Raw genomic sequence first — 108,186 nt, 5'->3', positions numbered from 1 at the left:
CTTGAGGGAGTTGGAGACCATGCGCAGTGTGATTGGGTCCAGGTCCCCGAAGGGCTCATCCAGTATCAGTACATCGGGCCTCGATGCGAGTACAAGGGCAAGGGTCGCCCTCACCCTCTCGCCGCCTGATAGCTCATAGGACCTCCTGTCAAGTATACTCAGGGGAAGGTCAAGGGCCCTGAATATGGGCTCAGCATACCTCTTAACCTCACTGTCAGGGAAGCTTGGGAAGAGCTCCTCAAGTATCTCAGGTGAGAGGCCCAGCTTCTCCAGACGGTACCGTGCCTCGGTCTCAGGAAGATCAGTGAGCTGGTAAAGGACATCGAGGACCATGTCACTTATTCCGAGTTCATCGGCCCTCTTCTTTGCCTCCGCAACAACATGTTCTCCCTTAACACCAAGCCTTGAGGCGATCTGACTCCTTATGGTTGCATGGTGCACGAGGGCGAACTCCTGGTGCATGAACCCCATCTTTCGCCTTATTCCCATCCTCTTAACGCCAGGCTCATGCATGTTGACCCATTCATTGTTGAGGCGGAACTCCACTGTACCCTCATCAGGTAGATCCAGACCCCCTATCATCCTGAGGAGGACTGTCTTACCTGCTCCGCTGGGGCCTATTATGGACACCATCTCCCCCTCAGCTATATCGAGGTTAACATCACTCATCTCCAGGACAGCTCCACCCTTGAGGAGTACGAACCTCTTCCCGAGACCACGGACCCTGAGTATCTCCTTCCCTCTGGCCCCCGGAGTGTATTCAACAGGGGGTTCGATGTCCTCAAGGAACCTTCCTATAATGGATGAGGGTTCGCCCTCATCAACTATGCGGCCCCCATCCATGAGCACCACCCTGTCGGCCAGGTACTCATGGACCTCCGGGAGGTGGGATACAAGGACCACGGTGACACCGAGTTCCCTGTTTATGTTCTTTATGGCGTCCAGTATCTCCTGCTTGGTCCTCGGGCAGGACATGGTTGCCGGTTCATCAAGTAGAAGGACCCGGGGTTTCTTTGCAAGCTGCCTTGCCATTATGAGCCTCTGTTTTTCACCCCCGCTCAGTACCGGGGCGAAGTGGTCAGCCTTGTGTTCAAGTCCAACAACCCTCAGGAGCTCCATGGCATCCTCACCGAATTCATCAGAGGCATAGTCAAAGTCTGTCATGGACTCATCACCATACCTTGTAGCGTAGAGCTTCCTTATAACGTTCTCAAGGGCTGTCTCTGCCCAGAGACCAAAGGACCTCTGCAGGTGAATGGCTGTCTTCTTCTTCAGCTTAGAGAAATAGTACTGGCTGGAATCAGCTTCAACTGTTACATCATCAAGGGTGATCCTCCCTGAATCAAAGGGTTCCACACCCCTCAGTATCCTCAGGAGGGTTGTCTTACCTGATCCACTCATGCCCAGAATTCCGAGTATTTCACCCTCGGCCACCTCAAGGTTAACATCAGAAAGTGCCCTGAATTCGTCTCCATTCTCCAGTTTATAGGTCTTTGTCAGGTTCTCTACCCTTATCATTGTATCACCTGCCCATCTCCTCTGGCAGTGTCCATGAACTGCAGACTGCCATTGAATGATCCACAATCGCCACCGGCTCCATGAATATATACTAGAAGCACCATAGTTCTAATAGTTTTACTGACATAATAACTTTATGCGGTGATGACAATGAGGGGATTGCTGGTTGGAAGGATGCAACCATTTCACAGGGGCCACCTGCAGGTCATAAAGAGCATACTCGAGGAGGTCGATGAACTCATAATATGTATTGGCAGTGCACAGCTGAGCCACAGCATCCGCGATCCATTCACAGCAGGTGAGAGGGTCATGATGCTCACCAAGGCCCTGAGTGAAAACGGGATCCCTGCATCACGCTACTACATCATCCCTGTCCAGGACATAGAGTGCAACGCCCTCTGGGTGGGCCACATAAAGATGCTCACACCACCCTTTGACAGGGTCTACAGCGGGAACCCACTCGTGCAGAGGCTATTCAGTGAGGATGGCTACGAGGTTACAGCCCCGCCGCTCTTCTACCGTGACAGGTACTCCGGGACAGAGGTTAGGCGAAGGATGCTGGATGATGGGGACTGGCGTTCCCTCCTCCCTGAATCTGTGGTGGAGGTTATAGATGAGATCAATGGTGTTGAAAGGATAAAACACCTTGCAAAAAAGGAGGTCAGTGAACTTGGAGGGATATCATGATTGTACGGGTAACCGATGAGAAGGAGGCCTACCGGATGGAGGACCTCATAGAAAACCTCAAGAAAAGCCCATACCTCGATGAATGCGGGGCCATATTCACCTTCGAGGGTATTGTTCGTGGTGTGGATGATAAGAGGATAGATAAGCTGGTACTCACAACACCCGACACTGAGAGGGCCCAGATTGAGCTTGAGGGTATAGTGGAGGATGTCAGGAGGAAGTACCCGGTAAGGGACGTTGCCGTGGTCCACTATCTCGGCGAGTTCTACACCTCAGAGACACTCTTCATGGTGGCTGTGGCCGGTCCGCATCGTGAGGAGACACTGAAGGCCCTCAGTGAGATAATTGAGAGGACAAAGCATGAAATTGAATTTAGGAAGGAGGAGTACACCGACAGCGGTAAGAATATCATAATGTCAGGCGGCTGAAAAAAAATCAGGGCAGAAACCTCCTGGAACAGATTAACGGGGCAGGACATGAAATTCATAAGGGACAGCGTCCATGGAAACCTGAAACTGAGTGAGTTCGAGGTCAGGATAGTTGACACGCCACAGTTCCAGCGCCTCAGGCGCATAAAGCAGCTCGGATTCACCAGCCTCATATACCCCGGTGCAAACCATTCAAGGTTCGAACACTCCATAGGTGCCATGTACCTTGCATCACGACTTGCAGAGCACCTCGGTCTTGGCCATGAAAAGAAGAGGGTGCTGAGGCTGTGCGCCCTCCTCCACGACGTTGGGCACGGCCCATTCTCCCATGTATCCGAGGGTGTCCTTGAGATGTCCCATGAGAGCCTCACAAGGGAGCTGATAAGAAAATCCATCCTTGGGGACATAATATCCGAGGAGTTCGACCTCAGGCAGGTTATGAGGATACTCAGGGGTGAGGGAGTCCTTGGCCAGGCCATCAGCGGGGAGCTGGATGTTGACAGGATGGACTACCTCCTCAGGGACTCCCACTACACAGGTGTGGCCTACGGTATAATCGACGTTGAAAGGCTGATATACAACATGAAGATGGAGAACGACCTTGTACTCGACAGGAAGGGCGTCCAGGCAGCCGAATCCGCCCTCCTTGCAAGGTACTTCATGTACCCCAGCGTATACCAGCACCACACCACCAGGATCGTGAACTCCATGTTCAGGAGGTGCCTCAGGAGCCTCATATCAGGTGGCGTCCTGGACGCGTCCAGGATCTACAGGTACGACGACATGGACCTCATCGTCATGTGCAGGAACCAGGAGGGCCTTGCAGGTGATATGATGAGGAGGCTTGATAACAGGGACCTCCTCAAGACCGTTGACTCGGTGAAGCTCAATGAACTTGAGGACCCTGATAGGGTCTTCAGGATAACGGAGGCAGAGATACAGAGGGCTGAGGAGGAGATAGCAGAGGACATGGGCCTCGACCCCGACTACGTGGTGGTGAATCTACCCGAGTACCCTGCCTTTGATGAGATGAGGACCCAGGTCTCTGTTGGTGACTCAATTGTAAACCTGAGCCACATTTCAAGCCTCGTCGGGGCCCTGAAGGAGGCCAGGTTCAATCATGCAGATATCTGTGTCTATGTTCCCGGGGAGTTTGCAGGGTCCTTCAGGGACTTCAGCCTCCATGACTACATGGACCTCCCTGAGAGAAGGCCCTCCCATCCAAGGCAGCTGCGCCTAACAGTCCCGGACTACCTCCGGTTCAGATGATCTTCTGAAAGATGTTTCCTCCATGAATGAAGGTGATTAAAATGATAATACTTGCCATGACAGGTGCGAGTGGTGTTATCTATGGTGAGAGGATCCTGAAGGCCCTCAGAGGGGCTGGAGTGAGGATTGGACTCATGATAACCGACACCGCACGTGAGATAATAAGATATGAACTTGGGATTGAACCAGGGGCCCTTGAGGAACTGGCAGATGAGTGCTTCGATGCCAGTGACTTCACAACATCCATAAACAGCGGATCATCCCCCTTCAGGGCAATGGTCATCGCTCCCTGCACAATGAAGACCCTCTCTGCCATAGCCAACGGATATGCTGAGAATTCCCTTACAAGGGCTGCAGATGTCTGCCTGAAGGAGAGAAGGGATCTTGTCCTCGTCCCAAGGGAAACCCCGTTGAGGAGTGTCCATCTTGAAAACATGCTCAGGGTCTCAAGGGAGGGTGGGATAATACTCCCTGCCATGCCAGGTTTCTACCATAAACCCGCCAGCATAGAGGATATGGCGGACTTCATAGCTGGAAAGGTCCTTGATGTACTTGGAATAGAGAACGACCTCTTCAGAAGGTGGACAGGTAAGGATATCTAACCGCATTAAGATTTGATGACCTGATACCCGACGATGAGTTCAACGATGATGGAATAACCCCCCAGTAAAGGTGATGACTTGATACCCGACGATGAGTTCATAAAGAACCCCTCAGTCCCGGGCCCAACCGCCATGGAAGTGAGATGCCTCATCATGTGCCTTGCAGAGCCCGGTAAAAATGATGTTGCCGTTGATGTGGGCTGTGGAACCGGTGGAGTGACCCTAGAACTTGCAGGGAGGGTCAGAAGGGTCTATGCAATCGACAGGAACCCTGAAGCCATCTTAACAACTGAGATGAACCTCCAGAGGCATGGCCTTGGAGATAATGTAACACTGATGGAGGGTGATGCCCCTGAGGCCCTCTGTAAGATCCCTGACATCGACATTGCAGTTGTGGGTGGTAGCGGGGGTGAACTGCAGGAGATCCTCAGGATTATAAAGGATAAGTTGAAGCCCGGTGGCAGGATAATCGTGACGGCGATACTCCTTGAGACGAAGTTTGAGGCAATGGAGTGCCTCAGGGACCTTGGATTTGATGTGAACATCACTGAACTCAACATAGCAAGGGGCCGTGCACTTGATAGAGGCACCATGATGGTCTCAAGGAACCCTGTTGCACTGATATACACTGGGGTATCCCATGAAAACAAAGATTAACTGGAAAGCAACCCAGATACAGGGGGTATCCAATGAAGACAAAAATTAACTGGAGAGTAAAACTGGCGCTTCTTCTGGTACTTGTATCAGCATCCATATACTTCATTTTATATCTGATATTCCATAAACCTGAAACAGAGCTCTTCTACATTGGTATAGACCTTGCATTCGTGCCCCTGGAGATACTTATAGTGGTGATAGTTGTTGAGGCCGCTATATCCCGAAGGGAACTCTCTGAGAGGCTTGAAAAGCTCAACATGGTCATAGGTGCATTCTTCAGTGAAACCGGTACAGAGTTCCTGAGGGAGGTGTCCCCCTTTGAATCAAACACACCGTTCATTGCATCCAGACTGATCATGGATACCTCCTGGAGCAGTGATGATTTCAGAAAAATAATTGATGAGTTCAATGGTCTGGACTTCAGTTTTGAGCTTGGATCAGAGGAGAGCATTGAACTCCTGCATTACCTTAGGGAGTTTCTCGTATCAAGGAGGAAGTTCCTCCTTGGGCTCCTGGAAAATCCTAATCTACTTGAACATGAGAGTTTCACAGATATGCTCTGAGCCGTGTTCCATCTGATGGAGGAGCTCGAGGCCAGGGAGGATATCACCTCCCTCCCGCCTTCAGACTATGAACACCTTGCAGGTGACCTTACGAGGGCCTACAGTGCAGTTATCGGGGAGTGGCTTGGCTACATGGAGCACCTGAGTGAGAACTACCCCTACCTATTTTCCCTCGCAGTGAGGAAGAACCCCTTCAACAGGGAGGCGCGGGTGGAGGTCCTCAGTTGAGTTCATGGGAAGAATTCAGTAAAGGGGGCCAGAAAGATTTCATATTTTAATTTAAATTTTTAATATTGGCTTGATGTGAAAATAAAATCGTATAACTTATATATTATGATAAAGAGAGTATAGAAAAACTCCTGTGGTTGGTATCCATGGAAAGGTTGACCCTAGAGCAGTATAGGGAAATGGTTAGCGAGATAATTGAGTTTAAGAATCTGTACGGGTCTCTACCGAAATATGCTCTTGTCGATGGGAAGAAAATCCATAAAGAACACTACATCGACATGATTGAGCGTGTAAACAAGTTTGTTCTTGAGATGGGAAGGAATCCACGCACAGTTGATATCAGATCCTGAGATCCTCCGGACGGTTGAAGTTCCTGAAGCTTTGAAGTGTCGGATCCAGTCTGATTGCGGCTATGCGGCAGGAGTTAATGGATTCAATCAGAGTCCCCACTCTCCTTTTATTTTTGGATAGAAGCGCCTCCACAGTCCCCCTCACCCTGGCAGAGTACACAGCATGGAGGGGTTCCGGTCCATCATCCCCCCATGGTACTATGGCGTCACAGGAATCCCCAAGCCTCCGGAAGCACTCCTTCATATTCACCAGGAACTCGTCCGTAACAAGGGGCGCGTCACAGGGGAGGAAAAGCGCAGCATCCCCTGATATATTCCCCAGTGCAGTGTATATTCCTCCAAGGGGTCCTGCACCAGGCAGCTCATCCGTCAGGATCCTCACACGGTCATCGAGGATGCCCCTGTAGGTCCCGGCCTGGTCAGTGTCACGCAGAACCACAAGGACATCACTGAAATGTCCAAGTAATTTTGCTGTTATGATCTCTATGAAGGGCCGGTCATCCATGAGAAGAAGTCCCTTATCTGAGCCCATCCGCCTTCCCCTGCCACCGCAGAGGACAGCAACAGAGTCAAGTTCACTCATTTCCATAAAAAAATAATTATTTGAGGGTCGGGTAGTTTGGACTCTCATTGGTTATGAGGAGGTCGTGGGGGTGGCTCTCCTTGATACCGCTTGAAGTTATCCGGACCAGCTTCGCCCTTTCCTTCATCTCACTTAGGTTAGCGGCACCGCAGTAGCCCATGGATGCTCTCAGACCGCCTATGAGCTGGAAGAGAACTTCACTTACCGTGCCCCTGTACGGGACAACACCCTCCACTCCCTCAGGCACCACCTTGGTGTGCTTCATGTGCCCGCGGGGTTCCTGGAAGTAACGATCCGTGCCTGCACCTATACCCCCTGTCATTGCACCGAGGGACCCCATTCCACGGTACTGTTTGTATTTACGTCCGTTCATAACCACAACATCACCGGGGGCCTCATAGGTACCTGCAAGGAGATTACCCAGCATCACACAGTCGGCGCCCACTGCTATTGCCTTTGCAATGTCCCCTGAGTACCTTATACCTCCATCGGCGATGACAGGCACTCCATATTCTGCGGCCACGTCAGCCACCTCTGCTATGGCTGTGAGCTGGGGGACACCGACACCTGCTATGATCCTTGTTGTGCACATTGAACCGGGCCCTATTCCCACCTTTAGACCGTCCACGTCCTGTGCAATGAGGTCCTCTGCAGCCTCCCTGGTTGCTATGTTGCCGACTATGAGGTCAGCCTCTATCTCCTTCTTCATTGCCCCGGCACTCTTCACAAGGTTCATGTTGTGTCCATGGGCACTGTCGATTGCCAGCACATCTGCGCCAGCCTCATCCAGTGCCCTGGCCCTTTCAAGATCAAAGGGGCCTGTGGCGGCTGCGACCCTGAGGTAACCTTCACTGTCCCTGGACGCGTTGGGGTACCTCTTGCGCTCCAGTATATCCTTCATTGTGAGCATGCCGACGATCCTTCCATCCTTCACAACAGGGAGCCTTTCGACCTTGTTCTCGTAGGCTATGTCAAGGGCCTCGTTGGGGGTTATGGATTCGTCCACGGTGACAACGTCCCTTGTCATGACCTGGTCAACCTTCTTGTCCGCATCTGAGTTGAAGATGGGTTCAATGTCCCTGCGGCTTATTATACCTATGAGCACACCGTCCTCAACAACCGGCAGACCACTTATCTCCTCCTGGTCCATGATTTCATGGGCCTCCCTGAGGGTTGAATCAGGTGATATTGTTATAACGTCCCTTATTGTGATGTCTCCGGATCTTTTAACCTTCTTCACCTGTTCGACCTGGTCCCTGATGCTCATGTTCCTGTGGATAACCCCCATTCCACCCTCCTGTGCCATTGCAATGGCCATATCATACTCTGTTACCGTGTCCATGGCGGAGCTGATTACGGGTATCTTGAGCTCTATATTCCTTGATACCCTGCCAGCGGTCTCCACATCCCTGGGTTCCACATATGATGCCTGGGGAAGAAGAAGAAAATCATCAAATGTGTAACCTGTTTCTGCTTCAGTTAATTTTTTCCTGTACATTCAAATCCCTCAGCTAATTTAGAAGCTGTCCAGGAGTTCCTTGAGTTCCCTCACAGCGTCCCTGTGGATTCTGCCTGTGTTGCGGTCTCCGCCAACACATGCAGCCCCCCTTATGCCTACAACGTCGCAGCCAATCTCATGGAGGGGTTTCAGGTGTTCCCTGCCAACTGATCCTGCGAGGGCTGACTTCAGTCCATGATCACGGGCAGCTGATACAAAGGATTCCAGTTTTTCCATGTCCATGAAGTCAAAGAGTGTTTTACCGTCCTTAACGGCGGTGTCAAGCATTGCAAGGTCTGCACCGGAATCAGCCGCAACGCGGGGTATCTCCATGGGTTCAACAGCGCCAACACGGTGAGCGTCAGCGTAGCCGGCTGCAACCACGATGGCGTCTGACTGGTCCTTAACAGCCCTCACAACGTTCTTCATGACGTCAACTGCCTCATCATAGTTTCTGGTCCCGTATAGACCCACCTTTATGTAGTCAGCTCCTGACACCAGCGCCCCCATGGCTGCAAGGGATACTGTGCCCGGCTTGTAGGGCACATCACCCAGTGTCGCGCTTACAAGCATGTCCTCCGGTGTCATCTCCCTGACCCTGCGGATCACCCACGGGAAATTTGCTCCCAGGGATCCCTCTGCAGGGTTCTTAACATCGACTATGTCTGCACCGCCTTCTATGGCTTCTAGTGCCTCCTCAGTGTTAATTGGACTTATCAATAGAAGCAATCTATAACCTCCTGGTAAAAATCATGGAATGAATATCCCAAGAAACATGATATGATAATTTTTTTAATTTATCTAGCACAGCACCTTTTTATACCTTTCTTTTCAGAGGGGTGAACCCCTCCTGAGTATCCGCGCCGCTATCCTCATGTGGCTTGGGTGCCTTATACCCGCGGCAACGCAGTCCCGCCGGAGCCTCTCCATCATCTCAGCCGTGGGTGTTCCAACCGGGCACTTCTCGGTGCAGAGACCACACAGGGTGCACATGTAGAGGCCTGATTCAGCTGCAGCTTCCCTGCCATCAATGAAGCTGCTCATAACAACACCACGGCCCCCCAGGTATCCACGGTAACCGAACCTGTTCCCGACTGTGTTGTAGACGGGACAGCTGACTATGCAGCTGCCGCACCCTATGCAGAGGAGGGCCTCCGGGTATGCTTCGGACCTCCCGTTGTCAACTGCAACTGCTATGACCCTTGATGCACCGTACATCCCGGTTAGGAGCATCTTCTCTATATCCGCGGTCTTTGAGGGTCCTGAGATCACGTTGATGTAGGATGGCACCCTGGTACCTGTGGCATAGGCGGTCTCCAGTTTAACCACCGATACAGCATCCTCGATCTGAGGGACCAGTTTATCCACACCAAAGACCATGATGTGTGTGTCCATGAGTGAGAGCCTGGCCACGTTTCCCTCGTTATGGACTATAACAGCTGATCCATCAGAGGCTGCCACAGAATTGGCACCGGTTATCCCTGCACTGCATTCAGCTATGGACTGCAGTATATCGGATCTCACCGCCTCCATTATCTCATGGGGATCATCCCTGATGTCAGCTTCGAGTTTATCCCTTACTATGGCCGCTATTTCAGATACACCCAGGTGGAGAGCCGGTCCAACAGGGTGCGCAGGTTTTCCTATACCTGCAAGCTGGAGTATACGGTCCCCCAGGTCCGTCTCAATTACCTCCACCCCCCTCCTCCTGAGGTAATCTGCGAGCCCTATCTCGGAGAGGGTGTTGGACTTTGACTTTGCAATGGTGTCACCTTCGAGGCTCTCATATATTATCCTGCAGGCATCATCAGCGTCAGCTGCAAGATGGAACTCGACGCCGTTTTCCGTGAAGCGTTCAGATGCCCCTGCTATGAGTTCGTTGAGGTTCTCAATGGATGATTCACGTATCGTCCTGACCCTGTCTGCCAGTTCAGCCACCTCTGGCCTATCCAGAAGTTCAAGGCGTCTTTCATTGAGTTTGCTGAAGGAAATCCTCATCTGGCGGATTTCACTCTCATTCAACGTTTCTCCTCCTGATAAGTTCCGATAGGAGCTCTGTTATGTCCATGACCCTCATGGATCTTGCTCCGAGGTTGAGGCTGCAGAATGGACAGGAGGTGCACAGGACGTCTGCCCCGGTCCCTTCAGCCTCCTCTATCCGTGAAGATGCCACAGCAGACGATACATCAGGTTGGGCTGAACGCAGCCCCCCTCCGGCACCGCAGCATCTGGAGTCCCTGCCATGATGTTCCATTTCCCTGAAATCTGTTAATTCCATCAGAATAGCCCTGGATGTGTCCCTTTCATCGCTGTGGCGTGAGAGGTGACAGGGGTCATGGTAGGTCACCTTCAGGTCTGTTTTCTCAAATTCAATCCTACCCTCTGCCATCAGTTCCTCTATGAGCTGAGATATGTGCTTAACGGCTATATTATAACCTCTCTCCCTGTAATCCCTGCTGAGAGTCCTGTAGCAGCCAGCACATGATACAACAACCTCCTCCCCATCAAGCATGCTTCCTGTCCTGCTTATCTGAATCTCTGCCTCTTCAAGGAACCCTGTCCTCAGAAGGACCGAACCACAGCATGACTCTTCATCAAGGACTCTGTATTCCAGTCCTGCGGCTCTGAGTATCTTCTCTGTGGCCCTGGATATCCCGTGCAGTCTCTCCCTTGCAAGACATCCTCTGAAGTAGATAACCATAATATCAGTTATGTTCCCTGACTATTAATAGTTGTCAGCAGCCCTGAGAAAAAGAACCACGAATACACCCATGGGGGGAATCATTCATCCCTGCCTGTGACCTCCGTCAGCACTCTCTCCAGCTTTCTACCTATGGAATCTGCACTGTAGTCCCTGAAAACATCTGCAGCCTCAGAGCTTAACCTTTCATGGAGCTCTCCGCTGGAGAGCAAAAGTTCAAGCTTCTCTGCAAGGTCACGCCAGTTTCCGGGTTCAAAGAAAAGTCCTCCCTTCTCCTGGCTTGCCTCCATTACAGGGGGTATCCTGGCAGCCACGAAGGGTGTCCCGCAGCCCATGGCCTCCACAACAACTATTCCAAAGCCTTCAACCACGCTTGGAAGGCAGAAGACCCAGGACTCTGCTATAACCTCCAGTACATCTGCGTGTTTCTCAACGAAGCCCATGAACTCAACGTTATCCTCAACAGCAAGTTCACGTGCAAGACCCCTTAAACGCTCCTCAAGGGGACCTGTGCCGATTATCCGGCACCTTATATCAGGGAACTTCTCCCTTATCACCGAAACCGCCCTTATGAGGTCCTGGATCCTCTTGTATTCAACAAGGCGTGATACACATGCAATTGATGGTGTGCTGGTTTTCCGGACAGGAGGTGTCCTGAAGTCGACCATGTTATGAACAACAGAGACCTGCTGCCAGGGATACCTCTCAAGGATCTTGCCTGCTGTGTACTCAGATACCGCCACTATCCTGTCGAATCTCCGTGAGAGTGTGTACCTCTCAAGCAGCTCACCGAGGATGCCTGAAACCCCTATGTTCCTCACCCACTCCCCGATCCAGACGTCATGGTAGCGGGCCAGTGCCGCAGCATTCCTTTTTCCTGCGATCATCCAGGCAACGGGGTGTGTTATGAAGTTGTAGCCAATCACCGCGTCAGGGTCAAGTTTTAATCCCTCACGGTATGCTGATAACATGAAGGAGAGTCTCCCTGTGATTGAACCCGCCTGGACATAGGACCTCACAGGGCCACAGCAGATAACCTCCATGTTCCCGCATCTGTAGTTCTCAGGGTTTTCAGGGGTCCTTGATGTCAGTACCGTGACCTCATGTTTCTCTGACAGTTTAAGGGCCTCGTTGAAGGCACAGGCCTCTGCACCGCCCCGGATGTTCAGCTCCTCGCCTCCAGGGAAGTACTCCGTAACGATGCATATCCTCATATGAACCCCCTGTTTCCTCAATCATCATGTTCCCTGAGGGCGATTTCATGGACAAGCTCGGTTATGTCCTGCTGGATCCTGTCGACCATGAGGTATATCCTGAAAAGGAGGTAATAGGCTCCGAGTATGCCTATTATGAGTAGAAAGTCAAGTCCCCTGCCGATGCCAAGAAGGTTGGCGATCCTGGTTGAGAACGGGGGGTTAAGTGAGAAGAGTATGACCGAAACCCAGAGTATCAGCCAGAGAAGAAGACCCCCCGGCGACGTCCTTGACTCCCTGAACCTCGCAAAGGATACAATTATACCTGCAATTCCAATAACAGTTCCAATAACCTGATATATCATAAACTCACCAACACTGGATCTCACAGCTGATCTCCTGTTTAAACCCTTCTAAGCATGTTCAGGATCAGCCTCAGAAGTATCCTTATACCCACTGAGGTGCTGGTCCCCTTGGATATTGTCTCGGGAGTGTATATCGTCTTTATTGTAACCTCCCTCATCCTGAGACCATTTCTGTGTATCTCACCTATTATCTCGGATGAAACACCGTAATCTCTGCTCTTTATATCAATGACTGATGCTGCCCTGGCTGTGAATGCCCTCAGACCAGACTGGGAATCTGAAACCCTGCAACCATAGAACAGGAGGGTCAGCAGGTTCATTAGGGTGTTCCCGAGGCTCCTTGAAAGGGGCATCTCAGAGAAGTCCCGGCTACCTATCACCACATCGGCCTCCCCCTTCAGGAGGGGCTCGATGACCCCCTCAATATCATCAGGGTCATGCTGCCCATCCGCATCAAAGGTGACGATGCAGGAGGCCCCCTCATCCACAGCCGCCCTCAGACCAGTCCTCAGGGCCGTTCCGAGACCCCTGTTTATGACGTGGGTGTAAACAGATAATCCATCCCTTTCAGATGCTATTCCTGCAAGTATCTCAGGGGTTGAATCCCTTGAGCCGTCATCAACGGCTATGACCCTGTAGCCCCTATCAAGGAGGGATTCTATGACACCCGCCACGGTCTTCTCCTCATTGTATACAGGTACAACAACCGCAACGTCCTCTTGCCTGTGTTCAGCCATGAATTCCACTCAGATAGTTCTGGATTCAGCCATGGATCCTTGCTGCAAGGAGGGCGACCCTCCTTCCAAGGTTCCTTGCTGTTTCGATACCTGTCATGTCATCGGCTGATTCGCCCTTTGCACCGCCGACACCGGTTCCTCCGTAGTGTGCAGTGGGTGAGGCGTCGCCCACAACAGCTGCCTCATGTATAAGGAAGAAGCTGTGAATGTCCCTGCAGGCTGTTTCCTGGCCACCGTTTCGTGACCCCCCCACGGTCACAGCACCGCCGACCCTGTCTGCCAGCCTGAATTCACTACGGAGAGGCCTTGTCCTGTCCATGAACATCTTGGTCTGGGCTGTCACGGAACCAAAGTAGACCGGACTCCCTATTATTATTCCATGGGCGGATGCTGCCAGTTCAACCACCCTGTTGAGGTCATCTTCGATGGCGCATTCACCTGTCTTCTTGCATGAGTCACACGCCCTGCATGGATTTATATCAAGACCTGCGAGTCTCACGAGTTCAGTCTCTGCACCGGCCTCCTCAGCGGCATCAAGAGCCTCCCTGAGGAGTATCTCGGTGTTACCATTCTTTCTTGGACTTCCACAGATTCCAATAACCTTAACCATGAAATCAACCTCCTTCTGTTTCATTAAAGTGGCCCGGCATCGGGTTTGCCCTCACGCAGACCCATACCGGCCTCACGTGTAAGCCTGTCTGGTTTAAATAGCATCATGATGAGGTTCTGGGCATGTTCCCTTGCCCTGTTATCTGCAAGGACCTTGAGTTCTTCAGGGTCATCCTCCTCATCCTCATGTACAAATACCTCAAGTATGTGGGTGTTCGTCATGAGCTGGGCCTGTATGAGACCCGTGGATGCCTCGTGGGCGCATACTTTATCCTTCTCCTCTGGACCTGGCATCCCGAGGGCCATGACCATCTCACAGCCCTCCTCCTCTATGAGTTTCTTGCAGGCCACCGGAAGGTCCTTTATCCCGGGGACGGTCCTCCTTATGATCTTTATACCTGCAGTGTGCTTCTTCAGCTCATCGATTGCAGCTCCGCCCATATCATACCTTGCAAAGGTTGTATCGCAGATCCCGACCTTTATCATGAAATCACCTATCTGAGCTGGTTACGGAGTTTCCTCCGGGCCTCCCCTATTGTCAGGGGGTAGGGCTCCTCAAAGGGAAGGTCATCCTCCTTCTGGAGTATCTCAACGAGGTGGGCTATCCTTGGAAGCCTCAGGTTGGCACCACGGATAGTATCGATATCAGAGAAGACCTCGGAAGGCGCCCCTGTACTTATTATCTCTCCATCACTTATTATGTATATCCTGTCGGAGTAGAGGGGGGCGAGGTCAACGTCATGTGTTGATATGATTATGGTCATTCCCTCCTCGTTGAGGTTGTGGAGGAGCCTGAGGATCTGTGAGGCACCCCTGGGGTCAAGGCCAGAGGTTGGCTCATCCAGAACCATTATATCCGGCTTCATTGCAAGTATACCTGCTATTGCAACCCTCTTCTTTTCACCGCCACTGAGGTGGTGGGGTGGTTTGCTCTCGTATCCCAGCATCCCCACCTTCTGGAGGGCGTCCCGTACCCTCTCCTCAACCTCATCCTCAGAAAGACCCATGTTGAGGGGTCCGAAGGCCACGTCCTCATCCACCCTCGGTGCGAATAGCTGGTCATCAGGGTTCTGGAAAACTATTCCAACCTTCTGACGCGCTTTAATCAGCCCTGATTTGCTGTAGTCGAGTTCCTCCCCATCTATCATTATCTTCCCGCTGGTGGGCTGAAGTATCCCGTTGAAGTGGAGGAACAGCGTGGATTTACCAGCCCCGTTTGGTCCCAGGAGGGCCACGACCTCCCCCCTCTCTGCATGGAAGTTGATCCCCCTGAGGGCCTCTGTGCCATCAGGGTATGTGTATCTGATATCTACTGCCTCGATAATCCTCATGTTCACACCGTGATCCCTTAAACGTTATGATAATAATGTGTATTCTATATTTAAGTCTGCTTAATCCTATCGGATCGATGAAACAGATCATGAATGGATAAATTCATAGCCCACCATCTGGAGGTATCAGAAATCAAAAAACCGATGTGAGGATATCAGCAGATCTCAGAGGATCATAACCAGACCCCTGACGTGAAAAGAAGACCTGTCACAAGGAGACCGTCAAAGAGGATGATCATGGCCATGCCCCTGAACCCCATGGACTGCTTCCTCAGTGATGGCATGGATCCTGTGTAGCACCGTGACTCCATGGAACGGTAGACGGTCTCGCCCCTGAGCCATGATCTTATAAATAGGTTGCCTGCAAGGAGGCCCAGGGACCTGTAGGAGTTTCTGAGGCCGCTGTATCCGAGCCTTGTATCCTGGGCATGGTACATGACCGAGGCCTCCTCAATGAAGACAAAGATTGACCTGTACATGAGGAGGGCTATCTCGGTTAGGGCTGGCGGCACTCCGAGCCTTCCAAGTTCATGGAATATCTCATTCACCGGCGTTGTGAGGGCAAGGAATGCCAGGCAGGAGAATCCTCCCATGATCCTTGAGAACACAAGCAGGCCTGTCTGAAGACCATCACTGTACACCCTGAGCCCCATTATGGTTGCTGCAGGGTTCACACCGAAGAAGAGGGTCATGAGGACAAGGGTTAAAAGCCCGAAACCTGCAGGGACCGCTGCAAACCTCAGGTAGTATGATGCAGGTATATCCGCCACGAAGAGGATGGTGAGGGTCATTAAAACCGCCACGATGGCAGGGATTAGCGGTGTGGGTGATATCACTGATATTATCATTGTAATTATGCAGAGGGACATCTTGAAGCCCGTGCTGCTTTCCCTCAGGCTGTTGTTATGTGCATAGTAGTCAACTGAGATGTTCATTATCCTCACCTGATGCCATCGTACCTCAAAGGATTATTCTGATGATTCACCCCTGCCCCTGTAGTAGCCGAAGACGTAGCCTATTATGAGGGCTCCTATTGCTGCCTGCAGGGCGAAAAGGAGGCTCTCTATCTCACCGCTTGGAGGCTCCCATAGTGGCTGGAACCATGGTTTGTAGCCGGTCTCAGTTATCGCATCACCTGCACTGTCATCAGCACCACCAAAATAGCCATCATCCTCTCCATGGCCACTGTAGATTATCAGGGGTGCCACGCTGATTATTATAACAGCAAGGAGCATTAAAATATGTCTTTTATCCATTTTTCAGGCCTCCGTAGCCTTTTTACTGATTATCTGAAGCTTTTCCATTATGTCAGGTTTGAGTTTGAGTATGTTCTCAAATATCACCACCGTCAGGAGGCCCTCTGCCACTGCAAGGGGTAGCTGGGTGTAGGCGAATATGATCATGAACTTCATCAGGGCCTCTGAAAATCCGGGAATCGGGAACGCCAGGGCCAGCTGCACCGAGGTTGTCACGTAGGTCATCAGGTCCCCGAGGAAGGCTGCAAGGAAAACTGAAACTGATGTGGAAAGTGAGGACCTGGTGAGCCTGTAGATTCCCCAGGCACAGAAGGGTCCCACTATACCCATTGAGAAAACGTTGGCTCCAAGGGTTGTGAGTCCTCCATGGGCCAGAAGTATCGCCTGGAAGATCAGAACAATCAGTGCCATCACCGAGGTAACTGCCGGTCCGAAGAGTACAGCGCCAAGACCATTACCCGTGGGGTGTGAGCAGCTGCCGGTTACAGATGGCAGTTTAAGGGATGAGAGAACGAACATGAATGCACCGCTAACTGCAAGGAGTGGTTTTGCCTCGGGTTTCTCATCTGCAATCCTTATTATCCTGATGAGGCCATAGACTATGACCGGGGCTGAGAGCAGATACCAGAGGAGGCACCACTGCCAGGGGAGAAATCCTTCCATGATATGCAATTTATCACCTTCTTGAATCCTTCTAAAGTAAACTTTAAAATTGAGGTATATAATGTTTTCTATAAATTCTGATCTAAATTAAAGTTTCCTTGATGGTTGCGGGGGCCTCTGAAAGGATAATATATGTAAGATATGTAAGGACATAAAGTTCAGTAGAGTCGATTTCAATGTTTGAGATCCCGGAGAGTTGATGTTATGGACGTTATGAACAGACTTATACTTGCAATGGACCTCATGAACCGGGATGATGCCCTCAGGGTCACCGGAGAGGTCAGGGAATACATAGACACGGTCAAGATAGGGTACCCCCTTGTACTCTCAGAGGGTATGGATATCATTGCTGAGTTCAGAAAGAGATTTGGCTGCAGAATCATAGCCGACTTCAAGGTTGCAGATATACCCGAGACCAATGAAAAGATATGCCGGGCCACCTTCAAGGCGGGGGCTGATGCCATAATAGTCCACGGATTCCCGGGAGCAGACAGTGTCAGGGCCTGCCTCAATGTCGCAGAGGAAATGGGACGTGAGGTCTTCCTCCTGACAGAGATGTCACACCCAGGGGCAGAGATGTTCATACAGGGCGCTGCAGATGAAATAGCCAGAATGGGGGTCGATCTTGGTGTCAAAAATTATGTTGGCCCATCCACAAGACCTGAAAGGCTTTCAAGGCTGAGGGAAATCATAGGTCAGGATTCATTTCTCATATCCCCCGGTGTGGGAGCCCAGGGAGGAGACCCAGGGGAGACCCTCAGGTTCGCAGATGCCATAATAGTTGGAAGATCCATCTACCTTGCAGATAACCCTGCAGCTGCAGCAGCAGGGATAATAGAATCCATTAAAGACCTTCTGAATCCCTGAAACCCTGTTTCCTCTGAATGAATATCCATTCAGCCCATTAATGCCCTATTCTGCCTCCAACCTCATAGGCAGCCTCAAAAAGCAGGAACAGCAGGACGGTCAGGGGTCCGAAGCCCGTCATAAAGCCCGCGAATGACAGGACGGCGAGGAGAACTACCACCATCTTAAGTGAGAACCTGTAATCAAAGAAAATCCTTAAAATCCTGCTTCTTCTATAGACCACAGGGTTGTCGTTCCCGTACTCATCTATGTAGGCCCCCATGGTGCACAGTAACGTGGCGGGAATGCTTATAACAGGTAATCCCCCGGAGAGGATGATCAGGATGAATACGAGGGCTGCGACAGCATGGCTCAGGCAGTCAACCTTCAGTGAGAGGATTGTGCCGGCGAATATGCCAATGAATATGCATGCTGCTGCAGGATCACTAACCGATAGAAAACCTGCTGATACCCCGCAGAGGGCACCTGCCACCATACCGGTGCGGGGCCTCCCCCACTCATCCTCACACTCATCGGCAATCTTCATGAGAAAACCTGAAACAGGGTATAGAAACTCAATCATACAGACCCTCAGTAATGATAATCCCGTCTAATCTCCAACCTCGCCCTAAAGCTCAGATAATGCCCCCGCCAGTATGACCGGGAAGAGTGCTGTTGCATCACCCACCACAGTTACAAGGTTTGAACCTGCCTGGGCCTTCGCCCATGACTTTGCCTCCTCCAGGGGTGCCCCGCTGAGGCTCCCGGTCTCACTACGGTCCATGGTTATCTGGACCGCGGCATCCACCCCTCCCCTGAGGAGGGTTGATGCGAGGGTGTAGTGTTTGGGGAGTCCTCCTCCAAGTATTATGGCGCCTATGCGCTCATGGCTGAAAACAAGGTCCGAGAGACTGTGCATATCCTTCACAGCATCCAGGCAGATCCTGTTATCCTGGGTGTACATCCATAGCTGGAGGCCCAGCATGCTGTCAATGAGTCCAGGGGCGTATATGGGGACTCCGCGAAGATGTGCTGTTCTTATTATTGACATATCATCATCCAGATGGCCTCCTATCTCATGTATGAGTTCCTGGATGGATATGTGGGGTTTTGCTGAGAATATGGATGAAAATATTTCCTGGATCTCTGATTCAAATACCTCAAAGTCCTCTGACCTTGTATAGACATCACCAATACGGCCTATACCCTCCTGGTGCAGTTTCTCATCGTCAAAGCCATAGTCCCTGTAATGGGCGCCCCCGAAGGCCTCCAGGAGGTCATGGGTAAGGTTTGCGCCACTTGTTATCAGGGCGCTTATGGTTCCATCATCTATGAGGTCCCTTATTATCCTCCTCATGCCGCCTGGAACCAGGGGCCCGGCCACGCTCATGAAGATGGCCATTTCCAGGTCATCAATCATCCCACGCAGGAGCTTCGTTGCCCTGTGGACCCTGCCAGCTCCCAGGACCCCTGAACGTCCCATCTCCTCTATGAGCTCTGCCACACCCATACCCTGGGTTATATTCATGTGATTCACATTCAAAATTAACACTTCCCTGGATTGATAACTGTAAAGATTTAATTAAATAACAGATCTCGAGTGCATGCCTTAGCCGGTATGTACTGGATCCTGTTAAGCTGGTGCAATTATATATCCTTGTCCAGGACTCCTAAAATCTTTTCGTGGAGGGGTGATATGAAAGCTGGTGCAATTAATATCCCTCAGGTGTTTGATGTTAAAAATAAAGAGTTCATTCAAGTCCGGCGATGCTGTCAAGAATGTCTGTCCTGGTTATTATGCCTGTGGGCCTCCCCTCACTGTCTGTGACTATCAGCCGGCCAATATTGTGTTTATTCATAACCTCAATGGCATCGGCTATCATCGTATCCTGTTTAACCGTTATTATATTCTTTGACATGATATCTGAAACCTGCATGAACTCTGTGCCTGCGGCTATGGATGCCGTTATATCACTGAGCGTCACTATACCCTTAACCTCATCGTCCTCCACTATGGGGGCGCCCTCGATTCCAAGGGATGATAGGCGGGCTGCAGCCTCCTTCACAGTTATATCAGGTGCGAGTGTTACAAGATCACGGGTTGCGACCTCAGCAACGGTCTTCTTGGGTATGCTTCTTATAGCGGTTGTATCGAGGAGGATGATGTTATCCATATCGTCTCTTCCGACAACCACACCATCAACCACAAGCTTGTTAACAGGGGTTGGACCTATCCGCACCCTGTCACCGAGGTCAAGTTTCCTTATACTTCCAACAAGTTTTATGGCGGCTTCGCACTCACCGGGATCAGGTATGCTGGTGAATTCAATTTTAGCCACTGATAGGTCCTCAATCTGCTCCCCGTCCCTGTAAATCGGTACAGCGGTCTCCCTGCCTGTTGAGGATATGTTCAGCTGGTGGTAGGCCTTTATTGTTGGCTTGTAGCCCCCCCGGGGTCCAGGCACCCCCTTAACAAGACCCAGACTTCTGAGGGACTGCATCTGGTTCCTTATTGTGCCGGGGTTCCGGTTCATTATGGCGGCTATCTCCTCCCCCTTGATTGACTTGCCATTTGAGTTCCGGTAAAGGTTAATGAGTGTCTGAAGTATCTCCTTCTGAACAGAGGTAAGCATCTTAACACCTGCAGATCCATTATGCAAATCTATTATGAATAATAATTATAATTATTTTTAATTAATATGTCTTTTTATTCAAAGCAAGATATAAATGTTATCCACATAGCATCTCTTAATACCCATCCACTTTCCTGTCCCTCCGGAAGTATATGCAGTGTGACGGGTTACCCGGACCCCTGGGGTGTCTGCAGTACACCTTAACCTCCTTCAAATCCTCAACCACCACCTCACACCGGTAGACACATAATGGACATTCCCCTGTTGCAGATATTATTCTGAAACCTTCCGCCGACTTCATCAAGATCTCCTGTGAAAATGATAAATCTCTTATCTTGGTTTCATCTTAAATACTATTTGGAGGGGGCTTGATGCGAACTGTAATGGACAGGAATGCAGTTGTAGGGAGGTTTACAGAGATCTTGATGAGATGGGCCTTGTGTCAGATGAGGAGCTCTGCCTGCAGGATATAAACTACCACCTGGATTACCTTGAGGAGGCAATCCTCAACTCCAGTCCGGAGCTCTTCAGTGACTATGTGCTATGGGCAGATGTTCTCCTTAAGAATCTGGGTCTGCCTGAAGAATGTCTCAGAGGTTCTATTAAAAGTATAGAAAGGGCCATTATGAAATTAGCCGATGATGAAGTTGCTGATAAGGCATCAGAGTACATTTCAGGCGCACTCAAAATCCTTGAAACTTCACATCCATCATCAAGCCACCTGGGGGACCAACCCCTCCGTGAACTTGCAGAGGAGTACCTCAGACTAGTTCTGAATACAGAGGCCCGGGAAGCCCGGGAACTCATAGTATCATCCCTGGAATCCGGTATCCGGGTGGAGGATATATACCTCCAGGTCTTCGAGCCTGTTCAGCACGAGATAGGGAGGCTGTGGCAGACCAACCAGATATCGGTGGCCCATGAACACTATGCAACATCTGTCACCCAGAGCATAATGTCAGAGCTCTACCCCTACATCTACAGCGCCTCAGAGAGGCGAAACCTCAAGCTGGTGGCGGCATGCGTTAACAATGAGCTCCATGAGATAGGGATAAGGATGGTGAGTGACTTCTTTGAGATGAATGGCTGGGAATCAATTTACCTTGGAGCGAACACTCCCCCGGAGGACTTCAGTGGCATAGTTTCTGACCTCAAACCGGATCTTGTGGCCCTGTCAGCCACCATGACCTTCAACGTCAGTCATGTAAGGCATATCATAGAGCTCCTGGATGAACTGGAGGACCGACCACCGGTTATGGTCGGAGGGTACCCCTTCAACGTTGACATAAAACTCTGGAAGAAGGTTGGTGCGGACCTCCATGCTGCAGATGCATCCGGTGCTGTGAAGGTCGCAGAAGAATTCCTTGACATTTAAAGAGGTGAACCAATGGTAACACCTTGTAGGAGGGTCCCTCTTGACCCAATAAATGAGGTCCAGTACAACCTCCTTACTGGAGTGAACAATCATGGCCGATGAAATTGAAGGCGTGTTCCTGATCCTGAAAAGGGATGGAACCATAGAGAAGATAACAGGCTACGGTGCTGACATTCCCCATGGGATGGGCTCCTTTGCCGGTCTCATGGACCATGGCAGCCAGGAGAAGGCTTCAAACTTTCTTGATAAGATCCGGAAAAATGGGGCTGCATATAACTGGGAGATGAACCTGCGTAATCTTAAAACCTACCACTTCTCAGGATTCCTCGATTCTGACAGGATTTACGTTGTGGGTTCACCATCAAGGGAGGATATGATAAAGATCTATCACCTTGCAGAACAATACATACCCCCAGCACCCGAAATAGAGATCCCTGAGCATGCTGAAGTCGAAAAAGAACTCTTCAATGAACTCACACGGCTAAACAATGAGCTATCCGCAGCCCAGAGAGAACTTCTGAAGAAGAACCTTGAACTCCAGCGCGCCCTTGAGGAGAAGGAGATGCTGCTGCGGGAGATAAACCACAGGGTCAAGAACAACCTCATGATAATCTCAAGCATCCTGAACATCCAGTCAAGGTACGTGAAGGACCGGGACGACCTGATGCTATTCAGGGAGGCCCAGTCAAAGGCCAGAGCAATGGCCATGCTTCATGAGAGGCTATACACCTCCGGCAAAGAGAGGAGGGTTGATTTTGGAGAGTATCTCAGGGGCCTTGTGAGGGACCTTTACCATTCATTCATCCAGGACTCCGGGCGTATAGGCCTTGAAACAGATATAGATGACGCTGAACTGGACATAAACACCGTTGTGCCGCTGGCACTCATAGTGAATGAGGTGTTCACCAACGCCATCAAACATGGATTCCCTGAGGGAAGAGGGGGGATTATAAGGGTTTCATTTAAAAGGAGTGATGATGGCTATCTTCTTGAGATATTTGACAATGGTGTGGGCCTTCCAGAAGATTTTGACCCCATGAGTACTTCAACAATGGGGATGCAGCTTATCAGAAGTCTCTCAGAGCAGATGAACGGGGATCTGAAAATCGAATCTCATGGTGGAACTAGGGTCTCCATTGAATTCAGAGACTGGAACCATTAAGCGGTCCGTTCACCTGAAGTGCTGGTCCATTATATCTCCAGGACTCTCTGGCTGTGGAAATAGACCACCTCCCAGAATTGAACCACTGATCCATTTATATGTCCTGAACCCCAATCATGGATGAGGAATGCCTATGGTCGGAAGTGTTTATATCCTTGCTGTGAGGGCCTTCATTGAAGACGATGATGGAAGGGTCCTCCTGATCAAGAGAGCCTCTGATTCAAAGACCAACGCCTCCAGGTGGGAGCTTCCCGGTGGAAAGATCGGTACAGGCGAATCACTGGAAGAAGCCCTTAAAAGGGAAGTTAAGGAAGAAACAAACCTTGAAATTATCCCTGAAGAGGTTATGGGTGTTGTTGAACAGAAATTTCCGGTGATCAACGCGGCCCATATCATAATCAGGTGCAGGGCAGAGGGCAGTGTGAAACTCAGCCATGAACATGAGGGCTTTGCCTGGGTTGAGCCCTCAGACCTCAGAAGATACAGACTTGCAGACTGGCTCTCAGACTTTGTCATGAAACTGAAGATAGAGGAGGATAAGGAGGATTCTCCCTTAGGGGGAATACTCAGATTCATGAGGGGAGTGTACCTTTAACCCTCAATCAATTGAAATCTTTTTGACCTCTATTTTGCAGCTTCCCCCCTCACAGTATTCAAAGACATATCCACATCTGCTGCATTTTATTGCCCCCACAATCTCCTGGTCCTCAGGGATGCCTGCCTCCCTGAGTTTATCCCTGTTCTGGGGATTTCTCACTGTTGAAACGTCCTTATCGACCTCTCCACATTCCGGGCATGGCTTTTTCAGATCCTCAACCTTCATACGATCACTCGTTCGTAGTCTATGAAACTATTATGGACCTCCCAACATATAAAGGTCACGGTCCATATAGATGGTAAGGTGAGTAAAATGGATGTCCTCGAAGCAATCAAAACAAGGCGGAGCATAAGAAAGTACCAGGACAGAGAGGTGCCAGAAGAGCTCATAGATAAGATACTCGATGCAGCCATGTGTGGCCCCTCAGCCGTCGACGAGAGACCATGGCATTTCATAGTTGTGAGGAACAGGGAGATGCTTGAGAAGATACCTGAGGTCCACCCCTACGGGGCAATGGTGAAGGACGCCCCCGTAGCAATCATAGTATGCTGCGATAGCAGCCTGGAAAAGATCCCTGGATTCTGGGTGCAGGACTGCTCCATCGCATCACAGAACATACTCCTTGCAGCCCACTCCCTTGGTCTAGGTGCTGTATGGACAGGGGTTTACCCCCTCGAAGATCGTGTTGAGGGTATAAGGAGGCTCTTCAGTATCCCGGAACACGTGATCCCCTTCTCAGTGATACCTCTGGGCTACCCTGCTGAAAACCCCGGCACAAGGGACCTCTTTGACCCGGACAGGATACACCTGGAAAAATGGTAGGCTCCGGAAGGGATTTAGGACTCAATCAACCATCATACTGGAGGTGAAAGCTATGAAGATAGTTCTTGGATTACCCAAGGGTAGTTTAAATAATGTTAACCGTGGAAACACATACAGACTATTCAGGGATGCAGGTTATGAGGTTAAGGGATACGAACCAGGACGCGAAGAGAATGAAATAGAGATAACAAATGATCCTGAAATAAAGGCATACCTCACAAGGCCCCAGAGTGCCCCCGTCGAACTGAACCGTGAGATGCTTGATATAGCCATAATAGGAGAGGACTGGGTCCGTGAGGAATCCATAAACAGTGGCAATGGATCCATAAAGAAGATAGGCGACCTCGATTACGGTCAGACGAGGCTGATAGTCGCAGTACCCCAGGAGGAGCCATACCGGTCCCTTGAGGACTTTTTCCTCAAAAATTCCGGCAGGGAAAGACCATTGCTGTGCTTCACAGAGTACCCGAACCTCACAAGGGACTTTTTCATGAAGAATCCTGGCTACAGGGAACTCTTCGGGGACAGCAAACCCGTGGTCCAGATAAGGGGGCTGCGTGACGGTGACAATGAGATGGTCCAGATAATAAACTCTGATGGGGCCACAGAGGTGTACATCGCCAAGGGCGCCGACCTCATAGTGGACAACACCCAGACCGGCAGCAGCCTCAGGAAGGCCGGCCTTAAAATAATTGACACCATCATGGAATCAAGTGCAGGGCTCTACGCTGGTCCATCCTGCACAGGTGAGAAACTTGAGAAGGCTGAAATGATATTCAAGCAGCTTTACGGTGCCACCAAGGCAAGGAACTACTTTGATGTCAAGTTCAACATAGCCAACCACCGTGCAGATGATGTGGTTGAGTTTCTGGTGAGGATGAAGTACTGTTCAGATGAACCAACCGTGGTGCGTGGAAGGGAATTTTCACAGGTGAACGTCCTCATAGATAAGAGCAGATTCCCTGAAATGCTCGAGGAAATAAAGGGCTTTGGTGCTTCAGCCATAGTGAGGGAAAACGTCAAACAGTATATAGAATAGTTCCAGAATCTAATTCCCTTTCTTTGCTAAAATAAAAGATAAAATGTATTCGGATTTACTCCGAAACCCTTTCTTTTTTGAGAATGCTGTTAAGAGACCTCAGTAGTTCAAGATCATCTGCTGGATCTATGCTTGCGGTTTTATTTTTGCTGCCACAGTGGGGACAGGTATCATTTCCATCCATCCATGGCTTTCCGCATATCAGACACTTCTGTTTTATCTCAGGAACCAAATTATCACCTTAAAGATCACATGAAGAAAAAATCGGGAGTAGAATGTAGAATTTCATTTTATATAAATCTTCCGAGAAAAATACTTAAAAGCTCCGGATAAAACTTTATACAGGTGGTAACTTGCAATTCAATAGAATTATGCTGCTGGGTGCGGTGATACTTTTTATTTCAGTGAGTGTCGGTGATGCCACTGCAGCGGACATATTCCTGACCTCAGACTGCATATCCGGAAACCGTTCCGCTGACATTGAGAGTCTCAACATTATCAAGACCTGCATCGAGAATGAGAGTGAACACAATGTTACAGTGGACCCCCTGGCTCCAAAACCAGGGGAGGGTTATCGTGCTGTTAAGTGCGCCCGTGAGGGTGGCGTTGCAGTCTATCTTGCAGCATCCTGCCCCGGCGCCATGACGGATGTTGCCAGGATGGCTGCATCAACAGGTAAGGGTGTGATATTCGTTAACACAGGCAGCCTTGACCTCAAAAAGACCACATTCCTCAGAAGAGCATGGGATGATAACTTCTCAAGCAGATACTTCGCAGGCATAGTGTCCCCCTACAGATTTCTGACATCAGCTGGTGTGAGGATCATACAGCCAAACGTTGACTGTGCGGGCGGTTCCTGGGAGGATAAGTGTCGCTTCGTTGCATCAGAGATCCTTCGAATGCTCAATGAAACCCCTGAGATGCTCCAGAGGAAGGGTAGATTCTATAACAGCAAACTCATAGCCTACCACAGCATTGACCCTGCAAGGATGGCATATACTGCAGATGGAATCTACAGGGACATCCTGCGGGGCAGGAAGCTCAAAGGTAGTTACTCAGGTTACACTCCAGCCAGATTCCTTCTCATGGTAACAGATTACATGAACGGCCCCATAAGGCCCATCAAGGTCAGGGGGCCATCAAACGCTGGTGTGAAGAGCACATTCCATGGCTACATCTCAAGGAAGGAATACAGGGCCCTGGCAGCAGATGTTAACAGGTACATGAGAAAATACCTCAAAGCACCAAATTATATCAGGTTCAGGGGTAAAATAATAGGATACAGGGATCTGCTCAGGATATACTCAAAGATTACAAGGACACATACCTCAAAGAAAAAAATGCAGCTACCATCATCAGTCAAGGTCTAGAAATCAGCTGCACATCCCCCCTATTTTTTTAAATCTTACCCACCGGGGCCAGGTAAATGGCAAATTCATCCACCCCGTCAACTCCAAGGACCTCATCAAGGTATTCCTGGTCATAGGCTCCAACTGCACAGGTACCTGCTCCTATGGCCTCACAGGCAAGGTAGAGGTTCTGGCAGACATGACCCGCGTCCATGAGGATCACCCTGTGGGCTGCAAGACCATACCTCCACTCCATCCTGTAGGGTACTGTTGTCCAGATGAAGGTCACTGCAGAATTTCCTGTGAATCTCTGGTTAAAGGTGGCCTCTATGATCCTCTGGGGGAGGCTCTCATCACGGTACTCGACCATCAGCTGGTGGGTTGAAGGTATGTACCTGTAGAGTCCTGTGTCAAGGCCCTCAACATTGAAGACTGCAAGGTATGTCTCAAAGGTGTGCCTGCATCCCGCAGATGGCACATTCCTGAATGCTGTGTCGCCTGCGATGATCCTTATGCCCTGGGTGGCCCATAGAAGGAATGAAAGTTCATCAAGGCCCAGGGGTGTGTCAAGGTAGCTCCTGCGGCTCCTGCGGTTTCTTATGCAGGTTACAATGTTTGCATCGATTAACTCTGCCCAGTCCCTCACTGGAAGGTTTAACCTCTCTGAATCAGGATCCCAGGGCTTCTCAAAGGGCGGGGCTTCAACCCCCATACTCTGGGGTGTTCTTGAAAAATCCACCCTTTTCCTTATGCTGTCCTTGAGGAAGTAACGATTCCTCTCAATTTCATTCATTAGATCACCATGGAATTCAATCTATCTCCAGAAAAAATCGTTCCCGGTTTTTCCACCGAATAGAAATTCAATCTATCTTCACAAGAACCTCATTTTTCCTCAAAAAGCCAGGGACGGCCGGGTGATTGTACTGTGCTATTATGAAGTTTGATCTTGGTTCAATTGAATTCCTTTCAAGCCATTCTTTAAGTTCAGCTATCCTTTGAGCTGCCATATCACTGTTAACCCTCCCCGAGAACCTGTAGGCTGCAAAACGTTGATCCTTCTCTTCGCGAAATCTAATTCTGTCATCAAGTGGCTCCGGGAGAGTTTCAAGGGTGTATGATGATGGCATCGTGAATGATATTCTGTATTTCCCTGAATCAGCATCATCCGGGACCTCCTCTGTCACAGGGACCTTCATGGGTATCCTCTCAGAGGAGCCCAGGTTAACACCGGTTACAGGTGATGTCATTGGAAGTTCCTCCTTCCGCCGGTTACCACCAAATATGTAGTTTGCAAGAATAGAAAAGCCTATGACCATGGCGTCCCTGAAACTGGCTTCAACGTCAACCTGTGCAAGTATATAGCCAGGGTACCTTCTTATCTCAAATTTACCATCCTTCAGTTCAACGGTGTATTCAGGACTCTCAACCAAGGTATGACCCCCCTGATATCTTATATATCGGAGCTTCTATATCTAATTTACATGATGTGGATAGTCACTGCATACTGTGACCTCTGCAGGGCAAAGAGAACCCTTGAGGTTGAGGGTAAAACCCCTCCCTACCACCTGGGTGACAGGATAGAGGAGTGCCCCTGCGGCGGTAAGTATGTTGTTGAGGAGATAATAGAGGTCTAGACATGAAAATGGAGGAGTTTTTAAGTAAGTGTCCTGTCTGTGGCTGCAGGGACAAGGTAGTTAAGAGGAGATTCATGGATGAGCACAAGTCAAGGACGTCCATGAAGGAGATAGTCTGTGAGAAATGCGGCCACATCTTTGAGACCGCAGATTAGGTGGTTTTATGGCATTCCATGTCATGATAATACCATCCATGAACTGTCCCTCAGACTGCAGCTACTGCTGGGGCGTTGACAGGGACTCCAGGGTTATGGACATGGAAACCGTGAGGGAGATGGTCTCCTGGCTTATGGAATTCAGAAATGAACCTGCAACCTTCACATTCCATGGAGGGGAACCGCTCCTTGCGGGATACGAATTCTACCGCGACACCCTCAAGCTAATATCTGAGAGGCTTTCATTCCTCAAGCCTGCCTTCGCCATCCAGACGAACCTCTGGTTGATGACCGATGAAATGGCGGAACTCTTCGCAGAATACAGCATACCCATCGGTTCAAGCCTCGACGGTCCAAGGGAGATAAATGATTACCAGAGGGGCGATGGGTACTTTGATAGGACCATGCAGGGCTATGAGATAGCAAGGAAGCATGGGCTTCGGGTGAGCTTCATAAGCACCTTCACATCCTATTCGATAAGGAGGAGGGAGGAGATATTCAACTTCTTCCTGGAGAACGGTATGAACCTGAAGCTGCACCCTGCCCTGCCATCCCTGAAGAGTTCAGACCCTGAGGAGTGGGCCATAACCGCCGAGGAGTACGGTGACCTGCTCCTGTATCTCCTTGACAGCTACCTTGAGCACTTCGGTGAGATCGAGATACAGAACATAGACCACTTTGCAAAGAGCGCATTCCTCAGAAGGGGGGTTGTATGTACACATGCTGATTGTGTGGGCAACACCTTCGCAGTTGACCCCTACGGTGATATATACCCATGCTATCGCTTCGTTGGTATGAAGGACTACATAATGGGTAATGTGGCTGAAAGGCCCTCAATGGAGGATCTTGAGGAGAGTGAAGCCCTAAGGAGGCTCTATGAATGGAGGGAACTTGTTGATGAGGAATGTGGCGACTGTGACTTCTACAGGTTCTGTCTCGGTGGGTGCCCCTACAATGCAATCACCATCAGGGATGGTGAAATGGAGATAGACGGTGTTGACCACCAGTGCGAGGCCTACAAGATGATCTTCGCCGAAATCAACAGGAGGGCCAACAGGGAATTCCTTGAATCCGGAATCCTTGGAGGTAATAAGAAGACTAAAAGGCCCGGTGTCCTTGATATAATGATGAAGTAGTGAATTACCGGAATATTATGAAACATTCTCTGAAAACAGGGCTGAGCTTTGGTCTCACCTCGGCCATAATAACAACCCTCGGCCTCATGGTTGGACTGCATTCAGGTACCCATTCAAGACTTGCTGTTATTGGCGGAGTCCTTACAATAGCAATAGCTGATGCCTTCTCAGATGCAATGGGTATACACATCTCTGAGGAGGCAGAGAATGTTCACACAGAGGGAGAGATCTGGGAATCCACCCTTGCAACATTCATCAGTAAATTTTTATTCGCCCTCACCTTTCTTGTTCCAGTTCTTACTCTCGATTTAACACTGGCTATTATCGTATCCATTATATGGGGTCTTCTTCTTCTGACGGTTCTGAGTTTTCATATCGCAAGGTCCCGGAATGTTCCTCCAGGAAGGGTTCTGCTGGAACATATTGCAACAGCCATCATGATCATAGTAATAACACACTATGCAGGGGACTGGATATCCTCAACCTTTGGTTAGGGGGTATGCTGTTCTGAAGGGGTCCCTATGATTCCATCAATCAATGGTTCAGGACTCGATGGAAGTCATAATCTGCTGGTAGGATACACTGCAGGCCAGGTCGATGGCCTCTGAGATGTGGGAGTCGTCACCATCAATGACCCATGCCCTCCAGAGGCTCTCTGCCTCCAGTGACTGGTCACCGTCCACAGCAACCATGTGGGGTTCAAGGAGTATCGCCCTTATCTCGTAGAGCGTGTGGAGGTATCTGCTGGATCCTGAGGATGTGTGGGGACCGCAGATGCCATCGGAGATGTAGTGACTTGCAACCCCATAACAGTAACTTGCATAGCGGTAGTTCCCTGCATCGTAACTTATTTTTCCCTGATTCAACCAGAAATTAGCCTTTTCAAGATTGTATGGATACACATGGTACTTAAAGTCAAGGAATACCGTGTCAGGATCATCAGCGCCATTCTTCATTTCATCAAGGCTCATCCTGTTCCTCACGTCCTCTGGCATTTCACTGTATACCTTCTCTGCAATGTCATGATGGTTCTTCACTGACCATGCAGATGCACCCTGAACCTGCATTGCTGAAAGAACCAGAATCAGAATTATAAGGATGGTCCTCATGTTAACCTCAAATAAAAAGTTCTGTAAATTGATTGGATGACCCTGTATAAAACCTTTGCGTCTATCTATGAGACAAAAAAATCCAGTGAAAAAGGAGGATGCATCTATAAACGTGTCTTATTTAAATTAAATGCCGACTATACCAGCCATATTTATTTTCAGACGCCCTGTCTCATTTAATTCAGCCATTACAGCGAATACCTTTATTCTGCAAAGGATGCATCAACCGACATCAAATAAAGAACTTCCTGGAAAGGTTGTGCATATAGAGAGAAAGATTAAAAAAATAAAAACGAATTCAGTAAAGGATACAAAATGTCTTAATCCTTCCTCATCGCTGCAATCCCAAAAAATGGGGCACAATGGGGATCCGCCGCAGCCGAAGGGAGCACAGACCCATATATGAGTTTCAGTGACCTCGCAGATAATGAAGTTACTGATGTCCTGTGATGACAACCATTGCCAGTCCACTGCAAAAAACTATAAAACACGCCTCAGCTTCATTGTGCCGTTACATGAGTAGACCTCCGCAGGTATGGAGAATGTCTCAACACAGGTTTTCACAGAATCCACTGAACTCCGGGGCGCTATGATCCATAATCTCACACCATCGGTGTACGCAAATCTTCTCCATTTCCTGATATCAGGTGCATCGGAGGCTATATCGACCAGAATTTCGTCTGAGTCATTTAATGCACGAATATCCGGGACAAAACCCTTTAAAGTTCTTGGCCTTAACTTTCTTTTACCGTTATTTATCTTTAAATTATATCCCGCAGTTCTAAGGTGTTCAACAGCTGTTCTTAACATTAAAGAGTATTCTTCATCAATTCTGGAGTAATTTAAGGATTTCCTAATCATTTCAGGCCCCTTGAATCTTTTTCCATTTTGACCGTATGAAAATGGTTTTCTGAACATTGTATATAGTATAGTTGAAAGTAGTATAAATACTTATACCTCAATCAGGTATTGCTACAAAAAATATATATTATGGGGCATCATAGTAGATATTGGTGATTATGATGAGCGTACTTGATGATGAAACACTGAAGATGAGGTACATTGAACTTGTGAGGAAGGGTGTTCTGGAAAGGGACGAATGCGCTTCCTATGCAAACAAGGACGAGTTGAAGCCGTGCATGAAGAAGAAGGTTGAAGAGTTTGATGATTTCTTTGTACCGGGAACTGTCCTTATAAGTGAAAGGGCATCCTACAGGTTGAGGGTCGGCTACCCCATGGAATAACCCCTTTTTTTTAAGGTTTTTTTATATTGTAAGTCCAGCATGACTAGATTATCACAAGTTTACCTGCCCCTGTTATGGAGTACCTCTCAAACATCTGGGACTGCTTCACGAGACCCATATCCATCAGGGCTGAGAGGTGCTTGTAGACCATTGCCCTTGAAATCCCCACCTTCCTTGAGAGGAGAACCGCATTGAGACTCTCCTCCTCAAGTGCCTCGAGTATCCTCAGCTTGGTATCAGAGATATCCATTTTAAGGGGTGGTAACCTCACCGCGGATTCTCCGAAACATGTGTAGATGGCATCCACACCCTCCCTGTGGGCAACAAATGAAAGTATGCCCCCAAGTCCGTCACCATCAGAGGCCACATAAACCTCTCCATGCTTTCTGGCCCCCCTTATAACTTCAGATATCCTCCTGGCCGCCTCAATGGGGTCTTGGGTGTCAATTCTAACTATTCCCCCCTTAACGAATTTTTCAAGGCAGGAGTCATTGACCTCCCCTGTCTGAATAGATATCAGTCCATCGATCTGGGTCTTCATGGCCACATCAAAGAGGCACCTTCCCCGCAGGTTGCTCACAAGGGTCTTCATAACATCATCCATTTACAATTCTCATTTAATGATAAAATATTCTCCTTAAAATATATAATTATCTACCTGGTCTTTCCAGAAATGGGAAACCTTAAATTACAGCATGGAAAATTGTTCATTAAAAAACATGTTAAAACAGGGGATGTTAGATGACTGTTCAGGAAATGAAAATTGCGGGTGATGACCTCACAACAAGGGACATCAACAGGAAGATAAAGGACGGGCTGAACAATGAAATCAGGCGCTTCGAAATAGAAAGCAACGCCGAACTTGACTCCATTGTTGTTGGAATCAGGGAGGAAGCTGAATTTATCCTGAATGGTAAATTCGGTGACTTCATAGGTGCCCTCAACCACGGCCCCAGAATAGAGATAAATGGCAAAACCGGAAGATACGTTGGAAACAACATGACAGCCGGCGAGATAGTGGTCCATGGGGATGCAGATGATGGTGTGGGTTTTGGAACCTACAACGGTACCATCGTTGTCCATGGGGATGCAGGTGATGGTATCGGCCAGCTTAACAAGGGAGGCATCATAATCATAGATGGAGACATCGGAGACCTTGCAGGACTCTACATGTTGAGCGGTGACCTCATAATAACCGGGGACAGCGGAGAGGACACCGGTGACTGGATAATAGGGGGCAACATATACGTCGGAGGTGACTTCGATGGCGGTACCAACACCAGAATCGTTGAGATGGAGGACTCCGATATAAGGAAGCTAGCAGCCCTCTTTGAGCATTACTCAATAGAAGCATCTCCAGATGAGTTTAAGAAAATACAGAGAAAGGAGATACGTCCATTCTACGGTTAGGTGATCCATATGGTGCAGATACTCTTAACAGAACCTGAAAAATGTGATGGCTGTAACAAGTGCCTTGAGGCATGTGAATCTGTCCTTGGAAGGAGTGCGATTTTCCTCAACAAGATGGACACCGGTTACCATGCCATAGTCTGTCAGCAGTGCGTGGACCCATCCTGTGCAAGGGGCTGCTTCAGGGACGCCATTAGAAGGGAAAACGGTGCAGTTAAAATAGATCAGGAATCCTGTGTCGGCTGCAAGCTCTGCATGCTCATGTGCCCCATCGGTGCCATAACCTACACCGATGAGGGTATGGTAAAGTGTGACCAGCAGTGCATTGAAAAGCCCGGAGACACACCCGCCTGTGTGGCTGCCTGTGAACAGGGCTGTCTTGAGGCCCTGGACGTTATGGAATACGTTAATGACATCCAGAGGGGCTTTGAGATCAAAACTCCCAGTACAGGATCAATAACACCATCATCCCCCTCATCAGACCTTGCAGCAGCAACCCAGGGGCTCTGCGTATTCTGCGGCACCTGTGAAATCGTCTGCCCAACAGATGCCATAAAGATAGTGGAGGACCATGCCGAGATAGATAAGACAAAGTGCATAATGTGCGGTTCATGCCTTGCAGCATGCCCGGTCCTCATACCAACCGGTGCAGGCAGCATATGGGACCCCAGGACAATCGCAGATATAAGGTACACCTCAAAGGCTGGTAAGTACGTCCTCAGGGGATTCGGTACAGAGAGGAGGCTGCCAAACTTTGATGATATAATCATACTCCCTGCCCAGGCATCAATTCCACCAGTTGACAAGTACAGGGAGCCCTGCAACACCAGCGTAGTCCTTGGTGACAGATTTGCAGAGGAACCACTGGTACTCCAGACCCCCGTACTCATTGCAGGTATGTCCTTCGGTGCCCTCAGCAAGGAGAGCAAACTCGCAATGGCCAAGGGGTCATCCATGGTGGGATCCTGCGCCAACACCGGTGAGGGAGGAATGCTCCCTGAGGAGAGGGAACTCGCAGATAACCTCATGGTACAGTACTCAAGTGGAAGATTCGGTGTATCCTCAGATTACCTCAACGTGGCCGATGCAATCGAGGTCAAGATAGGTCAGGGGGCAAAGCCAGGTATGGGTGGACACCTGCTGGCAGAGAAGGTGAGCCCGGAGGTTGCGAAGATCCGTGGGATACCCGAAGGTACTGACGCCCTCAGCCCTGCCCGTTTCCTAGACGCCACAAGGGAGGGTGACCTTGCAAAGCACATAGAACTGCTCAGGGAGGTCACCGACTGGAGGGTGCCCATAGTCGTTAAACTGGGACCCGGACGTGTCTATGAGGATGTGCAGATCGCAGCGGAGGCCGGTGCCGACGTTATCTCAGTGGATGGAATGGAGGGCGGAACCGGGGCAGCCCCAGAGGTTGTGATAGAACATACCGGTGTGCCAACCCTCGCAGCCCTCGTGCAGGCAGTTAATGGTCTCAATGATATAGGGCTGAAGGACGAGGTTGACCTCATAATAACAGGGGGTATCCGCAGCGGTGCCGATGTTGCCAAGGCCATGGCCATGGGAGCCGACGCGGTTTACATAGGTACCGGTGCAATGATTGCAATGGGATGCCGTGCCTGTCGCATGTGCTACACAGGTAAGTGCCCTGTTGGTGTCGCCACGCAGGACCCTGTCCTGAGGGAGAGGATGGACGTGGACCTTGCAGCAAGAAGGGTTGCCAATTACATAAAATCCATGACCGAGGAGGCCAAGATGCTGGCCCAGCTTGCAGGACACGACGATATACGTAAATTCAGTCCAGAGGACCTCAGGGCCCTGGACACCAACACCGCAGCTATAACCGGGCTGAAACTCATAAACCAGTGACCAAATAAACCCTCATCCATTTTTTTAGTTTTTTAGAATTATACATCCTAATAGCAAAATAAAAGCCCTCCATTTTTTCTTCAGTTTTTGAAAAAACTCCATAACATTCCTTCAATCAGCAGCTCTTTAAAGTCAGAACATACCTTTATAACAGGATGCCTTCAGAGTTAATCATATGATTGAGACAGAAAAAAGGAACCGGATACTGCTTCTGCTCTTTGTTGGAGTATTCATGGGGGCCCTCGACATAGGAATCATTGGCCCCGCACTTCCAGCCATAGAGGGCTACTTCAAGGTGGATCCCCGGCTTGCATCCTGGACATTCATATCCTATATACTCTTCTTCATGGTCGGGACTCCCCTCATGGCGAAGCTCTCCGACAGGTACGGGCGCAGGGACATCTACATACTTGACATCATCCTCTTTGCTTTGGGGTCGGTCATAACTGCCATCTCACCATCATATCCCCTCCTAATCCTCGGAAGATCCATACAGGGCTTCGGTGCAGGGGGGATATTCCCTGTTGCAAGTGCATTCATAGGGGACACATTTCCCCCCGAAAGCCGTGGGAAAGCCCTCGGTATCATAGGATCCGTATTTGGTTTCTCATCAATAGCCGGACCTATCCTGGCGGGTTTCATACTCCCCTATGGCTGGCAGTGGCTCTTCCTCATCAACATCCCAATTGCGGCCACGATAGTTGTCGGGGGATTCCTTATACTGCCAGTTACAGGCAAAACGGACGATGGTGAATTTGATGCCAGAGGGACCCTTCTTCTTGCCATCATTGTGGCCTCCCTTGCAGTCGGGATAAACCAGATCGATACCACTGACCTCACAGGGAGTTTGATGAGGCCCATCGTAGTGGTACCTCTCATCCTGGCAGCGGCACTCACACCCATACTCTGGAGGGTTGAAAGGGCTGCACCCGATCCCGTGGTGCAGGTTGACCTGCTGGCCAGCCGTGAGGTCCGCATTGCAACCGCAATCTCTGCTGGTAATGGCCTATCCCAGGCTGCAATCGTATTCATACCCAGCTACGCCCTCCTCGCCCTTTCACTGTCAGAGTCCATGGCCAGTTTCAGCCTCCTCCCCTTCGTCACCACCATGGCCCTCTCGGCCCCCATTGTGGGTGTTCTGCTGGACAGGGTTGGTTCAAGGGTAGTGATGATCTCAGGGAGCCTTATCCTGATGGTTGGGTGTACCATCATGGCCCTCCTCTCATCAACCACCCCTCTCTTCATACTTGCTGAGGTGCTCATGGCCCTCGGACTCATAACCGTCATAGGGGCACCCCTCAGGTACATAATGCTATCTGAAACTCCCCCCGAACACAGGGCATCTGGACAGGCCCTGATAAACATATTATCAAGTGCAGGGCAGCTTGTTGGAGGTGCACTCATCGGTGGCATTGTAGCGTCCATGGGTAGTGGAGTAATGGGTTACAGGTTCTCATTCCTCTTCCTTGTTGCAGTTGCATTCACACTCTTCCTGCTATCAACCGGTCTCAAGGGAAGAAAGGAACAGCTTGAGACAATGAAGAGGAACATTTAAAAGAAAGGACTATCCTGTGTACATTACTGACGACAATGAAGAGGAACATTTAAAAGAAAGGACTATCCTGTGTACATTACTGACGACAATGAAGAGGAACATTTAAAAGAAAGGACTATCCGGTGTTACTGACTCAAAAAAAATAAATTAATGGGGATTATTCTGATGTGAGGTACTGGTAGGTGAGGGCTGCAAGGACAGCTCCCACAACCGGTCCTATGACGTAGATGGGGAAGTAGTTCCAGAGGTTGGTGCCAGCGAAGACCATATCATTGAGGTATGGGCCGAAGGTACGTGCCGGGTTAAGTGAGCTTCCAGTTATGTTACCTATGGTTGTGATTATACCTGCAACTGTGAGGCCGATTATGATCCCTGCGAAGCCCTTCGGGGCCCTCTCGTCCACGGCTATGCCCATGATTGTGATCATGAGGAGGAATGTTCCCACGGTCTCTGCAAGCATGGCCTGCCAGTAGCCGATTCCCGGGAAGGGTGCTGTGGCCCCCAGTCCACCTATGGTGGCTGCAGTTATACCCGCACACTGGAGGAATATGAAGCTTGCGAAGGCGGCTCCCAGGAGCTGTGCAATGATATAGGGTACAACGTCGCGCCCCGGGAACTTCTTAACAGACCAGAGCCCTATGGTCACAGCGGGGTTTATATGGCACCCGGAAATGTTTCCCAGTGCGTATATGCTTGCAGCTATTGCAAAACCGAATGCGAGACCTATGGCAACCCAGTCACCAAGGCCACCCAGGAGACCTATGCCTATGTTAAATGGGTTTGGAGCTGTGCCCCCAGATGCTATCATCAGGGTTATGGCGGCTGCCCCGGCACCGAAGAACACCAGAAAGAATGTGCCTATAAACTCAGCGATACACCTCTTTGTAAGGGATACCATCTCAATCCTCCTTCATGACGTTGTAGCAGTAGGGGCAGAGTATCCTGGGCAGTGTACCCTTAACCTTCTCTGCCGGGAAGGGGTAGCCTCCGCTCCAGATCTCGGTTTCCTCCCTTATGGCGTGCTCGGTGCAGAGCCCCATTCCGCAGACTATACATATTGCAACCGCATCGGTGTCCTTGCCCTGTTCGGCGCAGACATAACATTTCATACAATCACCAAAAAATGGATGGGTGGGTGAAGCTATACAGCTTCTCTCCACTGGCAGTGGTTGTGCCTGAAGTCAATTAGGGCTGCTGCTGCGCAGTTCTTACATGTCCTTGCAGGTGATGCAGCGCTCTCCTTGTGGAGTGCGATTATGTTGGTCATGAGTGTTGCGGTGACCGGTTCACTTGTAAGGAGGCATGGGTAGTCAGCAAGTCTCATGAGGGCTGAGAACCTCACTGTTATTGCACATGCCGGGTATGTGTAGCGCTGTGGGTTCATTATGACTTCATTTTCGTGTATAGGTGAGAGATCAACCTTGTAGTCGCCGACCATGGGTTCAAGTGGCCCCTCTTTTCCGTTCAGCATCCTCCTTGCCTTATCTATGTGTGTCCATCCACGGTATATCATGTCCATGAAGTCGCTGTTGTGCAGTTCAGCTGCAGCTCCCCTTGTGGGGTATAGCTGGACATAGTTGTGGAACCTCTTTGTGAGGAGGTCGACAACACCTATTGCATTGAAGCCGTCAAGTTCTAGTATGTACTCAACAGCACATGCAGATGACCCTGTTGCAAGGCTAAGGACATCGTATTCACTCTTGAATGATGATACTGCGCTGTTGAGTGTGCTGTCCATGACCTCGGTGGTTGCCTCTATTATGGCCATGACAACGTCGTCCTTGCACATGTTGTAGGTGGACTGGGCTATGTGGTGTGATATGTCACCAACACAGTATGCTGGTACAGTGAGTATGTTACCGTAGTGTACCCCGTCATCCATGGCTGCCCTGACGGTTGCCTCCATCTCCTTCCTGTAGCGGGACATGTACTCCCTTACATCGAATGATTCATGACCATGGTCGTCCATGAGTTTTGCCTGGGCCTCCACTGGCTCCTCATAGATGTATTTCACCATTTCGATTTCCTTCCGGGCTGCCTCTGCGGCGGTTGCCCCCCTCTCAAGTTCGTTTGCAAATACCTCCCCGATACCATATGAGGTGTTCATACCCCATGATTTTGCTGATAGTATTGCCTGTTTGTGCATCTCGGGGATGTCGGTCTCCCTGAGAATCCTGTTCACCACGTTGCTCGTGCTGCCCGGCATGAGGGCGAAGTCAACCACACATGTTGGGCCGTAGAATCCGCCGTACCTTCTTATTGCCTCTCTTCCTATAAGTGCCTCAGCCTTTCCTATGGCATCTATGAATGCCTGGAGGCTCTTTTCAAATTCGCTGTCCTCATCTCTGAGTATTTCAAGGACCACAGGGGTCTGGTAGTGCTCCACAAATGGGTCGTCTTCTGGTCTTATGGTGTCTGTCAGGCTGTCAAGTATCTCATAGTGGGCCTTCACTGAGTCCTTGTGCAGGTTTATCACAGCTTCGCTCTGATCTCCAGCAGCCTCCATTTCCTGCACTACATCCAGGTAGGCCTTTGTATCCTTTATTTTAAACTCTTTTCCCCTATTCTTTTTTATGGTTTCCACATCGGCTTTCTGGGCCATCATGGCCTCTTTTACCATTTTTTCGTATAGTTCAGCCATTAGATCACCTTCGGTAGAACTGCTTTACCACACGGGTAAGTTCCACCAATATTAATTAGGTCATCTACATTAATATCAATTTCTAAATGTTACAAGACAAAAGTTTTAAATAGTAGCAATTTTCTGAAAAATCTTCAGTTTATAATGATTATTCATTAAATAAATTTTTTTAATTGTGGTAACTATGAAATGGGAGCACCTCCATATATACTGATGGTGATTTTATGGAGGTCGACTTCAGCATGAAGAATATCAGGAGGTGCCTCTGCCTCGACTGCCCGGTCCAGAGGAACAGCAGGTGTGTGGCCGATAAAAAGAAGATAATGCTCCTCATAACTCAGCAGGACCTTGACAGTGCCATGCGGATGGACACGGACCGTGTGCCCGGTGTCTACTGCTCCACGGGTAGGGCCATCTGCACCGACATAGACCCCCATGAGGAATGTCTCTGCAGTGAATGTGAGGTCTGGCTGGAACACAGCTGGGTGATGGTGAGGTATCAGAGTACTTCTGTATCAGGGGTTAACTTCGTAATATAGATCTATGACGAAGGTAAAACAGTGAAACCCTACCCTCCTCTTCAAGTAGGGTCTGGAATGATCAAGAAATGATCATATCATGGTATGCAGCCCCAGCCATGAAAAAATTTAGGGCCTATTCTTCTACGCCACAGGGTTTAGGGCCCTCATAGGTCAGACAGAATTTTTTTAGTAATCTTAGAGCCCCGGATATGGTTTTTTTGACGGCTGTTGCAAACAACAGGATGGGGGCCTGGTCTGAAGCAGCATCTCCACAAGACCTGATTTTATATTCTACTATCCACCAATATAATGTGTGTAGGGGGTTAAGGGATGGAGAAAATATTGGAAAAGATCGAGGAATTTTTTGGTTTTATACCAGAGATATTTAAAGTCCTGGAGGACGAGCCAGAGATCCTGGAAGCATATTATGACAAAATGGAGAAGATTCTATCTAATGATGCGCTCCCACTGGTTACAAAGGAGCTTATAGGGATCGGAGCTGCAGCAGCCCTTGGATCTGAACACTGTCTTAAAACACATATTAAGGCTGCAAAACGCCTGGACGCGGGTGGTGATGAAATACTACTAGCGATCCTTATTGGAGCATCTATGGCAGAATCAACAGCACTTTCAAGGTCTCTGAGGGTGTTCAAAGAGGAAAGAATGGATCTGTAGAAATCATATACCCCTCATCAATGTATTCATCATCAACGTTAATGGTGATCCTGCTCTGAGGTGGTCCGCTGGCAGATATGGTTAAAAACATACCAAAATTGACCGCCACATATATACCATACGAAGGATATAATGGCATTTCGAGGTGAAACACGCCGGGCCATAAGACATACCACAGATATAAAAACATTCCATCCAGAGGTGAAACACATCCAGCTATCACACATATCTGTAAGCGACATCATAACCGTCCTGACACCAACATGCAACTTCAGGTGCAGATACTGCTTTTTCAAACCATCAGGATGTATGAACCACTCCCCAGACAGGATAGCGGATCTAATCCAGAGGATCCGTGATGAAACCGGGGTAGAGAGGGTCCTCATAGCAGGGGGTGAACCCACACTCCAGGAGGACCTTCCTGAACTGACCGAAATCCTCGCAGGAGACTTCCATGTGACCATATCAACCAACGGCACCCGCAGGGATGTTCTAAGGAGGAGCACCTTCCATGAGGTCCACGTTGACCTCAAGGCCCTCGACAAGGAGAAACACATCCAGCTGACCGGGGAGTCCAACAGAGATGTCCTTGAATGCATAGAGGAGTTCTCAGGTTCAGACAGGATTGAGGTCTCAACGGTCCTCGTTCCTGGCTTTGTTGACCTTGATGAGATTGAGGGGATTGCAGAGTTCCTGTCAGTATGGGATGTTCCCTACAGGATAACAGGGTATGTTGCCCATGGTAACAGCCTCGACGCCCGCAGACCCCGTGACGATGAAATCAGAGAGGCAGCCAGGATCAGCAGGAGGTACCTCAGCAGGGTATCAACATCCCTCGACTTCAGGAGGCACACGAAGAGGAGGATGATCATCCGCACCCTCTAGTCCGAAAATAAGGAACACATCCCGACCTATCGAAAATTATATAAAAAGCTGTTCTTGCAATATTATATGAAGGTTGGGATTTCATGAGGACGACAGTTATTTCCGTGATTTTATTGTTTCTAATCGTGGGGGGAATCTTCACAGCCGCGGCTGCAAATGAAACAGGTAACAATTCCTCTGCAGTGAATAAAACTGTTAAAGGCGGGGGTGGGGTTCAGCCACTCTCATTGTCAGCATCAATAGAGGTGGAGCCCTCAAGCATCAACCTGGGGACTGTCTACCCTGATGGCATCGAAAGGAGCTACCCCAACGCTGTAACAGCGACTGTGACATACTTCTTTGCCTGGCAGGATACCCTTTCTGTCAGGGCCGATGGGAACCTTGTGAACACGGCTGACAGTTCACTCAGGATACCCCTATCCAGCCTCAAATTCAGCACCCCCAGCCTTAGCAAGAGGTCCTTCACGACCTCCGATCAGACCATAATGACATACACCGGAGGGTTCTTTCTCCCTGGATCAAGGAGTGTAACCATGAGCCTTTACATCACGGTACCCCCCTACACTGACCCCGGTACCTATCAGACAACACTCATCTACACAGCAACCTGACCAAACCGCTGCCATCGAAAACCTGTTTTTGTGAACTCAGTCACATATACTTCAAATATATGTTTCTGGTGTCACGAAAAATGAAAAGATTTATATAACATGCTGTGACAATTAATTTTTATCTGAAATACAGGTGATCAATATGAGGGAAAAGTTAATGGGAGTAATCCCGCTTATGGTTGCCCTTGTGTTTGTGGTGGCAATAGGTGCATACAGCTCACCATCCTACGCGGCAACAGCAAGCCAGACAGTTACAGTTACAGTGCCAGAGGCCATCTCAATAGTTGTACCGAATGTTAACTTCGGGAGCATTGCCGCAGGAAGTGAAGGAACAAGCCCTGCTTTCACAGTAAGTAACACAGGTAACGTCAAGATAGACCTCTACGTCAAGGCAGACGCATCAGCATTCACAAGCCCAACTGCTACAGATACAATACCAATAACAGGGTTCAATATTTTCAGTAATGTCACAGGTAACTACCAGAACATCACAACCAGCTCCCTTAAGATATATGACAACATGAACAAGGCATCCCAGGGAGCAGGTACCCCGACAACATGGACAACAACACTCAGACTCTTTGTACCCCCATTCACAGAGGACGGCACATACACAATAACAAACACATACACAGCAGTGAAGCATAACTCACCTGCACCATAAACTCCAATTCTAAACCCAACTTTTTTTCCTATTTTTAAAAATCTTTTAATACCTCAAAATTTAAACTCATTTTAAAGGTGGATGAACCATGAAAGTCAGACATTTAACAGCCCTCTTAATGATCATATTCGTCCTCGGATACGTGGCACCTGCAGTGGCTACAGGCCTCTGGGCATCACCAGCAGACTTCAGATACAACCTCAAACCCGGAGATTCAGTGAGCGGAGAGGTTACAGTGAGGAACATTGGCAAGGAGGAGGTAAGCGTCAACGTGACCAAGAAGAGGCTCCTCATGGACAGTGTGAACCTGGTGTACTCTGACAGGGGTATAGCCCAGTGGATCACCATCGAGGGTAACACGACCTTCAGGCTAAAACCGGGGGAGTCAAGGAAGATAAAATTCACAGTCAACGCACCTGGAAAGATAAACTACCTCGACGCCGCAGGGGCCCTGGTTATAAGGGGAGTGCCGGTCCAGAATGCAGCCACAGGACAGATACAGATAGTCCAGGGAGTCGAACTGGTGGTACCCATATATGTGGGTCTCCCCGGGCCCATCATCGAGTCACTCAAACTGGAGGACCACAAGGCACCCACCGTACTTCTGAGCTTCATGCCCGGCAGGTTCACCTACAAACTCAAAAATACAGGTACAGTCCAGGCCAACATGACAGGGGCCATTGAACTCACAGGGATAACCGGTAAACAGAGGGTGCCCATCGATGGTGTCGTCTACCCTGAGGACAGCTACACACTGGTTGAGACCTGGAAGCCGGGATGGCTTGAATTCGGACCATACAGCGCCCGGACAGAGATAAAGTATGGACGTTTCCATCAGACAAAGACCCTTGAGACCACCGACACGGTCATAGTGATACCCGCATGGCTGATAATCCTCCTTGTACTCGGAGCCACAGTGTGGGTGATCCGTAAGAAGGGAATTGAACCTCCAATCGCAATCAAGATCGAGAGGAAAAAGTAATCCCTCCTTTTTTTCTTTTTTGCCATGTTTCCAGTTAATTGATAAATTATGTGGTTCTTCTAAATTTCGTTCTGAGCATCTCAGGATAATTCCACACAGTTCTCCTTTTAAAGGGTTGAGTATTACAATACTCCCGATCATCACCCCAATAGTAATAATTAAAACTTATATGTTAGTAAAATCATTATTTTTAATGATAAAATTAAAAGGAGGTGAAAAGGTATGGGAAGACAGTGTTTCATGGTTTTCATGGTTCTTCTCGTTGCTGTGGCACTTACAGGTTCTGTGAGTGCAGCTGATACAAACTGTGAGGTGGGGGTTGACGTCAAATATGAATACGCCGACGATAATGGCAATATAAACCCCGACATCCAGGAACTGACAGACGAAAACGGGACAAAGATAAACTTCACCAGAACATTTGACCCGGCAGCCAACATGACCAAAATCAAATTCAACTACCAGAACATCACAAACACCACAAAATTCACAGTAAAAATCCGCGCCCCAGGATACAGGGAACTCTCACACACCTTCCAGCTAACAGACTACGGCACAGTATACGCAGCCCATCTCTCACTCACCATGAACGCCACAGACGCCTACAAACTGGGAAGGGAAATAACAAAGAAGGCAGACCAGATCCTCAACTTCACCAGAACCGGTGAAGTCCTGGTCATAACAACAGCAGGAACAGCATACTACAAAAACCAGACAACAGAGGACGCCCTGGAGGGTATACTCAACCAGGCCCGCGGTATAGTGAGCTATGGTAAAGGAAACCTCCTGATGCTCCGAAAAACCAGACTCGATCCACTGGACTTCGCATTCATAGTAAGGAAAGGTAACGACCTCATACTCGCCTACTTCAAAAACGCCAGCATGACACCCATCTACATTGGAACGGTCTCACAGAACATGACCCTCACACAGTACCAGGCACTGCAGAAAAAACTTGGAAACGACACATTCCCCATAGCAAGCCTGGCCAACGCCTGGGCCATAGGACTCTCAGCAGACATCCTCAGGGAAGCAGCATTCCACGGCCACGTCTGCATGGGAACAATCAGCGGCTACGCAATGATAGAAACACTACTCAAATACTACCCTGCTACAAATGAATTCGGCCTACCACTGGAGGGTGTGAGCTACCAGGTCATAGGTGTGCCCGGCGGTTCAGACGATGACGTCTTCATATATGCCATGGATGCGACACCCGGTAAAAGGGCATATGTGGGGTTCAACACAACTGAAGACACCAACATTGTGGGTTTCATTCGATGGAACTCAAAGACAAAAATAGGGACACTTATCATAATGGCCTACAACCTTCAGGACCTCATCAGCAAATACAAACAGGAAACCGGTGCAACAGCAGTATCAGAACTTAAATTCAACGCATGGGCAGTTAAAAAACTAACAACAAGTCCAGAAGCCCTTGTGAAGATCCTCTACGCATTCGACAACCTCACACAGGACCAGGTAAACTACCTCATGGGATATGAGCCCACAAAGGGTAACACGACCATCGCCGCAGCTGGACTTGACCTCAACTACATCCTCAACCAGACAAACCTTATCAATGCAACCCCATCTAACAGCAGCTACAGTACCGGTAATCTAACATACGGGGACCTCAAGAACATCGGCCGCCTTGCGGCAGAGAAGGCTGTAGAGCTCTTCCAGGCCATGGGTATAAATCTTGAAAGGGATGACTATCAGCTATTTGTCCTCACATCAGCAGGCTACGTCAGGTTAAACAACCAGGAGACCAGTCCAATCTGGGATGGAATCTATGACATCCTCGGATCAAGACTCAGCAGGAAAACACTTCTACCAGTACATGCACCGCTCTGGGGTCAGCTGAAATTCGACTTCTGTCTGATCAACGGGACACAGAAGATAATCAAATCAATGTACTACAACATCACAAGCGGAACACTTGTTGTTCAGAATTCATCCAATTACAGAATAGAAGAGGTCCTACCATACGATCCACCCTTTGACGTGCTGATGGGTTGGCTCTTCCACAACCACGTCTGTGGTGGAAGCTCACCAGGTTACCTCATAGCCGACTACATCTTCAACACTTACCCCAAGGGGGAAAACGAGAAGTACATCTATGTCACAACACTCGATAACTGTAAGGACGACATACTCTTCATGCTCCTCGGTGTTTCAGCGGGACAGGGAACCTACGCCAACCAGAGGCTGACAAGTGATGAGACAACACTGGAAACAACAGGCGGCGGTATGAATGGAATGGTGGGCTACATCATAATATGGGATGAAAAGACAAACACTGGAAGGGTTGCAGTTATCACATGGCAGAGCCCAAGGTTTGCATCAGGATCCAACTCCTACGAAGAGTACATCCGACTCTACAAGCATGATTACTCCTCACCAAACCTGGTATCAGCACCGGTTGTCAGTACAGCCGCGGAACGTCTTATAAACAAGGAGGAACTTGGCATACTCCTTGCAGGTGGAACTGGCTCCATGAATGCCCTTCAGTATATTTTCAGTATCCCATCCAACAGGACCCTCGAGGACCTTATACCTGTGAACAACGGTGGAACACCAGTTAACAACGGAGGAACCCAGGGAGGTTCAACCGGTGGTGTTCCTTCAGGTTCAGCTGGTGGTATCAGCGGCGGACACTCAGGTTATTCACCGGGTGTGGATACTGCGGCTTCACCCGCAGAGGTGGGCGCTGCATCCTCAGTGTCAGAGGAGCCTGCATCAACCCCTTCAAAGGCCTATGAGGTTAAGAATGCTACATCAGGCGCCAGTGGCGGTGACTCCTCATGGTATGTCTACGGTATCGTGGGTGTCCTTGTTGCCGCTGGTCTTGTGGCCTTCGGATTCCTCAGGGGCGGAGCAGGAAAATAAACCCCCACTCTTTTTCTTTTTTATATCAGTAACACCATTCTCAACAATAAATTTATACATGTAAAGGTACCACCCACTAAATGGAGGTTTCACCATGAAGATAAGGGGTGTGTCCTTAATCCTTGTTCTTATGATGCTCCTTACACCCGCCTCATTTGCCTGGAAGACTGTGACCCACTACGACACAGCAGAGGCCATATACGAGAAGCTACCCTCCCACAAGAAACCCAGGTTAAACCTCAACGCCATGGTCGACGGGTCCAACGACCCTGATGAGAAGTTCCATGATACAGTGAGACACAGCTTCCCCAGGAGCTTCACCGAGGCGAAGAAATGGCTCGACCGTGGAAGGAGTGCCTACAGGAACAGGAACTACAGGTATGCGAGTTACTGTTTCGGGGTTGCAAGCCACTACATAACAGACACCTTCAGCGCCCCCCACTGTGTGAGCGGGGAGTCATCATCACTCCATACAGGCTATGAGAGGCAGGCGCTGTACCTTGCACCCAGAATAAAGTATGTGTCAGGGGACCTCTACACACTGATGAAGCAGGGCTACCTCAACGGTAGGAGTGACTGGTCAAGGTGGACGAGGACAAAGAGCCCATCAACAGTCCAGAGGGACCTCGACATGGGTACCAGTGTCGCATATATGGCAATAAACTCAGCCATGAATTAAAAAATTAATTATTTATTTTTCCGTGATGGTGACTGCTCTACCATCAACAATCAGTATCATCTAGAAGCTCAGCTCTGATATCCTCTCCATGGCCTTCACAGTGTTCCTGAAGGAGTTGAAGGCTGTGAGACGGAAGTAACCCTCACCACTTGGTCCGAAACCTGAGCCCGGTGTCCCAACGACCTCAGCATCATTGAGGAGGGTGTCAAAGAACTGCCAGGAGTCCATTCCCTCGGGCGTCCTTATCCAGATGTATGGTGCGTTTACACCACCATAGTACCTTAAACCTGCCCTTTCAAGGCTTTCCCTTATTATCCTGGCGTTTTCCATGTAGTAATCAATGGATTCCCTTATCTCCCGCTGCCCCTCAGGTGTGTAGACAGCCTCGGCCGCCCTCTGGACCGGGTAGGAGACTCCGTTGAACTTTGTTGTCTGGCGCCTGTTCCAGAGTTCCCTCACAGAGTGCATCCTTCCGCTGCTGTCAGGGACCTCAAGTTCTTCAGGTACAACCGTGAAGGCACACCTTGTACCTGTGAAGCCCGCGTTCTTTGAGAAGCTCCTGAACTCAATCGCGACTTCCCTTGCACCTTCGACTTCGTAGATGCTGTGGGGTATCCCATCCTCCTGGATGTAGGCCTCGTAGGCTGCATCGAAGAGTATCAAGCTGCCACTGTCCCTTGCATAGTCCACCCACTCAGCAAGCTGTTTCTCTGTCAGTGTTGTTCCTGTGGGGTTGTTGGGGTAGCAGAGGTAGATGAGGTCCACCCTCTCCTCTGGGAGGGAGGGTATGAAGCTGTTCTCCTCTGTACATGGGAGGTAGACAAGTCCACTGTATCTTCCATCGTCGTCTGCCGGGCCGGCACGTCCTGCCATGACGTTGCTCTCAACGTAAACAGGGTAGACAGGGTCTGTGACAGCGACAACGTTGTCGAGTCCAAAGATCTCCTGGATGTTTCCTGTGTCGCACTTGGCACCGTCGCTTATGAAGATCTCATCTGCTGTGATATCAACTCCCCTTGAAGCGTAGTCGTTCTCTGCTATGGCCTCCCTGAGGAAGGGGTATCCCTGTTCCGGTCCGTAGCCCCTGAATGTCTCCTCCTCTGCCATCTCATCAACGGCCCTGTGGAAGGCCTCAACAACTGCCTCCGGGAGGGGCCTTGTCACATCACCTATACCCATCCTGATTATGTCAGCGTCAGGATTTTTTCTCTGGAATTCCTCAACTCTCCTGTTTATCTCGGAGAATATGTAGCTGCTTTTAAGTAGCAGGTAGTTCTCGTTTACAGTCACCATGATTTATCCTCCAGAAGTTAATTCAACACGAGAAGAATGATATTATCATGTAGTCCACTGGAGTTAATAAAAATTGCTGTGCTGAATCCCCAGCCTGTGAAGAAGCCGGATCACTGCTGGAAAACAAAAAATTCTTTCTCAGGGATACCCTGTTAAAAAAGGAATTATAAACCCCAGAAAACAGAAAAATCATTTGTGGGCATAGTAGAAGACCATTCCTGGGCCTGCAGAATCCAGGCGGGCGAAGCCGAACCTCTCAAGCTGCACAACATCATCAACCTCCAGTTCTGATGCGTCAGCCTCGATGACTCCCCTCACCCTGGAGGCGTCCGGCATGATGACCTCGGCCTCAAGGGCGGACTCTGCAGGGACCCAGTGTATCATTGAAGCGCCGAGTTCACGGGCCTCCTCGATGCCCTCACTGTGGTACCTCAGTTCACCCCCAGAGTAGATCACGTTAACCGCGTCTATGAGGCGCAGCGGTCCTTCCCCAAGGTCATCGCCCGGCAGGTACACCTCACCCCTCAGTTCAAGTACCCTGTTCCCGATTTCAGGGTGGTCCGGGTGTAGGGGCCTTTCAACCCTGACAGGTCCGGGTAAACCCACCACTTCAAGTTTAACAGGATCTGCAGCAAAGAAGTACCTCCTGGCCTCCTCTTCGAGGATGCTCCTGTTGAGGCCGTAGATCTTCTTCCAGCTCATTGTGGAATCTGCTATCTTTACGCCGATTTCAACCATTAACTTTCTTATGGCCTCCGGTCGTATACCCCTCCTTGCAATGGCCCTCAGGGTTCCGAGGCGTGGGTCGTCCCATCCAGAATACTCACCCCTGAGGATGCCCTCACGGGCCCCCGAGGTGCTGAGTGCAACGTCGTCCATCTTCAGGCGCCCGTAGTGTATGAATTCGGGGGGCTCCCAGCCAAGGTGCCTGTAGAGGTACTCCTGCTTCTCGCTGTTTGCCAGGTGGTCCTTACCCCTCAGGACGTGTGTCACGCCAAGGAGGTGGTCATCAACCGCCACTGAGAAGTTCATCATGGGGTAGACCCTGTAGCGTGTACCGGTGCGTGGGTGCTCTGCCTCAACGATCCTCATTGAGACCCAGTCTCTTATGGCAGGGTTTGGGTGGTTCAGGTCCGTTTTAACCCTCACAACGGCTGAGCCCTCCTTCATCTCGAACATTTCCCTCCATCGCTGGAGGTTCTCCCTGAAACCAAGGGACCTGCAGTGACAGGCCTCTCCCCTGTTCTTGAGTTCCCTGAACTCCTCCGGCCTGCATGTGCATACATACGCACCACCCCTCTCTATGAGTTTCTCTGTGTACTCATAGTAGGTTTCCATGCGGTCGCTCTGGATAACTGTCTCATCCCATTCAACGCCCAGCCACTCAAGGTCGGCTGGAATCATATCGTAGGCCTCCGGGTCAACCCTGCGGGGGTCCGTGTCCTCTATCCTGAGGATGAGCCTGCCGTCATATTTCCTTGCATATTCATGGTTGAGGATCGCGGCCCTTGCATGGCCTATGTGGAGGGGTCCGCTGGGGTTGGGGGCGAACCTGAGGACCACCTCACCCTTCACCCCGGCCAGTTCCCTTAGACCCTTCCGCTTCTTCTGTTTCCTCTCGGTGATCTCAAGGCCCAGCCTCTCCATCTCCTGCTGCTGCTCCTCGGGGCTTAAACTGTTAACCCTCTCAACAGCGGCCTCAACTGCTTCCTTAACCTGGGGCGCCATCTTCCTGAGTTCAGGTTCGTTGCTCATGACGGCCCCCATGACGGCCCCCGGGTTTGCCCTTCCCCTGTGTTTCACAGCGTTCAGGAGTGCGTACCTGTAGACAAGGTCCTCCACTGGCACCACCTAGTGTTCCCTTTCAAGGACGAAGTCGGCTATCATGGCGAGGGCTTCCCTTGCATCCGATTCCTCAAGTACCTCGAGGCGTTCCTTTGCCATCCTCACATGGTCCAGGGCCACAGCATGGGCATATTCTGTTGCCCCGTATCGTTCAAATATCTCTATGGCCTCTGCCACAAGTTTCTCGTCCCCGGAGCCCAGGATGGATATCAGCCTCTCCCTGTCCTTCTCTGATGCCCTCTCAAGTGCCTTCACAACCATGAGGGTCATCTTTCCCTCTGCTATGTCACTGCCCACTGGTTTGCCAAGGGATTCCTCGTCACTGACCACGTCGAGGTAGTCGTCGTGTATCTGGAATGCGAGACCAATGCATCTGCCATAGTCCTCGAGGGCGGCGATCTCCTGGGGTGAACCACCACCCATTATCGCCCCGGCCTTTGTTGCTGCTGCGATGAGGGCTGCTGTCTTCTTGTAGATCATCTCCATGTATTCCTCCTCTGTGACGTCCAGCCTCTCCTCGAATCCCATGTCAAGGGCCTGGCCCTCACATATCTTGACGCAGGAGTCAACGACAACTGCAAGAGCTTCCTTCACCATTTCAGAGTCACCGTTCCTGATAACCGCCTCGAAGGCCTTTGAGAAGAGAACATCACCGGCGAGTATGGCCATGGGTTCCCCCCAGAGGACATGGACGGCAGGTTCGCCTCTCCTGATCTCATCGTCATCCATTATATCATCGTGGATGAGTGAGAATGTGTGGATCAGTTCTATTGCCGCTGCAACACCCGCAGCATCCCCGGGGTCTCCGCCAACAGCCTCAGAGCTTAAGAGGGCCAGTGATGGCCTTATCTTCTTACCGCCTGCTGTGATGAGGTGTTCTGATGCTCTGAGTAGCGTCTCGGGTGTTATGTCACTGATGGACTCCCTTATCCTCTCATCAGCCATTTCAGAGTACTTCCTTAGAATATCCATTACTTCCATCATCGGATACCTCCATTAAAGACCTGTGCCTGTCCATTCCTTAGGATATGTATATCGTTACCCAGCTTGTAGCCCTCCTCCTCTGCTATCTCTGCGTAGGCCGAGAGCATGCTCAGGTCACCGTGGGCAGGTATTATGTGCATGGGGTTCAGCATTCTTATGAAGTCCCTGTGGTCCTCCCTTCCAGCATGCCCTGACACATGGGCGTTGGTGTAGATCCTGGCACCGCTTGATGCCAGACGCCTCTCCATCAGGTTCCTGTTGGCAACGTTCATGGGGTTCGGGATGACCGGGGCTGATATCACAACATTATCACCCCTCTGTATCCTGAACTGGGTCTTTGCATTGGCTATCCTTGGGAGCAGTGCGTCGGGTTCCCCCTGATGTCCCGTGGTTATGAGGAGGTAGTCCTCGCGCTTTGCCTCTGCACGTGCAAGGGCCCTGTTAACTGCCTTGGGACTTCCATATATGCTCGCATTCTCAGGGAGTTTCAGGATCCCCATTGCCTCTGCGAGTCCACAGTAGCGCTCCATTGACCTTCCCAGGAGAAGCATCTGCCTGTCGCTCTTTGATGCTATGTCACTTATGGCCTGTATACGTTCCATGTGGGATGAGAAGGTTGTCACGATCATCCCGGTCTTCTCCTCCAGGGGGTTCTTCATTATGTCCTCCAGGACTATCCTTGCAACCTTCTCTGAGTGGGTCTTGACCTCCTGCTTCTCATTGGCCCTTGTTGTCTCGACTATCATGGCGAGGACGCCCTTCCTTCCAAGTTCCCTGAGACGGTGGTAGTCTGGTGGTGGGGATATCTTCTGGTGGTCGTCGAATTTGAAGTCCAGTGCATAGACTATTATGCCCTCCGGTGTGTGCAGGGCTGCTATCACTGACTGGGGTATGCTGTGGGTTGACTGGATGAACTCCAGGGTTATACCCGGTGATATCTGACACTTCTCCCCGGCGTTCAGTACCTGGAGTGTGTTGAGGACGTTGAACTTCCTCTCAGCCTTTATTGTTCTCTCTATGAGTGCTATGGTGTAGGGTGTTGCTATTATGGGCGCCTGGTACCTGTGGGCGAGTTTTGCAACTGCCCCTATATGGTCAAGGTGCCCATGGGTGAATACTATGGCCCTGACCTTCCCGTCAACGTCCTTCATGAGGGTATCGTCGGGGATGACCCCCCTCTCAATGAGGTCGAGGCTGTGCATCCTTGCTATATCTGTGTCCTCATGTATGTGAACCCTGTCAAGGTGAATCCCCATATCAAATATTACAACGTCATCTCCTACCTTAACGGCGGACATGTTCTTACCAACTTCCTCGTATCCGCCGATCGCAATTACTTCTACGCTCAAATTATGACCTCCTGGCGTATTTTTTAGTTTCAAAGCCCCTTTGGTTCAGCCATTCTCCTGTATGGCCTGTTATTATGACTGGTGATTTTTTAAGATCGTCAAGTGTCTCTGCACCTGCCAGGTACATTGCAGTCCTGAGGGCCTCATTGAATCCCTCAATTACCTTAATAACTTCCCTGTAGCCATGCCCCGCTGCTTCAAGGACCGGGAGTGCAATCCCCACCATTTCTGCACCGAGGGATATTGCCTTGGCGGCGTCGATCCCGCTCCTGATACCCCCTGATGCTATTACCGGGATGCTGACAGATTCCACGACCTCCACGGTGCTTGCAGCGGTTGGTATGCCCCAGTCCCAGAAGAGTTCTCCGAGGTACCTGTCATCCGCCCGGTATGTTTCCACGGCAGCCCAGCTGGTGCCGCCTGCACCTGCAACATCTATGGCTGATACACCACAGGATTCAAGTTCAATGGCATCCTCTGAGCATATACCTGCCCCTGTCTCCTTCACCATTACCGGGACGTCCACTGACTCAACTATTGCTGATATGGACTCGAGGGCCCCTGATGAGTCAACGTCTCCTCCGGGCTGTATGGACTCCTGGAGTGGGTTGAGGTGCACTGCCAGGGCGTCTGCATCTATCATCTCCACGGCCCTTTCAGCGTATTCGATATGTGAACTTCCAATGTTACCTATGAGCATTGCTGAGGGTGCCTCCTCCCTTGCGATGGTGTAGGTCCCCTCAAGTTCAGGGTGCTCCACCCCGGCCCTCTGACTTCCAAGTCCAAGTGCTATTCCAAGTTTCTCTGCCGCCCTGGCAAGTTCCCTGTTTATCTTCATGGAGGCCGGGTGGCCGCCTGTGATTGCACTTATCATTACAGGAGATGATAATTCCCTGCCGAGAAAATCAAGGCTTATATCTATCTTTTCCTTGTTTATTTCAGGTATGGCTCTGTGAACTATCTCAATATCCTCGAAGCCTGTCTTCTTCCTGTACTCAACATCACAGCTGGCGCACAGGATCAGATGCTCCAGTTTCCTATCCGAAATCATATTTTAACGCCCTTAAAAATTTTCCATCACCCTATAAATTCCTTTGAATGTTGATTGATAATCGTGAATGTCCTCAATGTTTCCCTGTGATTCTTGTGCCCCGTACCTCCTCTCCCAGGAGGGCCCTCTCAATATTTCCGGGCACTGCAGCATTAATTATTTCAGATTCCACACCCTTCTCTGCAAGCAGAAGGAGTTCCCTTATCTTACCGACCATTCCACCCGTCACATCAGTGTTAAGTGTCCCGTCAAGGGATTCAAGGTCATCGAGTGATCCTATAACATCAAGGAGCCTTGCATCGGGGTGCTTCTTAGGGTTCCTGGTGTATACCCCGTCCACATCTGTCCCGAGTATGACCCTCTCCGGCATCAGCCTCAGGGAGAAGTGGTTTATCAGCTGGTCTCCTGATATGACAGAAAATTTCAACCTCCTGTCTGAGTCAAGTACAACGTCACCGTAGACCACCGGTACCATACCCTCCTCAAGGTAGGATCTGATCAGTGAGATATCCGCGTGGCTTATGCGGCCAGCATGGGCCCTTATGAAAGCTGATGGCTGCATTGAAACTGCTGGAATTCCCTCAGCAAGGAGTGCGTCGCATACATGGCTGTTAAGCTTTTTAACCCAGTTCTGGGTCAGTGCAAATCCAAACCTCCGGCGCCTGAGGTCCTCCTCATTCTCTATCTCCGAGCCTATCCTGTACTCACCTGCAAATGGGTGGCCAAAGGACCCTGCGCCGTGCACTATCATCAATGATGATGGCGAAGCGTTCCCTATCTCTGAGGCTATCCTTTCAAGGTTATCCCTGTCTATTGCAGGTTCCTCAGAGTCCTTCCTGGTAATTACACTTCCACCAAGCTTGAGAATGATCATTACATATGCACCCTGTGAATATTAGATGAGTCCCTTAACCGAAAACTCTGCCCTCATGGCTTTCCAGTTCCTGTTAAGGGCCGTGACAACATCATCCACACATCCCGGGCAGTGGGCTATTATGCTCCCGCCGCCGCCGGCTCCTGTGATCTTTGAACCTGCTGCCCCGGCGTTCCTTGCCTCATAGACCATCATTGAAAGTTCACGTGTGGAAACGCCCATGGAGTCCAGCAGCCCCTGGTTGAGGTTCATGAGCTCCCCCAGGGGTTCTGTGTTGTTCCTTAGAAGTTCCCTGTATGCTGTATTGGTTATGGACTCAACTGTGTCCATTATCCTCCCCATGATATCCGGGAATCTCCTGAACCTTTCAGCTACGCCGGCAACCATCCTGGCTGTTTCCCCTGAATAGTCAAGGTGTGCTATTACAAGGTCCCCCAGGTCGGCCTCAAACTGCCTCACCCTCCTCTGGCTGTCAAGGTATACAAGGCCCCCATAGGTGCTGATGGCTGTGTCAAGGGGGCTGGCGGCTCCCTGTACATCAACCTCCACCCTGTGGGCCCTGGCTGCTGTCTCCCCGGGTCCATGATCCCTTCCATGGTACCTGTCGAGGGCACCTATCAGTGCAACGGTGAGTGCAGCCGATGAACCTAGGCCTGAACCGGCGGGTATCTCCATCTCCACCCTGATGTCAAGGGGTGATGCGTCATGGTAAAGCTCGAGGCACCTCCCGATGTAGTCCAGGATGCCACCGGATGGTCTCTCTGAACTGTGGCGTATACCCAGGGAGGGGATGGTTACATGGGTGCTGCTGGATTCACTTACGGTTACAGTCACCCTGCGGTCTATGGCGGCTGCTATTGCCGGCTTGCTGTAGACCACTGCGTGTTCACCAAAAAGAATGGCCTTGGCAGGTGCGGATGCCGACGACTTCAATGTTTCACCCTTATCTCAGGACAAGTGAGGCGTAGCCCACCACCGAGCTGCGGTCACCGGTAACATCTCCACTTGTTGCATATCTCAGTAGGTCGCATTCTGTGGCTCCAAGAATCCTTGAGGCTATGATGGTAGCCGCTACCGGCCCATAACCGCACATGGTTGCGTTGAGTTCACTGATAACACCGTACATGCCGGTATCATCCATTGCTGTTATCCTGTCAATGATCCTTCTGTCGGTGGCTTCAGCAATGTCCTGTGGACTGTAGTGTGTGAAGTCTGTGCTTGCGATGACAGCCGCATCCCTTCCGGTTTCCCTGATGGCTGATGCGACCGCATGTCCAACATCGGCGGCTGTCTCATGGCCCTGCATCCACATGGTAACTGGAACTATCCTGAAGTTATCTGTGAAGTACTGGATGAAGGGTACATGCACCTCACAGCTGTGCTCGGCGAGGTGTGCTGTCTCATCCAGGTCTATGATCCCTGATTCTCTCACAATGGCTTCTGCAAGCTCTGAGTCTATCTCCACTGTACCGAGGGGTGTCTCCCATGCACCCTGCTGCATAAGCGATACACCTGACCCCATCCCTGTGTGGTTGGGGCAGATTATCACCAGGGTCCCGGGGATTCCATCGGATACCAGCTCATGGTAGGCGTGTGCTGCCACGGGTCCTGAATACATGTAACCTGCGTGGGGGGCGATCACCCCCTTTATCCTCCTCATGGACCCCACTGCCGGAAGGGTGCCGGGTCCGAGCTCATGCTCGAAACACCATTCAATGCGCCTTCTGAGGGCCGCGGGGTCCCGTTCATAGAAAGCTCCCGCCACTGCAGGTCTCCTTATCATATGACCACTTCTAGATCTTCAGTTCGAACTCTGTTGGAGGTATGTCCAGGTCCTCATCCTCCTTGAGGATGCCCTTCTCCCGGAGGAACTGCCTTGCCAGTAACCAGTAGACAAGGGCTATGGCCTTACGTCCCTTGTTGTTGACGGGTATTGCTATATCAACATTTCCAAGGAGGTTTTCAGTGTCACAGAGGGCAACCACAGGTATGCCTATCTGTTTGGCCTCGATGATTGCCTGTGAATCTGATCTTGGATCTGTGGCCACCAGGACCTCCGGTTCAATGAACTTCGCATAGTTAGGATTTGTGAGTGTACCGGGTATGAACCTTCCAGGTATGGTCCTTGCACCTGTAACTTCACCGAATTTCCTCACAGGTTCCTGTCCATACTGTCTTGTTGAAACAGCGAGGATGTCATCGGGTTCATACTTTGAGAGGAACTTTGAAGCCGCGATTACCCTGTCATTTGTCTTCCTTATATCGAGGACGTAGAGTCCGTCTGATCTCACACGGTAAATGTACTTCTCCATATCAGCTGTTTTCTGCTGTGTTCCAATGTGCAGTCCTGCTGCAAGGTATTTGTCCAGTGGTATTAGTAGTTCTGACAATCTATCACCTCAAATAAGTTTCAATATTTAAAATGGCAGATCAGCCATCCTTGAATATGGAATCTCTTCCTGTATGCGTATGAGTTCGTTGAGTTTGGCTATCCTCTCACCGCCTATTGCACCTGTCTTTATGAGGGGTGCTCCGAAGGCCACCGCAAGGTGGGCTATGGTATCATCTGTTGTCTCACCTGACCTGTGTGAAACCACAGGGGTGTACCTGTTCTCGAGGGCCAGTTTGACGGTGAGGTAGGTGTCTGTGAGGGTGCCTATCTGGTTGGGCTTGATGATTATGGCGTTGGCTGCACCCATCTCTATACCCTCCCTGAGTATCTCCCTGTTGGTCACGAAGATATCGTCACCACAGATCATGCAGCGGTCACCAACCAGGGATGTCAGCTCGGCGAAACCCTCAAGGTCTCCCTCATGGAGGGGGTCCTCGACATAGTACATGTCATAGGTTTCAATTATCTCCTTAACAAATTCTATCTGTTCGCCTGTGTCCTTCTGGACGTTCTCCTGCCTGTAGACGTACTTCTCAATCTCAGGGTCCCAGAATTCGCTCGCTGCAAGGTCCAGCGATGGTCTCACCTCAACACCGAGTTCATCTGTTACCTCCTCACAGGCAGTGGCCTGTATCTCCAGGGCGTCCCCGTTTGAGAGGCTGGGCACCCATCCGCCCTCATCACCCTTACCTCCTGCAAAGGACGGGTCCTTCTTCTGGATGAGCTCCCTTATCCTCTTATGGACGGCTGCATTTGCGAAAACCGCCTCGGTTATGTCCTCAGCACCCACAGGCACAACCAGGAACTCCTGTATGTCAGGGGCGTTTTTTCCTGCGTGGGCCCCCCCATTTATCATGTTACCCAGGGGGTAGGGTATGGATGTTGCAAGGTTTCCGCCGAGGAACCTGTAGAGGGGCATGTTGTAGGATGATGCTGCTGCCTTTGCGGTTGCCATTGAAACAGCCACCACGGTGTTACCTCCCAGAGATGAGAGATTTTCGGTCCCGTCGATCTCCTTTAGGACGAGGTCTATGTCCTGGAGGTCCACTGCATCCATTCCTATGAGTTCTGAGGAGATTATATCCTCGACCTCTGTTATTATCTCATCAACCCCCCCTGATGGGAAGGCTGCAACCTCCCTGGAACCTGTGCTTGCACCGCTGGGGGCTGCAGCCCTTCCAAAGCCGTTCCAGGTTATAACATCAACCTCAACCGTCGGGTTTCCCCTGCTGTCAAGAATTTTCCTTACTCTAACATCTTCAATAATACTTTCCATTAAAACACCTCATAATAAACTCTAGACTGAAAAATAGTGGTTTATTAGAGTTTATTTGTCTCTTCTAACGTCCAGTGGCATGACCTTCTTTTCAAGTTCCTTTCTGGCTATATCAACAGGGTCCAGTGACTCCTTGATCTCAACGAGTGGTCTTGCACCCATTGATATCTGGAGTGCCCTGGCACCTATCAGCCTAGCCCTTTCAAAACGTGTGAGTTTTTTTGACGCCATATGCATATGCCTCCAAGAAAAACATTAAAATAGAGGTTCTTGGATTCGATTTGATGGGACCGCCGAGATTTGAACTCGGGTCTCCAGCGTTCCGGTGCTGACCATCCCCGTTCCAGTTGAAAAGTCCGGAAACTTCTTCAATGGCTGGGAGGATGGACCAAGCTACCCTACGGTCCCCTACCATGTCTCAACATGTGAAATTAACATTCGTCTGCAGCAGTACCTCTTGAGACCCAGGTCATCAAGCACGTCCTTGGGGTCCTCTCCATCAGCCACTCTCCTCTGATACTCATTGAAATAGGCTGATACAGGTTTTCCGCAGCTTAAACATCTTACTGGAATCATACTGAATCATTCTACTCTTTAGTTTATAAAATAAAAATATATAAAGTTATCGATTGATCTACCTGTAACTCTTCTGTCTCCTTGCACGGGCGCCTCGGCCCCCGTACTTCTTGGGCTCTGAACGTCTGGGGTCTCCCACCAGCATTGTCCTGTCGTACTGTACGAACTTCTCCTTGAGGTCCATGTCACTGGTCCAGTCCACGAGTCCCCTGGCGATGACCATCCTTGCAGCCTCGGCCTGTCCAACTATACCCCCACCAACGACCCTGACGTTTATGTCAACGTCATTTATAACGTCGCCGGCAAGTTTCAGTGGTTCCATGATCTTGAGCCTTGCAAGTTCAGGTGTGTAGAGTTCAACCGGGACCTTGTTGATCCTCACTCTACCCTTACCTTCCCTGATGGTCCCCCTTGCAATGGCGGTTTTCCTTTTGCCGCTTGTGTGAATAACCTTCTTCATGATTACACTCCCTATCTAGAATTTAGCACCCAGAAGTTCTGAGATCTCTCCGAGTTCCATTCCCTTTTTTATGCTGCCTGCCTTTGCATCGGGTATTTCAACCATTTCTTCATCCTTGAATTCACGTGGAATACCCACATATGCCTTGAGGCCCTTGAAGGCTTCTCTTCCCTTTGATTTCTTGTAGGGTAGCATGCCCCTCACGGTCCTTCTGAATATGTCGTCGGGCCTTCTGGGGTACTTGGGACCCATCCTTCTGGGGTTGGATATGCTGGCCCTGTCAATCCTCTGCTTGTACTTGCCGTATGCCCATTCCTTAGAACCTGTGATCAGGATCTTCTCGGCATTTAAGACGATCACTTCCTCCCCCTCAAGGAGCTTCTTGCTGACGACACTTGCCAGTCTTCCAAGGATATGTCCTTCTCCGTTGATGATCATGAGCAACACCTTATTCTATTATCTTTATGTTCTTAATGGCCGGGTTCTCTTCAACAATTTTTCCGAGTGTCAGGCACTCTCCCCCGGCCCTCTCGATCTTATCCCTTGCTGTCTGTGAAAATGACAGGGCAACAACCTGGACCCTGTGGTCAAGGTTTCCGCTTCCAAGGACCTTTCCAGGCACGAGAACTGTTTCATCCTCATCGGAGTGCCTGTTTATCTTGGATATATTGACTGCAGCCCTGTTCCTTGTGGGCCTTTCGAGTCTCCTTGCAACGTCCTTCCAGATTGCTGCGCCTTCCTGGGATGATTTTTTCCTGAGATTACGTATGAGTTTTATAAGATTGGGATTCGTCTTGGTAATCTTCCTTACCATTGGTTAGCCTCCTTCACAAAATGTTATTACCTGCTCTGCCTTGTCCCTGAGGATGTCACAGGCCTTAAGGAGAACATCCTTTGGGTCAACTGATCCGTCGGTCTCTATCCTGAATATGAACTTGCCTTCCTCGTATCCCACATCTATGGCCCTCTTATCACATGCCCTGACACAGCTCTTGCACATTGAACAGTTTTCAAGGTCAACAACCACGGGTTTACCTGATTCCTCTCCAAGAACATCCCTCGGGCATGCCTCGATGCATTCAAGGCACTCGTCACAGTCTTCACTGAACTCTATCCTGGGGTAGTATTTGTATGCGCATGCTGTGGTGGGTTCCCATTTCGCATGTTCCCTTCCCACACCCAGCTGTGCGACGGCCTCCAGTTCAAGCTCATCATCATCTCCAAGCTTCACAAGGGGAATGTCAGGGTAAACCGGTTTAACTGCGGGTGTTTCTGAAACAAGATCCCCTGAGTAAACAACACCCGGGCCCTTCTTCCTGAGGGTGAGGGATACACTGCACTCTGAGCAGTACTCCTCACAGTCGCACTCCTCAGGCATTTTAAGGGATTCAGCAAATTCAGGGTCAGCTGCAAGGGGTACAAGCCCCAGCCTGTGGGCCAGTACCTCATCGAACATCTTGGCGTCGTTCCTGTACATGTTGACGTACTCAATTGCCAGTTTGGGGACCTCCATCATGCAGATCCTCCTTATGGCGTTTATGAATGGAACCGTGACGCCGCTGACCACAAAGACCATTTCGGTATCAGTTTTTTCCTTAAGAGCAATATCCATTTTAGACCCTTCTTCCCCTCTTACCTCCAGGTCTACCTGTTCCATCGTGAGGTATGGGAGTTACATCCTCAATTTTACCTATCCTCATTCCAGCCCTTGCCAGTGCCCTTATGGCTGCCTGTGCACCTGGTCCGGGTGTCCTTGGACCGTTTCCACCAGGAGCCCTGACCTTTATGTGCAGGCCGACGATGCCCTTCTCCTTTGCATCATCAGCTGCCCTTGTTGCGGCCTCCATTGCAGCGAAGGGTGAGGACTCCTGACGGTCCGCCCTCACAACCTTACCACCGGACCACTGTGTTATGGTCTCTGCACCGGTTATGTCTGTGATGGTGATTATTGTGTTGTTGAATGATGAGTAAATATTTGCAATTCCCCATTTTTCCTTCTCAGCCATTTTATCTCTCCCTGAAATTATTCAGCGTCCTGGGCTGCTTCTATCTGTTTTTTCATTGGGGATGATGGGTAGAACCCTATCTTATCCTCTTCTCCCCTTTTAACTATGTATCCCGGGGCGTCGATCTTCCTTCCGTCAAGGGCTATGTGGCCGTGGATGACCATCTGCCTGGCCTCCTTCACGGTCCTTGCAAGTCCCCTCTTGTGGACCAGTGTCTGGAGTCTTCTCCTGAGCACGTCCTCCACTGTGAGGTCCAGGACGTCCTCGAGTTTGGCGCCCTCGTTGAGTATTCCTGTCCTGACGAGGTGGCCCAGGAGCTGTTCCCTCTCCTTCCCTGTGTGTTCACTGGCCATACCAAGGAGGTACCTTGCGTCCCTCCTGTATCTCCTCACCATTGTCTCTGCTTTCCAGACTTCCTTCTTGTTCTTGAGGCCGTATTTTGCCACGAGCCTGTTTTCTTCCTTTATTCTTTCAGCGTTCCATGGGTGAGGTGGAGTATCATACTTTTTCCTTGCCTTACGTGGGTGTCCCATTTTAACATCTCCTTAACTATCTCTTCTTCCTTCTCACACCAACTGAGGAGCCTTTCCTAAATGTTGACTTTGTCCTCTGTCCCCTGACAGGTAGTCCAAGTTCGTGTCTCCTTCCCTTGTAGCTCCTTGTTTTCCTCATCCTGTTGAGGTCCTCTCTGAGGCACATTTCGAGGTCAGATTCTATGAGGTGCTTGTCCTCGCCTGTCTCGTAATCGTTACGCCTGTTGATCATCCATGATGGGATGTTATACTTGGCAGGGTTCTTTATGGCCTCTTCAAGTCTCTCTATTTCCTCATCGGAAAGGTAGCCTATTCTCTGATTGAGATCGTATCCTGCTGACATGATTATTGCCCTTGAAAGAGCCTTACCAACGCCCTTTATACTTGTAAGGGCATTTTCCATGGTCTTATTACCATCAATGTCCTTTCTGGCAATACGAACCATATGTTTGAATTCTTCTTCCATTCATTAACCTCCAGTAAGAGTGAATTCGCGGGACGGGGGTTTGCGAATTCTTCATAAGAGTCGTAGGTGCAACAGGGTTGCTTTAACCGACGCCGGGACTGGGATTTGAACCCAGGAGGAGCAAAGCTCCACAAGATTTCCAGTCTTGCGCCTTACCTGGCTAGGCTATCCCGGCACAGGATGTATCATATAACTGTATATTATGACATCTATTTAAGTATTGCTGCCGTCGGTTTCTAGCGCCACATCCTCGGGTAGGTTCCCGGTTCCATGAAGACCTTGCGGGTTTCAATAACAAGACCACCATCTGCCGCTGCAATATCCAGTGCAGACATGGATGCCTCGCCAACACCCACCAGTTCGCCCTTGAGGGTCATTATGGCGACGGTGTCCCCCCGGGATATGTTATCATCCAGTCCGGCTATACCGCCACGTGCAAGATCAGCGCCATGACATATTGCATCAACCGCCGAGTCCAGGATAACCACACGGGGGAGGTGACCCACTGCAAACTCCATGGGGAGGATGCACTCCCTCAGGAAGGTCTCATCTCCATCCTCAACCCAGAACTGGTATGCGTCCTTGAGATCATGGAGTGTCACAAGGCCCTCCTCTGTGAAGGGTCCCACGGCTGTGCGTCTGAGTTCAGCCATGTGGGCGCCTGCACCAAGGGCCTCGCCAACATCGTGGCAGTACTTTCTCACATAGGTCCCCGCCTCACAGGCTATCCTGAAGAGGACATCCTGACCATCCACCTCCAGTATATCCACACGGTAGATGGTTCTGACGCGGAGATCCCTTTTAACGGCGGATTTGAGTGGGGGTATCTGGAATATCTTCCCCTGAAATTCCCCCAGGACCTCCCTTATTCTTTCCTCATCCACCTCCCTGTGGACCCTCATGAGGCAAACGTACTCCTTAGGAGCCTCCAGGAGGAGCTGCATGACCCTGGTGGCCCTGTCTATTCCCAGGGGGAGCACACCAGTAACCTTCGGGTCGAGTGTGCCGCCGTGTCCCACCTTCTCCACGTGGAGCATTTCCCTGACCCATGAATCCACCTGATGGGATGTTGGACCTGAGGGTTTATCAAGGTTCACAACACCCATGGATATATGGGTCTCAATGTCCCGTTCAGCAGGTGGGCACCCGTAGTCAGGGTTTGTGGTGGCCTCCTTTAGTTCAATGAAGTTTGCCATGAGGGATACCTGCAAAAAAAGAGGTGGGTTTATTCCAGGGATTCAAGTTCCTTCTTTATCTCCTCAATATCATCTGACTTGAGTTCTATCTTATTCTCAGTGGGTTCAAGGTGGCTCACGTTGCACCTTCTATTTTTAACGTTAACACCCACAACTTCAACGAAGTTTTTGTCGATGATATCGAGTATCACGCATTTTTCACCGGCTTCTCTTCCTGCGGTTTTTACACATACTCTTCCAACTTCTATTGCTGCCATTAAATCACCTCAGTAACTTTTAGTATGATGTCAGCCACGCCCTCGGCGTCAAAACGGCTGGTGTTTATCACAATGTCATATACCTCAAGGTCATCCACATCTATTCCATGAATCTCCCTGTACCTCTGGGCCTCGCTCCTCTCACGTATCCGGATCTCCTCTCTGACCGTCTCTATGTCCTTTGATTCCCGGACACTTATGCGCTGGGCCCTGACATCGAAGGGTGCTATGAGGAGCACCTTAAGGTCGGCCCTTGCGAAGTGGGCAGAGAGTCTGCCCTCAAGTATAAGGTCCTCGTGTTCATCTGCAAGTCTGGCCTGTCTCCTGTCAATTTCAATGTCAATTTCAGGGTTTTCCTCTGCAATCCTGCTGAATTCAAGGATATCAAGTTCCCTCTCAGCAGCCATCTGCCTGAAGACATCTCCAGCAGATACGCAGGGGATACCCATCCTCTCAGAGAGTATCCTGGCGACTGTCGTTGTGCCGGTTCCTGCCAGACCACCGATGGTTATGATCATTATGACCTTGCCTCTTTTTTAAAGACTTTGCGTGCGCAGCTTGAGCAGTAGTAACCACCGTATGGTCGGTTGGGCCTCTTCTTGGATTTTGAGAGTTTTCTTATCTCGTAGGGTCTTCCTCTTGGAACACCGTGGAGTGGCTTTCCGCAGCCAGCACATACATGCTTTGAAGGTTTCTTTCTGCGGTAATGGGTAACTGTCCTTCCTCCAGGTGTTTTCTTGAAGATTCTCTTATATGATCTGGATCTGTATCTTAACTCTGGCATTTTTATCTCTCCATAACCTTACATTCCACCTTTAAGTCCCATGAATTTCCTGAATATCTGGGACATGGCAAAGGAGCATAATATGTACCATCCGAGCCATCCTATGGCATAGGATGGGGCGTTTGGTGGCATGCCATAGAACATGTGCCACAGGGGGACAAGGAGGACGTAGTATGCAATCTGGGGTAATATGACCAGTGTATTGACTATGTGTGGCTCCTGTCCCATCCAGTAGAAGACAAGGATTATTGGTATGAATGTGACTATCATCGGCTTGAATGACATGGTCATCATTTCGCGCTGCTTATCCATGAACTCCATCTGTTTCTTCTGGATCTCCTCCAGTGCAGCCATATCATTCTTCTTCCTTGCCTCCATCATTTCCTGCTGGAATTCCTGCATCTCAACCTTGAGTTCCTCCAGCCTCTCCTGGTCCACAAGGAGCTTGTTGGCCAGGGTTATTACGAAGGCCACGATGGTCGATATCAGGAAAACCGTTAAGATGGGGTTCTGTGGATTCGGGTCCATTGCAATGAATGGGCCGAAAACAGCATTCAGTGCCCCGTAAACAATTTCAAGCACCATTTTATTTTCCTCTTTACCTTACTCCAGAACGCTTTTCATCTCACTGACTGCAGACTCAAGCTGGTTGTTGTGGTTCTTAACTATTTTAACCGTTGCGCCTGTGAGTGTTGCATAGGCCATCGCAGCGGCCCTGTTCATCTGCTGATGCAGGTCAATCTCCTGCAGGGACTCCACATCCCTGTCCCTTGTTTTGTCACTTATTCTCCTTGTGAAGATCTCCTCTGCATCGGCTTCAACAAGCACAAACATGTCAGGTTCCAGTTCCTCAAGTACCCATACTGGAAGACCTGGCAGAAAACCAGCGGGCGTCTTTATGGTGCAGTGTGTGTCGACGATTATATTATTCTCCAGTGACCTTTCTCTTATACTTTTCGCAGCAGCCCTCTGTATATCCTTCTGAACCTCAGGTGGGAGTGTCCTCATCTGATCCCTGTTTTCAACGAGGCCCTTCTCAACCGCTATTTCAAGCATGACGTCCCCGTAGTTCACATTGAGATAGTCAAGCTCCTTAAGGGTGTTCTCAAGGACCGTTGTGCTTCCTGAACCAGGTATTCCCGCAACTACAACAACCTTCATGGTACCCTTCCGATTTAGTTCTAATCACCCAGGAAGCTTCGAAGTATCGGGTGCATGTCCATGAGCTGTTCCTGGGCTATCTCCTCATAGAGTCTGTAAACTATACCCACGGTGAGAAGTACACCTGTTCCTCCACCGAGTGAACCTGTGAGGTCAGCCACGAATGCAAGGAGCCCCACAAATGCTCCACCAAGTATTGTTATGGTGGGTATGTAGCGTTTAAGTATCTTCTCAAACTGGCCCCTGCTGCTCCTGAAGCCAGGTATCTGCATACCCATCTGGTACAGCTGCCTTGCAACATGCCTCGGGCCGATGTTACTTATCTCAACCCAGAGCCAGGCAAAGAGGACGCAGAGTCCGATGAATACAACCGCATAGAAGACGACCCTGAAGGGGTCGAGTATGAGGGCGTCGATGGACCTTGGGGCTGTCAGGAGATATGCCAGCCCATCAACTGCCTGTCCATTACTGACAGTACCCAGTATGGGGTATCCCAGTTTCTGGAAGACATTGGCAAGGAGCTGGACGTTGAGGAGGAGGGCGCTTGTGAGTATAACTGGCATGTTACTTGCATATATGAACCTGAGGGGATACTTTCCAACAGCACCCCTTGAGAGCCTCTTACCCCCACCCATGGATATGGGTATCTCAACACGCATACTCTCCGCGTATACAACCACAAGGAACACAGCTATGAGGGCCAGTACAGGGAGCACATAGTACTGGAAGTCCGGTGACTGCCCTGTGAATAGGAGGTAGAGGAAACCTGTTATTCTACCTGCAGGCACCCCTGGCTGGGTGGGTGCTGAGAGCGGGTTGAATGCACCCACGATTATCTCCTGGGATACTCCCGCTGCGATGAATAGTCCGACACCGCTACCGAATCCCCACTTGGAAACCACCTCATCAAGGAATATTATCAGTATCCCTCCGATGGTGAGCTGGAGTATGAGGATCCAGACAAACTGTGGAGCTGATGGTGCCAGTGACCCTGTGAGTACGAATATCAGGGCCTCGAAGAATGTGAATACAATGGCAAGGAGCTTCTGCAGTCCCTGGAAAAACGCCTTATCCTCATGCCTCGAAAGGTCAAGTTTAAGGATCTTACCCCCTACCAGGAGCTGGAGTATGATTGATGCTGATACTATTGGACCTATACCCAGGGTGAGTATTGAACCAAAGTTTCCTGCGAGCACAGCCCTGAGCTGGGCAAACTGGTCCACTGCATTTGCACTCAAACCATAAAGGGGTATCTGGGCCAGGAAGAAATAAAGGACAAGGATTATGCCCGTCCATTTGAGTTTCTCCCTGAAGGGAACCCTGTAACCAGGTGACTTTACCTGGGGCAGGACTGAGAATAGGGGTTCAAATTTTTCCTTCAACTGCTCCACTCCTTGTCAGCTGGTTTCACTCTATGACTTCAGCCTTTCCTCCGGCCTCTTCGATCTTCTCGGTGGCACTCCTGGAGAACTCGTATGCCTTGAGATGGACGGGCCTTGTGATCCTTCCACTTCCGAGGACCTTTTCAAATCCAAGGTCGCGGACATCCAGCACCACCATTCCGTCCTCCTCGGATGCAACTCCCCTCTCAAGGAGTTCGGGTATCATTTCATCCAGGTAGGCCAGGTTAACTGTTTCCAGCCTCTTTATGAGTTTCTGGGGCCTCTTGAAGCCGTATTTCCCGAAGTGTTTTGGGTCGTACTTGACTATCCATGTCCAGTGGTGTTTGTGCCCACCGGCCTGTCCTCTACCACCGCGGTGACCTGCTCCCCTCCTCTTCTTGGAGCATCCTCCACCGACGGTGCGTGAGCCCCTCATCCTTGTGATCTTTCGTCTTTTTCTGATCATGAGTGATTCCTCCTAGATCATCCTTTTCAAAAGGTCATTTATCTTTTCGCCGCGATATCCAAGGCTTCCGCCCTCATTGAAGGCCTTTTTTATGCCTTCGTATCCCTTTCTTGGGGGGTGCAGTCTGAATACAGGCTTTATTCCTGCTTCCTCAAGTTTAACCTCGCCGCTGAAGACGGCTGCAGCGAACTCATCGACGGAACCGTAAGCGGTTTTCTCATTTATGTACTCATCGGTTATCCTGTCTCCCCCGATGAGTCTTCCCCTCTTCCTTATCATGGCTGTCAGGGTTTCCTGGTCGACTTCACCCCAGGTTATGTAGTCCTTGGCCTTCTGGAGCATGCCAAGGTAGCTGGGTGTGTCCTCAACCAGGACGGCGTGGTTTATTCTGTTGAGCCTTAACATTTCCATGGTGTCAGCTATGTCCCTTCGAACACCTGCTGATCCCCTTACCCTTACTACTGCGAACATCTAGAATCACCTTCAGGTACTGCAAACACCGAGGTTCTTAAGGTCCTTCTCGCTTGCCTTTACTTTGCTCAGCTGTTTGAGGGCGTCGAAGGTTGCCCTGGCGAAGTTAACTGTGGTCTGTGTCTGTCCACGTGTATGTGACCATACATCGTCTATACCTGCAAGTCTCATTATGGTCTTGCCCACGTCACCTATTGCGAGTCCAACACCACCAGGTGCGGGTATCAGGGTCACGCGGACACTGCCGCTCTTACCGGAGACCTTGAAGGGCACGGTGTGTTCCCTTCCACAGACACATCCCCAGTCACCGCATCCTCTTCTGACCTTTATTATGTTGAACTTTGCATCGTCAACTGCCTTCCTGATGGCGGGACCGACCTCCCTTGCCTTACCCTGCCCGAGTCCGACGTAACCGTCCTTGTTACCAACTGCAACAATGACCCTGAAGTTAACCTTTCTCCCTGACTTGTGCATCCTCTGGACAAGGTTGACGTCGATAACTTCCTCCTCAAGGTCAGGAAGCAGTGCATCGATTATCTCAAGTTCCATTATGGGGTGTCCCTCTTCAAAGATCTCATCGATGCTTGTTATGACACCCTCCTTTACAAGGCGTCCCAGCTGGGTCCTTGGCTCCCATTCCTCCATGTTGAAGTTCATAATCATACCTCTTCATCTATTCTCTTTTTAATTTCATCAAAGTGCTCCGGCAGATCCACAGGGGAAAGACCCCTTTCAAGGTACTTTGAAAACCTCTTCCTGAGTTCTTCCTCATCAAGGGATTCTGCGTACTCCCTTATGTGTTCTCCCCTGATTCTTGATTCATCGGGCAGCACTGATTCACCATGGGGTACATTGAGTCCTGCGTCAACAGCCCCCTTGAGTGCAGCGAATACCTTTGAGCCCCTGATGGCTGGTCTCAGTCCTATGTCAAGGACAGCCTCCTCTATACCTTCCTTCAGAGCCCTTTTACCGCACAGGTAACCTGTGAGGTAGGCTGCTGCTGTGTTGCTTGTACCTCCAAGCCATCCCATCTTCTGGAGCTGTTTTGAGTGGGCTGAGACAAGTGTTTCGTCTCCATTCATGCCCACGTTGATTATCTGTGCAATAACGTGATATGTCGTTATCCTGACGACGAGCCTTGATTTACCTGTTTCTACCATTTTGTAGCGGGCCCGGTAATCAGTTTTACCTTCCCTTCTTCTTCTAAATGCCAGCTTGTATCTTGGTCCATGTGCCAATCAAATCCCTCCTACCTGAGCATGTCGTGGTCCCGGGCATAGGTCTTCATGTAAGATTTGCTCTTAAAGGCTCCGCCCTTGGCCATCTTGTACAGTTTACGGTAGGTGCTCTTGTTTATTTCGCGGTTGTCCCTCATCTCCTTGAGGTCCTTTCTCAGTGCCCTTATGGTGGTCATCCACTCATCCTTTTTGGGCCTTCTGGCACCCTTTGCACCCTTTATACTTCCAGGTCCCCTTCTTCGTCCCTTCTTCTTCTGCTGGGCTATCTTCTTTGACCTGTAGCTGCTTATACCCTTCTTGGGTTTGGCCTTTATTGCGCCATCCTTTATTAGCTGCTTCACACCGTCCCTTGTTATTGCCCTTGAAACCTCATCGATCCTTTCAGGGTCTATCCATATCCTGTTAACCCCTACCTTGAGTATGTCTGCAGCTAATCTCTTCTGAGTAGTAAGATTCATTCAAGAAACCTCCTTGTATTCAGCATTTGCTGATAAACCCGAAAAATTTCAGGTATCCCCTTAAAAAGTTTTTTCGCTGGACTGGAAAATATGCCCCTTCCAGTCCTCCCTACGGGTTGAGAACCTTGATGCCGAGTTCCCTTGCCTTCTCAAGCATCAGGGTTTTTTTCCTGGTCCCCACAGCTGAAGCTATTCTTGCAGCCTGTTTTTCAGGGTCCAGTGCCTCAAGTTCCCTCATGTTGGAAACCAGGACATCCTCGTATCCTGATGGGTGGAGACCCCTAACTTCACTTGGTTTCCTGTAGCCTATTGCAGGCATAGCGGGTTTACCCTTTTCATACCTCCTCATTTTGCTTGTTCTGCCCCTGGGTCTCCTCCATTTTTCCCCTAATTTCTTGTATCGGGCGTATTCCTGTCTTTTAAATTTTTTCCTCATCGAATCACCGTCCCTATTCCTTGCTCACAAGGTATATGCCGTCCTGGAAAACCCTTGGGTCCCTTCCCTTGATTTTGGTGGCCTGTTCGATGTTGGCCATGGTCTGTCCCACGTGCTCCTTGTTGATACCTGTTATCTCAACCTCGTCGCCCTTGACCTGGACCTTTGTGTCACCAACGATCCTTGCGGTCCTGGGGTGGCGTTCACCGAGGAAGTTCTCAATGACAACCTTATCCCCTGCCACCTTCACACTCATTGGAAAGTGAGCATAAACTATCTTCATGCGGTATCTGAAGCCCTCGGTAACACCGGTTATCATGTTGCTTATGTGGGCCCTGACGGTCCCTATCATGGCCTTATCCTTCTTTTTCGGGAATTTAACCTCGAGGACCATCTTGTCATCTTCAACAGCCATCGATATCTCTGAATGGTTGAATTTTCGGGAAAGTTCCCCCTTGGGGCCCTTAACGGTGACACCGCCATCGATGGTGACATCCACACCATCAGGGATGGGTATCTCTTCCCGGATTAGAGCTGCTAGAACCATGTTATCACCTAGTAGACATATGCCAGCAGTCTACCACCAATACCCCTGTCCTTGGCCTCTTTATGGGTCATTATTCCCTCAGGGGTTGATACGATTATTATCCCGAAGTTCTTAGCTGGCAAGTATCTCTTCTCAAATTTCTCGAATTCGTCCTTCTTAACTGCGTGCCTGGGTTTTATAACTCCACAGTGGTTTATGTTTCCCTCAAGTTCAACTATGAATTTCCCGGCCCTGCCGTCGTCAACGTATTCGAATTCACCGATATAGCCTTCCTTCTGCATTGTCCTTAACACTCGCCCTATAAGTTTTGAGGCGGGGGTTATCCTGCACTTGACATTACCCCTTATCTCATTGTTCCTTATGTTGGTCAGGGCGTTTGCAAGAGGATCCATAAGAGTCACAGTAAACACCTCTTTTAGTTGTACTTTTTAAACCCTATTTTAGGTGCGAGTTCCCTGAAGCACTGCCTGCAGAGCATTAACCCGTATCTCCTGACAAGGGCAGAGTGATCCCCGCATCTTGAGCATTTCCTTGATGCCTTTCCATATTTCCTTGGCAATACAATCACCTTCAGACTATTTTAACCTGGAATTTTTCCTTCATGAATTCGATTGCCTCTTCGCGGCTGACCCTGTGCTTCTGAGGAACCTTCCTGCGCTGTATCCTTCGCCTGTTTATCCTGTGACCTGGCTTCTCAAAGGTGACAGAAAGGTTCATACCAAAGATCCCTATCTCAGGGTCGTATTTCATTCCAGGTATGTCTATGTGTTCGTCTATACCCATCGAAACGTTACCATACTCATCAAACTGGCTGGCCTTTAACCTGTTACCTATTCCCTCAAGGAACATTTTGAGTACCTTCTCGGCCCTTTCACCGCGGAGGGTGACCTTGCATGCGATGGGCTGTTTCTTCCTTATACCGAATTCAGGGTTGGTGACCTTTGAGTGTGTCCTCACTGGTTTCTGGCCGCTCATCTCCTCAAGAAGCCTCTCGGCCCTTGCAAGTTTTTCACCGCCTTCACCAACACCTATGTTGAGGGTGACCTTGAATATCCTTACTTCTTCCATCGGGTTCATCTATTTCCCTCCTGGAAGTGAGATCACTGACTCGTCCTTTCCTATGACGAAAACGTAGTCCTTGAGTGTCAGGAATGTCTTGCCTGCACCGGTCTCGATGACGGCTGTGTTTGGCATTGAAGACCTTGTTATGTTTATCTTCTTGATCTTGCCTATTTCACCGGTGTGCCGTCCGCCTGTCACAAGGCCAAGGCTGTCCTTCTCAAATGGTATCCTCTCAAGGATTTCCTGTTCGGGTATTGAGAGCTTTACAACGTCTCCCACCCGGAATTCATCATCTGAGAGGTAGTTACGGCCGTCATGGAGGTTGAGCTGGGTCCTGCCTCCCTTAATGGTTGTCTTGTTCACTATCTTGCAGAGTTTGAAGCCTGCGTTTTCCTCATCTATGGGGTGGAGAACCAGCCTTCCCCTTTCATCGGGGAGCACCCTGTAGACGTCTCCTGTCCTGGGTATGCTGACAACGTCCATGAATCCGACCGGGAACTTGTAGTTCTTCCTTGGTCTTCCATCCACCAGGACCTCTCCACTGTTTATTATCTTCCTGGCTTCCCTTGCATTGTCTGCAACCTTCAGGATGTCCCTCACAATGATCATTAGAGGCAGTGAGTTCTCAATTGCGTGGGGACCTGGAGATGGTTTAACTGTCCATTTGTATTCCTTGGGATGAATTGGCCAGTGAACCGGTGATTTGAATCGTTTAAGATGTTTTCTTGATGCCATTATTGCCATTTTTATCCCTTCCGTTCTAAGATTTTAATTCTCTTCTCATCGTCAAGGTTGAGGTCAACTATTCTCAGGTTTGATGGGTGTAGCGGGAAGTAGACTGTTGTCCCATCAACTTTCTGTATTGTGGCCCCCTCAACGTAAACCCTGTACCTCTTGAGGTCCACCTTCTCAACCTTACCTTCATGTCCCCTGAAGTCACCCCTGAGAATCTCAACCTTGTCTCCCTTCCTTATGGGCAGGGACCTTCTACCATACTCTTCCCTGAGTTCCCTGCTGAGATTTGCGCTCATCATCTTTCGACGAGCGTGTAATGGTGCTTCATAAATGTACTTCCTCTGCTTTCTGGGCTGTTTTGACATTCTATCACCCTTACACTATTATGCTTGCTGCGCTTCCCACACTGGGCCACCTGTCAGCAGCTTCCTTTGCAACAGGACCCCTTATCTCTGAACCCTTGAGGACTCCCTCAGGACTCACTATAACTGCAGCGTTATCCTCGAATTTCACCCTCAATCCATCGGGCCTTCTGTATTCCTTTTTCTGCCTTACAATAACGGCGTTGAGGACCTCTCTCCTCATGTCAACTGTTCCCTTCTTTACGGATACAACAACCATGTCGCCAACACCTGCTGCTGCAAGTCTTCTTCGAACACCCTTGTATCCCCTAACTGAGATTATCTCGACTTCCCTTGCACCTGTGTTGTCGACGCACTGGAGTCTGGCCCCTACAGGTAATGCCCTGGTAACCTTGGATGCTATTGCCTTCATTTTACTCTTCCCCCTTCACCTCGACAACAACGAAGTTCTTGGTCTTGCTGAGGGGTCTGCATTCAGCAATTTTCACTGTGTCCCCTACCCTGACATCTATGCAGTCAGGTTTGTGGGCCTTTATCTTGGATTTCCTCTTTTCGTATCGTTCATATTTGCGTATAAATTTGTAGAAACTCCTTTCAACAGTCACTGTCCTTTCTGCCTTGTCACTGACTACGGTTCCTTCCAGTATCTGACCCCTGAGGGGGAGGTCACCGTGGAAAGGACAGTTAGGATCACTACATTTAGATTTAGGTTCTGGAACATCAATGCCGACCATTCTATCACCACTATGGTTTTCTAAATTTCTTCTTTATTCTCTCCTCAGGACGAGCCACCAGAGCTCTACCATCAATCTCAACAAGTTCACCCTGCGGTGTTCTGAAATGGAAGACGGCTATTCCCTTTGGAACCGTTATTTCCCGGCCGTCATCCATTTCGATTCTAAGGGTATTCCTGGTTTCATCCACGACTCTTCCCGATATTCCCTGAATGTCCCTGTGAACACTCCTGGCTATTCTCACAGAAAGGCCAATAAGCTCATGCCTGAAAATATTTCTGGGGGTTATCAAGGTAACCCCTACCTTATCTCAATCGTATCTGATGAAAAGCCCATATCTGCCAGAACTTCCTTGACCTTCTTCTTATGATCCCCTTGAAGTTCTATCTGGCCTTTCTTGGCTGTGCCTCCACAGGCACATCTTGCCTTCAGTATCTTAGTGAGCTCCTTTATGTCTATATCGTGTTCATCGATGCCCTCAATGATGGTCATCACTTTACCGAATCTTCGCCTCACTGTGTAGACCTTTAGTGTCTGAACTTCGCGTGCTATTTCCTCACAGACGCAAAGTTCTTCCGGAAGACCACATACATCGCAGATTTTCATTTATTTCTCCTTCTATTTTTCATTCATGATGGTGAGAACACGGGCTATTGTTCTTCGGATTTCCCTCATCTTACCGGGGTTCTCATGGATCCCGGCAGCAGCGCTCTTGGAAATGTACCGGGCGTATTCTGCCTTGAGTTCATCCAGTTTCTTCTGGAGTTCCTCCCCATCCATTTCCCTTATCTCTTCGCTCCTAAGTATCGCCATTTCAATCCCTTTCTATTATTCACTGATATGAATCTGTCCATATATATTATTTTTCAGATTCTTCACCATCTGCGTCCTTCTTCTCTGCCTCAGTGTCTTCCAGGTCCTCAAGGTCCTCGATCTCTTCCAGGTCCTCAACCTCCTCGAGATCCTCAACCTCCTCAAGGTCCTCGATCTCTTCCAGGTTCTCAACCTCCTCGAGATCCTCAACAACCTCTGAGGCCTCTGAGGTTTCCTCTGCAGGAGTTTCAGTGACCCTTGGAGCCTCTATTTCAACCTTGTCAGGTAGAACAACATCAGGAGGCATTATACGGACGTATACCCCAAGAACACCGGGTTTGAGCTGTACAGTGGCAAATCCTTCCCTTACATGCTTGACTGATGGTTCACCGCATTTCTTTATGTAACCATCGGTGAACTTTGCTGTGGCTGAACGGGCTCCCCTTATCTTACCTGAAATGGTGACCTCAACACCCTGGGCACCTGCAGCCATGATCCTTCTCATTGTGGTGTATGCGACTCTCCTGAAGTGCATACCCCTCTGGAGCATTGCAGCTATCTTGTGGGCCATTATCTTGGGGTTGAGTTCAGGGACATCAACCTCCTTGACCTCAACCTGGGGGTTCTCAAGGTCGAACTTGTTTTTGAGTTTCTGTGTTATGGCCCTCACTGTCTTACCGCCACGTCCGATGACCATACCCGGCCTCTCAGCGTAGACCACAACCATCGTACCCATTGGTGTGACCTGGACATCCATGCCACCGTATCCTGCCCTTTCAAGTTCCTTTTCAAGGTATTCGTCTATCCTTGTCCTTCTGAGACCTTCAACGACAAAATCTTTTTCTATCAAAATTTATGCCTCCCCCAGAACTATCTGAACGTGTGTTGTTGGTGTGTTGAATGGTGTGGCCCTTCCAAAGGCCCTTGGAATCCAGCCCCTTATAACTGGCCCCCGGTGACTGGATATGTGGATTATCCTGAGTTTCTCTGTGTCGAGTCCCTTGTACTCTGCATTGGCCTCTGCGTTCTCAAGGACCTTAAGTATCTGACCTGCTGCCTTCACAGGGTAACGACCGCTGGCCCAGCCATTGAGACCCCTCCTGTGGCCGACCTTCCTGTTGTATCTCTTGAAGGCGACTGGCCTCTCCATCCTGATGACCTCTTCAAGGTACTTCTTGGCCTTTTCGAGTTCCATTCCCCTGATCTCCCTGCAGATCTCCACTGCGTGCTTTGGTGATATCTTGAGGTGAGTCGCTGATGCCCTGGCTGTTCCTGACCTGTCTTCCTCTTTATAAGCGTATTTAACCTTAGCCATTGTCTAGTCTCCTTATTTAAGAGGCACGAACATTGAGGATCTTGTAGCTCCCATACCGGGATCTCCGTGCTCAACCTTCTTCCTTGTGGGTGCAAATTCACCGAAGTAGCAGCCGATCATTTCTGGCTGGATCTTGACCTCCACAAATTCCTTACCATTGTGGATACCGAAGGTCATTCCAACCATCTCAGGAAGCACTATCATGTCCCTGCAGTGTGTCCTGATGACCGGTGGCCTTCCCTCAGTCTTTCCCTCTTTCTTTATCTTCCTTATCTTTTCGAGTACCTTCTTCTGCCTTGGTAGGAATCCCCTTTTGAGGGATCTTCTCTGCCTTGATGGGAACAACTTGATTACATCGTCAAGTGGCATCTCCTGCAGTTCTTCCAAGGTGTAGCCGCGATACCTAAACTCTTTACGTGCCAATAGGTCACCTCCTTATTTATCTCCTTTTCCCTGTTCTTCTGGCAGCTATTGAACCAACCTTTCGTCCTGGAGGAGCATGCCTTGAGACGGTTGTTGGCCTTCCAGGATGCTGTCTGTTTCCACCACCGTGCGGGTGATCAACTGCGTTCATTGCAACACCCCTGACTGTGACGGACTTCTTACCCTTTGCCCTGAGGGCATGGTACTTCTTACCGGCCTTGAGGAATGGTTTCTCCCTTCGACCTCCTCCAGCAACAACGCCAACGGTGGCCCTGCACTGGGGGTTGAGTGCCTTCAGTTCACCTGATGGGAGTTCAATAACTGCCTTGTCAGCGTCATGGGTGATTAGAGAAGCGTATGTTCCAGAGGACCTTACGAGTTTTCCTCCGTCTCCTGGTCTGTTTTCGATGTTGTATATGGGTGTCCCCTCTGGAATCTCACTAAGTGGAAGTGAGTTTCCTGGTTTAACCCTTGCCTTCACTCCGCATTCAACCTCTTCGTTGAGCATTAAAGCTTCAGGTGCGAGTATCAGGCGTTCCTCACCGTTTTCAAATTTAACACGGGCAACGGGGGCTGTCCTTCCAGGGTCGTGCATTATATCAACTACCTTCCCCTTGAGGGAGCCCTCACTCTCAATGGAGTCATAGGCGCGGTATTTTATTTTGCCCTTGAAACGGTGAGATGCACTTCTGTAGGTGGGAGTTCCCCTTCCTCTCCTCTGTGATATTAACCTTTTTCCCATCCGAATATCCTCCTGGTTATTTTTAGAATACTCCCAGTTTAACCGCTATGTCCTCTGCACTGTGTTCCTTGGCCAGTTTTATGTAGGCTATCTTCTGGCCCCTGGGAGTTACCTGTGTGTTGACCCTCTCAACCTTAACTGCGAAGAGCTCCTCAAAGGCCCTCCTCACATCCTTCTTTGTGCTTTTCCTCATAACCACAAATGCCAGTTCATTGTTCTGATCTATAAGGTTCATGCTCTTCTCTGTGACATGTGGCTTCATAATAACAGCATATGGATCCATAATATACACCGTCACTCCTTCTTTACTGGAATAGTTCATCAAGTTTTTCTATTGCTGATCTTGTAAAGACGGTCAGTCTTCCAGGATGTGTTCCAGGGGCCAGTAGCTCTGCGTTGAGGTTTTCCACCCTTACCACGTCAACGCCCGGGTGGTTCCTCGCACCCCTTGTTATCCCCTTATCGTCTCCAACGACTATGAGGGGACCCCTGGGTGTCCTGTACTTTCTACCCCTCATCTTTCCCTTTCCTGCTCGTATCTTTTTGCCTTCCTTCGCCCTTACAATGTCGTCCATGATTCCAAGTTTCCTGAAGACTTCCCTTGTATCGGCGGTCCTTTTAATCATGGAGAGTTCGTCGTCGACCACCAGTGGCAGCTGGGGTACGTTCTCTATCCTGTGACCCCTTGCCTCCACAAGGTCCTTCCTGGCTGTCGCTGCAACTGCGGACCTTATTGCAAGTCGCCTCTCCTTCCTGTTTATCCTTTCATGGTAGTTCTTCTGGGGCCTTGGGGGGTGAGCCCTTCTACCGCCCACTGCCTGTGGAACAAAGGCGGCCCTTGAACCATTCTTTATACGTGGAACCATTGCAACGCCGCGTCCGGCACCATAGGACTGTGCAGAGGTCCTCTTACCTGCCATTGGATCTGGACCCCATGGCTGTACCCTTGCTGTCTGTGCGGACAGGACAGCCCTCTTTATGACGTCGGGTCTGAATTCTTCGTTGAAAATTTCAGGAAGTTCCATCTCATCTATGGCTTCACCTTCTAGGGAATAAACCTTAATCTTCATTTTGAACCACTCTTATACTCCTTGTTTTGATGCTGTGCTGATGTAGTTTATCTGGGGTGCTTCTTCCTGTTTACCTGCAGCCCTTATGGCCTTCCTGAGAACCACTAGCCTCTTTGTTGGGCCTGGAACTGACCCCTTAATCATGACGTAATCGTTCCTGACTAACCCGTATCTTACAAAGCCACCATCAGGGTTTACAAGGTCAGCCTCGCTGGCGTCACCAATCTTGAGTATCTGTTTGTTGTACTCGGTCCTCCTGTGGTAGCCCATCTGACCTGCCTGTGGGACGGTCCACATGGTCCTTGATGGTGTCCATGGACCCAGTGAACCTATGTGTCTTCCCTTACTGCTCCTTGCAGCCTTACCGTACTGTATCCTTATACCCCATCTCTTGACAGGACCCTGGAATCCCTTACCCTTGGTCACGGCTATCGCATCAACAAAGGCGCCCTCAGAGAATATCTCTGACGCCCTGACATCCTTTCCAAGGATCTCAAGTGCATATTCAAATTTCTCCTCGGGGGTCTTGCCGCCCAGTCCGCACTCGAATACCTCGGGTTTCTTTTTGGGAACACTTGCAAGTCGTGGGTTTGTGTGGACTATGACCCTCACATCTGCAACGTACTCCATGTTTGATCTTATCTTCTCAATGGCTGCTTCCTGGTCGTAGTCATCTGCAGGTGGGGTGAGTTTCCTCCTGAGGTCATCCTTTGTCTCTGTTGCGAGGACCTCACCTAGGGTCTTGAGACCCCTGCTGGTCTTTTCGTAGGTCCTCACAGCCATCACTGTCAGGGGTGGAACCTCAAGGATTGTGACGGGAGTTGAGACCTCCATCCCCTCTGTGGGGGAATTTTTCTGGTTATCAACCATCATGACATGTGTCATCCCTGCCTTGTAACCTGCGAGGGCGAGGAGTCCGGGCTCATCCACCTGGGGCCAGGACTTGACCCTCGGGGTTTCCCTTGCCGCCCTTTTCCTTGGACTGAATGCAACTGATCCTTTTCTTGGTTGATGATGTCTAGCCATTTAACTTTACCTCCTTACATCATTCATCTTTTTCATCAATCTGAGTTAGCATGTTAAATACTGAAAGAGTAGCTAAAACAGCCTCTTCAGTCCTTACAGTTTCAGTACACTGACCTGGAAGGGTGTTAACCCATATATCCGCGTCGATCTCTGGTAATCCCTTGTAAGGACCGCCAAAGAGGATGGCCGCCTCGCGGGCCCCCCTCATCCTCGTTTTTACTTCATCCAGAATAGAAGTAATGGGCGAAGCATTCCTGGATGTTGCCACGACAACATCGGCACCTACTGTTTTAAGGCTCTCTGCGAGGTTTCTCCGGGTATCCAGTACCTCGTATCCCCAGTATCTATCTTCTGGTTCATCGGGCTCTATCAGTATTTCCTTACCCAACCTGACAACCCTGAAACTCATTATCCTATTTACTGTCAGTTTTTCCCTGCACAGTGCAAGTTTATCTGCGCCAATATCCACAAGAGTTCCTTTCTTTACCCTTTTAACTGTCAGTCCCTGCCTGTATTCACCAGTAACGGGTTTTCCGGTTGGGTGATGGGGAGTTCTCAGAGGTGGGAGTATCCCCACATGTTTCAACTCCCTCATTATCGGGAAAACCTTCCTGCGAAGGTATTGAGGTGTATCCATATAAGTCAGGATATCCCTAATAAACCTTGCCTCTCCATCTGCATCATCGTGATAGATCACTATACGCTTAACCCCGAATATCGAAGCGGCCCGTGCGATGAGACCCACCTTGTAGGTCTTTATTTTGAGATCCCCTGTCTCAGCCGTCAGTGAATCCGGGATAAATATGGACAAATCTACTCTATTCATCTATTAATATCTGTCCGGATCTATTTATAAATATTTCCACAATGCAGACTGGGCAAGTAAAAGCACAGACCACATCGTATCAGGGCATACAATGTGAGCGGATCCACCGCAGATTGCAATAGGTACTAAAAATTGTATGGTATCCATATTTAAACTTTCCGCTGGTGAGGCCAGAGAACATCAGAACACAACCCTCAGGATGACCACCCCTACGGAGGCAACCTCCATCCTGTGGAAGCTGTAGGTCCGGGGTATAGGGAACTCAACCCTGAATCTGTGGGTGACGGTACCCCCAAGCTTCCGGTAGTAGTTCCTGACAAAGTCCTCGGAACCAGCCATGTGGAAGGAGTAAACAGTCCGGCCAGTGGCTGCCGCTGCATCCATGAAGACCCTATCAGCACCCCTCTCTGCCCTCTCCTGGGAACCGAATGGGGGATTCTGAACCACCGTGTCAACCATCCCGGGTAAGGCATCATGATGGCGGATGTCCGCCTCAATGAACCGGATGTTACCAAGACCCAGTTCCCCGGCAGCAGAACGTCCTGCCTCAAGGGCCCCTGAATCAATGTCAATGCAGTAGACCATCTCTGCGCCCAGCAGGGCTGCTCCAATACCCAGGATACCTGTACCGCACCCAAGATCAGCCACCGTCTTTCCCTCTATATCACCCATTGCCCTGGCTGCCCAGAGGACCTCTGCAGCGATCCCTGGAGGGGTGAGGTACTGTTCAAGGCCCGGGTCAGGGTCCGGGTGGGCTGGAACCTTCTCAAGCAGCATCTCAAGATGTCTCTTTCTCCTTATCATGTTACCTCTCAAGCAGCATCTCAGGGCTCATCCATATCCCCCAAGATACCTCCTTCTCTCTCCTATCTACTATCAATGCAAACCCGGTTACTGTAAGTCCCCATGTCATCCACATGGCAGTTACTGTAACTCAAGTGGTATGCTTAAAAAGAGGTTCATTCAATATACTATATATCTGTTAAAACTTCAAGGTGCAGTTAGATGTTCAGTAAAATCCTTGTTGCAAACCGTGGTGAAATAGCAATAAGAGTTATGCGTGCCTGCAGGGAACTTGGAATAAAGAGCGTGGCTGTTTACTCTGAAGCAGACAAAAACGCCCTTTTCACAAGATACGCCGATGAGGCATATGAGATAGGAAAACCAGCCCCATCACAGAGCTACCTCAGGATCGACAGGATACTGGAGGTGGCCGAGAAGGCAGGCGCCGAAGCCATCCACCCGGGCTACGGTTTCCTCGCAGAGAACCCCCGCCTCGGAGAGGAATGTGAAAAACAGGGAATCAAACTCATAGGTCCCAAGGGCTCAGTTATAGAGGCCATGGGGGATAAAATAACCTCAAAGAAGCTCATGAAGAAGGCCGGTGTACCCGTGATCCCCGGTACCGATCAGGGCGTCAGTGACCCTGATGAAGCCGCCAGGATAGCTGATTCCATAGGTTACCCCGTCATTATAAAGGCATCTGCAGGCGGGGGCGGGATCGGTATGCGGGCTGTCTACGAGGAGGATGAACTCATAAGGGCCATGGAGTCCACCCAGTCGGTGGCTGCATCAGCCTTCGGGGACCCCACCGTGTACATCGAGAAGTACCTTGAAAGGCCACGGCACATCGAATTCCAGGTCATGGCAGATGAATCAGGCAACGTGATACACCTTGCAGACAGGGAGTGCTCGATACAGAGGAGGCACCAGAAACTGATAGAGGAGGCACCGTCCCCCATAATGACACCGGAACTCAGGGAGAGGATGGGATCCGCTGCAGTTAAGGCCGCTGAATATATAGGCTATGAAAACGCAGGTACAGTTGAGTTCCTTTACTCCAACGGGGACTTCTACTTCCTTGAGATGAACACCAGGATACAGGTGGAACATCCCATAACAGAGGTTATCACAGGAGTCGACCTTGTCAAGGAACAGATAAGGGTCGCCTCCGGAGAGGAACTTCGCTTCACCCAGAAGGATATAAACATCAGGGGGCATGCCATCGAGTGCCGTATAAACGCAGAGAACCCCCTTGCAGATTTCGCGCCAAACCCCGGTAAGATCACAGGTTACAGATCCCCCGGGGGTATAGGTGTGAGGGTTGACAGCGGCGTTTACATGAACTATGAGATACCCCCATTCTATGATTCCATGATATCAAAACTCATAGTCTGGGGTATGGACCGCCAGGAGGCCATAAACCGGATGAAGAGAGCCCTCAGTGAGTACATAATACTGGGGGTTAAAACCACCATACCCTTCCACAAGGCCATAATGAGGAACGAGGCATTCAGGCGAGGCGAACTCCATACACACTTCGTTGACGAATACAGAAGGGGTATAGACGCCGAGATGCGAAAAATCGTTAAGGAGGACCAGGAGATGGTTGAACGTCTCCAGTCAACATTTCTCCCATCAAAGAAGGTTGCCGCCATATCCGCGGCGATAGGAACCTACATGCATTCAAGGAGGGGGTGATGGTATGGTTGAAGATTATGACCCATGTGAGGTTGAGGTGGATACAGAATACATAGGCCATGAAATAAAATGCTTTGATGAGGTAGACTCAACAAACAACGTCGCAAAGAGGATGGCTGAGGATGGCGCCACTGAAGGCACCGTCGTCATTGCAAAGACCCAGTCCCGTGGGAGGGGAAGAAGGGGTAAGCCCTGGATATCCCCCCAGGGAGGGATATGGATGTCGATCATCCTGAGACCCGAAGTGCACCCATCAAGGGCACCCCTCCTAACACTCGTGGCCGGCGTTGCAGTGGCCAGAACCCTCAGGGATGAATGCGGCCTCGACGTTGGAATAAAATGGCCCAACGACATACTTATAGGGGATAAAAAGGTGTGCGGGATACTCACAGAGGCCCATGCCAGGTTCAACACCCTTGAGTACGTGGTTGTCGGTGTTGGGATAGACACCAACGTTGATATCAGCCACTTCCCTGATGACCTCAGGGAGGGGGCAACCTCGATTAAAAATGAACTGAAAAGGGACATAAAGTCCAGTGAACTCATAGCAAGATTCCTGAGGAACTTCGAGGAGGCATATAACTCCTTCAAGGAGGGGAAGATGGATGAAATCCTGACGGAATGGAGGAAACTCTCAAAGACAATCGGGAGACGTGTTGAGATAAGAAAACAGCTGGGTGAAATCGTCCATGGAGATGCTGTTGGTATAAACAGTGAGGGTGCACTCATCCTTGAACTTGATGACGGCACACTGCGCAAGGTCATCTCAGGGGAGTGTATACACAGATAATCTGACCCTTTGAGGGTCTGTTCCTTAAATTTGTTTTTACTGTCAGATAAAAAAATTAAAGGGCCTCTATGGTTGCCGGGCCTCCACGTTCACCCTCAACCCGGAACCTTCTACCGGTTATTTTTTCTGAAAGGAGTATGTTGGTCTCGGCGTGGAGTGTGAGCTCACAGGTTCTAACCCTCGAATCTCCAGTGAGGGCCATGTAGGGGATTATCTGGTCGCCCATGTATCTATCGAGGGGGCTCCCTGATTCTATGAAGCCTAAAAGTTCCCTTGCAGCCTCTGAACCGACTTTTTCAGCCCTCTTACCCGGTTTTCCAAGGGATACTGCTCCGAGCCGTGTGTTACCCTCAGCCCAGAGTGTTATGCCTGAACCCCTCCCCACCGGACCTGATGCATCCTCGACCATTATATCAACATCGAGACCTGCCCCCCGGAGGATCTTCATGGCTGATTCAGCCTGTCTCTCTGCCACGTGAACCGGAAGGTTCCTGGAATGGGATATGCCCCTCACAGCATGGATCTCTGACTCCTCAAGGGTGATGGGTCTGAGTTCAGATGGTTCAATGATTGCATGAACCCTGCCCCCACCCTCAGGGTAATAACCCCTCCTGATGATTTCAATCCTGGCACTGTACCCCATCATCTCCAGGACCGGGATCGTTACCTCCCTCAGGTAGTCACAGGTTGGTGCCCACAGGACATCGGTTCCCCCTGAGACCGTTACATCAATTTCACCTTCGGAGGCTGCAGCAGCGACCATGATGGCCTGCAGGACCAGACCCGTGCTTCCGGCCGTTTTAACATCGAAGTTAAATGTCCCGCCAGTCACCCTGCCGGGGGAGAATTCAAGTTCCATTGACCCGAGCTCATCACCCCTCAGTGTCCCGTTACTTATCCTGGCAACGGCCCTCACTGCTGTGAGGTGCTGGTGTGATAATCCACTCCTCGGCCTCCTGGCCCTGATATTGTATACCCTTACACTCCTGGAGGTCACCGCCGCAAGTGCAGTGGAGACCCTCACAACAGCTCCTCCACCCTCACCCTCTGATCCATCGATAACTATCACTCAGATACCTCCCTGTCACACTTAAAAGCAGCTCATTGTGTGCTGTTCAGAGCCTGATCATCCAAAAATCAGTCTGCGCATTTTCTCATCATCACTGATGAACCCTGAAAGCAGCTTTAGTGCATCGTAGATCGCCTCTCTGAGGAATGAGATTTCAATCCTTCCGGCGTCCCGGGCTGCCAGATCAAATCTAAGGGTCTTTGAGGCTCCTGGCATTCCAACAGCCGGTATTGTCACTATCCCGTGCTCTGATAGGAGTATCATTGATAGGGCTGTTGAAATTTCATCCTCACCATATCCTGAACCCTGGAGGTCCTCAAGTGATGATGACTTTATAATGAAACCCGTGGGTGTCTCCTCAACCCCAGGTCCCCTGAAGTCCCTGAGGAACTCCTCCTTCCTTTTAATGGCATCCTCGATTTCTGATGGCTCGAATTCCTCAAGGGCCCGGACCATTGCAGCGACCAGTGGGGGCTGGGCCTCAAGTCCGAACTGGTAGGCCTTTGACTTAACCCTCTCAATAAGTTCTGCCCTTCCTGCCATCAGCCCACCCCTGGGGCCATGCATCAGTTTATCCGTGCTTGTAACTGCAAGGTCTGCACCCAGGTCACAGGCCCTCCTCTGGCCGTAGAGGACCGTCCTCAACCTCGCACCGGATGCATCATCCACGAGGACCGGGATACCGGCATCATGGGCCATTTCAATGACTCTGACAAGATCAGATTCCCCAACAACCCTGTGATCCATTGTTGACCCGGTTACAACTACGAGGCTCGTATCGGCCGGGGGCTTCTCTGTGAAGTCCTCTGTTTCCTGGTAGCCGGCAGATGCCAGTTCAGTGCTTCCCGGGACTGATGGGTGTGATGGTAGCTCAGGGAGGTAGTGAAAAACTGTGGAGCCGGGTTCTGTGAGTGCCAGTACAGCCGCAAGGATGGCGCTGCTTGTCCTGTTGAATGCTGCAATCATCTCCCCTCCCATGTGCTCTCTTCCAGCTTCCTGAAGTCTCTCCTCAAATATGGCCGGACCAACATAGGTCTCAATGAGGTCCAGGTCCTCTTCTTCAAGGGGGAAACCTCCTGAAAGGCCTGTGAGGTCATAGATTCCATCCCTGCCATGCTTCTTCATCTTCTCCCCTATAATTCGGAGGGCGTGTTCTCTGCGTTTAACCTCATTGACGGGGTCTTCAAGCATGGATTCACCTGTTTCAGTCTTCTTCCGGAGTAGCCCTTTTTTTCCTTGGCCTGCTGTTCTCTGGTTTGAGTATTATGGCGTGGTCTGCGGAATTCTGGAGTGCCGCACTGAAGCCTGGTTCTGCACCTATCACGATGGTGTCCTTCCCGTTCTCCTTTGCCTTGTTTATTATTGGTAGAAAATCAGCGTCACGTGTCATTAGGGCTATTATATCAATATTAGGGTTGTATATCAGTTCCATGGCCTCAACAGCCATGTAAACATCGGTGTCCCCTGCCACAACAATTGGTGTAAAGCCCTGGTTAACAATTGCCTCTATGAGTTTATCTGATGCGTACTGGTTGAGAAGGACCTTTCCAACACGCATATTACCATATTCTGACATTATCTGCCTTACAAGATCCAGGTTAAGGCTGAATTCCTTTCTGAGCATGTTCGGGCCATCAACAAGGAGGCCTATATTTTTTTCCCCACCCTCCTTCTTCTTGATGGGAATGTATTCCTTGAGGGAAGTTAGTTTCTCAAAACTTCGCATGGTATTGAATCCTCCAGTTAAAAAATTTAATCATAATAATTATTGAAGTTATTATAAATAAATTTTCTTAAAAGTAGAATTCTTCACTCTATTTCCAGTGAGAGTTCATCCTCAAAGAGATCCCTGACAACCTCCAGGGAGTCTCCCTCGAGCTTCGTGATGGCCCCCTCGTCCCCCTCATTGTAGTAGTACTCTGCACTTACGATTTTGCCCTCATCGTTGAGGTAAAGGAAGAGTCCATCATAGTACCTTTCAGGGTTAGCTGATGGCAGAAATATTTCGATCCTTACGAGAATTTCAGAGCCACATATACTGTTATAGAAGCTCTCACGTTCCTCTTCATTCTTTAGAAGTTTTTTAAATTGATTTATCCTCTTCTTAAGTTCCCTATCTATCTTCTCAGCAGACATTATATCACTCGCACAGTTATCTGAAGAACAAGTTGTTCACCCTTGATCCAATTCACAATATATAATTTTGCATGTTCTAGATTCATGGCTCTGACTGTGCTGGCAGTCTATGAATCACATTATTTGCAGGCCCGGTCCCCTCTCTGGCTCATTAAAGGAGAGCTATGATATGAGCCTGAAGGAAGATCATACAGACCACCTCACCTAAACGGAATAGTTATGATATGAGCCTGAGGGGGTTCTCCCGGCACATTATCCTCAGGTCCCGGTCACTGAATCCATGCTGCCTCATGAGGTATATGAAATGTTTCATCCCCAGAATGGGTGATGGGTTGTGGCCCTGGCCAAAGTCAGTTGCCAGTATGCACCTTCGCACCCCAACATACCTTACAGCCCCGGCTATTGATTCAAAGTCAAGGCCGTCATGGCGTGGCATGCAGGCCACAAGGCAGTGCTCAAGGTAGGCCCTCCTTGACATCTCCCTCTGCTCCTCGGGGGTGGCCCCGACAACTCCGGTGAGGGGATGGTTTATGATGATCCTCCTGACCCCGTGCTCGGCTGCGAGGTCAATTACGCTGAATATCTCATCTGGTTTAAGGTGACCTGTACCAAGGACCATCTCATGCTCGGCGACGGCTGAGAGTACAGCATCGAGGTCACCTCCAGCCCGGCCCGCAGATGTCGTGGGTAGCCAGACAAATTTTCCACCCATTAAAGCTGCGGCCTCCACAGCATCGGGGTTGAGACCACCCACTGGAGTGTTGAGGGTAACCCCTCCAATAACCCTCATACCAGTGACCTCCGATGCGAGTCTAGCCCTTCCAGCGGTGGGTTCAGTGTGGCTCTTTATCACAACGGCCTCCATGCCCTCATCAAGTGCAGCGTGTGCAAGTTCCAGGTCGTTCATTATCCTCTCCTTCACATCCGGGGCCGTGTGCACATGGGTGTCCACCAGACCGGAAAGTTCAATGTCCTCTGAGAGGCTGAAGTCAAACATCAATCCACCTGCCTCTTCCACATGAGATACCTATGAGAATCAGGGGCTGGGACATGATTCCGCTACTAATCGAGGAGTTTCTGGACCTCAAGGTCATGGCTGGCCTCCTCTGTATTATAGAGGCTGCGCCCGGTGGAGTCCATGGCAACTATGAGGGGTCCGAATTCCTCCACCTCGAGCTCCCAGATCGCCTCAGGCACCCCCAGGTCAAGCCAGTGAACTGCCCTTATGCCCTTCACGGCTGAGCCATAGAGGGCTGCGCAGCCCCCGACAGCGGCAAGGTAAACTGCCCCGTACCTTCTAAGGGCGGATCCTGTTCGATCATCCATCCCCCCCTTACCTATAACTGCCCTCACGCCAAGCCCCAGGACCTCCGGCTGGAAGGGGTTCATCCTGCCGCTGGTTGTGGGTCCCACAACAACAAGTTCTGCCTGGGGGTCCCTGATGGATTCAGCTGTGGTGTTAGGCTCCTCGTTGAACCTTATTATCGGTCCCGCATGGAATATCACAGAACCCTCAATATCAAAGGGAGCTCCCCTCTCAAGGATCCTCTTATGGGCCCTGTCACGGGCTGTGAATATCCTCCCATTTATGTAGACCACGTCACCCACACGGAGTTCAGTTACCTCCTCAGAAAGTGGTGTTTCAAGTTTAATCTCCATGAAAAACATCTCCTGCCCTCAGTAGATAAGGCTGTGCACCATGCACAAGGACACCGAATCACGAGTTCGTGCCATCGAATATTACAAGATGGATCAGATTTTTGGCACTTAATCATGAGTTCGTGCCATCGAATAAATTTAATAGGGATCAGATTTTTAAATATCTTTCTCCAGTATTAGCCTGGCTGATTGCCAGAGAGATCAGTATGAGGTAGAACATGTCAAGTACGAAGAATGTGACTGACCTTTCAAAGTACATCATGACACTCCCTGAAACCGAGATATCCCTCCTCTCAATGATATTCATCAGTTTCATTGTGGGTGCCATCGGGTTTCTCATAGACCTTGTCCCGGGGTCAAGCAACCTCCATGACATCCTGTATGGAGGTGCAAACGGAGTCCTTGTCCTTGGATTCACATCCATCATGGCGGGTGCAATCACCCAGCCCTGGGTCAATTCACTGGGCGGCAGGAAGATGAAGATGAAGCAGTCCATGTTCCTTGCATTCTTCTCAATGCTCATCTTCTCAATTATCTACCTGGGGGGATGCCTGGCGTCATCCATCCTGAAAAGTGACCTCATACTGGACTCAATAATAATTGCCTCTGCAGTTATATTTGGATTCCGTCTTCTGGTGATCTGGGGAACCTCAAACATAAGTTTCACCAGTTCCACGCTGATATCATCTGTCCAGCCCCTCCTGATTGTGAGCATGAACGTGGTTGTCGCGGTTCTGAGCCTCACAACCAACGTTGGTTACTTCAGTGTCATAGGATTCTTTCTGAAGATGCTGGTGGCCTCAGTCATACTGATACTCGCCATCTACTCCTTCGTCATGGTGGTTGAGTCTCCAATGCGAAGAAACCTTGGTGTGGGGTCACTGGAATTTCTCAGCCTCTTTCTCTCCCATATAACCGAGGACTCCCCTGAACTTGAGAACATATTCAGTGAAATAGGGGAACCAGTTGATACCCTCGCAGGGGTTGTGGCCTTCAGAAGGGGGTCCGATGTGAAGGCCATCCTGATAAGCCCCTCAGTGCACCCCGGCCCCATAGGTACAATTGGCGGGGCTAACATGCCCACCATACTCTCAGGCAGATTCAGTGAATTCACCATGGTTGCCCATGGCCCCTCAACCCATGACTTCAACCCTGTATCGATTAAGGAACTTGAAAAGGTGGAGGCTGCTGTGAGGGAGGCCCTAGATGATATGGAATACCATGAAACTGCCAGTGAGTTCAGGCGCTACACAAGAAACAGTGCCAGTATCGGTGTACAGTTCTTTGGGGAGGGTATGCTTATGCTTGCAACACTGGCCCCGGAGGGCTTTGATGATATAGAATTCGGTGTTGGGCTCTCCATGATGAACCTTGCAAGGAGTAAATGCGGCTCAGAAAACGTGGTGGTGGTGGACTGCCATAACTCCTTCCAGGGGGAAACAGGCCGGATACTTGCAGGTAACCCTGAAATGTTTGACCTCCTTGATGCCGTTGAGCTGGTTGAATGTCCATCAGATTACCACAGTCTGCGGGTCGGATGCGCCCGGAGGACAGGTAAGTTCTCAAAGGAGGATGGTGTGGGTGAGAGTGGAATCATGGCCATGGTGGTTGAAGCCGGGGACCAGAGAACAGCCTACATCCTCCTTGACTCGAACAACATGGTGATGGGTTTCAGGGATGAAATCAGAGAGGAGATCATGAAGCTGGATGTGCATGAGGCAGAGGTCATGACAACCGACACCCACTTTGTAAACACCCTCTCAGGGGGTCACAACCCTGTGGGTAAACAAAAAAGAGATGAAATCAAAAATGAGATCGTCATGACGGTTTCAGATGCCCTGGACGACCTTGAAGAGGTTAGCGCCGGTTGCAGGGTCGTTAGAATAAAGGGGCTCCACACCCTTGGACCCACCAACTCCACTGAACTCGTATCAACCATAAGCTCAATTGTTGCAGTCAGCCGGCTGATAGCACCCCTCATATTCGTTCTCGCAATTATATTCGTATTTGCCTGGGTATTCTGGGCTTAAGAGGTGAGCAGTTACTGTCATTGAACTGAAGTTCTAAAATTTCTCACCTTTAGCCTTCAGGATGCATTTATGGGGTTATTGTTGTTGAGGTGATGAGTATGGCCCATACAACAAACCATATGAAGAAAAATGGGACTATACCGCTCCAGAGCCACCCCTTAAATCCTCCGACTTCATCCTTCCCGAATAGCCTTTCAGCAATATTTCCAACAATGAGAAGTATCACAAGACCCGCGAAGGTTCCTAGGGCCTGATTTTTCCCAAAAACCGCTATTGAACCATTAGAAAGATAGAATGACACTACTGCAGCCACTATACCTGCAGGAACGTGGAGAGCTGTCATTTTGGCCTCAATATCCATTTCAAAACCTCCAGATAATTATTCTGTATCCGGTTTAAATCAAACCATACAGATGATATTATTGGTCCATGGTTAATATACTTAAACAGATTGAAGATCTTCAAGAGGGGAAATGTGAACATACTTAAACCACTGGAGATATAGAGGAATGCAGACCTGATGTTTTACAGACCACTCCTTTTCCCATGAGGTGTTATATATGAAGACAATGTCAAACGTTGATGTTTTCGCAGTTACCAGTGAACTGAATGAGATGCTGAGGGGTGCCAGGGTCGATAAGGCCTACCAGCCCCTGAGGGATACCGTGATCATAAGGTTCCATGTGCCAGGTGAGGGGAGGGTTGACGTGGTTATGCAGGCCGGTGTGAGGATCCACCGGACAAACTACCCCCCACAGAACCCCAAGGTCCCCCCATCATTCCCCATGCTACTCAGAAAGCACCTCAAGGGAGGCGTGGTGAGGGAGGTCAGACAGCACGGCTTCGACCGGATAGTCGAGATAACCGTTGAGAAGGATCAGGAGTACACCCTCATGGTTGAACTCTTTGCAAAGGGCAACATAATACTCCTGAACCAGCAGAGGGAGATAATACTCCCCCTGAAAAGGAAGACCTGGAGTGACCGGAGGATAGCGTCCCGTGAAATCTATGAGTACCCTCCATCAAGGGGCATCAACCCCCTGGACCACGACCCCTCAGAACTTGAGGACATACTGATGAACTCCGGGGCTGACCTCATAAGGACACTTGCAAGGAACGGGTTCGGGGGCCTCTATGCCGAGGAGATAGTCCTCAGGGCGGGCCTTGACAAGAACACTCCATGCAGCAATCTCACCCCTGATGATATAAGGAAAATTGATGCTGCAATATATGAAACCTTCAAACCCCTCAGGGAACTTGATCTGAAGCCCCACATCATAGGAGATGGTGAAGACGTCCTCCCCATCGAACTCAGGGTATACAGTGGAAGGGAGAGAAGATACTTTGAAAGCTTCAATGACGCTGCAGACGAGTTCTTCAGCTCCATCTTCAGGGAGGAGATAAGGAGGGCCCATGAGGAGGAGTGGGAAAGGGAAGTTGATAGGTTCAGGAAGAGGCTCCGGATTCAGAGGGAGACCCTTGAAAAATTCAAAAAAACAATAGAGGTCTCAACAAGGAGGGGTGACCTCCTCTATGCGAACTATTCCCTGGTGGAGGAAGTGCTTGCCACCATAAGGAGAGCCCGTGAAAAATACTCATGGGATGAAATCAAAAATATAATAGCTGACGCACGTAAAAGGGGTCTTCCAGAGGCCAGTAACATCACCGAAATCGACAGGATGGGGAACATAACAATATTCCTTGATGGTGAGCCAGTAAGGATTGATTCAAAGCTTGGAGTCCCCGAGAATGCAGAGGTGTACTATGAGAAGGCCAAGAAGGCCAAGAGAAAGATAAAGGGTGTTATGACCGCCATTGAGAAGACCGAGAAGGAAATTGAAAGGATTGAGAAAAAGAGGGATGATGCCCTCAGGAACATCATGGTTCCCAGGAGGAGAGTTAAAAGAAAACTGCGCTGGTTTGAGAAGTTCCGCTGGTTCGTATCCTCTGATGGTTTCCTGGTGATCGGTGGAAGAGACGCCGGAACCAATGAGATGGTTGTGAAAAAACATATGGAACCCCGGGATATATACCTCCACTCAGACATCCACGGAGCCCCATCCGTTGTTATAAAGACTGAGGGGAGGGATGTCCCGGAGACAACCATACAGGAGGCCGCAGTTTTCGCGGCTTCATTCTCAAGTGCCTGGACCCGCGGATTCACATCACTGGACGTTTACTGGGTCCACCCTGAGCAGGTCTCAAAGACACCCAGATCCGGAGAGTTCGTTGCACGTGGTGCCTTCATCATAAGGGGGTCCAGGAACTATCTGAGGGGTGTTCCCCTCAAGATAGCCATCGGGGTGGTTGACTATGAGGGTGAGAGGATCATGAGCGGTCCTCCCTCTGCCGTTAAAAGAATGACAGAAAAGTTTGTTACCGTGAAGCCAGGTTACACAAAAAAGGAGGCCCTTGCAAAGGCCATAAAGTCAAGGGTCGATGATGAAAATCTATTCCCCCTCGAGGACTTCATAAGGAACCTTCCACCCGGGAAGGGGGATATAGTTGAGGATGACTGAAATTAGTGAGATATTATACAAAGTTTAACTCAAAATCATGGAAGGAACTCGGACTATAAGAAAGAGTCTGTGTCTGGTAACTAAATCATTCAGAAAGCTGTGTGTTAGCTTAGCAAATCATTGCAGTTAGGGAATGATAAATGCTACTGTAGCTTCACCTCACGGTCCATATTATGGTGGAATTATTCTTGTATATTGGTTTAATATGTTCTGTTTCTTCTTTAAGGATTACAAGTTTTACAAAGAGCGAATCCTGGAATCTTTTATCTACTACGATGGCCTGGTTTTTGTCCAGGAGCACTATTATTGAGAAATCGCTTTTACCGTCACCCTCTATTACCCTCTTAAAGTTTCTATATTTTATTATAGTGGTGTATGGTTTCCTGTTCTCCCATGAGGCCCCGCTGGTCAGGTCAAATTTAACATCATTGGAGTAGTATCTTATCTGGCCAGTATCATTTGATGAACCTACATAATAAATGTAATCATAGCCCCTGGACCTGTTAAAGTCCCAGAATCCATAATATATGTACCAGTGCCCCCATTTTATCATGTCATCCTTTGTCAATATTATGAACGGTTTATTGGTCGGGTGGGTATATGAGAGAAGCTCCCCAGTGAATCCTGGATCAATCCCATACTTTTCTTGAAGTGTTTTTTCTGCATATATCCTGTTAACGCCAAGTATATCATCCAGTATGGTTACTGTCAGGCTTGTATTCCCGGTTCTGTTGTTGAGTAGTTCTACAGCCTTGTTACCACTCGTGGATAGCATGCTAAAGATGCCAATAGATAAGCTCTCGTTATTAGTTGCGAATGCATGATAAACCCAATAACTTCTGGGAGTGCTTGGGTTCATCCCACCATCCATGAGCACCGGCCTTTGTGAAAATGTTGCAAGCGGATGTCCATAACCCCATTCTGTAATTACGACGGTATCCATAGAAGTTTCGTTTTTGATCCAATAGGAGGCTGCTACAAAATCATCGTCGACAATGGGCACAAATTGTATCTCGTATGCCTGTATAAATGAAATTGTGGATAACATTACCACCAGAGATAATATGAAAACGTTCCCGGATCTACGTAATCGCATGGATGGTGAACCTTTAAGATAAGAAGCCATAACTCCCATAAGTAATCCAAGGAATATTATAAGTGGAGGTATGACTAATAAGGCAAAACGTGTACTTAAAGAATACGCTGCAAGACCTATTATAAGCCATATGCCAATTAAGATGAAAGGATACCAGCTAAAATCTGGAAGATGAACCCTCTTGATTTCATCCCTTAACATGATACTCCCAATGATCACGAACCCAAATAAGCCAATACCCATATTTACCGGCCCAGGCAATGATAAAAATTCATCAAAGGTTGGAGCACTTAATTCAGATATTGATTCGAAGATTCCTGGCCAACCACCAGCACTTAATGATTTAAATGTGAATTTGAAAAAAGTTGGAAAAATTAAAGCATACCCTAAGCGTCCAGCTAATCCTATAATAAGCAATGAAATTATAACAAAAACTGCAATTTTCCTGGAAAAGCCCATCACTGCCTTTCCTTTAAGCTTGCATAATGTCATATACAATATGCTCGATATTATTATTATGTAGAAAATGTATGCCCAACCATTCCATGAAAGTGAAAGGAGGGCGAGTGAGAAAGATGATAAAAGAAGGGGAAACATATAGTTGTTTTTCGTTTCGGTAGCCTTTAAAAGAAAGAAAATGACAAGTAGGGGGAAGATTATATTAAACATGTCAGTATCAAAGAACCCTGGCACAGTCCGGGAGAAGTAGACTGGCGCCAGAACTAATAATACGCCGCTTAAAAGCCCTGGAAGGTCACCAGCATACCTCCTAACCATGAAGAACATGACAATCCCCGCTAATGGTCCTATGATTGCAGGCAGCCAGAAACAGGTTTCAATGAGGCTGAAAGGTATGAAAAGATTAATAAAATTGTGAAATAACAAGGAAATCCATAATATTAACGGAGGGTAATTCACTCTATTACCTGGAGGATAATTACTGTGGAGGTCCCATGGGGTGCCGTTTATTATTTTATCCCCCGGGTGTCCATGGTCTAATATGTTGGCGGTAAGACGGTAGTTATAGTAGGAGTCAGGTTCGTACATGTAGGGTAGGCCGTTTTCATCAGTGAAGTAAGCCCTATCTGCAGTGTTCATGCCTTTGAGTTCTGCTGTCTCGATCCTTGAAAAGAAACCGATAGAGAATATTATCAGGATAATAATAAAAGTTTTTAGTTTATCCAAACTGTTCACTCCTATAACGAGACATTCTGGACTGAGAATTCTTTGGAATCACTTTAGATATGGATAGTTCTTTTTAGATTCTTTGGGGCCTCTATAGAATGGTAATAGTCTGTTAATCCAGGTAAAGCTTAATACTACTTAACCTTCCTCTTAAGATTCTTTTTAAGCAGGAAGTTCAGATCAATGAAGTACTTACCCTCCTCATCTGAGACAATTATCGAGTCATCCTCAAGGAGTGATGTGAGGTTAACCTCATATATTCCATTCTTTTTAACCATTATGGTCTCAATGGGCTCCCCTCTGGGTTCGGGATCTTTCCTCTCAGCCACATACCTGAAGTACCTGCTTCCGCACTTCGGACAGCCATTCATGAGCTCCTCTGAGGAGCTGAACCTGGCACCACACTTAATGCACTGATGCACCGGAATCACCGATCTCGGCAATCATTGAAAGGAAGTTGGACTTCCTCTTGACCGTCTTCATAACATTGGCAGGCCCTATTATGGTGAGCCCCACCGTCCTCCTCTTTGAAAGACCCATGAATGCCTTCTCATCCTTTTCAAGTGTGTATATGTCTATACCGACAAAGTTCTCAACGTCGATCTCCCTCATGGTCGTCTCTATGAGTTCTGCCTCCTCTGATGGAGAGAGGCTGCCCTCAAGTACCAGTATGTCCCCATCCTTTACACGGTCTATGATCATTGAGATCTTTTCCATGCTGCTTTTATCTTCAAGAGCCTTTGATGAAAGGAAATCCATTTTTAAGCCATCCATTTTAACTCCTCATCTGAATTTTTTAACCATTTCCATGTAAAGGTCCTCTGTTTTCTCACCGTGCAGTGCGGATATGGGGACGACTGTGTGCTGGGGAAAGACCGATACGATCCTCTCAGGTGAGGAATCAGGAAGGTCTATCTTATTGGCAACTATCAGGAAGGGTATCTTCCTTGCCTCCAGGTTCCCTATTATGGTTATGTTCGCCTGTGTCAGGGGATCCTGTGATGAGTCCATTACAAGTAGAACCCCTGTGACATCGTCCAGCCATTTTATGGCCTCGATTATGCCCTTTGTGGCCTCCTTTGCCCTTTCCTTGGCCTCGGGTTCTGATAATCCAAACTCCAGGAAGTTCTTGTAGTCAACCTTGGTGGCTATCCCCGGGGTGTCGATGATATCAAAGTCAAGTTCGGCGCCATCCTTTTTTATGGTTACCTTCTCCTTCTTGTAAACAGTCCTTGTCTCGTGGGGTATCTCTGATGTTAAACCCAGTGGTTTTCCAAGCCAGTCCTCACACATTCTGTTGGCCAGGGTTGTTTTACCTGAATTTGGGTGACCATAGAGTCCAATCTTAAGTTTCTTGTTCCTTCCAAGCAGTTTATCCAGGAAGTTTGTGAAAAAATTTGCCATCCTATCACTCTTTCCTTGATTAATCAGTATTCATAGAATCCTCCGACATCGAGGATGACGACCTCTGTACCGGGGGATGTCCTTTCAACAAGTTCAGCAAATATTTCGGGGTTCTGTTCAATGACGGGAAACGTATTGTAGTGCATCGGGAGAACCTTTTCAGGTTTTATCCAGCCGGCTGCCACTGCTGCATCCTCAGGCCCCATGGTGTATCTGTCGCCTATCGGTAAGAGTGCAATATCAGGCCTGTAAATCTCACCTATAACATCCCTCATATCTGCAAAAAGACCGGTATCACCGGCATGATACACCTTACCCTCACGGGTCTCAATTATAAAGCCACAGGCACTGCCTCCAGATGTCACCTCCTCTGTAAAGTCTATATCTGATGAATGCTTTGCATCAACCATCCTTATCCCTATACCATCAATGGAAATTTTTCCACCGATGTTCATCCCGGTACTTTCAAGGCCCTGCCTTGAGAAAAAAACAGATAGTTCATGGTTCGCTATCAGGAGTGCGCCTGTCCTCTCAGCGATCTCCATTGCATCGCCGAGATGGTCTGCGTGTCCATGGGTGACGCATATCACGTCTGGTTCGAACTCCTCAACTGCTGTGCTGCAGACAGGGTTGTTACTTATGAAGGGATCCAGAAGTATCCTTGTATCAGAGGATGTTATCTCAAATGCTGAATGTCCAAACCACTGAATTCTCATTAAACTCCCTCCAGATTGATTTCATTGGAAAGTTCCCATGCCTCCTCAAAGAGTTTTTTGATCTCAGAGATCGATTTTTTATCCTTGTAGATGACACCAACCTCAAAGCTTTCATATATGGGATCCGTTGATATTATAAGACCATTTTTATCATCTGCAACCGCTGCAACTGTGTGTATATGTGGCATTGTTCTTATCTGGACGTTGTTATCCATCAGGACCTTTATTAGCTCCACCGAGGCCTCATCATCCAGGCTGGCCTCCTGTATTATGAGGCGGCTCTCGGTATCCATGAACTTCTTGAGAACAGAGACATCTATATTCCGTATCCATGGATACATGAGTACAACTCTTTCCTCTGCTGCCGTAATTGTCTCCCTCATGGCATCCTGAACGTCTGAAGCATCAAATGACCATATTATACTTGGTTCACGTGTTTCGGCCCTTATTCTGTTTATTGCGCCCTTGAATGAGTCAAGGCGATCCTCAAGGAGATCTTCGACGTCATCAACGTTTTCAATGTACTCCTGTTTGAGTCTCTGGAGCCTCTCTGTAACGTAGCTGTTGTCTGCTGGTTTCCTGGAAGGGGCTGTTTTTGCAGTTGCTGAAGTTTTTTTCCTGACAGGCTTTACCGCGGGTGGCTTTCTGGTTTCCTCGGGTTTCCTGGCCCTTCTAATCTTCGGTAACTTGAGAAACTTCCTTTTAGGCTCTTCCCTGGATGTGGGAGCCTCCTCCTCTTCCGGGACCTCCTTCTTTGGAGCGGGTCTCATGGGCCTTATGGGAGCTGGCTTTCGGGGAGGTTTCTCAGCCTTCCCAGGAGTTTCAGGGGAGGGTACCTTTTCAGGTTTTTCTGGCAATTCACCACCCAGGATTTCCTTAGAGGGTTCTGAAGGTTTAACCATGGAATCTGCAAATGCTTCTGATCCTTCAGCCCCCAAACTTTCATCAGAGGTCTCTGTGACCTTGGTGAGTTTAATAGCCCGTGATTTCACTTCATCTTCAGATGTTTCAGTTCTTACAGGTTTCACTGGCCCGGGTTTCCTCGGGGTTACCTTCCCCGTGGATTTGACTGGTTCCGGAGTTTCAGCTTTTTCTCCGCCCTTAACTATTCCAGGGACCCGGCGGGGCCTCTGGGGTTTTCCGGGGCCTTCAGTCTTAACAGGAGCTCTAGCTTTTTTTATCCTTTTTTTGTCTTTTTTAGGCTCAGATTCCGCTTTTAATGATTTTAGATCAACCTTTCCAGCGAATAGAAGGGTTATTATGAGGCCGGGTACAAAGAGAATGAGTCCCAGGAAGAACATGAAGATATCAGGGGGTGTTGCAAAACCAAGGGACATGAAGTAAAGGCCAGCAAATATCATGACGATTCCAGCGATTGTGATAATCAAATATATCATTTAATGCCTCCCGCTCCCAAGAGTAACTAGTAATTACAAGTCCAGTTATCTATTTCTGCCTTCATTTATAAAAGGTTTTTTAAAGTGAACTTTTATATAATCTGCTTTCCATAGGTAATTCATAAATCATATGGGGTGGATTTCATTGATGATAGTTTTGGATGAATGCGGCCAGGGAGCCGCTGAGTATATACTTCTGTTTGGTGGTGTTATTGTGATTGCGATAGCAACTCTGCTGATTTACAGTCAGTACCTGAAAACAACGAATCCCCTTAATGTGGCGGGTGACCTCGACAGTGTGCGGGAGAACGTGAAAACCGGTTGAACTAGAAACGAGTAATTAAAAGTTCCCTGCCCTTATTTCAAAGTATGTTATGAGGTGCCTCAGCTGTTCAGGGGCATCATCCTCATCACTCAGGGCATAGGCGAGTTTCTGGGTTATGATCCTTTTCTGATCCTGGTCCAGGGATAGTATCTCATTCACTATCGTGCTGAATATGCCCTCAGCATCAACTCCCAGCTCCCCTGTTTTTGTCATGAATATCTTCCTGAGTTTGTTAAGAGCTGATTCTGATTCATGGAGATTCTCAGATTCAAGTTTCCTTATAAGGAGGTTCATCTCAACTGGATCCCTCTGAACAAGGCCAAATACTATTCCATCAGGTTTCAGGGACTGAACCCTCTCAACACCATCGTATACGCCAAGGTCGTAGCCAGTGACTGTTATCCTGCTGGCCTTGAGCAGCTTGAATATGGCCTCATTTATTGTTTTATCAGTGACAGCAAAGCCAATTTCAGATCTTATCCGCTCCCCCAGTTCAACCCTGCTGAGGTCCCCCTCCTGCAGAACTTCGAGTATCACCCTGTCGATGTTGTACTTCCGTGGCATCACATCACCTTTGTGATATTATGAACAAAACCCTTTAAATATGTTGATATTGATGTGAACAGAGGAGTATAACCAGCGTGTTATCCGCTAAATTTATAAGTGGATAGACACATATTAATGTAGCAAGCCAGAACTGGTGAATATTGATGGAGGTGTATAATATGAAGTTCTTAAAAGATGAAGCAGGACAGGGTGCAGCTGAATACATACTGCTCTTCGGTGGTGTAATAGTAATCGCAATAGTCGCACTACTGATCTACAAAGCATACTTTGATCCCAGCAAATCAAACCTCAACGCAGCAGGGGACATAAAAGAAGTAAGAACCAACGTCGACCAGGGATGATAAAGAAGAATACATGAAATTCCTTGACGACATAGACACAGTAAGAACCAACGTCGACACAAACGTCCAGAAAATCTGACTGAACTTAAGAGTAGGTTGAATTGTTAATCGAGGAAGAGGCACAGATAAGCGCTGAAATGATATTAATCGTAGGAGCCCTCCTGGTAATAGTCATAGCCGTGGGCTCCTACATTTTCAGCATTTCCGGCTCCATAGCAGGAAACATAAGCGAAGTAATCAACACAGCCCGTGACTCCACGATTAACAAACTCTAAATTTTTTTAGTTAATTTTTTAGATCTAATTTTTCTTAGCTGTTTATAATGTAAACCTTTATCTGCTTATTCCTGTAGACAAGTGAGAAGTTCTCATCGTTAACCCCCATGATGAGTTCTAAAAGCAGAGAATCCCTGTATTTTCTATTAATCCTGTATGAACCATCAGGTGTTTCAAGAACTGTAACGTTTCCAGAAGAATTGATTATTTCCTCTTCAATCACATCATCCTTAAGCCGGATCAATGAGTAAGTTCCTGCCGGCATATCACCTGAATCCCCTTTAGAGGCTATCAAACCTATCATCTTTTCAGGGACCACCACAACGATTTTTCTTGAAGTCATGGGATGTGTCATGTTCAGTATCCGCAGGGCCTCTGACTCTGAAAACCCATACCTGTGCATAAGGACGTCCATGGCACTCTCCCTATTCAGTCCAAGGATCTCATTCATTATCCTGTATGCCTGGACCTCACTGCCGGTTTGATTTTTAAGGAGGATGTAGGCATCATCCCCAGAATTTGCCAGCATCCTCAGTATGTTTAAAGAGAGGGTTCTGTTCTCAGATGAAAGGGAAAGGTTTATCCAGTAGTCCCTCGCCGTTGTTGGTATCTCTGGATCCATTGATGATCCATACCACACTCCCCTGGCGGGTAATGTCTCAATATAGGCCAGGCGCCCATCATAGACGACTGGTCTGTCAGCTTCAGACGCATAGAAGTGACCATAACTCCATTCAGTTATTATAACTGCATCACTGGGAGTGTTTTCAGCTATCCAGTGGGCAGATTCCTCAAAATAATCATTGTAACCCGGCTTTAAATCTGCGACCATGTTACCGGATATTGCAAGCTGTGCTGATACTGTAAAGATAATAAGAATAAATAAAACCCCTTTAATCCATCGGAACCTGAATTTACGTGAGCAGTCCAAAAGAATCCCTGTGAAGATCCCCGCAGATACTGAGAGGGGTGCTATGAGTATCATTACAAACCTGACACCCTCAAGAAGCATCAGTGCACCGGTAGCGATCCAGACTGATATAAAGATTACTGGAAGGCCCACTGACCCCTTTCTCCGGTAAAGCATATAATATGCAGGTATTCCAGCAGCTCCCAGTACAGTGAGTGCTGGTGAGATGTGCCCCAGAACCTTATCCATGGACGCTGGCTGAAGCTCGGCAACAGTTGTATATGAATCCGGCCACGGGTACCAGATGGATTTATCCACTAAATCATGTATATGCAATGGAGTCATGATCAGTTTAATTAGTTCAAGATGGTTGAAGAGGGTTAAAAGGATAAACAGAACCATGAAGGCCGGTAGGAATGTTTCCAGAATATTCCTTAGGGGTTTCCTGGACCCTGAAGTCAGGATTAAAATGATGAATGTTACCAGCGTCACATAGAACATCACCTGCCATCCGCTCCATGTGATGGAAAACAAAAAGAGGATAAAGCCGCCGATGGCTGATAGAGGAACCCTGTTCACCTCCCTGGCATCAGCTTCGATGAAAAGGAACAATACCGCCATAGACAACGTAAGGATGAGCATATCGGTATCGTATAATCCATAGACAGTTTTTACGAGATAAAATGGTGCGGATACCAGAAGCAAACCTGCTATGAATGCAGGAATGTCCCCCTGAAACCTTTTTACAGTGAAAAAGCATATCACACCTGCAAGTGGAGCCAGCAGAGGTGGCATGATCAGACAGACAGCCCTGAGGCTCACCGGTGCAATGACACCTGTGATAGCATGCAGGATGACGGCGAGGAGGAGGATTCCTGCAGGATAATCCAGAGGCACCCCTGGCGGATAATAGGAATGCAGGTCCCAGATTTTACCTCCAATCACAGCGTCCCCAGGGATTCCCCTAATCGCCAGATTCTCTGTGAGCCTGTAGTTATAGTATGAATCACTCTCCTGAAAGTACTGGAGTCCATCATCATCAGTGTAAAGAGGGTCATCATATCCTGCGTTGAGCATCCTTATGGAAAACCCAAAGACAAAGATCACTGCAACCAGCAGGAATGTCCGCATATACTGCCTCAAAATAATCTAACCCCCCAGACAGTTACAGATCCATACTGTATATCTTCCTGCCATCTTCCTGTATGTTCAGTGTCCTCAAAAAAGATAGATTCCTCATGGTACATGCCAAGTACCACTGCAAATTTATCAGCCCTCATGATGCCATTGAAGAATATCAGGAGCATCAGAATAAAAATCTTCAGCCTCTCATCCATGTACAGTTCCAACACCACCTATTTCAGACCATAGAGAGACGGATTCATACGGGGTATCATGGCCATTAAAACGCACTGCTCTGTGTTACCGGTCCTATCAAGGAGTCCGCCTGAAAGGAAACTCACCGCACCCCTTTTCCTGCCCAGCTCATCCACACCTGTGAGTTCATCCATTACATCACCCACCTCCCTTCCGGCGAGGACCTCCTCAACCACCATGGGAGGGTACTCAAAGCCGGCGCTGACGCCCAGGGTTATGTGTTCACCATCATAGATGGCACACCATTGCAGATCAACAAAGCCTGTGATCGTCTCAGGGACCCTGTGGAGTCCTGACTCGATACCAACACTGAGTTCACAGTCCCTGAAGGCCCTTCTGGCACGGTTCACCGCCCCCCGAACGGTTTCCTCCAGCCCCACTGGCTGATCAGGGACCCCTGATTCGACCTCAACACCCCTGACCTCAACGTCACCGTATATCAACCCGAGGACGTTCTCTGTTGCCCTCACCTTAACGGGATTCCTTGAGCCAACATTGACCTTCATGTAAAACACCACCGAATCTCCTTAACCTGAATATGAGCCAGGTCATCATACCACACAAAGTAACATCCCATCTAAAACTTCACCGTGACCGGTCACTCCCTTCTCCTTCTAAGGGCCCCACGTATCCTCTTTATTATGTGGCCCATGGGGTCTATCTCACCCCTCCTTATCCTGGTGGATGATATTGGTATTCCATCGTCAGCATTCACCATGTCGATTGTTATGATGTCCAGTTCCCTGAACCCCCTATTCCTCCTTATTGCATTGATCTCACGGGCAACGGGTTCTGTCTCCCTGCTCACAACTATCGCTTCAAAGGCCTCATCTGTTACTGTGGTCCCATAGGGATCATCAAGTCTCATTACGTGATAATCGGCATCCTTATCCCTCAGGTACTCCTCAAGGTTCTTCATGCGGACACTGCAGGGTTCAATACCCTCTCCCTTTGCAGCTGCAAATTCATCGGAGGTCACGCCGATCATGACAGTCTCTCCAACACGGAATGCCTCATCAAGGAGTCTCCTGTGGCCCTTATGAAACCTGTCAAAGGTGCCGCCAACTGCAACCAGTGAATACTTCCTCTTCATCGTATCATCTTTAAAAGTCAATAACAGTTAGATCAGCTGAATTTATAAATCATGCTAGACAGCGGAGATTAATGAACCTTCAACCTCACATGGTATTGCCCCATGGAGCAGTTTAAGTGCCATGAACCTAAATATAATCTCATGGAACTCCGGGAATACAATGTCATCATCAAGAACCCGAGAAGGGTTGATTTGAGGGTTGCCTCATGCTACCCCAGCCCATACTCCACTGCCATGTCATCACTTGGTTATCATATTATTTACCACTTTCTCAACTCAAGGGAGGACACCTGGTGTGAAAGGATCATACACCCCCACAGACGCAGCTTTGAATCAGGTAGCCCCCTCAGGGACTTCGATGTTGTGAGCTTCACCATCCACTATGAGGAGGATTACTTCAGGATCCCGGCCATGCTCAGGGATGGTGGCCTGGAACCCAGAAGATATGAACGCACAGGTCCCCTGGTTATAGCAGGTGGCCCCTGCATCACCTCCAACCCCCTCCCCCTCTTAGATTTCATCGACCTCTTCATAATAGGTGAAGCAGAACCCGTCCTCGACATGGTTATGGACAGGTGCCTTGAACTCGATGACCCCCGGAGAGAGATAGATGAGTTCAGGGATATAAGGGGCGTGTATGTCCCTGACAGTCCTGCGGAGAGGGTTATAGTTGAGAACATGGATGAGGCATGTCACCCTGTAAGGCAGATAGTCCCTGTAACAGATGACAGGTCCCTGACACCATCCCTGGGGAGGTCGTTCCTCCTGGGAGTTTCAAGGGGCTGTTCAAGGGGCTGCAGGTTCTGCATGTCAGGTTACCTCTACCGGCCTAAGCGTGAAACATCCCTCAGGAAACTCATTGACATCTCAGAGAGGGGCTGTGAGGCCACAGGTTACAGTAAGGTGTCCCTCATAGGTGCAGCGGCCTCAGACTACTCCCGCATAGATGAACTCTGCAACGAACTCGTTGATATGGGCCTGATGGTTTCCATGCCGTCCCTGAGGATAGAATCTGTTACACCTGAACTCATGGAGGCCCTCATCAGGGGAGGTCTTAAGACAATAACAATGGCACCAGAATCAACCATGAAGCTTAGAGACAGACTGAACAAGCCCATCACTGATAGCATGGTCTTTGAGAAGACCAGGAAGGCCCTTGAAATGGGGCTGCGTGTTAAGATGTACTTCCTGATAGGAGCGCCCGGCGAGACCCAGGAGGACCTTGAAGAAATGGCCCGGCTCATGAGGGATCTGTCAGAGATCAGGAGGGGGCGGGTGAGCTTCAGTGTAAACCCGCTCATCCCGAAACCACATACACCCCTTCAGTGGGAGGGCTATGATGCACGTGAGATGAAGCAGAGGATAAGGTTCCTTGGCAGACTGGTCAGGGGGCTTCCTGTAAGGATGGGAAGTCCGCGGGGTGGTCTCATACAGCATGTCCTGTCCACGGGTGGCCCTGAAATAGGGGAGCTCATAGAAAGGGCATCCCTATCAGGGGTTCCGGTGAGGGAATGGGAGGCTCATGCTGGACCGAGAGACCCTGGTGCGAGGTTGCCCTGGCACAATATCAGTGTGGGTCTGAGGGAGGACTTCCTGATGGAAGAATACATTAAGATGAAGGATGACAGATTAACACCATGGTGTGAAGAATCAGGCTGCTACGGTTGCATGGATAGCTGCCCCTCACTCAGGCATTGAGAGAATGTTCTGAGATCCAAAATAAATAAAGGCGATGATCATGAGGAAATTTGCCTCCCGTGTAAAGGATATACAGCTTTCTGAGATAAGGAAAATATTTGAGGTTGCAGACGAGGATACAATAAACCTTGGCATAGGTGAACCAGATTTCAGTGTCCCTGATCATGTCAGGGAGGCTGTTAAGGATGCTGTTGACGAGGGCCTGACCCATTACACCTCCAACATGGGGATGGAGGAGCTGAGGGAAGCCATAGCAGATAAACTTAAAAGCGAAAACAGGGTTCATGCTGAACCAGAATCAATAATAGTGACTGTGGGTGCCAGTGAGGCCATATTCATGTGCACCCAGGCCCTTCTTGACATGGGTGATCATGCCCTCATACCTGACCCTGGTTTTCTATCCTATGATGCCTGTGTCCGGCTTTCCGGGGCAGTGAGCATACCCGTGCCCCTCAGTATGGATGAAGGGTTCTCGATGAGCCCTGAAAGGGTTGAATCACTCATCACCGGGGATACCCGGGTCATAATAATGAATTCCCCATCAAACCCAACCGGGAGCGTCATGGGAAAGGATGATGTGAAGGGGATTGCTGAGATCGCCGAGGACAATGACCTGATAATAATATCGGATGAGATCTATGAGAAGATAATCTATGATGGAAAACACTACAGTCCGGCGCAGTTCACAGATAACGCCCTCATAATCAATGGGTTTTCAAAGACCTATGCAATGACTGGTCTCAGGATCGGTTACGTTGCCGGCTGTGAGGATATAATTGAGGAGCTCCTGAAGGTCCACCAGTACAACACCGCCTGTGCCCCTTCAATATCCCAGTACGCAGCCCTTGCAGCCATCAGGGGACCTCAGAACTGTGTTAAGGATATGGTGGATGAGTTTAGAAGAAGGAGGGACCTTATGTTCCGTTCCCTCACTGATATGGGCCTTGAATGTGTCCTGCCCGGCGGGGCATTCTACATGTTCCCGTATGCTGGGGACTCAGAAGAATTCACAAGGCTTTCACTTGAAGCTGGAGTTGCAGTTGTCCCGGGATCCGCCTTTGGGAATGAAGGGAAAGGTTACATCAGAATGTCCTATGCAACATCCTATGAGCTTATCGAGGAGGCTATGGAACGACTTAAAACTGTCTGTGGTGTTTGATTTGGAGGAATCTGAGAGAATACGTCTTGGAAAACGCGCCGCCTTTGCTGGTATAGGTGGCAACGTACTGCTGACATCCCTCAATTTCCTGGTCGGCATATCCTCAGGGAGTGTTGCGCTTGTTGCTGAGGCAGCCCATACACTTTCTGATGTACTGACATCTGTGATAACCTATATAGGCTTCAGGATAGGGCAGCGCCCACCTGACAGGCAGCACCCCTACGGTCATGGACGGGCTGAGGCCCTTGTCGGACTTGTTGTTGTGGTCTTTCTTGGTATAATATCCTATGAGATACTCTCTGAGGCCTACCGTAAGCTCTTCCTGGAACTGGCGCCACCAGACTACACGGCGGTCCTGATGGCTGGTTTTGGGATAATCGCAAACATTGCAATGACCACCTACATCAGGCGTATTGGCGAAAGGATAAACAGTCCCGCGATTGTTGCAGATGCTCAGCATCAGAAGGTGGATATATTCTCATGCATCGCAATAATGTTAGGGGTCGCGGGTTCACACCTGGGATTCAGATTCCTTGACCCCCTCGTTGCTGTGATCATAGCGGTCCTTGTTCTCAAAACAGCCTTTGATGTTGGACGTGAGAACGTTAACAACATACTGGGGGCGGTCCCATCCCCCGAGATCATGGAGGACATAGAAAAATCAGCCATGTCTGTGGATGGCGTTAAGGGGCTGCATGAGGTCCGTATAAACCACTTTGGACCCTACGCCTCAGTTGATCTGCACATTGAGGTTGATGGTGATATGATGCTCCGGGATGCCCACAGAATAGCCCATGATGTTGAAAGGAGAGTCATAGAGGATATTGATATAATAAAGATGGTCAATGTCCATGTCTGCCCTGTGGGAGAGAAGTCCAGGTGCCTTGAATGGTCATAGATCTTGATGAGAGATAAAAAACAGGAACTACTATCACCACTTTCCTGAAAATAATTAAAGGATTAAAATTAACCCTGACTTTTCCGGGAAAATTTTCTATGGTAAACCAGAAGCAGAAGCAGAAGCAGTGGGATGACTATATCAATGTAGAGTGGTGCTCCGATATTGCCTGGAGAATAGTTAAGGTTAATTAAAGCGTCCATGATGTGCCCATAGGCAGCGCCAAGGTAAAATACGCTGAAACCGATTATGGTTGCCATCCAGAATTCTCCACGAAACTTCCAGGATAGCAGGCCCAGTACACCAAATGATAGGTTCGCAAAGGCAACTTCAAGCTGGAATGGACTTCCAGTGGGCCATCCGATATACATTGCAATCACATCCGGCATAAAGGCATGCCCAAGGAAGGCCCATAGTGAACCCAGTCCAACCTGCACTGTTAGAATTGAGAGAAGAGCTATTTCAGCAAACTTTTCAGAATCCAGTGATGATCTGTTACGATAAGAGAGACCTAAAATTGTAAGGACTGTCAAAATTGGCCATAAATAGTATGTTTCCATTTTCCACACCTGCATTTAGTTAATTAAAACTATGCAGATCTGTGGAATATAATTTTCGGTTATTTTTTCAATTATGAGTATGAGGGTGGTCTGGCAGTGAAGTGGGCTTCCCACAGCAAAAAACCGCAGTACACACCCACAACGCAGCAGGACTTAACTACTGAGATC

General features: G+C 49.3%; 140 protein-coding genes, 2 tRNA genes and 1 pseudogene (1 of these 143 only partly in view). 41 read left to right on the top strand and 102 right to left on the bottom strand.

Features of this window, described 5'->3' with window-relative positions:
• Positions 1 to 1,518, bottom strand: partial view of an ABC transporter ATP-binding protein gene (locus C7452_RS08225; RefSeq protein ID WP_115892794.1) — the 5' portion only. It extends 189 nt beyond the left edge of the window; 1,518 of the gene's 1,707 nt are visible here — the first part of the coding sequence; it begins with the start codon at positions 1,516 to 1,518; the stop codon falls past the left edge of the window.
• A 150-nt stretch (positions 1,519 to 1,668) separates the two neighbouring features.
• Here C7452_RS08225 and C7452_RS08220 point away from each other — a divergent pair, with 150 nt between their 5' ends.
• The 8 genes from C7452_RS08220 (at position 1,669) to C7452_RS08190 (ending at position 6,302) form a co-directional block, all read left to right on the top strand.
• Positions 1,669 to 2,205 (top strand): nicotinamide-nucleotide adenylyltransferase, encoded by a 537-nt coding sequence (locus C7452_RS08220; protein WP_048060754.1) that lies wholly within the window; start codon positions 1,669 to 1,671, stop codon positions 2,203 to 2,205.
• Complete coding sequence (locus C7452_RS08215; RefSeq protein ID WP_115892793.1) at positions 2,202 to 2,633, top strand: molybdopterin synthase catalytic subunit; 432 nt, start codon at positions 2,202 to 2,204, stop codon at positions 2,631 to 2,633. The genes C7452_RS08220 and C7452_RS08215 overlap by 4 nt, the downstream gene beginning before the upstream one ends.
• A gap of 48 nt (positions 2,634 to 2,681) precedes the next feature.
• Positions 2,682 to 3,902 carry an HD domain-containing protein gene (locus tag C7452_RS08210; protein WP_010875787.1) on the top strand — a complete coding sequence of 407 codons (1,221 nt, stop codon included), beginning with the start codon at positions 2,682 to 2,684 and terminating at the stop codon, positions 3,900 to 3,902.
• A 41-nt stretch (positions 3,903 to 3,943) separates the two neighbouring features.
• Positions 3,944 to 4,504 (top strand): UbiX family flavin prenyltransferase, encoded by a 561-nt coding sequence (locus C7452_RS08205; protein ID WP_048060752.1) that lies wholly within the window; start codon positions 3,944 to 3,946, stop codon positions 4,502 to 4,504.
• 78 nt (positions 4,505 to 4,582) lie between these two features.
• Positions 4,583 to 5,161, top strand: coding sequence for a precorrin-6Y C5,15-methyltransferase (decarboxylating) subunit CbiT (cbiT, locus tag C7452_RS08200; RefSeq protein ID WP_115892792.1), 579 nt, complete (start codon positions 4,583 to 4,585; stop codon positions 5,159 to 5,161).
• 32 nt (positions 5,162 to 5,193) lie between these two features.
• Entirely contained in the window at positions 5,194 to 5,724 is a 531-nt protein-coding gene (locus C7452_RS08195) for a hypothetical protein (protein WP_245942903.1), read from the top strand.
• Positions 5,725 to 5,739: 15 nt separating this feature from the next.
• On the top strand, positions 5,740 to 5,952 hold the full coding sequence (locus C7452_RS09215; protein ID WP_245942902.1) for a hypothetical protein: 213 nt from the start codon (positions 5,740 to 5,742) through the stop codon (positions 5,950 to 5,952).
• Positions 5,953 to 6,098: 146 nt separating this feature from the next.
• Positions 6,099 to 6,302 (top strand): pseudomurein-binding repeat-containing protein, encoded by a 204-nt coding sequence (locus tag C7452_RS08190; RefSeq protein ID WP_048060751.1) that lies wholly within the window; start codon positions 6,099 to 6,101, stop codon positions 6,300 to 6,302.
• Here C7452_RS08190 and C7452_RS08185 read toward each other — a convergent pair.
• The 14 genes from C7452_RS08185 to cbiM all read right to left on the bottom strand — a co-directional run bounded on the left by C7452_RS08185 (position 6,292) and on the right by cbiM (position 17,247).
• Positions 6,292 to 6,885 carry a molybdenum cofactor guanylyltransferase gene (locus C7452_RS08185; protein ID WP_238374218.1) on the bottom strand — a complete coding sequence of 198 codons (594 nt, stop codon included), beginning with the start codon at positions 6,883 to 6,885 and terminating at the stop codon, positions 6,292 to 6,294. The genes C7452_RS08190 and C7452_RS08185 overlap by 11 nt on opposite strands.
• A gap of 16 nt (positions 6,886 to 6,901) precedes the next feature.
• The gene (guaB, locus tag C7452_RS08180; RefSeq protein ID WP_115892790.1) at positions 6,902 to 8,383 is read right to left on the bottom strand and encodes an IMP dehydrogenase; all 1,482 of its coding nucleotides are present in this window, start codon (positions 8,381 to 8,383) and stop codon (positions 6,902 to 6,904) included.
• A gap of 18 nt (positions 8,384 to 8,401) precedes the next feature.
• A complete protein-coding gene (locus C7452_RS08175; protein WP_010875780.1) occupies positions 8,402 to 9,112 on the bottom strand; it encodes a (5-formylfuran-3-yl)methyl phosphate synthase in 711 nt (236 codons plus the stop codon).
• 102 nt (positions 9,113 to 9,214) lie between these two features.
• Positions 9,215 to 10,405, bottom strand: coding sequence for an LUD domain-containing protein (locus C7452_RS08170; RefSeq protein ID WP_115892789.1), 1,191 nt, complete (start codon positions 10,403 to 10,405; stop codon positions 9,215 to 9,217).
• Entirely contained in the window at positions 10,398 to 11,084 is a 687-nt protein-coding gene (locus C7452_RS08165; protein WP_115892788.1) for a (Fe-S)-binding protein, read from the bottom strand. The genes C7452_RS08170 and C7452_RS08165 overlap by 8 nt, the downstream gene beginning before the upstream one ends.
• An 80-nt stretch (positions 11,085 to 11,164) precedes the next feature.
• Positions 11,165 to 12,298, bottom strand: a complete 1,134-nt coding sequence (locus C7452_RS08160) for a glycosyltransferase family 4 protein (RefSeq protein WP_245942901.1) — start codon at positions 12,296 to 12,298, stop codon at positions 11,165 to 11,167.
• Between the two features lie 17 nt (positions 12,299 to 12,315).
• Positions 12,316 to 12,642, bottom strand: coding sequence for a DUF2304 domain-containing protein (locus tag C7452_RS08155; RefSeq protein ID WP_048061182.1), 327 nt, complete (start codon positions 12,640 to 12,642; stop codon positions 12,316 to 12,318).
• Between the two features lie 38 nt (positions 12,643 to 12,680).
• Positions 12,681 to 13,379 carry a glycosyltransferase family 2 protein gene (locus tag C7452_RS08150; RefSeq protein ID WP_115892786.1) on the bottom strand — a complete coding sequence of 233 codons (699 nt, stop codon included), beginning with the start codon at positions 13,377 to 13,379 and terminating at the stop codon, positions 12,681 to 12,683.
• A gap of 25 nt (positions 13,380 to 13,404) precedes the next feature.
• Positions 13,405 to 13,989: a flavodoxin family protein gene (locus tag C7452_RS08145; protein WP_170130332.1), complete on the bottom strand. Its 585-nt coding sequence runs from the start codon at positions 13,987 to 13,989 to the stop codon at positions 13,405 to 13,407.
• Between the two features lie 23 nt (positions 13,990 to 14,012).
• Positions 14,013 to 14,471, bottom strand: a complete 459-nt coding sequence (ribC, locus tag C7452_RS08140; protein WP_048061180.1) for a riboflavin synthase — start codon at positions 14,469 to 14,471, stop codon at positions 14,013 to 14,015.
• A gap of 11 nt (positions 14,472 to 14,482) precedes the next feature.
• Positions 14,483 to 15,319 carry an ATP-binding cassette domain-containing protein gene (locus tag C7452_RS08135; protein WP_115892784.1) on the bottom strand — a complete coding sequence of 279 codons (837 nt, stop codon included), beginning with the start codon at positions 15,317 to 15,319 and terminating at the stop codon, positions 14,483 to 14,485.
• Positions 15,320 to 15,492: 173 nt separating this feature from the next.
• Positions 15,493 to 16,254, bottom strand: a complete 762-nt coding sequence (gene cbiQ / locus C7452_RS08130; protein ID WP_048060748.1) for a cobalt ECF transporter T component CbiQ — start codon at positions 16,252 to 16,254, stop codon at positions 15,493 to 15,495.
• 33 nt (positions 16,255 to 16,287) lie between these two features.
• The gene (locus tag C7452_RS08125) at positions 16,288 to 16,575 is read right to left on the bottom strand and encodes an energy-coupling factor ABC transporter substrate-binding protein (protein ID WP_115892783.1); all 288 of its coding nucleotides are present in this window, start codon (positions 16,573 to 16,575) and stop codon (positions 16,288 to 16,290) included.
• A gap of 3 nt (positions 16,576 to 16,578) precedes the next feature.
• On the bottom strand, positions 16,579 to 17,247 hold the full coding sequence (gene cbiM, locus C7452_RS08120; protein WP_010875769.1) for a cobalt ECF transporter S component CbiM: 669 nt from the start codon (positions 17,245 to 17,247) through the stop codon (positions 16,579 to 16,581).
• Positions 17,248 to 17,442: 195 nt separating this feature from the next.
• Between cbiM and pyrF the strand changes: the two genes are divergently transcribed.
• Positions 17,443 to 18,105, top strand: coding sequence for an orotidine-5'-phosphate decarboxylase (gene pyrF, locus C7452_RS08115; RefSeq protein WP_115892782.1), 663 nt, complete (start codon positions 17,443 to 17,445; stop codon positions 18,103 to 18,105).
• A 37-nt stretch (positions 18,106 to 18,142) separates the two neighbouring features.
• Here pyrF and C7452_RS08110 read toward each other — a convergent pair whose 3' ends face one another.
• The 4 genes from C7452_RS08110 to C7452_RS08095 all read right to left on the bottom strand — a co-directional run bounded on the left by C7452_RS08110 (position 18,143) and on the right by C7452_RS08095 (position 21,018).
• A complete protein-coding gene (locus C7452_RS08110; protein ID WP_010875767.1) occupies positions 18,143 to 18,667 on the bottom strand; it encodes a hypothetical protein in 525 nt (174 codons plus the stop codon).
• Positions 18,668 to 18,712: 45 nt separating this feature from the next.
• Positions 18,713 to 19,627, bottom strand: coding sequence for a deoxyhypusine synthase (locus tag C7452_RS08105; RefSeq protein ID WP_115892781.1), 915 nt, complete (start codon positions 19,625 to 19,627; stop codon positions 18,713 to 18,715).
• Between the two features lie 208 nt (positions 19,628 to 19,835).
• Positions 19,836 to 20,717 carry a CBS domain-containing protein gene (locus C7452_RS08100; RefSeq protein WP_048060745.1) on the bottom strand — a complete coding sequence of 294 codons (882 nt, stop codon included), beginning with the start codon at positions 20,715 to 20,717 and terminating at the stop codon, positions 19,836 to 19,838.
• Positions 20,718 to 20,832: 115 nt separating this feature from the next.
• Positions 20,833 to 21,018, bottom strand: a complete 186-nt coding sequence (locus C7452_RS08095) for a hypothetical protein (protein WP_048060744.1) — start codon at positions 21,016 to 21,018, stop codon at positions 20,833 to 20,835.
• A gap of 129 nt (positions 21,019 to 21,147) precedes the next feature.
• On the opposite strand from C7452_RS08095, the gene C7452_RS08090 reads away from it, so the two are divergent.
• The 3 genes from C7452_RS08090 (at position 21,148) to C7452_RS08080 (ending at position 23,849) form a co-directional block, all read left to right on the top strand.
• Entirely contained in the window at positions 21,148 to 22,092 is a 945-nt protein-coding gene (locus C7452_RS08090; protein ID WP_010875763.1) for a cobalamin B12-binding domain-containing protein, read from the top strand.
• A gap of 91 nt (positions 22,093 to 22,183) precedes the next feature.
• Entirely contained in the window at positions 22,184 to 23,254 is a 1,071-nt protein-coding gene (locus tag C7452_RS08085) for a sensor histidine kinase (RefSeq protein ID WP_010875762.1), read from the top strand.
• Between the two features lie 133 nt (positions 23,255 to 23,387).
• Complete coding sequence (locus C7452_RS08080; protein WP_048060743.1) at positions 23,388 to 23,849, top strand: NUDIX hydrolase; 462 nt, start codon at positions 23,388 to 23,390, stop codon at positions 23,847 to 23,849.
• A 3-nt stretch (positions 23,850 to 23,852) separates the two neighbouring features.
• Here the strand turns inward: C7452_RS08080 and C7452_RS08075 are convergent, their stop codons facing one another.
• The gene (locus tag C7452_RS08075) at positions 23,853 to 24,077 is read right to left on the bottom strand and encodes a TIGR04165 family Cys-rich peptide (protein WP_010875760.1); all 225 of its coding nucleotides are present in this window, start codon (positions 24,075 to 24,077) and stop codon (positions 23,853 to 23,855) included.
• Positions 24,078 to 24,164: 87 nt separating this feature from the next.
• Here C7452_RS08075 and C7452_RS08070 point away from each other — a divergent pair, with 87 nt between their 5' ends.
• Positions 24,165 to 24,674 (top strand): nitroreductase family protein, encoded by a 510-nt coding sequence (locus C7452_RS08070; protein WP_048060742.1) that lies wholly within the window; start codon positions 24,165 to 24,167, stop codon positions 24,672 to 24,674.
• Positions 24,675 to 24,726: 52 nt separating this feature from the next.
• Positions 24,727 to 25,713: an ATP phosphoribosyltransferase gene (gene hisG, locus C7452_RS08065; protein WP_048060741.1), complete on the top strand. Its 987-nt coding sequence runs from the start codon at positions 24,727 to 24,729 to the stop codon at positions 25,711 to 25,713.
• Positions 25,714 to 25,768: 55 nt separating this feature from the next.
• Here the strand turns inward: hisG and C7452_RS09110 are convergent, their stop codons facing one another.
• On the bottom strand, positions 25,769 to 25,945 hold the full coding sequence (locus C7452_RS09110) for a toprim domain-containing protein (protein WP_010875757.1): 177 nt from the start codon (positions 25,943 to 25,945) through the stop codon (positions 25,769 to 25,771).
• Between the two features lie 154 nt (positions 25,946 to 26,099).
• Here C7452_RS09110 and C7452_RS08060 point away from each other — a divergent pair, with 154 nt between their 5' ends.
• A complete protein-coding gene (locus C7452_RS08060; RefSeq protein ID WP_245942900.1) occupies positions 26,100 to 27,083 on the top strand; it encodes a pseudomurein-binding repeat-containing protein in 984 nt (327 codons plus the stop codon).
• A gap of 28 nt (positions 27,084 to 27,111) precedes the next feature.
• Here the strand turns inward: C7452_RS08060 and C7452_RS08055 are convergent, their stop codons facing one another.
• Both C7452_RS08055 and C7452_RS08050 read right to left on the bottom strand, forming a co-directional pair.
• Complete coding sequence (locus C7452_RS08055; RefSeq protein WP_010875755.1) at positions 27,112 to 27,855, bottom strand: SagB/ThcOx family dehydrogenase; 744 nt, start codon at positions 27,853 to 27,855, stop codon at positions 27,112 to 27,114.
• A 67-nt stretch (positions 27,856 to 27,922) separates the two neighbouring features.
• Positions 27,923 to 28,492: an SOUL family heme-binding protein gene (locus C7452_RS08050; protein WP_010875754.1), complete on the bottom strand. Its 570-nt coding sequence runs from the start codon at positions 28,490 to 28,492 to the stop codon at positions 27,923 to 27,925.
• 51 nt (positions 28,493 to 28,543) lie between these two features.
• On the opposite strand from C7452_RS08050, the gene C7452_RS09105 reads away from it, so the two are divergent.
• From C7452_RS09105 to C7452_RS08035, 4 genes are read left to right on the top strand one after another with little or no spacing between them, the layout of a single operon-like run.
• Positions 28,544 to 28,696 carry a hypothetical protein gene (locus C7452_RS09105; RefSeq protein WP_170130329.1) on the top strand — a complete coding sequence of 51 codons (153 nt, stop codon included), beginning with the start codon at positions 28,544 to 28,546 and terminating at the stop codon, positions 28,694 to 28,696.
• Between the two features lie 2 nt (positions 28,697 to 28,698).
• Positions 28,699 to 28,851 carry a TIGR04165 family Cys-rich peptide gene (locus C7452_RS08045; protein ID WP_083750434.1) on the top strand — a complete coding sequence of 51 codons (153 nt, stop codon included), beginning with the start codon at positions 28,699 to 28,701 and terminating at the stop codon, positions 28,849 to 28,851.
• 8 nt (positions 28,852 to 28,859) lie between these two features.
• A complete protein-coding gene (locus C7452_RS08040; RefSeq protein ID WP_115892779.1) occupies positions 28,860 to 29,987 on the top strand; it encodes a TIGR04083 family peptide-modifying radical SAM enzyme in 1,128 nt (375 codons plus the stop codon).
• A 17-nt stretch (positions 29,988 to 30,004) separates the two neighbouring features.
• Complete coding sequence (locus tag C7452_RS08035) at positions 30,005 to 30,481, top strand: VIT1/CCC1 transporter family protein (protein ID WP_048060740.1); 477 nt, start codon at positions 30,005 to 30,007, stop codon at positions 30,479 to 30,481.
• Between the two features lie 48 nt (positions 30,482 to 30,529).
• On the opposite strand, the gene C7452_RS08030 is transcribed toward C7452_RS08035, so the two are convergent.
• Together C7452_RS08030 and C7452_RS08020 are read right to left on the bottom strand one after the other, a co-directional pair.
• On the bottom strand, positions 30,530 to 31,054 hold the full coding sequence (locus C7452_RS08030; RefSeq protein WP_238374215.1) for a zinc dependent phospholipase C family protein: 525 nt from the start codon (positions 31,052 to 31,054) through the stop codon (positions 30,530 to 30,532).
• Positions 31,055 to 31,576: 522 nt separating this feature from the next.
• On the bottom strand, positions 31,577 to 32,014 hold the full coding sequence (locus C7452_RS08020) for a hypothetical protein (protein ID WP_010875748.1): 438 nt from the start codon (positions 32,012 to 32,014) through the stop codon (positions 31,577 to 31,579).
• Between the two features lie 104 nt (positions 32,015 to 32,118).
• Here C7452_RS08020 and C7452_RS08015 point away from each other — a divergent pair, with 104 nt between their 5' ends.
• Entirely contained in the window at positions 32,119 to 32,340 is a 222-nt protein-coding gene (locus C7452_RS08015; protein ID WP_048060739.1) for a hypothetical protein, read from the top strand.
• 43 nt (positions 32,341 to 32,383) lie between these two features.
• On the opposite strand, the gene C7452_RS08010 is transcribed toward C7452_RS08015, so the two are convergent.
• The gene (locus tag C7452_RS08010; RefSeq protein ID WP_010875746.1) at positions 32,384 to 32,944 is read right to left on the bottom strand and encodes an ArsR family transcriptional regulator; all 561 of its coding nucleotides are present in this window, start codon (positions 32,942 to 32,944) and stop codon (positions 32,384 to 32,386) included.
• A 137-nt stretch (positions 32,945 to 33,081) separates the two neighbouring features.
• On the opposite strand from C7452_RS08010, the gene C7452_RS08005 reads away from it, so the two are divergent.
• The 3 genes and pseudogenes from C7452_RS08005 to C7452_RS07995 all read left to right on the top strand — a co-directional run.
• The gene (locus C7452_RS08005) at positions 33,082 to 33,750 is read left to right on the top strand and encodes a GltB/FmdC/FwdC-like GXGXG domain-containing protein (protein WP_010875745.1); all 669 of its coding nucleotides are present in this window, start codon (positions 33,082 to 33,084) and stop codon (positions 33,748 to 33,750) included.
• 9 nt (positions 33,751 to 33,759) lie between these two features.
• The gene (locus C7452_RS08000) at positions 33,760 to 35,619 is read left to right on the top strand and encodes a glutamate synthase-related protein (protein WP_048060738.1); all 1,860 of its coding nucleotides are present in this window, start codon (positions 33,760 to 33,762) and stop codon (positions 35,617 to 35,619) included.
• Between the two features lie 169 nt (positions 35,620 to 35,788).
• A pseudogene (locus C7452_RS07995) lies at positions 35,789 to 37,174 on the top strand (MFS transporter); the annotation flags it as partial.
• A 157-nt stretch (positions 37,175 to 37,331) separates the two neighbouring features.
• On the opposite strand, the gene C7452_RS07990 reads toward C7452_RS07995, so the two are convergent.
• From C7452_RS07990 to C7452_RS07980, 3 genes are read right to left on the bottom strand one after another with little or no spacing between them, the layout of a single operon-like run.
• Positions 37,332 to 38,072 carry an MIP/aquaporin family protein gene (locus C7452_RS07990; RefSeq protein ID WP_010875742.1) on the bottom strand — a complete coding sequence of 247 codons (741 nt, stop codon included), beginning with the start codon at positions 38,070 to 38,072 and terminating at the stop codon, positions 37,332 to 37,334.
• Between the two features lies 1 nt (position 38,073).
• Entirely contained in the window at positions 38,074 to 38,283 is a 210-nt protein-coding gene (locus C7452_RS07985) for a DUF2180 family protein (RefSeq protein ID WP_048060737.1), read from the bottom strand.
• Positions 38,284 to 38,315: 32 nt separating this feature from the next.
• Positions 38,316 to 39,815, bottom strand: a complete 1,500-nt coding sequence (locus C7452_RS07980) for a DUF2193 domain-containing protein (protein ID WP_115892776.1) — start codon at positions 39,813 to 39,815, stop codon at positions 38,316 to 38,318.
• Between the two features lie 224 nt (positions 39,816 to 40,039).
• Between C7452_RS07980 and C7452_RS07975 the strand changes: the two genes are divergently transcribed.
• From C7452_RS07975 to C7452_RS07940, 8 genes are all read left to right on the top strand, one after another.
• Positions 40,040 to 40,354, top strand: a complete 315-nt coding sequence (locus C7452_RS07975; RefSeq protein ID WP_245942899.1) for a DUF2769 domain-containing protein — start codon at positions 40,040 to 40,042, stop codon at positions 40,352 to 40,354.
• A gap of 312 nt (positions 40,355 to 40,666) precedes the next feature.
• Complete coding sequence (locus C7452_RS07970; RefSeq protein WP_115892775.1) at positions 40,667 to 41,011, top strand: carboxymuconolactone decarboxylase family protein; 345 nt, start codon at positions 40,667 to 40,669, stop codon at positions 41,009 to 41,011.
• A 132-nt stretch (positions 41,012 to 41,143) separates the two neighbouring features.
• Positions 41,144 to 41,896, top strand: coding sequence for a radical SAM protein (locus C7452_RS07965; protein ID WP_115892774.1), 753 nt, complete (start codon positions 41,144 to 41,146; stop codon positions 41,894 to 41,896).
• Between the two features lie 104 nt (positions 41,897 to 42,000).
• Positions 42,001 to 42,507 (top strand): hypothetical protein, encoded by a 507-nt coding sequence (locus C7452_RS07960; RefSeq protein WP_245942907.1) that lies wholly within the window; start codon positions 42,001 to 42,003, stop codon positions 42,505 to 42,507.
• 142 nt (positions 42,508 to 42,649) lie between these two features.
• Complete coding sequence (locus C7452_RS07955) at positions 42,650 to 43,171, top strand: hypothetical protein (RefSeq protein WP_048060732.1); 522 nt, start codon at positions 42,650 to 42,652, stop codon at positions 43,169 to 43,171.
• A gap of 88 nt (positions 43,172 to 43,259) precedes the next feature.
• A complete protein-coding gene (locus C7452_RS07950; protein WP_115892772.1) occupies positions 43,260 to 44,153 on the top strand; it encodes a COG1361 family protein in 894 nt (297 codons plus the stop codon).
• Positions 44,154 to 44,375: 222 nt separating this feature from the next.
• Positions 44,376 to 47,045, top strand: coding sequence for an FmdE family protein (locus C7452_RS07945; protein ID WP_115892771.1), 2,670 nt, complete (start codon positions 44,376 to 44,378; stop codon positions 47,043 to 47,045).
• Between the two features lie 94 nt (positions 47,046 to 47,139).
• Positions 47,140 to 47,724, top strand: a complete 585-nt coding sequence (locus tag C7452_RS07940; protein ID WP_010875693.1) for a zinc dependent phospholipase C family protein — start codon at positions 47,140 to 47,142, stop codon at positions 47,722 to 47,724.
• 60 nt (positions 47,725 to 47,784) lie between these two features.
• On the opposite strand, the gene C7452_RS07935 is transcribed toward C7452_RS07940, so the two are convergent.
• The 54 genes from C7452_RS07935 to C7452_RS07675 form a co-directional block, all read right to left on the bottom strand.
• Complete coding sequence (locus C7452_RS07935; protein WP_202943321.1) at positions 47,785 to 49,020, bottom strand: LL-diaminopimelate aminotransferase; 1,236 nt, start codon at positions 49,018 to 49,020, stop codon at positions 47,785 to 47,787.
• 186 nt (positions 49,021 to 49,206) lie between these two features.
• Positions 49,207 to 50,868, bottom strand: coding sequence for a glutamate--tRNA ligase (gene gltX / locus C7452_RS07930; protein ID WP_115892770.1), 1,662 nt, complete (start codon positions 50,866 to 50,868; stop codon positions 49,207 to 49,209).
• Positions 50,869 to 51,846, bottom strand: coding sequence for a short chain isoprenyl diphosphate synthase IdsA (idsA, locus tag C7452_RS07925; RefSeq protein ID WP_010875690.1), 978 nt, complete (start codon positions 51,844 to 51,846; stop codon positions 50,869 to 50,871).
• Positions 51,843 to 53,195: an RNase J family beta-CASP ribonuclease gene (locus tag C7452_RS07920; protein WP_010875689.1), complete on the bottom strand. Its 1,353-nt coding sequence runs from the start codon at positions 53,193 to 53,195 to the stop codon at positions 51,843 to 51,845. The genes idsA and C7452_RS07920 overlap by 4 nt, the downstream gene beginning before the upstream one ends.
• Position 53,196: 1 nt before the next feature.
• Positions 53,197 to 54,246: a type 2 isopentenyl-diphosphate Delta-isomerase gene (gene fni, locus C7452_RS07915; protein WP_010875688.1), complete on the bottom strand. Its 1,050-nt coding sequence runs from the start codon at positions 54,244 to 54,246 to the stop codon at positions 53,197 to 53,199.
• Positions 54,247 to 54,319: 73 nt separating this feature from the next.
• A complete protein-coding gene (locus tag C7452_RS07910; RefSeq protein WP_010875687.1) occupies positions 54,320 to 55,120 on the bottom strand; it encodes an isopentenyl phosphate kinase in 801 nt (266 codons plus the stop codon).
• A gap of 21 nt (positions 55,121 to 55,141) precedes the next feature.
• Positions 55,142 to 56,053, bottom strand: a complete 912-nt coding sequence (gene mvk, locus C7452_RS07905) for a mevalonate kinase (protein WP_115892769.1) — start codon at positions 56,051 to 56,053, stop codon at positions 55,142 to 55,144.
• A gap of 10 nt (positions 56,054 to 56,063) precedes the next feature.
• Positions 56,064 to 56,903 carry an AmmeMemoRadiSam system protein B gene (gene amrB, locus C7452_RS07900; protein WP_115892768.1) on the bottom strand — a complete coding sequence of 280 codons (840 nt, stop codon included), beginning with the start codon at positions 56,901 to 56,903 and terminating at the stop codon, positions 56,064 to 56,066.
• 10 nt (positions 56,904 to 56,913) lie between these two features.
• Positions 56,914 to 57,510 (bottom strand): 30S ribosomal protein S2, encoded by a 597-nt coding sequence (rpsB, locus tag C7452_RS07895; protein WP_010875684.1) that lies wholly within the window; start codon positions 57,508 to 57,510, stop codon positions 56,914 to 56,916.
• A 27-nt stretch (positions 57,511 to 57,537) separates the two neighbouring features.
• Complete coding sequence (gene eno, locus C7452_RS07890; protein ID WP_010875683.1) at positions 57,538 to 58,788, bottom strand: phosphopyruvate hydratase; 1,251 nt, start codon at positions 58,786 to 58,788, stop codon at positions 57,538 to 57,540.
• A 51-nt stretch (positions 58,789 to 58,839) separates the two neighbouring features.
• Positions 58,840 to 59,019, bottom strand: coding sequence for a DNA-directed RNA polymerase subunit K (locus tag C7452_RS07885; RefSeq protein ID WP_162828720.1), 180 nt, complete (start codon positions 59,017 to 59,019; stop codon positions 58,840 to 58,842).
• A 54-nt stretch (positions 59,020 to 59,073) separates the two neighbouring features.
• Positions 59,074 to 59,196 (bottom strand) — tRNA-Pro (locus tag C7452_RS09100).
• Positions 59,197 to 59,364 carry a DNA-directed RNA polymerase subunit N gene (locus C7452_RS07880; protein WP_010875681.1) on the bottom strand — a complete coding sequence of 56 codons (168 nt, stop codon included), beginning with the start codon at positions 59,362 to 59,364 and terminating at the stop codon, positions 59,197 to 59,199.
• 58 nt (positions 59,365 to 59,422) lie between these two features.
• Positions 59,423 to 59,824, bottom strand: coding sequence for a 30S ribosomal protein S9 (locus C7452_RS07875; RefSeq protein WP_048061175.1), 402 nt, complete (start codon positions 59,822 to 59,824; stop codon positions 59,423 to 59,425).
• A 15-nt stretch (positions 59,825 to 59,839) separates the two neighbouring features.
• Positions 59,840 to 60,262 carry a 50S ribosomal protein L13 gene (locus C7452_RS07870; RefSeq protein ID WP_115892767.1) on the bottom strand — a complete coding sequence of 141 codons (423 nt, stop codon included), beginning with the start codon at positions 60,260 to 60,262 and terminating at the stop codon, positions 59,840 to 59,842.
• Between the two features lie 10 nt (positions 60,263 to 60,272).
• The gene (locus tag C7452_RS07865) at positions 60,273 to 60,638 is read right to left on the bottom strand and encodes a 50S ribosomal protein L18e (protein WP_010875679.1); all 366 of its coding nucleotides are present in this window, start codon (positions 60,636 to 60,638) and stop codon (positions 60,273 to 60,275) included.
• A gap of 3 nt (positions 60,639 to 60,641) precedes the next feature.
• Entirely contained in the window at positions 60,642 to 61,436 is a 795-nt protein-coding gene (locus C7452_RS07860; RefSeq protein WP_010875678.1) for a DNA-directed RNA polymerase subunit D, read from the bottom strand.
• A 1-nt stretch (position 61,437) separates the two neighbouring features.
• Complete coding sequence (locus C7452_RS07855; RefSeq protein ID WP_010875677.1) at positions 61,438 to 61,830, bottom strand: 30S ribosomal protein S11; 393 nt, start codon at positions 61,828 to 61,830, stop codon at positions 61,438 to 61,440.
• Positions 61,831 to 61,847: 17 nt separating this feature from the next.
• Positions 61,848 to 62,363 carry a 30S ribosomal protein S4 gene (rpsD, locus tag C7452_RS07850; RefSeq protein ID WP_010875676.1) on the bottom strand — a complete coding sequence of 172 codons (516 nt, stop codon included), beginning with the start codon at positions 62,361 to 62,363 and terminating at the stop codon, positions 61,848 to 61,850.
• 16 nt (positions 62,364 to 62,379) lie between these two features.
• Complete coding sequence (locus C7452_RS07845) at positions 62,380 to 62,829, bottom strand: 30S ribosomal protein S13 (protein ID WP_010875675.1); 450 nt, start codon at positions 62,827 to 62,829, stop codon at positions 62,380 to 62,382.
• A gap of 90 nt (positions 62,830 to 62,919) precedes the next feature.
• Positions 62,920 to 63,004, bottom strand: a tRNA-Ser gene (locus tag C7452_RS07840).
• A 61-nt stretch (positions 63,005 to 63,065) separates the two neighbouring features.
• Positions 63,066 to 64,025, bottom strand: a complete 960-nt coding sequence (locus tag C7452_RS07835; protein ID WP_115892766.1) for an RNA-guided pseudouridylation complex pseudouridine synthase subunit Cbf5 — start codon at positions 64,023 to 64,025, stop codon at positions 63,066 to 63,068.
• A 29-nt stretch (positions 64,026 to 64,054) separates the two neighbouring features.
• Complete coding sequence (locus C7452_RS07830) at positions 64,055 to 64,282, bottom strand: 50S ribosomal protein L14e (RefSeq protein ID WP_115892765.1); 228 nt, start codon at positions 64,280 to 64,282, stop codon at positions 64,055 to 64,057.
• Positions 64,282 to 64,800, bottom strand: coding sequence for a (d)CMP kinase (gene cmk, locus C7452_RS07825; RefSeq protein ID WP_115892764.1), 519 nt, complete (start codon positions 64,798 to 64,800; stop codon positions 64,282 to 64,284). The genes C7452_RS07830 and cmk overlap by 1 nt, the downstream gene beginning before the upstream one ends.
• A complete protein-coding gene (locus C7452_RS07820; protein ID WP_010875671.1) occupies positions 64,800 to 65,066 on the bottom strand; it encodes a 50S ribosomal protein L34e in 267 nt (88 codons plus the stop codon). The genes cmk and C7452_RS07820 overlap by 1 nt, the downstream gene beginning before the upstream one ends.
• Positions 65,067 to 65,084: 18 nt before the next feature.
• Positions 65,085 to 65,651, bottom strand: a complete 567-nt coding sequence (locus tag C7452_RS07815; RefSeq protein ID WP_115892763.1) for an EMC3/TMCO1 family protein — start codon at positions 65,649 to 65,651, stop codon at positions 65,085 to 65,087.
• Between the two features lie 18 nt (positions 65,652 to 65,669).
• Complete coding sequence (locus tag C7452_RS07810) at positions 65,670 to 66,227, bottom strand: adenylate kinase (protein ID WP_048060730.1); 558 nt, start codon at positions 66,225 to 66,227, stop codon at positions 65,670 to 65,672.
• Positions 66,228 to 66,247: 20 nt separating this feature from the next.
• Positions 66,248 to 67,618, bottom strand: a complete 1,371-nt coding sequence (secY, locus tag C7452_RS07805) for a preprotein translocase subunit SecY (protein WP_211305665.1) — start codon at positions 67,616 to 67,618, stop codon at positions 66,248 to 66,250.
• Positions 67,619 to 67,634: 16 nt separating this feature from the next.
• Entirely contained in the window at positions 67,635 to 68,075 is a 441-nt protein-coding gene (locus tag C7452_RS07800) for an uL15m family ribosomal protein (protein WP_010875667.1), read from the bottom strand.
• 12 nt (positions 68,076 to 68,087) lie between these two features.
• Positions 68,088 to 68,546 (bottom strand): 50S ribosomal protein L30, encoded by a 459-nt coding sequence (rpmD, locus tag C7452_RS07795; RefSeq protein ID WP_010875666.1) that lies wholly within the window; start codon positions 68,544 to 68,546, stop codon positions 68,088 to 68,090.
• 12 nt (positions 68,547 to 68,558) lie between these two features.
• The gene (rpsE, locus tag C7452_RS07790; RefSeq protein ID WP_192961070.1) at positions 68,559 to 69,203 is read right to left on the bottom strand and encodes a 30S ribosomal protein S5; all 645 of its coding nucleotides are present in this window, start codon (positions 69,201 to 69,203) and stop codon (positions 68,559 to 68,561) included.
• A gap of 2 nt (positions 69,204 to 69,205) precedes the next feature.
• The gene (locus C7452_RS07785) at positions 69,206 to 69,784 is read right to left on the bottom strand and encodes a 50S ribosomal protein L18 (protein ID WP_115892761.1); all 579 of its coding nucleotides are present in this window, start codon (positions 69,782 to 69,784) and stop codon (positions 69,206 to 69,208) included.
• Between the two features lie 11 nt (positions 69,785 to 69,795).
• Entirely contained in the window at positions 69,796 to 70,242 is a 447-nt protein-coding gene (locus tag C7452_RS07780) for a 50S ribosomal protein L19e (protein WP_010875663.1), read from the bottom strand.
• A gap of 109 nt (positions 70,243 to 70,351) precedes the next feature.
• Positions 70,352 to 70,678, bottom strand: coding sequence for a 50S ribosomal protein L32e (locus C7452_RS07775; protein ID WP_115892760.1), 327 nt, complete (start codon positions 70,676 to 70,678; stop codon positions 70,352 to 70,354).
• A 13-nt stretch (positions 70,679 to 70,691) separates the two neighbouring features.
• A complete protein-coding gene (locus tag C7452_RS07770) occupies positions 70,692 to 71,225 on the bottom strand; it encodes a 50S ribosomal protein L6 (protein WP_115892759.1) in 534 nt (177 codons plus the stop codon).
• Positions 71,226 to 71,233: 8 nt separating this feature from the next.
• Positions 71,234 to 71,626, bottom strand: a complete 393-nt coding sequence (locus C7452_RS07765) for a 30S ribosomal protein S8 (RefSeq protein WP_048060728.1) — start codon at positions 71,624 to 71,626, stop codon at positions 71,234 to 71,236.
• Positions 71,627 to 71,640: 14 nt separating this feature from the next.
• Entirely contained in the window at positions 71,641 to 71,793 is a 153-nt protein-coding gene (locus C7452_RS07760) for a 30S ribosomal protein S14 (protein WP_010875659.1), read from the bottom strand.
• 2 nt (positions 71,794 to 71,795) lie between these two features.
• A complete protein-coding gene (locus C7452_RS07755) occupies positions 71,796 to 72,302 on the bottom strand; it encodes a 50S ribosomal protein L5 (protein ID WP_010875658.1) in 507 nt (168 codons plus the stop codon).
• Positions 72,303 to 73,031 (bottom strand): 30S ribosomal protein S4e, encoded by a 729-nt coding sequence (locus C7452_RS07750; protein ID WP_010875657.1) that lies wholly within the window; start codon positions 73,029 to 73,031, stop codon positions 72,303 to 72,305.
• Positions 73,032 to 73,033: 2 nt separating this feature from the next.
• Positions 73,034 to 73,387, bottom strand: coding sequence for a 50S ribosomal protein L24 (rplX, locus tag C7452_RS07745; protein ID WP_115892758.1), 354 nt, complete (start codon positions 73,385 to 73,387; stop codon positions 73,034 to 73,036).
• Between the two features lie 10 nt (positions 73,388 to 73,397).
• Positions 73,398 to 73,796 carry a 50S ribosomal protein L14 gene (locus C7452_RS07740; protein WP_010875655.1) on the bottom strand — a complete coding sequence of 133 codons (399 nt, stop codon included), beginning with the start codon at positions 73,794 to 73,796 and terminating at the stop codon, positions 73,398 to 73,400.
• Position 73,797: 1 nt separating this feature from the next.
• Positions 73,798 to 74,118: a 30S ribosomal protein S17 gene (locus tag C7452_RS07735; RefSeq protein ID WP_010875654.1), complete on the bottom strand. Its 321-nt coding sequence runs from the start codon at positions 74,116 to 74,118 to the stop codon at positions 73,798 to 73,800.
• A 10-nt stretch (positions 74,119 to 74,128) separates the two neighbouring features.
• The gene (gene rnp1, locus C7452_RS07730) at positions 74,129 to 74,410 is read right to left on the bottom strand and encodes a ribonuclease P protein component 1 (RefSeq protein ID WP_010875653.1); all 282 of its coding nucleotides are present in this window, start codon (positions 74,408 to 74,410) and stop codon (positions 74,129 to 74,131) included.
• 8 nt (positions 74,411 to 74,418) lie between these two features.
• On the bottom strand, positions 74,419 to 74,724 hold the full coding sequence (yciH, locus tag C7452_RS07725; protein ID WP_010875652.1) for a stress response translation initiation inhibitor YciH: 306 nt from the start codon (positions 74,722 to 74,724) through the stop codon (positions 74,419 to 74,421).
• Between the two features lie 12 nt (positions 74,725 to 74,736).
• Positions 74,737 to 74,931 (bottom strand): 50S ribosomal protein L29, encoded by a 195-nt coding sequence (gene rpmC / locus C7452_RS07720; protein WP_010875651.1) that lies wholly within the window; start codon positions 74,929 to 74,931, stop codon positions 74,737 to 74,739.
• A 46-nt stretch (positions 74,932 to 74,977) separates the two neighbouring features.
• Positions 74,978 to 75,781, bottom strand: coding sequence for a 30S ribosomal protein S3 (locus tag C7452_RS07715; RefSeq protein WP_115892757.1), 804 nt, complete (start codon positions 75,779 to 75,781; stop codon positions 74,978 to 74,980).
• A gap of 3 nt (positions 75,782 to 75,784) precedes the next feature.
• The gene (gene rplV / locus C7452_RS07710; RefSeq protein WP_010875649.1) at positions 75,785 to 76,246 is read right to left on the bottom strand and encodes a 50S ribosomal protein L22; all 462 of its coding nucleotides are present in this window, start codon (positions 76,244 to 76,246) and stop codon (positions 75,785 to 75,787) included.
• Positions 76,247 to 76,258: 12 nt separating this feature from the next.
• Positions 76,259 to 76,669: a 30S ribosomal protein S19 gene (rpsS, locus tag C7452_RS07705; protein ID WP_115892756.1), complete on the bottom strand. Its 411-nt coding sequence runs from the start codon at positions 76,667 to 76,669 to the stop codon at positions 76,259 to 76,261.
• Between the two features lie 16 nt (positions 76,670 to 76,685).
• The gene (locus tag C7452_RS07700) at positions 76,686 to 77,411 is read right to left on the bottom strand and encodes a 50S ribosomal protein L2 (RefSeq protein WP_010875647.1); all 726 of its coding nucleotides are present in this window, start codon (positions 77,409 to 77,411) and stop codon (positions 76,686 to 76,688) included.
• A gap of 22 nt (positions 77,412 to 77,433) precedes the next feature.
• Positions 77,434 to 77,694 carry a 50S ribosomal protein L23 gene (locus tag C7452_RS07695; protein ID WP_048060727.1) on the bottom strand — a complete coding sequence of 87 codons (261 nt, stop codon included), beginning with the start codon at positions 77,692 to 77,694 and terminating at the stop codon, positions 77,434 to 77,436.
• 22 nt (positions 77,695 to 77,716) lie between these two features.
• On the bottom strand, positions 77,717 to 78,481 hold the full coding sequence (gene rpl4p / locus C7452_RS07690) for a 50S ribosomal protein L4 (RefSeq protein ID WP_115892755.1): 765 nt from the start codon (positions 78,479 to 78,481) through the stop codon (positions 77,717 to 77,719).
• A 12-nt stretch (positions 78,482 to 78,493) separates the two neighbouring features.
• Positions 78,494 to 79,507: a 50S ribosomal protein L3 gene (rpl3p, locus tag C7452_RS07685; protein WP_010875644.1), complete on the bottom strand. Its 1,014-nt coding sequence runs from the start codon at positions 79,505 to 79,507 to the stop codon at positions 78,494 to 78,496.
• A 19-nt stretch (positions 79,508 to 79,526) separates the two neighbouring features.
• Positions 79,527 to 80,333: a putative RNA uridine N3 methyltransferase gene (locus C7452_RS07680; protein ID WP_115892754.1), complete on the bottom strand. Its 807-nt coding sequence runs from the start codon at positions 80,331 to 80,333 to the stop codon at positions 79,527 to 79,529.
• Between the two features lie 180 nt (positions 80,334 to 80,513).
• Positions 80,514 to 81,137: an METTL5 family protein gene (locus tag C7452_RS07675; protein WP_245942898.1), complete on the bottom strand. Its 624-nt coding sequence runs from the start codon at positions 81,135 to 81,137 to the stop codon at positions 80,514 to 80,516.
• Between the two features lie 201 nt (positions 81,138 to 81,338).
• Between C7452_RS07675 and C7452_RS07670 the strand changes: the two genes are divergently transcribed.
• Together C7452_RS07670 and C7452_RS07665 are read left to right on the top strand one after the other, a co-directional pair.
• Positions 81,339 to 82,814, top strand: a complete 1,476-nt coding sequence (locus C7452_RS07670) for an acetyl-CoA carboxylase biotin carboxylase subunit (RefSeq protein WP_010877513.1) — start codon at positions 81,339 to 81,341, stop codon at positions 82,812 to 82,814.
• A gap of 4 nt (positions 82,815 to 82,818) precedes the next feature.
• Positions 82,819 to 83,604: a biotin--[acetyl-CoA-carboxylase] ligase gene (locus C7452_RS07665; protein WP_115892752.1), complete on the top strand. Its 786-nt coding sequence runs from the start codon at positions 82,819 to 82,821 to the stop codon at positions 83,602 to 83,604.
• A gap of 55 nt (positions 83,605 to 83,659) precedes the next feature.
• Here C7452_RS07665 and rtcA read toward each other — a convergent pair whose 3' ends face one another.
• From rtcA to C7452_RS07635, 6 genes are all read right to left on the bottom strand, one after another.
• Positions 83,660 to 84,673, bottom strand: coding sequence for an RNA 3'-terminal phosphate cyclase (gene rtcA, locus C7452_RS07660; RefSeq protein ID WP_115892751.1), 1,014 nt, complete (start codon positions 84,671 to 84,673; stop codon positions 83,660 to 83,662).
• A gap of 57 nt (positions 84,674 to 84,730) precedes the next feature.
• On the bottom strand, positions 84,731 to 85,864 hold the full coding sequence (locus C7452_RS07655) for a TIGR03576 family pyridoxal phosphate-dependent enzyme (RefSeq protein ID WP_115892750.1): 1,134 nt from the start codon (positions 85,862 to 85,864) through the stop codon (positions 84,731 to 84,733).
• Positions 85,865 to 85,877: 13 nt separating this feature from the next.
• Entirely contained in the window at positions 85,878 to 86,399 is a 522-nt protein-coding gene (locus C7452_RS07650; RefSeq protein ID WP_115892749.1) for a TIGR00288 family NYN domain-containing protein, read from the bottom strand.
• An 83-nt stretch (positions 86,400 to 86,482) separates the two neighbouring features.
• On the bottom strand, positions 86,483 to 86,809 hold the full coding sequence (locus tag C7452_RS07645) for a hypothetical protein (RefSeq protein WP_115892748.1): 327 nt from the start codon (positions 86,807 to 86,809) through the stop codon (positions 86,483 to 86,485).
• Positions 86,810 to 87,026: 217 nt separating this feature from the next.
• Positions 87,027 to 87,806: a DUF6282 family protein gene (locus C7452_RS07640; RefSeq protein ID WP_010877507.1), complete on the bottom strand. Its 780-nt coding sequence runs from the start codon at positions 87,804 to 87,806 to the stop codon at positions 87,027 to 87,029.
• Between the two features lie 65 nt (positions 87,807 to 87,871).
• Entirely contained in the window at positions 87,872 to 88,468 is a 597-nt protein-coding gene (locus C7452_RS07635; protein ID WP_115892747.1) for a FumA C-terminus/TtdB family hydratase beta subunit, read from the bottom strand.
• A 218-nt stretch (positions 88,469 to 88,686) separates the two neighbouring features.
• On the opposite strand from C7452_RS07635, the gene C7452_RS07630 reads away from it, so the two are divergent.
• On the top strand, positions 88,687 to 90,498 hold the full coding sequence (locus C7452_RS07630) for a DUF2070 family protein (RefSeq protein WP_115892746.1): 1,812 nt from the start codon (positions 88,687 to 88,689) through the stop codon (positions 90,496 to 90,498).
• Positions 90,499 to 90,565: 67 nt separating this feature from the next.
• On the opposite strand, the gene C7452_RS07625 is transcribed toward C7452_RS07630, so the two are convergent.
• Complete coding sequence (locus C7452_RS07625; protein WP_010877504.1) at positions 90,566 to 90,859, bottom strand: EMC6-like membrane protein; 294 nt, start codon at positions 90,857 to 90,859, stop codon at positions 90,566 to 90,568.
• A gap of 199 nt (positions 90,860 to 91,058) precedes the next feature.
• Here C7452_RS07625 and rqcH point away from each other — a divergent pair, with 199 nt between their 5' ends.
• Positions 91,059 to 93,017 carry a ribosome rescue protein RqcH gene (gene rqcH, locus C7452_RS07620; RefSeq protein WP_048061171.1) on the top strand — a complete coding sequence of 653 codons (1,959 nt, stop codon included), beginning with the start codon at positions 91,059 to 91,061 and terminating at the stop codon, positions 93,015 to 93,017.
• 154 nt (positions 93,018 to 93,171) lie between these two features.
• On the opposite strand, the gene C7452_RS07615 is transcribed toward rqcH, so the two are convergent.
• The 6 genes from C7452_RS07615 to C7452_RS07590 all read right to left on the bottom strand — a co-directional run bounded on the left by C7452_RS07615 (position 93,172) and on the right by C7452_RS07590 (position 98,815).
• On the bottom strand, positions 93,172 to 95,298 hold the full coding sequence (locus C7452_RS07615) for a dolichyl-diphosphooligosaccharide--protein glycosyltransferase subunit STT3 (RefSeq protein ID WP_048061170.1): 2,127 nt from the start codon (positions 95,296 to 95,298) through the stop codon (positions 93,172 to 93,174).
• Between the two features lie 134 nt (positions 95,299 to 95,432).
• A complete protein-coding gene (locus tag C7452_RS07610; RefSeq protein ID WP_010877501.1) occupies positions 95,433 to 95,720 on the bottom strand; it encodes a Zn-ribbon domain-containing protein in 288 nt (95 codons plus the stop codon).
• Positions 95,704 to 96,072, bottom strand: coding sequence for a DUF2073 domain-containing protein (locus C7452_RS07605; protein WP_010877500.1), 369 nt, complete (start codon positions 96,070 to 96,072; stop codon positions 95,704 to 95,706). The genes C7452_RS07610 and C7452_RS07605 overlap by 17 nt, the downstream gene beginning before the upstream one ends.
• Positions 96,073 to 96,081: 9 nt before the next feature.
• Positions 96,082 to 96,702 (bottom strand): Era-like GTP-binding protein, encoded by a 621-nt coding sequence (locus tag C7452_RS07600; RefSeq protein ID WP_010877499.1) that lies wholly within the window; start codon positions 96,700 to 96,702, stop codon positions 96,082 to 96,084.
• A 23-nt stretch (positions 96,703 to 96,725) separates the two neighbouring features.
• Complete coding sequence (locus C7452_RS07595) at positions 96,726 to 97,418, bottom strand: metal-dependent hydrolase (RefSeq protein ID WP_010877498.1); 693 nt, start codon at positions 97,416 to 97,418, stop codon at positions 96,726 to 96,728.
• Entirely contained in the window at positions 97,418 to 98,815 is a 1,398-nt protein-coding gene (locus C7452_RS07590) for a hypothetical protein (RefSeq protein WP_115892745.1), read from the bottom strand. The genes C7452_RS07595 and C7452_RS07590 overlap by 1 nt, the downstream gene beginning before the upstream one ends.
• A 148-nt stretch (positions 98,816 to 98,963) precedes the next feature.
• Here C7452_RS07590 and C7452_RS07585 point away from each other — a divergent pair, with 148 nt between their 5' ends.
• Positions 98,964 to 99,140: a class III signal peptide-containing protein gene (locus C7452_RS07585; RefSeq protein ID WP_245942906.1), complete on the top strand. Its 177-nt coding sequence runs from the start codon at positions 98,964 to 98,966 to the stop codon at positions 99,138 to 99,140.
• 15 nt (positions 99,141 to 99,155) lie between these two features.
• Here C7452_RS07585 and C7452_RS07580 read toward each other — a convergent pair whose 3' ends face one another.
• Entirely contained in the window at positions 99,156 to 99,704 is a 549-nt protein-coding gene (locus C7452_RS07580) for a hypothetical protein (RefSeq protein ID WP_048061169.1), read from the bottom strand.
• Positions 99,705 to 99,865: 161 nt separating this feature from the next.
• Here C7452_RS07580 and C7452_RS07575 point away from each other — a divergent pair, with 161 nt between their 5' ends.
• Both C7452_RS07575 and C7452_RS07570 read left to right on the top strand, forming a co-directional pair.
• The gene (locus C7452_RS07575) at positions 99,866 to 100,048 is read left to right on the top strand and encodes a Flp family type IVb pilin (RefSeq protein WP_115892810.1); all 183 of its coding nucleotides are present in this window, start codon (positions 99,866 to 99,868) and stop codon (positions 100,046 to 100,048) included.
• A 101-nt stretch (positions 100,049 to 100,149) separates the two neighbouring features.
• Positions 100,150 to 100,323: a class III signal peptide-containing protein gene (locus C7452_RS07570; protein WP_115892743.1), complete on the top strand. Its 174-nt coding sequence runs from the start codon at positions 100,150 to 100,152 to the stop codon at positions 100,321 to 100,323.
• Between the two features lie 34 nt (positions 100,324 to 100,357).
• On the opposite strand, the gene C7452_RS07565 is transcribed toward C7452_RS07570, so the two are convergent.
• From C7452_RS07565 to C7452_RS07550, 4 genes are all read right to left on the bottom strand, one after another.
• Entirely contained in the window at positions 100,358 to 102,376 is a 2,019-nt protein-coding gene (locus C7452_RS07565) for a dolichyl-diphosphooligosaccharide--protein glycosyltransferase subunit STT3 (RefSeq protein ID WP_115892742.1), read from the bottom strand.
• Positions 102,373 to 102,582: a hypothetical protein gene (locus C7452_RS07560; RefSeq protein WP_048061168.1), complete on the bottom strand. Its 210-nt coding sequence runs from the start codon at positions 102,580 to 102,582 to the stop codon at positions 102,373 to 102,375. Before C7452_RS07560 ends, C7452_RS07565 begins: the two co-directional genes overlap by 4 nt.
• A 6-nt stretch (positions 102,583 to 102,588) precedes the next feature.
• Positions 102,589 to 103,116 (bottom strand): inosine/xanthosine triphosphatase, encoded by a 528-nt coding sequence (gene yjjX, locus C7452_RS07555; protein WP_115892741.1) that lies wholly within the window; start codon positions 103,114 to 103,116, stop codon positions 102,589 to 102,591.
• 92 nt (positions 103,117 to 103,208) lie between these two features.
• A complete protein-coding gene (locus C7452_RS07550) occupies positions 103,209 to 103,703 on the bottom strand; it encodes a phosphopantetheine adenylyltransferase (protein WP_048061166.1) in 495 nt (164 codons plus the stop codon).
• Positions 103,704 to 103,844: 141 nt separating this feature from the next.
• On the opposite strand from C7452_RS07550, the gene C7452_RS07545 reads away from it, so the two are divergent.
• Genes C7452_RS07545 through C7452_RS07535 form a run of 3 tightly spaced genes read left to right on the top strand, consistent with a single transcriptional unit; the run spans position 103,845 to position 107,458 of the window.
• On the top strand, positions 103,845 to 105,401 hold the full coding sequence (locus tag C7452_RS07545) for a radical SAM protein (RefSeq protein ID WP_170130331.1): 1,557 nt from the start codon (positions 103,845 to 103,847) through the stop codon (positions 105,399 to 105,401).
• Between the two features lie 34 nt (positions 105,402 to 105,435).
• Positions 105,436 to 106,560 carry a guanitoxin biosynthesis PLP-dependent (S)-gamma-hydroxy-L-arginine cyclodehydratase GntC gene (gene gntC, locus C7452_RS07540; protein ID WP_115892740.1) on the top strand — a complete coding sequence of 375 codons (1,125 nt, stop codon included), beginning with the start codon at positions 105,436 to 105,438 and terminating at the stop codon, positions 106,558 to 106,560.
• On the top strand, positions 106,553 to 107,458 hold the full coding sequence (locus C7452_RS07535; RefSeq protein WP_333473163.1) for a cation diffusion facilitator family transporter: 906 nt from the start codon (positions 106,553 to 106,555) through the stop codon (positions 107,456 to 107,458). The genes gntC and C7452_RS07535 overlap by 8 nt, the downstream gene beginning before the upstream one ends.
• A 68-nt stretch (positions 107,459 to 107,526) precedes the next feature.
• Here the strand turns inward: C7452_RS07535 and C7452_RS07530 are convergent, their stop codons facing one another.
• Positions 107,527 to 108,018, bottom strand: coding sequence for a DUF6790 family protein (locus tag C7452_RS07530; RefSeq protein WP_115892738.1), 492 nt, complete (start codon positions 108,016 to 108,018; stop codon positions 107,527 to 107,529).
• Between the last annotated feature and the right edge of the window lie 168 nt (positions 108,019 to 108,186).

The organism is Methanothermobacter defluvii (genome assembly GCF_003385755.1).
In the GTDB taxonomy this organism is placed as follows: Archaea; Methanobacteriota; Methanobacteria; order Methanobacteriales; family Methanothermobacteraceae; genus Methanothermobacter; species Methanothermobacter thermautotrophicus.
Note: the sequence above shows the minus strand (reverse complement) of the source record. Positions and strands in the feature narration are given on the sequence as shown.

What these genes read in the sequence shown, in the direction of transcription:
- C7452_RS08220 (WP_048060754.1), top strand. Translation starts at nt 1,669, where the DNA reads ATGAGGGGATTGCTGGTTGGAAGGATGCAACCATTTCACAGGGGCCAC.
- C7452_RS08215 (WP_115892793.1), top strand. Translation starts at nt 2,202, where the DNA reads ATGATTGTACGGGTAACCGATGAGAAGGAGGCCTACCGGATGGAGGAC.
- C7452_RS08210 (WP_010875787.1), top strand. Translation starts at nt 2,682, where the DNA reads ATGAAATTCATAAGGGACAGCGTCCATGGAAACCTGAAACTGAGTGAG.
- C7452_RS08205 (WP_048060752.1), top strand. Translation starts at nt 3,944, where the DNA reads ATGATAATACTTGCCATGACAGGTGCGAGTGGTGTTATCTATGGTGAG.
- C7452_RS08195 (WP_245942903.1), top strand. Translation starts at nt 5,194, where the DNA reads ATGAAGACAAAAATTAACTGGAGAGTAAAACTGGCGCTTCTTCTGGTA.
- C7452_RS09215 (WP_245942902.1), top strand. Translation starts at nt 5,740, where the DNA reads ATGGAGGAGCTCGAGGCCAGGGAGGATATCACCTCCCTCCCGCCTTCA.
- C7452_RS08190 (WP_048060751.1), top strand. Translation starts at nt 6,099, where the DNA reads ATGGAAAGGTTGACCCTAGAGCAGTATAGGGAAATGGTTAGCGAGATA.
- C7452_RS08185 (WP_238374218.1), bottom strand. Translation starts at nt 6,885, where the DNA reads ATGAGTGAACTTGACTCTGTTGCTGTCCTCTGCGGTGGCAGGGGAAGG.
- guaB (WP_115892790.1), bottom strand. Translation starts at nt 8,383, where the DNA reads ATGTACAGGAAAAAATTAACTGAAGCAGAAACAGGTTACACATTTGAT.
- C7452_RS08165 (WP_115892788.1), bottom strand. Translation starts at nt 11,084, where the DNA reads ATGGTTATCTACTTCAGAGGATGTCTTGCAAGGGAGAGACTGCACGGG.
- C7452_RS08160 (WP_245942901.1), bottom strand. Translation starts at nt 12,298, where the DNA reads ATGAGGATATGCATCGTTACGGAGTACTTCCCTGGAGGCGAGGAGCTG.
- C7452_RS08155 (WP_048061182.1), bottom strand. Translation starts at nt 12,642, where the DNA reads ATGATATATCAGGTTATTGGAACTGTTATTGGAATTGCAGGTATAATT.
- C7452_RS08150 (WP_115892786.1), bottom strand. Translation starts at nt 13,379, where the DNA reads ATGGCTGAACACAGGCAAGAGGACGTTGCGGTTGTTGTACCTGTATAC.
- C7452_RS08145 (WP_170130332.1), bottom strand. Translation starts at nt 13,989, where the DNA reads ATGGTTAAGGTTATTGGAATCTGTGGAAGTCCAAGAAAGAATGGTAAC.
- C7452_RS08135 (WP_115892784.1), bottom strand. Translation starts at nt 15,319, where the DNA reads ATGAGGATTATCGAGGCAGTAGATATCAGATACACATACCCTGATGGC.
- cbiQ (WP_048060748.1), bottom strand. Translation starts at nt 16,254, where the DNA reads ATGAACATCTCAGTTGACTACTATGCACATAACAACAGCCTGAGGGAA.
- C7452_RS08125 (WP_115892783.1), bottom strand. Translation starts at nt 16,575, where the DNA reads ATGGATAAAAGACATATTTTAATGCTCCTTGCTGTTATAATAATCAGC.
- pyrF (WP_115892782.1), top strand. Translation starts at nt 17,443, where the DNA reads ATGGACGTTATGAACAGACTTATACTTGCAATGGACCTCATGAACCGG.
- C7452_RS08110 (WP_010875767.1), bottom strand. Translation starts at nt 18,667, where the DNA reads ATGATTGAGTTTCTATACCCTGTTTCAGGTTTTCTCATGAAGATTGCC.
- C7452_RS08100 (WP_048060745.1), bottom strand. Translation starts at nt 20,717, where the DNA reads ATGCTTACCTCTGTTCAGAAGGAGATACTTCAGACACTCATTAACCTT.
- C7452_RS08095 (WP_048060744.1), bottom strand. Translation starts at nt 21,018, where the DNA reads ATGAAGTCGGCGGAAGGTTTCAGAATAATATCTGCAACAGGGGAATGT.
- C7452_RS08090 (WP_010875763.1), top strand. Translation starts at nt 21,148, where the DNA reads ATGGGCCTTGTGTCAGATGAGGAGCTCTGCCTGCAGGATATAAACTAC.
- C7452_RS08085 (WP_010875762.1), top strand. Translation starts at nt 22,184, where the DNA reads ATGGCCGATGAAATTGAAGGCGTGTTCCTGATCCTGAAAAGGGATGGA.
- C7452_RS08080 (WP_048060743.1), top strand. Translation starts at nt 23,388, where the DNA reads ATGGTCGGAAGTGTTTATATCCTTGCTGTGAGGGCCTTCATTGAAGAC.
- C7452_RS08075 (WP_010875760.1), bottom strand. Translation starts at nt 24,077, where the DNA reads ATGAAGGTTGAGGATCTGAAAAAGCCATGCCCGGAATGTGGAGAGGTC.
- C7452_RS08070 (WP_048060742.1), top strand. Translation starts at nt 24,165, where the DNA reads ATGGATGTCCTCGAAGCAATCAAAACAAGGCGGAGCATAAGAAAGTAC.
- hisG (WP_048060741.1), top strand. Translation starts at nt 24,727, where the DNA reads ATGAAGATAGTTCTTGGATTACCCAAGGGTAGTTTAAATAATGTTAAC.
- C7452_RS08055 (WP_010875755.1), bottom strand. Translation starts at nt 27,855, where the DNA reads ATGAATGAAATTGAGAGGAATCGTTACTTCCTCAAGGACAGCATAAGG.
- C7452_RS09105 (WP_170130329.1), top strand. Translation starts at nt 28,544, where the DNA reads ATGATGTGGATAGTCACTGCATACTGTGACCTCTGCAGGGCAAAGAGA.
- C7452_RS08045 (WP_083750434.1), top strand. Translation starts at nt 28,699, where the DNA reads ATGAAAATGGAGGAGTTTTTAAGTAAGTGTCCTGTCTGTGGCTGCAGG.
- C7452_RS08040 (WP_115892779.1), top strand. Translation starts at nt 28,860, where the DNA reads ATGGCATTCCATGTCATGATAATACCATCCATGAACTGTCCCTCAGAC.
- C7452_RS08035 (WP_048060740.1), top strand. Translation starts at nt 30,005, where the DNA reads ATGAAACATTCTCTGAAAACAGGGCTGAGCTTTGGTCTCACCTCGGCC.
- C7452_RS08030 (WP_238374215.1), bottom strand. Translation starts at nt 31,054, where the DNA reads ATGCAGGTTCAGGGTGCATCTGCATGGTCAGTGAAGAACCATCATGAC.
- C7452_RS08020 (WP_010875748.1), bottom strand. Translation starts at nt 32,014, where the DNA reads ATGTTCAGAAAACCATTTTCATACGGTCAAAATGGAAAAAGATTCAAG.
- C7452_RS08015 (WP_048060739.1), top strand. Translation starts at nt 32,119, where the DNA reads ATGAGCGTACTTGATGATGAAACACTGAAGATGAGGTACATTGAACTT.
- C7452_RS08010 (WP_010875746.1), bottom strand. Translation starts at nt 32,944, where the DNA reads ATGGATGATGTTATGAAGACCCTTGTGAGCAACCTGCGGGGAAGGTGC.
- C7452_RS08005 (WP_010875745.1), top strand. Translation starts at nt 33,082, where the DNA reads ATGACTGTTCAGGAAATGAAAATTGCGGGTGATGACCTCACAACAAGG.
- C7452_RS08000 (WP_048060738.1), top strand. Translation starts at nt 33,760, where the DNA reads ATGGTGCAGATACTCTTAACAGAACCTGAAAAATGTGATGGCTGTAAC.
- C7452_RS07990 (WP_010875742.1), bottom strand. Translation starts at nt 38,072, where the DNA reads ATGGTATCCCTTACAAAGAGGTGTATCGCTGAGTTTATAGGCACATTC.
- C7452_RS07985 (WP_048060737.1), bottom strand. Translation starts at nt 38,283, where the DNA reads ATGAAATGTTATGTCTGCGCCGAACAGGGCAAGGACACCGATGCGGTT.
- C7452_RS07980 (WP_115892776.1), bottom strand. Translation starts at nt 39,815, where the DNA reads ATGGCTGAACTATACGAAAAAATGGTAAAAGAGGCCATGATGGCCCAG.
- C7452_RS07975 (WP_245942899.1), top strand. Translation starts at nt 40,040, where the DNA reads ATGGAGGTCGACTTCAGCATGAAGAATATCAGGAGGTGCCTCTGCCTC.
- C7452_RS07970 (WP_115892775.1), top strand. Translation starts at nt 40,667, where the DNA reads ATGGAGAAAATATTGGAAAAGATCGAGGAATTTTTTGGTTTTATACCA.
- C7452_RS07965 (WP_115892774.1), top strand. Translation starts at nt 41,144, where the DNA reads ATGGCATTTCGAGGTGAAACACGCCGGGCCATAAGACATACCACAGAT.
- C7452_RS07955 (WP_048060732.1), top strand. Translation starts at nt 42,650, where the DNA reads ATGAGGGAAAAGTTAATGGGAGTAATCCCGCTTATGGTTGCCCTTGTG.
- C7452_RS07950 (WP_115892772.1), top strand. Translation starts at nt 43,260, where the DNA reads ATGAAAGTCAGACATTTAACAGCCCTCTTAATGATCATATTCGTCCTC.
- C7452_RS07945 (WP_115892771.1), top strand. Translation starts at nt 44,376, where the DNA reads ATGGGAAGACAGTGTTTCATGGTTTTCATGGTTCTTCTCGTTGCTGTG.
- C7452_RS07940 (WP_010875693.1), top strand. Translation starts at nt 47,140, where the DNA reads ATGAAGATAAGGGGTGTGTCCTTAATCCTTGTTCTTATGATGCTCCTT.
- idsA (WP_010875690.1), bottom strand. Translation starts at nt 51,846, where the DNA reads ATGATGGAAGTAATGGATATTCTAAGGAAGTACTCTGAAATGGCTGAT.
- fni (WP_010875688.1), bottom strand. Translation starts at nt 54,246, where the DNA reads ATGATTTCGGATAGGAAACTGGAGCATCTGATCCTGTGCGCCAGCTGT.
- C7452_RS07910 (WP_010875687.1), bottom strand. Translation starts at nt 55,120, where the DNA reads ATGATCATTCTCAAGCTTGGTGGAAGTGTAATTACCAGGAAGGACTCT.
- amrB (WP_115892768.1), bottom strand. Translation starts at nt 56,903, where the DNA reads ATGATAAGGAGACCTGCAGTGGCGGGAGCTTTCTATGAACGGGACCCC.
- eno (WP_010875683.1), bottom strand. Translation starts at nt 58,788, where the DNA reads ATGGAAAGTATTATTGAAGATGTTAGAGTAAGGAAAATTCTTGACAGC.
- C7452_RS07885 (WP_162828720.1), bottom strand. Translation starts at nt 59,019, where the DNA reads ATGGCGTCAAAAAAACTCACACGTTTTGAAAGGGCTAGGCTGATAGGT.
- C7452_RS07880 (WP_010875681.1), bottom strand. Translation starts at nt 59,364, where the DNA reads ATGATTCCAGTAAGATGTTTAAGCTGCGGAAAACCTGTATCAGCCTAT.
- C7452_RS07875 (WP_048061175.1), bottom strand. Translation starts at nt 59,824, where the DNA reads ATGAAGAAGGTTATTCACACAAGCGGCAAAAGGAAAACCGCCATTGCA.
- C7452_RS07870 (WP_115892767.1), bottom strand. Translation starts at nt 60,262, where the DNA reads ATGATCATCAACGGAGAAGGACATATCCTTGGAAGACTGGCAAGTGTC.
- C7452_RS07865 (WP_010875679.1), bottom strand. Translation starts at nt 60,638, where the DNA reads ATGGTAAGGAAGATTACCAAGACGAATCCCAATCTTATAAAACTCATA.
- C7452_RS07860 (WP_010875678.1), bottom strand. Translation starts at nt 61,436, where the DNA reads ATGGATATTGCTCTTAAGGAAAAAACTGATACCGAAATGGTCTTTGTG.
- C7452_RS07855 (WP_010875677.1), bottom strand. Translation starts at nt 61,830, where the DNA reads ATGGCTGAGAAGGAAAAATGGGGAATTGCAAATATTTACTCATCATTC.
- rpsD (WP_010875676.1), bottom strand. Translation starts at nt 62,363, where the DNA reads ATGGGACACCCACGTAAGGCAAGGAAAAAGTATGATACTCCACCTCAC.
- C7452_RS07845 (WP_010875675.1), bottom strand. Translation starts at nt 62,829, where the DNA reads ATGGAAGAAGAATTCAAACATATGGTTCGTATTGCCAGAAAGGACATT.
- C7452_RS07835 (WP_115892766.1), bottom strand. Translation starts at nt 64,025, where the DNA reads ATGGCAAACTTCATTGAACTAAAGGAGGCCACCACAAACCCTGACTAC.
- C7452_RS07830 (WP_115892765.1), bottom strand. Translation starts at nt 64,282, where the DNA reads ATGGCAGCAATAGAAGTTGGAAGAGTATGTGTAAAAACCGCAGGAAGA.
- cmk (WP_115892764.1), bottom strand. Translation starts at nt 64,800, where the DNA reads ATGATCATAACCATCGGTGGTCTGGCAGGAACCGGCACAACGACAGTC.
- C7452_RS07820 (WP_010875671.1), bottom strand. Translation starts at nt 65,066, where the DNA reads ATGCCAGAGTTAAGATACAGATCCAGATCATATAAGAGAATCTTCAAG.
- C7452_RS07815 (WP_115892763.1), bottom strand. Translation starts at nt 65,651, where the DNA reads ATGGTGCTTGAAATTGTTTACGGGGCACTGAATGCTGTTTTCGGCCCA.
- C7452_RS07810 (WP_048060730.1), bottom strand. Translation starts at nt 66,227, where the DNA reads ATGAAGGTTGTTGTAGTTGCGGGAATACCTGGTTCAGGAAGCACAACG.
- C7452_RS07800 (WP_010875667.1), bottom strand. Translation starts at nt 68,075, where the DNA reads ATGATCAGAAAAAGACGAAAGATCACAAGGATGAGGGGCTCACGCACC.
- rpmD (WP_010875666.1), bottom strand. Translation starts at nt 68,546, where the DNA reads ATGTTCGCAGTAGTAAGGGTAAGGGGATCAGCAGGTGTTCGAAGGGAC.
- rpsE (WP_192961070.1), bottom strand. Translation starts at nt 69,203, where the DNA reads ATGAACTTCAACATGGAGGAATGGGAGCCAAGGACCCAGCTGGGACGC.
- C7452_RS07780 (WP_010875663.1), bottom strand. Translation starts at nt 70,242, where the DNA reads ATGAATCTTACTACTCAGAAGAGATTAGCTGCAGACATACTCAAGGTA.
- C7452_RS07775 (WP_115892760.1), bottom strand. Translation starts at nt 70,678, where the DNA reads ATGAGGAAAAAATTTAAAAGACAGGAATACGCCCGATACAAGAAATTA.
- C7452_RS07770 (WP_115892759.1), bottom strand. Translation starts at nt 71,225, where the DNA reads ATGGTTCTAGCAGCTCTAATCCGGGAAGAGATACCCATCCCTGATGGT.
- C7452_RS07755 (WP_010875658.1), bottom strand. Translation starts at nt 72,302, where the DNA reads ATGAACCCGATGGAAGAAGTAAGGATATTCAAGGTCACCCTCAACATA.
- C7452_RS07750 (WP_010875657.1), bottom strand. Translation starts at nt 73,031, where the DNA reads ATGGCAATAATGGCATCAAGAAAACATCTTAAACGATTCAAATCACCG.
- rplX (WP_115892758.1), bottom strand. Translation starts at nt 73,387, where the DNA reads ATGTCAAAACAGCCCAGAAAGCAGAGGAAGTACATTTATGAAGCACCA.
- C7452_RS07740 (WP_010875655.1), bottom strand. Translation starts at nt 73,796, where the DNA reads ATGAAGGCAATAGCATCCAAGGTTACCAGGGCATTACCTGTAGGGGCC.
- C7452_RS07735 (WP_010875654.1), bottom strand. Translation starts at nt 74,118, where the DNA reads ATGGTCGGCATTGATGTTCCAGAACCTAAATCTAAATGTAGTGATCCT.
- yciH (WP_010875652.1), bottom strand. Translation starts at nt 74,724, where the DNA reads ATGAAAATCTGCGATGTATGTGGTCTTCCGGAAGAACTTTGCGTCTGT.
- rpmC (WP_010875651.1), bottom strand. Translation starts at nt 74,931, where the DNA reads ATGGCGATACTTAGGAGCGAAGAGATAAGGGAAATGGATGGGGAGGAA.
- rplV (WP_010875649.1), bottom strand. Translation starts at nt 76,246, where the DNA reads ATGGCTAAGGTTAAATACGCTTATAAAGAGGAAGACAGGTCAGGAACA.
- C7452_RS07700 (WP_010875647.1), bottom strand. Translation starts at nt 77,411, where the DNA reads ATGGGAAAAAGGTTAATATCACAGAGGAGAGGAAGGGGAACTCCCACC.
- C7452_RS07695 (WP_048060727.1), bottom strand. Translation starts at nt 77,694, where the DNA reads ATGGATCCATATGCTGTTATTATGAAGCCACATGTCACAGAGAAGAGC.
- rpl4p (WP_115892755.1), bottom strand. Translation starts at nt 78,481, where the DNA reads ATGAAGATTAAGGTTTATTCCCTAGAAGGTGAAGCCATAGATGAGATG.
- rpl3p (WP_010875644.1), bottom strand. Translation starts at nt 79,507, where the DNA reads ATGGCTAGACATCATCAACCAAGAAAAGGATCAGTTGCATTCAGTCCA.
- C7452_RS07680 (WP_115892754.1), bottom strand. Translation starts at nt 80,333, where the DNA reads ATGAATAGAGTAGATTTGTCCATATTTATCCCGGATTCACTGACGGCT.
- C7452_RS07675 (WP_245942898.1), bottom strand. Translation starts at nt 81,137, where the DNA reads ATGATAAGGAGAAAGAGACATCTTGAGATGCTGCTTGAGAAGGTTCCA.
- C7452_RS07670 (WP_010877513.1), top strand. Translation starts at nt 81,339, where the DNA reads ATGTTCAGTAAAATCCTTGTTGCAAACCGTGGTGAAATAGCAATAAGA.
- C7452_RS07665 (WP_115892752.1), top strand. Translation starts at nt 82,819, where the DNA reads ATGGTTGAAGATTATGACCCATGTGAGGTTGAGGTGGATACAGAATAC.
- C7452_RS07655 (WP_115892750.1), bottom strand. Translation starts at nt 85,864, where the DNA reads ATGCTTGAAGACCCCGTCAATGAGGTTAAACGCAGAGAACACGCCCTC.
- C7452_RS07650 (WP_115892749.1), bottom strand. Translation starts at nt 86,399, where the DNA reads ATGCGAAGTTTTGAGAAACTAACTTCCCTCAAGGAATACATTCCCATC.
- C7452_RS07645 (WP_115892748.1), bottom strand. Translation starts at nt 86,809, where the DNA reads ATGTCTGCTGAGAAGATAGATAGGGAACTTAAGAAGAGGATAAATCAA.
- C7452_RS07640 (WP_010877507.1), bottom strand. Translation starts at nt 87,806, where the DNA reads ATGTTTGACTTCAGCCTCTCAGAGGACATTGAACTTTCCGGTCTGGTG.
- C7452_RS07635 (WP_115892747.1), bottom strand. Translation starts at nt 88,468, where the DNA reads ATGGAGATTAAACTTGAAACACCACTTTCTGAGGAGGTAACTGAACTC.
- C7452_RS07630 (WP_115892746.1), top strand. Translation starts at nt 88,687, where the DNA reads ATGTCAAGTACGAAGAATGTGACTGACCTTTCAAAGTACATCATGACA.
- C7452_RS07625 (WP_010877504.1), bottom strand. Translation starts at nt 90,859, where the DNA reads ATGGATATTGAGGCCAAAATGACAGCTCTCCACGTTCCTGCAGGTATA.
- rqcH (WP_048061171.1), top strand. Translation starts at nt 91,059, where the DNA reads ATGAAGACAATGTCAAACGTTGATGTTTTCGCAGTTACCAGTGAACTG.
- C7452_RS07605 (WP_010877500.1), bottom strand. Translation starts at nt 96,072, where the DNA reads ATGGATGGCTTAAAAATGGATTTCCTTTCATCAAAGGCTCTTGAAGAT.
- C7452_RS07600 (WP_010877499.1), bottom strand. Translation starts at nt 96,702, where the DNA reads ATGGCAAATTTTTTCACAAACTTCCTGGATAAACTGCTTGGAAGGAAC.
- C7452_RS07595 (WP_010877498.1), bottom strand. Translation starts at nt 97,418, where the DNA reads ATGAGAATTCAGTGGTTTGGACATTCAGCATTTGAGATAACATCCTCT.
- C7452_RS07590 (WP_115892745.1), bottom strand. Translation starts at nt 98,815, where the DNA reads ATGATATATTTGATTATCACAATCGCTGGAATCGTCATGATATTTGCT.
- C7452_RS07585 (WP_245942906.1), top strand. Translation starts at nt 98,964, where the DNA reads ATGATAGTTTTGGATGAATGCGGCCAGGGAGCCGCTGAGTATATACTT.
- C7452_RS07580 (WP_048061169.1), bottom strand. Translation starts at nt 99,704, where the DNA reads ATGCCACGGAAGTACAACATCGACAGGGTGATACTCGAAGTTCTGCAG.
- C7452_RS07575 (WP_115892810.1), top strand. Translation starts at nt 99,866, where the DNA reads ATGAAGTTCTTAAAAGATGAAGCAGGACAGGGTGCAGCTGAATACATA.
- yjjX (WP_115892741.1), bottom strand. Translation starts at nt 103,116, where the DNA reads ATGAAGGTCAATGTTGGCTCAAGGAATCCCGTTAAGGTGAGGGCAACA.
- C7452_RS07550 (WP_048061166.1), bottom strand. Translation starts at nt 103,703, where the DNA reads ATGAAGAGGAAGTATTCACTGGTTGCAGTTGGCGGCACCTTTGACAGG.
- C7452_RS07545 (WP_170130331.1), top strand. Translation starts at nt 103,845, where the DNA reads ATGGAACTCCGGGAATACAATGTCATCATCAAGAACCCGAGAAGGGTT.
- gntC (WP_115892740.1), top strand. Translation starts at nt 105,436, where the DNA reads ATGATCATGAGGAAATTTGCCTCCCGTGTAAAGGATATACAGCTTTCT.
- C7452_RS07530 (WP_115892738.1), bottom strand. Translation starts at nt 108,018, where the DNA reads ATGGAAACATACTATTTATGGCCAATTTTGACAGTCCTTACAATTTTA.